General features: G+C 58.3%; 108 protein-coding genes and 1 riboswitch (2 of these 109 only partly in view). Of the genes, 56 read left to right on the plus strand and 52 right to left on the minus strand.

Annotation, left to right across the window (positions count from 1 at the left end; genetic code table 11):
* The 4 genes from ACQ4N7_RS09085 to sppA all read left to right on the plus strand — a co-directional run.
* On the plus strand, positions 1-651 hold the 3' portion of the coding sequence (locus tag ACQ4N7_RS09085; RefSeq protein ID WP_430711287.1) for an iron-containing alcohol dehydrogenase family protein. It extends 537 nt beyond the left edge of the window; only the last 651 of its 1188 coding nucleotides appear in the window; its start codon lies beyond the left edge, outside the window; it ends in the stop codon at positions 649-651.
* Entirely contained in the window at positions 648-1853 is a 1206-nt protein-coding gene (locus tag ACQ4N7_RS09090) for an aspartate aminotransferase (RefSeq protein WP_430711288.1), read from the plus strand. The genes ACQ4N7_RS09085 and ACQ4N7_RS09090 overlap by 4 nt, the downstream gene beginning before the upstream one ends.
* Positions 1854-1947: 94 nt before the next feature.
* On the plus strand, positions 1948-2145 hold the full coding sequence (locus ACQ4N7_RS09095; protein ID WP_430711289.1) for a Sec-independent protein translocase subunit TatA/TatB: 198 nt from the start codon (positions 1948-1950) through the stop codon (positions 2143-2145).
* A 35-nt stretch (positions 2146-2180) separates the two neighbouring features.
* Positions 2181-4031, plus strand: coding sequence for a signal peptide peptidase SppA (sppA, locus tag ACQ4N7_RS09100; protein WP_430711290.1), 1851 nt, complete (start codon positions 2181-2183; stop codon positions 4029-4031).
* A 151-nt stretch (positions 4032-4182) separates the two neighbouring features.
* Here the strand turns inward: sppA and ACQ4N7_RS09105 are convergent, their stop codons facing one another.
* A complete protein-coding gene (locus ACQ4N7_RS09105; protein ID WP_430711291.1) occupies positions 4183-5193 on the minus strand; it encodes an NAD-dependent epimerase/dehydratase family protein in 1011 nt (336 codons plus the stop codon).
* A 336-nt stretch (positions 5194-5529) separates the two neighbouring features.
* On the opposite strand from ACQ4N7_RS09105, the gene ACQ4N7_RS09110 reads away from it, so the two are divergent.
* From ACQ4N7_RS09110 to ACQ4N7_RS09130, 5 genes are all read left to right on the plus strand, one after another.
* Complete coding sequence (locus ACQ4N7_RS09110; RefSeq protein WP_430711292.1) at positions 5530-6102, plus strand: type IV pilin-like G/H family protein; 573 nt, start codon at positions 5530-5532, stop codon at positions 6100-6102.
* A 161-nt stretch (positions 6103-6263) separates the two neighbouring features.
* Positions 6264-6992, plus strand: coding sequence for a bifunctional demethylmenaquinone methyltransferase/2-methoxy-6-polyprenyl-1,4-benzoquinol methylase UbiE (gene ubiE, locus ACQ4N7_RS09115; RefSeq protein ID WP_430711293.1), 729 nt, complete (start codon positions 6264-6266; stop codon positions 6990-6992).
* Positions 6979-8223 carry a DUF445 domain-containing protein gene (locus tag ACQ4N7_RS09120; protein WP_430711294.1) on the plus strand — a complete coding sequence of 415 codons (1245 nt, stop codon included), beginning with the start codon at positions 6979-6981 and terminating at the stop codon, positions 8221-8223. The genes ubiE and ACQ4N7_RS09120 overlap by 14 nt, the downstream gene beginning before the upstream one ends.
* 380 nt (positions 8224-8603) lie before the next feature.
* A complete protein-coding gene (locus tag ACQ4N7_RS09125; protein WP_430711295.1) occupies positions 8604-9044 on the plus strand; it encodes a YybH family protein in 441 nt (146 codons plus the stop codon).
* 102 nt (positions 9045-9146) lie between these two features.
* On the plus strand, positions 9147-9563 hold the full coding sequence (locus ACQ4N7_RS09130; RefSeq protein WP_430711296.1) for a YciI family protein: 417 nt from the start codon (positions 9147-9149) through the stop codon (positions 9561-9563).
* Positions 9564-9633: 70 nt separating this feature from the next.
* On the opposite strand, the gene ACQ4N7_RS09135 is transcribed toward ACQ4N7_RS09130, so the two are convergent.
* The 5 genes from ACQ4N7_RS09135 to ACQ4N7_RS09155 all read right to left on the minus strand — a co-directional run bounded on the left by ACQ4N7_RS09135 (position 9634) and on the right by ACQ4N7_RS09155 (position 13166).
* Entirely contained in the window at positions 9634-10140 is a 507-nt protein-coding gene (locus tag ACQ4N7_RS09135) for a hypothetical protein (RefSeq protein WP_430711297.1), read from the minus strand.
* A gap of 111 nt (positions 10141-10251) precedes the next feature.
* Positions 10252-11538: an amidohydrolase family protein gene (locus ACQ4N7_RS09140; protein WP_430711298.1), complete on the minus strand. Its 1287-nt coding sequence runs from the start codon at positions 11536-11538 to the stop codon at positions 10252-10254.
* 90 nt (positions 11539-11628) lie between these two features.
* Positions 11629-12195 (minus strand): hypothetical protein, encoded by a 567-nt coding sequence (locus tag ACQ4N7_RS09145; protein WP_430711299.1) that lies wholly within the window; start codon positions 12193-12195, stop codon positions 11629-11631.
* Positions 12196-12266: 71 nt separating this feature from the next.
* Positions 12267-12722 (minus strand): DUF6691 family protein, encoded by a 456-nt coding sequence (locus ACQ4N7_RS09150; RefSeq protein ID WP_430711300.1) that lies wholly within the window; start codon positions 12720-12722, stop codon positions 12267-12269.
* A 21-nt stretch (positions 12723-12743) separates the two neighbouring features.
* Entirely contained in the window at positions 12744-13166 is a 423-nt protein-coding gene (locus tag ACQ4N7_RS09155) for a YeeE/YedE family protein (protein WP_430711301.1), read from the minus strand.
* 495 nt (positions 13167-13661) lie between these two features.
* On the opposite strand from ACQ4N7_RS09155, the gene prfC reads away from it, so the two are divergent.
* The gene (prfC, locus tag ACQ4N7_RS09160; protein WP_430711302.1) at positions 13662-15308 is read left to right on the plus strand and encodes a peptide chain release factor 3; all 1647 of its coding nucleotides are present in this window, start codon (positions 13662-13664) and stop codon (positions 15306-15308) included.
* 109 nt (positions 15309-15417) lie between these two features.
* Here prfC and ACQ4N7_RS09165 read toward each other — a convergent pair whose 3' ends face one another.
* Positions 15418-16101, minus strand: coding sequence for a Mo-dependent nitrogenase C-terminal domain-containing protein (locus ACQ4N7_RS09165; RefSeq protein ID WP_430711303.1), 684 nt, complete (start codon positions 16099-16101; stop codon positions 15418-15420).
* Positions 16102-16422: 321 nt separating this feature from the next.
* Here ACQ4N7_RS09165 and ACQ4N7_RS09170 point away from each other — a divergent pair, with 321 nt between their 5' ends.
* The 10 genes from ACQ4N7_RS09170 (at position 16423) to ACQ4N7_RS09215 (ending at position 28863) form a co-directional block, all read left to right on the plus strand.
* On the plus strand, positions 16423-18153 hold the full coding sequence (locus ACQ4N7_RS09170; RefSeq protein ID WP_430711304.1) for a diflavin flavoprotein: 1731 nt from the start codon (positions 16423-16425) through the stop codon (positions 18151-18153).
* Between the two features lie 208 nt (positions 18154-18361).
* Positions 18362-18886, plus strand: coding sequence for a phosphate-starvation-inducible PsiE family protein (locus tag ACQ4N7_RS09175; RefSeq protein WP_430711305.1), 525 nt, complete (start codon positions 18362-18364; stop codon positions 18884-18886).
* 55 nt (positions 18887-18941) lie between these two features.
* Positions 18942-20687 (plus strand): diflavin flavoprotein, encoded by a 1746-nt coding sequence (locus ACQ4N7_RS09180; RefSeq protein WP_430711306.1) that lies wholly within the window; start codon positions 18942-18944, stop codon positions 20685-20687.
* Between the two features lie 44 nt (positions 20688-20731).
* Complete coding sequence (locus ACQ4N7_RS09185) at positions 20732-20962, plus strand: hypothetical protein (RefSeq protein WP_430711307.1); 231 nt, start codon at positions 20732-20734, stop codon at positions 20960-20962.
* Positions 20963-21212: 250 nt separating this feature from the next.
* Positions 21213-21470 carry a CP12 domain-containing protein gene (locus tag ACQ4N7_RS09190; RefSeq protein ID WP_430711308.1) on the plus strand — a complete coding sequence of 86 codons (258 nt, stop codon included), beginning with the start codon at positions 21213-21215 and terminating at the stop codon, positions 21468-21470.
* A 484-nt stretch (positions 21471-21954) separates the two neighbouring features.
* Positions 21955-23319: a CmpA/NrtA family ABC transporter substrate-binding protein gene (locus ACQ4N7_RS09195; protein WP_430711309.1), complete on the plus strand. Its 1365-nt coding sequence runs from the start codon at positions 21955-21957 to the stop codon at positions 23317-23319.
* A gap of 294 nt (positions 23320-23613) precedes the next feature.
* Positions 23614-24465, plus strand: a complete 852-nt coding sequence (gene ntrB / locus ACQ4N7_RS09200) for a nitrate ABC transporter permease (protein ID WP_430711310.1) — start codon at positions 23614-23616, stop codon at positions 24463-24465.
* A gap of 236 nt (positions 24466-24701) precedes the next feature.
* Positions 24702-26732, plus strand: coding sequence for a nitrate ABC transporter ATP-binding protein (locus ACQ4N7_RS09205; protein WP_430711311.1), 2031 nt, complete (start codon positions 24702-24704; stop codon positions 26730-26732).
* A gap of 408 nt (positions 26733-27140) precedes the next feature.
* A complete protein-coding gene (locus ACQ4N7_RS09210) occupies positions 27141-28007 on the plus strand; it encodes a nitrate ABC transporter ATP-binding protein (protein WP_430711312.1) in 867 nt (288 codons plus the stop codon).
* Complete coding sequence (locus ACQ4N7_RS09215; RefSeq protein WP_430711313.1) at positions 28000-28863, plus strand: DUF6671 family protein; 864 nt, start codon at positions 28000-28002, stop codon at positions 28861-28863. Before ACQ4N7_RS09210 ends, ACQ4N7_RS09215 begins: the two co-directional genes overlap by 8 nt.
* 148 nt (positions 28864-29011) lie before the next feature.
* Here ACQ4N7_RS09215 and ACQ4N7_RS09220 read toward each other — a convergent pair whose 3' ends face one another.
* A complete protein-coding gene (locus ACQ4N7_RS09220; RefSeq protein ID WP_430711314.1) occupies positions 29012-29650 on the minus strand; it encodes an HAD hydrolase-like protein in 639 nt (212 codons plus the stop codon).
* Between the two features lie 133 nt (positions 29651-29783).
* Between ACQ4N7_RS09220 and ACQ4N7_RS09225 the strand changes: the two genes are divergently transcribed.
* The 7 genes from ACQ4N7_RS09225 (at position 29784) to ACQ4N7_RS09255 (ending at position 35889) form a co-directional block, all read left to right on the plus strand.
* A complete protein-coding gene (locus ACQ4N7_RS09225; protein ID WP_430711315.1) occupies positions 29784-30971 on the plus strand; it encodes a polysaccharide biosynthesis/export family protein in 1188 nt (395 codons plus the stop codon).
* 11 nt (positions 30972-30982) lie between these two features.
* Positions 30983-33163, plus strand: coding sequence for a GumC family protein (locus ACQ4N7_RS09230; RefSeq protein WP_430711316.1), 2181 nt, complete (start codon positions 30983-30985; stop codon positions 33161-33163).
* Positions 33164-33236: 73 nt separating this feature from the next.
* Positions 33237-33947 (plus strand): pyridoxine 5'-phosphate synthase, encoded by a 711-nt coding sequence (locus tag ACQ4N7_RS09235; protein ID WP_430711317.1) that lies wholly within the window; start codon positions 33237-33239, stop codon positions 33945-33947.
* Positions 33948-34131: 184 nt separating this feature from the next.
* Positions 34132-34464, plus strand: a complete 333-nt coding sequence (locus tag ACQ4N7_RS09240) for an MgPME-cyclase complex family protein (protein ID WP_430711318.1) — start codon at positions 34132-34134, stop codon at positions 34462-34464.
* A 417-nt stretch (positions 34465-34881) separates the two neighbouring features.
* Positions 34882-35166, plus strand: coding sequence for a hypothetical protein (locus ACQ4N7_RS09245; RefSeq protein ID WP_430711319.1), 285 nt, complete (start codon positions 34882-34884; stop codon positions 35164-35166).
* 118 nt (positions 35167-35284) lie between these two features.
* On the plus strand, positions 35285-35506 hold the full coding sequence (locus ACQ4N7_RS09250; protein WP_430711320.1) for a hypothetical protein: 222 nt from the start codon (positions 35285-35287) through the stop codon (positions 35504-35506).
* A complete protein-coding gene (locus ACQ4N7_RS09255; RefSeq protein ID WP_430711321.1) occupies positions 35503-35889 on the plus strand; it encodes a type II toxin-antitoxin system VapC family toxin in 387 nt (128 codons plus the stop codon). The genes ACQ4N7_RS09250 and ACQ4N7_RS09255 overlap by 4 nt, the downstream gene beginning before the upstream one ends.
* Positions 35890-35915: 26 nt before the next feature.
* Here ACQ4N7_RS09255 and ACQ4N7_RS09260 read toward each other — a convergent pair whose 3' ends face one another.
* The gene (locus ACQ4N7_RS09260; RefSeq protein WP_430711322.1) at positions 35916-36215 is read right to left on the minus strand and encodes a hypothetical protein; all 300 of its coding nucleotides are present in this window, start codon (positions 36213-36215) and stop codon (positions 35916-35918) included.
* A 163-nt stretch (positions 36216-36378) separates the two neighbouring features.
* Here ACQ4N7_RS09260 and ACQ4N7_RS09265 point away from each other — a divergent pair, with 163 nt between their 5' ends.
* A complete protein-coding gene (locus tag ACQ4N7_RS09265; protein ID WP_430711323.1) occupies positions 36379-38004 on the plus strand; it encodes a GUN4 domain-containing protein in 1626 nt (541 codons plus the stop codon).
* Between the two features lie 356 nt (positions 38005-38360).
* Here ACQ4N7_RS09265 and ACQ4N7_RS09270 read toward each other — a convergent pair whose 3' ends face one another.
* Entirely contained in the window at positions 38361-39173 is an 813-nt protein-coding gene (locus ACQ4N7_RS09270; RefSeq protein WP_430711324.1) for a hypothetical protein, read from the minus strand.
* Between the two features lie 5 nt (positions 39174-39178).
* Positions 39179-40042, minus strand: coding sequence for a DUF488 family protein (locus ACQ4N7_RS09275; protein WP_430711325.1), 864 nt, complete (start codon positions 40040-40042; stop codon positions 39179-39181).
* 102 nt (positions 40043-40144) lie between these two features.
* Here ACQ4N7_RS09275 and ACQ4N7_RS09280 point away from each other — a divergent pair, with 102 nt between their 5' ends.
* Positions 40145-40414 carry a UPF0175 family protein gene (locus tag ACQ4N7_RS09280; protein WP_430711326.1) on the plus strand — a complete coding sequence of 90 codons (270 nt, stop codon included), beginning with the start codon at positions 40145-40147 and terminating at the stop codon, positions 40412-40414.
* Positions 40415-40604: 190 nt separating this feature from the next.
* Complete coding sequence (locus ACQ4N7_RS09285; RefSeq protein WP_430711327.1) at positions 40605-41408, plus strand: hypothetical protein; 804 nt, start codon at positions 40605-40607, stop codon at positions 41406-41408.
* Positions 41409-41595: 187 nt separating this feature from the next.
* Here ACQ4N7_RS09285 and ACQ4N7_RS09290 read toward each other — a convergent pair whose 3' ends face one another.
* The 3 genes from ACQ4N7_RS09290 to folD all read right to left on the minus strand — a co-directional run bounded on the left by ACQ4N7_RS09290 (position 41596) and on the right by folD (position 44086).
* A complete protein-coding gene (locus ACQ4N7_RS09290) occupies positions 41596-42051 on the minus strand; it encodes a divergent PAP2 family protein (protein ID WP_106868456.1) in 456 nt (151 codons plus the stop codon).
* Positions 42052-42192: 141 nt separating this feature from the next.
* The gene (gene crtE, locus ACQ4N7_RS09295; protein WP_430711328.1) at positions 42193-43122 is read right to left on the minus strand and encodes a geranylgeranyl diphosphate synthase CrtE; all 930 of its coding nucleotides are present in this window, start codon (positions 43120-43122) and stop codon (positions 42193-42195) included.
* A 103-nt stretch (positions 43123-43225) separates the two neighbouring features.
* Positions 43226-44086: a bifunctional methylenetetrahydrofolate dehydrogenase/methenyltetrahydrofolate cyclohydrolase FolD gene (gene folD / locus ACQ4N7_RS09300; RefSeq protein ID WP_430711329.1), complete on the minus strand. Its 861-nt coding sequence runs from the start codon at positions 44084-44086 to the stop codon at positions 43226-43228.
* 222 nt (positions 44087-44308) lie between these two features.
* On the opposite strand from folD, the gene ACQ4N7_RS09305 reads away from it, so the two are divergent.
* The 3 genes from ACQ4N7_RS09305 to nadB all read left to right on the plus strand — a co-directional run bounded on the left by ACQ4N7_RS09305 (position 44309) and on the right by nadB (position 47220).
* Entirely contained in the window at positions 44309-44755 is a 447-nt protein-coding gene (locus ACQ4N7_RS09305) for a hypothetical protein (RefSeq protein ID WP_430711330.1), read from the plus strand.
* 186 nt (positions 44756-44941) lie between these two features.
* On the plus strand, positions 44942-45373 hold the full coding sequence (psbU, locus tag ACQ4N7_RS09310) for a photosystem II complex extrinsic protein PsbU (protein ID WP_430711331.1): 432 nt from the start codon (positions 44942-44944) through the stop codon (positions 45371-45373).
* Between the two features lie 182 nt (positions 45374-45555).
* Entirely contained in the window at positions 45556-47220 is a 1665-nt protein-coding gene (gene nadB, locus ACQ4N7_RS09315; RefSeq protein WP_430711332.1) for an L-aspartate oxidase, read from the plus strand.
* Positions 47221-47464: 244 nt separating this feature from the next.
* On the opposite strand, the gene ACQ4N7_RS09320 is transcribed toward nadB, so the two are convergent.
* Positions 47465-48016, minus strand: coding sequence for a metal-binding protein (locus ACQ4N7_RS09320; protein WP_430711333.1), 552 nt, complete (start codon positions 48014-48016; stop codon positions 47465-47467).
* A 208-nt stretch (positions 48017-48224) separates the two neighbouring features.
* On the opposite strand from ACQ4N7_RS09320, the gene ACQ4N7_RS09325 reads away from it, so the two are divergent.
* Positions 48225-49460: a cysteine desulfurase-like protein gene (locus tag ACQ4N7_RS09325; RefSeq protein WP_430711334.1), complete on the plus strand. Its 1236-nt coding sequence runs from the start codon at positions 48225-48227 to the stop codon at positions 49458-49460.
* Between the two features lie 24 nt (positions 49461-49484).
* On the opposite strand, the gene ACQ4N7_RS09330 is transcribed toward ACQ4N7_RS09325, so the two are convergent.
* Complete coding sequence (locus ACQ4N7_RS09330; RefSeq protein WP_430711335.1) at positions 49485-49688, minus strand: hypothetical protein; 204 nt, start codon at positions 49686-49688, stop codon at positions 49485-49487.
* 160 nt (positions 49689-49848) lie between these two features.
* On the opposite strand from ACQ4N7_RS09330, the gene ACQ4N7_RS09335 reads away from it, so the two are divergent.
* Genes ACQ4N7_RS09335 through ACQ4N7_RS09345 form a run of 3 tightly spaced genes read left to right on the plus strand, consistent with a single transcriptional unit; the run spans position 49849 to position 50553 of the window.
* Positions 49849-50088: a helix-turn-helix domain-containing protein gene (locus ACQ4N7_RS09335; RefSeq protein WP_430711336.1), complete on the plus strand. Its 240-nt coding sequence runs from the start codon at positions 49849-49851 to the stop codon at positions 50086-50088.
* A gap of 21 nt (positions 50089-50109) precedes the next feature.
* The gene (locus tag ACQ4N7_RS09340; RefSeq protein ID WP_430711337.1) at positions 50110-50295 is read left to right on the plus strand and encodes a hypothetical protein; all 186 of its coding nucleotides are present in this window, start codon (positions 50110-50112) and stop codon (positions 50293-50295) included.
* Positions 50296-50298: 3 nt separating this feature from the next.
* The gene (locus tag ACQ4N7_RS09345; protein ID WP_430711338.1) at positions 50299-50553 is read left to right on the plus strand and encodes a hypothetical protein; all 255 of its coding nucleotides are present in this window, start codon (positions 50299-50301) and stop codon (positions 50551-50553) included.
* Positions 50554-50573: 20 nt separating this feature from the next.
* Here the strand turns inward: ACQ4N7_RS09345 and ACQ4N7_RS09350 are convergent, their stop codons facing one another.
* Positions 50574-51479, minus strand: a complete 906-nt coding sequence (locus ACQ4N7_RS09350) for a restriction endonuclease (protein ID WP_430711339.1) — start codon at positions 51477-51479, stop codon at positions 50574-50576.
* Positions 51480-51553: 74 nt separating this feature from the next.
* Complete coding sequence (locus ACQ4N7_RS09355; protein WP_430711340.1) at positions 51554-51775, minus strand: hypothetical protein; 222 nt, start codon at positions 51773-51775, stop codon at positions 51554-51556.
* Positions 51776-51815: 40 nt separating this feature from the next.
* Here ACQ4N7_RS09355 and ACQ4N7_RS09360 point away from each other — a divergent pair, with 40 nt between their 5' ends.
* Entirely contained in the window at positions 51816-52181 is a 366-nt protein-coding gene (locus ACQ4N7_RS09360; protein WP_430711341.1) for a hypothetical protein, read from the plus strand.
* A gap of 64 nt (positions 52182-52245) precedes the next feature.
* Here ACQ4N7_RS09360 and ACQ4N7_RS09365 read toward each other — a convergent pair whose 3' ends face one another.
* On the minus strand, positions 52246-52503 hold the full coding sequence (locus tag ACQ4N7_RS09365) for a chlororespiratory reduction protein 7 (RefSeq protein WP_430711342.1): 258 nt from the start codon (positions 52501-52503) through the stop codon (positions 52246-52248).
* Positions 52504-52813: 310 nt separating this feature from the next.
* Here ACQ4N7_RS09365 and sir point away from each other — a divergent pair, with 310 nt between their 5' ends.
* Positions 52814-54751, plus strand: coding sequence for a sulfite reductase, ferredoxin dependent (gene sir / locus ACQ4N7_RS09370; RefSeq protein ID WP_430711343.1), 1938 nt, complete (start codon positions 52814-52816; stop codon positions 54749-54751).
* A 298-nt stretch (positions 54752-55049) separates the two neighbouring features.
* A riboswitch (Glutamine riboswitch) is annotated at positions 55050-55133 on the minus strand.
* Between the two features lie 330 nt (positions 55134-55463).
* Positions 55464-55643, plus strand: a complete 180-nt coding sequence (locus tag ACQ4N7_RS09375; protein WP_430711344.1) for a hypothetical protein — start codon at positions 55464-55466, stop codon at positions 55641-55643.
* 150 nt (positions 55644-55793) lie between these two features.
* Here the strand turns inward: ACQ4N7_RS09375 and ACQ4N7_RS09380 are convergent, their stop codons facing one another.
* Positions 55794-56711, minus strand: coding sequence for a LysR family transcriptional regulator (locus tag ACQ4N7_RS09380; RefSeq protein WP_430711345.1), 918 nt, complete (start codon positions 56709-56711; stop codon positions 55794-55796).
* Between the two features lie 233 nt (positions 56712-56944).
* Between ACQ4N7_RS09380 and ACQ4N7_RS09385 the strand changes: the two genes are divergently transcribed.
* Positions 56945-57469: an orange carotenoid protein N-terminal domain-containing protein gene (locus ACQ4N7_RS09385; RefSeq protein ID WP_430711346.1), complete on the plus strand. Its 525-nt coding sequence runs from the start codon at positions 56945-56947 to the stop codon at positions 57467-57469.
* A 285-nt stretch (positions 57470-57754) separates the two neighbouring features.
* Here ACQ4N7_RS09385 and ACQ4N7_RS09390 read toward each other — a convergent pair whose 3' ends face one another.
* The 9 genes from ACQ4N7_RS09390 to ACQ4N7_RS09430 all read right to left on the minus strand — a co-directional run bounded on the left by ACQ4N7_RS09390 (position 57755) and on the right by ACQ4N7_RS09430 (position 69981).
* Positions 57755-58474: a lipase family protein gene (locus tag ACQ4N7_RS09390; protein WP_430711347.1), complete on the minus strand. Its 720-nt coding sequence runs from the start codon at positions 58472-58474 to the stop codon at positions 57755-57757.
* 70 nt (positions 58475-58544) lie between these two features.
* On the minus strand, positions 58545-60233 hold the full coding sequence (locus tag ACQ4N7_RS09395; RefSeq protein WP_430711348.1) for a S8 family serine peptidase: 1689 nt from the start codon (positions 60231-60233) through the stop codon (positions 58545-58547).
* Between the two features lie 100 nt (positions 60234-60333).
* Positions 60334-62457 carry a potassium channel family protein gene (locus ACQ4N7_RS09400; protein WP_430711349.1) on the minus strand — a complete coding sequence of 708 codons (2124 nt, stop codon included), beginning with the start codon at positions 62455-62457 and terminating at the stop codon, positions 60334-60336.
* Positions 62458-62583: 126 nt separating this feature from the next.
* Positions 62584-64674: an ABC transporter ATP-binding protein gene (locus ACQ4N7_RS09405; protein WP_430711350.1), complete on the minus strand. Its 2091-nt coding sequence runs from the start codon at positions 64672-64674 to the stop codon at positions 62584-62586.
* Positions 64675-64817: 143 nt separating this feature from the next.
* Positions 64818-65243 (minus strand): hypothetical protein, encoded by a 426-nt coding sequence (locus ACQ4N7_RS09410; protein WP_430711351.1) that lies wholly within the window; start codon positions 65241-65243, stop codon positions 64818-64820.
* A gap of 80 nt (positions 65244-65323) precedes the next feature.
* Complete coding sequence (locus ACQ4N7_RS09415; RefSeq protein WP_430711352.1) at positions 65324-67069, minus strand: VWA domain-containing protein; 1746 nt, start codon at positions 67067-67069, stop codon at positions 65324-65326.
* 57 nt (positions 67070-67126) lie between these two features.
* Complete coding sequence (locus ACQ4N7_RS09420) at positions 67127-67774, minus strand: hypothetical protein (protein ID WP_430711353.1); 648 nt, start codon at positions 67772-67774, stop codon at positions 67127-67129.
* Between the two features lie 74 nt (positions 67775-67848).
* On the minus strand, positions 67849-68460 hold the full coding sequence (locus ACQ4N7_RS09425) for a hypothetical protein (protein ID WP_430711354.1): 612 nt from the start codon (positions 68458-68460) through the stop codon (positions 67849-67851).
* Between the two features lie 309 nt (positions 68461-68769).
* Positions 68770-69981, minus strand: a complete 1212-nt coding sequence (locus ACQ4N7_RS09430) for a M20 metallopeptidase family protein (protein WP_430711355.1) — start codon at positions 69979-69981, stop codon at positions 68770-68772.
* A gap of 224 nt (positions 69982-70205) precedes the next feature.
* Between ACQ4N7_RS09430 and ACQ4N7_RS09435 the strand changes: the two genes are divergently transcribed.
* The 3 genes from ACQ4N7_RS09435 (at position 70206) to ACQ4N7_RS09445 (ending at position 71736) form a co-directional block, all read left to right on the plus strand.
* Positions 70206-70547, plus strand: a complete 342-nt coding sequence (locus tag ACQ4N7_RS09435; protein WP_430711356.1) for a DUF433 domain-containing protein — start codon at positions 70206-70208, stop codon at positions 70545-70547.
* Between the two features lie 81 nt (positions 70548-70628).
* Positions 70629-70901, plus strand: coding sequence for a hypothetical protein (locus ACQ4N7_RS09440; protein WP_430711357.1), 273 nt, complete (start codon positions 70629-70631; stop codon positions 70899-70901).
* Between the two features lie 172 nt (positions 70902-71073).
* On the plus strand, positions 71074-71736 hold the full coding sequence (locus tag ACQ4N7_RS09445) for a methyltransferase family protein (RefSeq protein WP_430711358.1): 663 nt from the start codon (positions 71074-71076) through the stop codon (positions 71734-71736).
* Positions 71737-71742: 6 nt separating this feature from the next.
* Here ACQ4N7_RS09445 and ACQ4N7_RS09450 read toward each other — a convergent pair whose 3' ends face one another.
* Together ACQ4N7_RS09450 and ACQ4N7_RS09455 are read right to left on the minus strand one after the other, a co-directional pair.
* Positions 71743-72060 carry a DUF2283 domain-containing protein gene (locus ACQ4N7_RS09450; protein ID WP_430711359.1) on the minus strand — a complete coding sequence of 106 codons (318 nt, stop codon included), beginning with the start codon at positions 72058-72060 and terminating at the stop codon, positions 71743-71745.
* The gene (locus ACQ4N7_RS09455) at positions 72057-72323 is read right to left on the minus strand and encodes a DUF4258 domain-containing protein (RefSeq protein ID WP_430711360.1); all 267 of its coding nucleotides are present in this window, start codon (positions 72321-72323) and stop codon (positions 72057-72059) included. The genes ACQ4N7_RS09450 and ACQ4N7_RS09455 overlap by 4 nt, the downstream gene beginning before the upstream one ends.
* A gap of 88 nt (positions 72324-72411) precedes the next feature.
* Between ACQ4N7_RS09455 and ACQ4N7_RS09460 the strand changes: the two genes are divergently transcribed.
* Positions 72412-74343 (plus strand): ABC-F family ATP-binding cassette domain-containing protein, encoded by a 1932-nt coding sequence (locus ACQ4N7_RS09460; RefSeq protein ID WP_430711361.1) that lies wholly within the window; start codon positions 72412-72414, stop codon positions 74341-74343.
* 141 nt (positions 74344-74484) lie between these two features.
* Here the strand turns inward: ACQ4N7_RS09460 and ACQ4N7_RS09465 are convergent, their stop codons facing one another.
* The 4 genes from ACQ4N7_RS09465 to ACQ4N7_RS09480 all read right to left on the minus strand — a co-directional run bounded on the left by ACQ4N7_RS09465 (position 74485) and on the right by ACQ4N7_RS09480 (position 77863).
* Positions 74485-75216, minus strand: a complete 732-nt coding sequence (locus ACQ4N7_RS09465) for a hypothetical protein (protein WP_430711362.1) — start codon at positions 75214-75216, stop codon at positions 74485-74487.
* 277 nt (positions 75217-75493) lie between these two features.
* Positions 75494-76189, minus strand: a complete 696-nt coding sequence (locus ACQ4N7_RS09470) for a hypothetical protein (RefSeq protein WP_430711363.1) — start codon at positions 76187-76189, stop codon at positions 75494-75496.
* A gap of 65 nt (positions 76190-76254) precedes the next feature.
* Positions 76255-76935: an actin-binding WH2 domain-containing protein gene (locus ACQ4N7_RS09475; protein ID WP_430711364.1), complete on the minus strand. Its 681-nt coding sequence runs from the start codon at positions 76933-76935 to the stop codon at positions 76255-76257.
* A gap of 142 nt (positions 76936-77077) precedes the next feature.
* A complete protein-coding gene (locus ACQ4N7_RS09480; protein ID WP_430711365.1) occupies positions 77078-77863 on the minus strand; it encodes a dienelactone hydrolase family protein in 786 nt (261 codons plus the stop codon).
* A 258-nt stretch (positions 77864-78121) separates the two neighbouring features.
* Between ACQ4N7_RS09480 and ACQ4N7_RS09485 the strand changes: the two genes are divergently transcribed.
* A complete protein-coding gene (locus tag ACQ4N7_RS09485) occupies positions 78122-78277 on the plus strand; it encodes a PCP reductase family protein (RefSeq protein ID WP_430711366.1) in 156 nt (51 codons plus the stop codon).
* Positions 78278-78634: 357 nt separating this feature from the next.
* On the plus strand, positions 78635-79657 hold the full coding sequence (locus ACQ4N7_RS09490) for a transporter substrate-binding domain-containing protein (RefSeq protein ID WP_430711367.1): 1023 nt from the start codon (positions 78635-78637) through the stop codon (positions 79655-79657).
* A gap of 126 nt (positions 79658-79783) precedes the next feature.
* Here the strand turns inward: ACQ4N7_RS09490 and ACQ4N7_RS09495 are convergent, their stop codons facing one another.
* Positions 79784-81856 carry a hypothetical protein gene (locus ACQ4N7_RS09495; RefSeq protein ID WP_430711368.1) on the minus strand — a complete coding sequence of 691 codons (2073 nt, stop codon included), beginning with the start codon at positions 81854-81856 and terminating at the stop codon, positions 79784-79786.
* Between the two features lie 730 nt (positions 81857-82586).
* On the opposite strand from ACQ4N7_RS09495, the gene ACQ4N7_RS09500 reads away from it, so the two are divergent.
* Positions 82587-82925, plus strand: a complete 339-nt coding sequence (locus tag ACQ4N7_RS09500; RefSeq protein ID WP_430711369.1) for a WGxxGxxG family protein — start codon at positions 82587-82589, stop codon at positions 82923-82925.
* A gap of 94 nt (positions 82926-83019) precedes the next feature.
* Here ACQ4N7_RS09500 and ACQ4N7_RS09505 read toward each other — a convergent pair whose 3' ends face one another.
* From ACQ4N7_RS09505 to ACQ4N7_RS09520, 4 genes are all read right to left on the minus strand, one after another.
* A complete protein-coding gene (locus ACQ4N7_RS09505) occupies positions 83020-83682 on the minus strand; it encodes a response regulator transcription factor (RefSeq protein ID WP_430711370.1) in 663 nt (220 codons plus the stop codon).
* The gene (locus ACQ4N7_RS09510) at positions 83679-84527 is read right to left on the minus strand and encodes a S1C family serine protease (protein WP_430711371.1); all 849 of its coding nucleotides are present in this window, start codon (positions 84525-84527) and stop codon (positions 83679-83681) included. Before ACQ4N7_RS09510 ends, ACQ4N7_RS09505 begins: the two co-directional genes overlap by 4 nt.
* Positions 84524-85438, minus strand: a complete 915-nt coding sequence (locus ACQ4N7_RS09515) for a S1C family serine protease (RefSeq protein WP_430711372.1) — start codon at positions 85436-85438, stop codon at positions 84524-84526. The genes ACQ4N7_RS09510 and ACQ4N7_RS09515 overlap by 4 nt, the downstream gene beginning before the upstream one ends.
* A gap of 83 nt (positions 85439-85521) precedes the next feature.
* Positions 85522-86676 (minus strand): hypothetical protein, encoded by a 1155-nt coding sequence (locus ACQ4N7_RS09520; RefSeq protein ID WP_430711373.1) that lies wholly within the window; start codon positions 86674-86676, stop codon positions 85522-85524.
* A 495-nt stretch (positions 86677-87171) separates the two neighbouring features.
* Between ACQ4N7_RS09520 and ACQ4N7_RS09525 the strand changes: the two genes are divergently transcribed.
* Together ACQ4N7_RS09525 and ACQ4N7_RS09530 are read left to right on the plus strand one after the other, a co-directional pair.
* Positions 87172-87429, plus strand: coding sequence for a hypothetical protein (locus tag ACQ4N7_RS09525; RefSeq protein WP_430711374.1), 258 nt, complete (start codon positions 87172-87174; stop codon positions 87427-87429).
* Positions 87430-87658: 229 nt separating this feature from the next.
* Entirely contained in the window at positions 87659-87943 is a 285-nt protein-coding gene (locus tag ACQ4N7_RS09530) for a hypothetical protein (RefSeq protein WP_430711375.1), read from the plus strand.
* Positions 87944-88057: 114 nt separating this feature from the next.
* Here ACQ4N7_RS09530 and ACQ4N7_RS09535 read toward each other — a convergent pair whose 3' ends face one another.
* The 5 genes from ACQ4N7_RS09535 to ACQ4N7_RS09555 all read right to left on the minus strand — a co-directional run bounded on the left by ACQ4N7_RS09535 (position 88058) and on the right by ACQ4N7_RS09555 (position 94636).
* A complete protein-coding gene (locus ACQ4N7_RS09535) occupies positions 88058-88393 on the minus strand; it encodes a XisI protein (RefSeq protein WP_430711376.1) in 336 nt (111 codons plus the stop codon).
* Positions 88381-88797, minus strand: coding sequence for a XisH family protein (locus ACQ4N7_RS09540; RefSeq protein ID WP_430711377.1), 417 nt, complete (start codon positions 88795-88797; stop codon positions 88381-88383). The genes ACQ4N7_RS09535 and ACQ4N7_RS09540 overlap by 13 nt, the downstream gene beginning before the upstream one ends.
* Before the next feature lie 191 nt (positions 88798-88988).
* Positions 88989-92144, minus strand: a complete 3156-nt coding sequence (locus ACQ4N7_RS09545; RefSeq protein WP_430711378.1) for an NACHT domain-containing protein — start codon at positions 92142-92144, stop codon at positions 88989-88991.
* Positions 92145-92383: 239 nt separating this feature from the next.
* The gene (locus ACQ4N7_RS09550; protein ID WP_430711379.1) at positions 92384-92965 is read right to left on the minus strand and encodes an HdeD family acid-resistance protein; all 582 of its coding nucleotides are present in this window, start codon (positions 92963-92965) and stop codon (positions 92384-92386) included.
* A gap of 330 nt (positions 92966-93295) precedes the next feature.
* A complete protein-coding gene (locus ACQ4N7_RS09555) occupies positions 93296-94636 on the minus strand; it encodes a dihydrolipoyl dehydrogenase family protein (protein ID WP_430711380.1) in 1341 nt (446 codons plus the stop codon).
* Positions 94637-95144: 508 nt separating this feature from the next.
* On the opposite strand from ACQ4N7_RS09555, the gene ACQ4N7_RS09560 reads away from it, so the two are divergent.
* Together ACQ4N7_RS09560 and ACQ4N7_RS09565 are read left to right on the plus strand one after the other, a co-directional pair.
* Complete coding sequence (locus ACQ4N7_RS09560; protein ID WP_430711381.1) at positions 95145-95414, plus strand: GlsB/YeaQ/YmgE family stress response membrane protein; 270 nt, start codon at positions 95145-95147, stop codon at positions 95412-95414.
* Between the two features lie 243 nt (positions 95415-95657).
* The gene (locus ACQ4N7_RS09565; protein ID WP_430711382.1) at positions 95658-97025 is read left to right on the plus strand and encodes a hypothetical protein; all 1368 of its coding nucleotides are present in this window, start codon (positions 95658-95660) and stop codon (positions 97023-97025) included.
* A gap of 145 nt (positions 97026-97170) precedes the next feature.
* Here the strand turns inward: ACQ4N7_RS09565 and ACQ4N7_RS09570 are convergent, their stop codons facing one another.
* Positions 97171-98997, minus strand: a complete 1827-nt coding sequence (locus tag ACQ4N7_RS09570) for a M3 family oligoendopeptidase (protein ID WP_430711383.1) — start codon at positions 98995-98997, stop codon at positions 97171-97173.
* Positions 98998-99159: 162 nt separating this feature from the next.
* Between ACQ4N7_RS09570 and ACQ4N7_RS09575 the strand changes: the two genes are divergently transcribed.
* Positions 99160-99426, plus strand: coding sequence for a hypothetical protein (locus ACQ4N7_RS09575; RefSeq protein WP_430711384.1), 267 nt, complete (start codon positions 99160-99162; stop codon positions 99424-99426).
* A gap of 133 nt (positions 99427-99559) precedes the next feature.
* Here ACQ4N7_RS09575 and yidD read toward each other — a convergent pair whose 3' ends face one another.
* Positions 99560-99850: a membrane protein insertion efficiency factor YidD gene (yidD, locus tag ACQ4N7_RS09580; protein WP_430711385.1), complete on the minus strand. Its 291-nt coding sequence runs from the start codon at positions 99848-99850 to the stop codon at positions 99560-99562.
* A gap of 277 nt (positions 99851-100127) precedes the next feature.
* Positions 100128-101528: an NAD(P)/FAD-dependent oxidoreductase gene (locus ACQ4N7_RS09585; protein WP_430711386.1), complete on the minus strand. Its 1401-nt coding sequence runs from the start codon at positions 101526-101528 to the stop codon at positions 100128-100130.
* Between the two features lie 348 nt (positions 101529-101876).
* On the opposite strand from ACQ4N7_RS09585, the gene ACQ4N7_RS09590 reads away from it, so the two are divergent.
* On the plus strand, positions 101877-103688 hold the full coding sequence (locus ACQ4N7_RS09590) for an aspartate kinase (RefSeq protein ID WP_430711387.1): 1812 nt from the start codon (positions 101877-101879) through the stop codon (positions 103686-103688).
* A 132-nt stretch (positions 103689-103820) separates the two neighbouring features.
* On the opposite strand, the gene ACQ4N7_RS09595 is transcribed toward ACQ4N7_RS09590, so the two are convergent.
* Together ACQ4N7_RS09595 and ACQ4N7_RS09600 are read right to left on the minus strand one after the other, a co-directional pair.
* Positions 103821-104165 (minus strand): DUF1815 family protein, encoded by a 345-nt coding sequence (locus ACQ4N7_RS09595; RefSeq protein ID WP_430711388.1) that lies wholly within the window; start codon positions 104163-104165, stop codon positions 103821-103823.
* A gap of 383 nt (positions 104166-104548) precedes the next feature.
* Positions 104549-106351 carry an ABC transporter ATP-binding protein/permease gene (locus ACQ4N7_RS09600; RefSeq protein WP_430711389.1) on the minus strand — a complete coding sequence of 601 codons (1803 nt, stop codon included), beginning with the start codon at positions 106349-106351 and terminating at the stop codon, positions 104549-104551.
* Positions 106352-106550: 199 nt separating this feature from the next.
* Between ACQ4N7_RS09600 and ACQ4N7_RS09605 the strand changes: the two genes are divergently transcribed.
* Positions 106551-107450 (plus strand): transglutaminase family protein, encoded by a 900-nt coding sequence (locus ACQ4N7_RS09605; RefSeq protein WP_430711390.1) that lies wholly within the window; start codon positions 106551-106553, stop codon positions 107448-107450.
* Between the two features lie 29 nt (positions 107451-107479).
* On the opposite strand, the gene ACQ4N7_RS09610 is transcribed toward ACQ4N7_RS09605, so the two are convergent.
* The gene (locus tag ACQ4N7_RS09610; protein ID WP_430711391.1) at positions 107480-108799 is read right to left on the minus strand and encodes a pentapeptide repeat-containing protein; all 1320 of its coding nucleotides are present in this window, start codon (positions 108797-108799) and stop codon (positions 107480-107482) included.
* Positions 108800-109087: 288 nt separating this feature from the next.
* Between ACQ4N7_RS09610 and ACQ4N7_RS09615 the strand changes: the two genes are divergently transcribed.
* On the plus strand, positions 109088-110569 hold the full coding sequence (locus tag ACQ4N7_RS09615; RefSeq protein WP_430711392.1) for a site-2 protease family protein: 1482 nt from the start codon (positions 109088-109090) through the stop codon (positions 110567-110569).
* 206 nt (positions 110570-110775) lie between these two features.
* Here the strand turns inward: ACQ4N7_RS09615 and ACQ4N7_RS09620 are convergent, their stop codons facing one another.
* A protein-coding gene (locus ACQ4N7_RS09620; RefSeq protein ID WP_430711393.1) for an isopenicillin N synthase family dioxygenase crosses the window boundary here: on the minus strand, positions 110776-111415 show its 3' portion. It continues 308 nt past the right edge of the window; only the last 640 of its 948 coding nucleotides appear in the window; its start codon lies beyond the right edge, outside the window — the gene reads right to left on this strand; its stop codon occupies positions 110776-110778.

The following is a 111415-nucleotide window of genomic DNA, read 5'->3' on the forward strand; positions in this document are numbered from 1 at the left end:
GCCGGCATTGGCGACGGCCTGGCCAAGTGGTACGAGGCGGCGGTCAGCAGCGGGGCCAGCCAGCAGACCCTAATTGTGGCGGCGGTGCAGCAGGCTCGGGTGCTGCGCGACATTCTGCTGCAAAAGACCCCGGCGGCCCTGCGCCAGTGGGGTGGTCCCGAGTGGCAGGAGGTGGTCGATGCCACCGTGCTGCTGGCGGGAGTAGTCGGCGGCGTCGGCGGAGCCCAGTGCCGCACGGTGGCGGCCCACGCGGTACACAACGGCCTTACCCAGCTGCCCGCCAGCCACGGCATTCTCCACGGCGAAAAAGTGGCCTACGGCATTTTGGTGCAGCTACGGCTCGAAGAAATGGGCGGCAACACCACCCTGGCTCGCGCCGCCCGGCAGCAGCTCCTGTCCTTTTACCGGGCCGCCGGGCTGCCCCAAACCCTGAGCGACCTGGGCCTGGGCGACATTACCCTAACCCAGCTGCAGCAGGCGGCGGAGTTTGCCTGCCGGGAAGGATCTGACATTCACCACCTGCCCTTTACCGTGACTCCAGAGGCGGTAATGGCGGCGATGGTGTCGCCTCTGTGCCCCGAACTGCGCGAAAAATCGCGCTCGACGGCCCCCCTTCGTCCTTCTAGCGTTGCCCCGGAGGTGCAGCCATGACCCTCGACTGGATGCCTACGGCCCACCGCCTCAGCGCCCTGCCACCCTACGTTTTTGCCCGCCTCGATGAGCTCAAGGCCCGCGCCCGCGAGCAGGGCCTCGACCTGATCGACCTGGGCATGGGCAACCCCGACGGCCCCACCCCCGCCCCGGTGGTGGAGGCAGCCCGCGCCGCGATCGGTGACGCTGCCACCCACGGCTACCCCCCCTTTGAGGGCACCGCCAGCTTTCGCACCGCCATCACCGACTGGTACGGTCGGCGCTACGGCGTCGCCCTTGACCCCACCGCCGAGGCCCTGCCCCTGCTGGGCAGCAAGGAGGGCATCACCCACCTGGCGATGGCCTTTATCAACCCCGGCGACCTGGTGCTGGTGCCCACCCCGGCCTACCCGGCCCATTTTCGCGGCCCGGCGATCGCCGGAGCCGAGATCTACAACCTGCACCTCAGCGCCGCCAACAACTGGCTGATTGATTTCGACGCCATTCCGACCGAGGTGGCCCAGCGAGCCAAGGCGCTGTTCTTTAACTACCCCAACAACCCCACCGCCGCCACCGCCCCGCGCGAGTTCTTTGAGGCGGCAGTGGCGTTTGCCCACCAGCACCAGATCCTGCTGGTGCACGACCTCTGCTATGCCGAGCTGGCCTTTGACGGCTACCAGCCCACCAGCCTGCTAGAAATTCCCGGCGGTAAGGAGGTCGGGGTGGAGTTTCACACGCTGTCGAAAACCTACAACATGGCGGGCTGGCGCGTGGGCTTTGTGGTGGGCAACTCCCACATCATTCAGGGTCTGCGCACCCTGAAAACCAACCTCGACTACGGCATTTTTGCGGCCCTACAGCGGGCGGCAGAAACGGCCCTGTCGCTGCCCGATCGCTACCTCGAAGAAGTGCAGCAGCGCTACTCCAGCCGCCGCGACTTTTTGATTGACGAGTTTGCCTCCCTGGGCTGGACGGTGGAGAAACCCCAGGCCACCATGTACCTGTGGGTGCCCTGCCCCCCCGATATGACCTCCACCGACTTCGCCCTGACGGTTTTGCAGGAAACGGGCGTGGTTGTCACCCCCGGAAACGCCTTTGGCCCCGGCGGCGAGGGCTACATTCGGGTCAGCCTGATTGCCGATCGCGATCGCCTGGCCGTCGCGATGGATCGCATTCGCCAGGCCGGCTTTCGCTTTGCCCCAGCAGCGGCGGCGGCAATCTAGGGTTAACGCTGGGGCGATCGCCCTAGGGCTGGCCCAGTTTGGATTCTGGCCCCAGGCTGTATAGTGAAACAAACCTCCAATCCCCGCTACCACCATGTTTAACCTCGGCTGGACTGAAGTTGCGCTCGTCATTGGGGTGGCCGTCTTGATCTTCGGCCCCAAAAAAATTCCTGAACTGGGCAGCGCCCTAGGCAAAACCCTGCGCGGATTTAAAGAAGAAATGAGCCAGAATCCTGACGATACGGCCCTCGACACCTATGAGGATGCCGAAGACGCCGACGTATATCGTTAGACTGGCAGTACAATTCTCTAGCGTTAACCACCCCCATGCGGCAATTTCTGAAGTACACCCTGGCTAGTCTGACTGGGTCGGTTTTGTTTTTCTTGCTGCTGGGCTTTTTGCTCGCCCTGGGGGCGGTGGGGCTGGCGGGGGTACTGATGGCGGGGCTCAGCGAAGACAGTGATGCCCCCAGCGTCGAAAAAGATACCGTGCTGGTCTACGATCTCTCGACGGTAATACCCGACTCGCTCGCGGCGGTTGACCCCAGCGCCATCGTGTTCGGTGGGCCAGCACCCGGAGAACTCACCCTGCGCCAGGCGGTGCTGGCCCTGGAGGCTGCTGCCAGCGACGATCGCATTACGGCCCTATACCTGAAGGGCAGCACCAGCATGGGGGCAGGGCTGGCCACTCAGGCCGAGATCTATCCCGTCATTGAGGCCTTTAAGGCGGCGGGCAAACCCATTCTGGCCTACGACATCTCCTGGGATGAGCAGGAGTACGCCCTGGCGGCCCTGGCCGACACGGTGTATCTCAATCCGTTTGGTGACATTGAGATGAACGGCCTCTATGCCGAAACCATGTACCAGGCCGAGGCTCTAGAAAAGCTGGGGGTTGGCGTGCAAGTCACCCGTGTTGGTCGCTACAAATCGGCGGTAGAGCCCCTGATTCGCAACACCATGAGCCCTGAGGAACGGGAGCAAACCCAGCGTCTGCTCTGGGACGTGTGGCAAAACCTGCTGAATACCGCCGCCCCCTCCCGCGAGCTGACGCCCCAGCAGTTTCAGGCTGTGGCCAATCGCCAGGGCTTTTTGTTTGGGGCCGAGGCCGAAACCCAAAACTTTGCCGATGCGATCGCCTACGAAGACGAGGTGATTGTCGCCCTGCGCGAGCTAACCGGCGAAGGTCCCCTGGCTGACTCAGGCGACGACCCGGGCGACGACCTCGATTTTCGTCAGATTGACCTGGCCGACTACGCCAAAACCGTAGACGACCCCCTGACCAGCCGCCGCTCAGACAACCAGGTGGCGCTGGTCTACGCCGAAGGCACCATTGTTGACGGCGGCGATGACGAGGGTTTGAACCAGAGCGGGGTGATTGCGGGCAATGCCCTGGCCCGGCAGCTGCGCCAGCTGCGCCAGGACGATGAGGTTAAAGCCGTCGTGCTGCGGGTCAACAGCCCCGGCGGTAGCGCTACGGCCTCGGAGATCATTTTGCGGGAGGTGCGGCTTTTGCAGGAGGCGGGCAAACCCGTTGTGGTCTCGATGGGCAACGTGGCGGCCTCTGGGGGCTACTGGATTGCCTCCCAGGCCGATGCGATTTTGGCCCAGCCCACTACCGTTACCGGCTCGATTGGGGTATTTGGCATTTTTCTCAACCTCGAAGACCTCGGCACCAAGGTAGGGGTGAACTGGGACGGGGTCAAAACCGCTGAGCTGGCCGATATTTTTACCAGCACGCGACCCAAGACCGAGGCCGAACTGGCCATTTTGCAGCGCACCGTAGATGCCATCTACGACAGCTTTTTAGACCGGGTGGCCGAGGGCCGCGATCTCGAGCGTCCGGTGGTGGCCGAGCTGGCCCAGGGGCGGGTGTGGTCGGGCAAAGCCGCGCTAGATCTGGGCCTGGTGGACGAGCTGGGCGGTGTGAATGACGCGATCGCAACCGCCGCCGAACTCGCCGAACTCGCCGACGACTGGCGTCTGAGAGAATACCCCGAACCCGACGACTGGCAGCAGTTTTTGCGGCTTTTCCTGACTGCTGAAACGGCCCGCACCACCGCCTATGACCCCCTCACTACCCAGGTGCTAGAGTTCGTTGACGAGGCCCAGCTAATCCGCGCCCTCAACGACCCGCGCGGCATCTACTCGATCATGCCCTATCGGCTGGTGGTGAAGTAGTAGGGGATGAGGAGGTGAGGGAATGAGGATGATGGGGGGATGAGGAAGTGAGGGGATGAATTCAAAATTGAGAATTCTCAATTTTGAATTTTGCACTCCGTACTCCCCCTTCCTCACCTCCTCATCTTTCTTATCTTCACCATTTCCCCATCTACCTCACCTTCCTCACCTTCCCCTTTCTCGCCCCCGGAATGCCGTGAACCCGCATGAGGTCGGCCAGGGTCGAGCAGTAGGGCTCCATGCCAAAGCTGGCCGGGCTAACCGCTCCAGCGTAGACAAAGTGACGGTAGTGCAGGCAAAAGTAGTCCCAGGGGGCCATCTGCACCCGAAAGACCTTGATCAGCACGTCGGCCAGCCACATTGACAGGGGAATGCGAAACCAGATGCGCTGGCCGAAGTAGTCGCAAATCTGCTCGACGGCCTGATTGACGCTCAGGGGCGGGTTGCCCAGTACGTACTCTCGGTAGCCCGCCTTGGAGGGGTGTTGAACCAGGTAGTTGACTACCGTGGCAATGTCCTGGGCGTGGGCGAAGTGAAACCCCGCGTCGGCCCGAAAGAAGCGAATCAGCCCCACCCAGCGGGTGACGTCCTTGAGCCCTGCCGAGATAAAGGAGTAGGGCTTTTCTTTGTCGCCGCCAAACACCAGGGTGGGAAACACTGTCGTAATCTTGTCGTATATCGCCAGTTCGGGGAGACGGTGGTGGCACTCGTACTTGCTGCGAATGTATTCGGTACCAATGGCACCCGCCTCCGGCAGCGGAGCGCTCTGCTGATCTAGAATGCTGGCGGTAGAAAAGTAGATCACCTGCTGGCAGCGCTGGGGGTCGAGGTGGGCCATCACCTTCAGGTTGGCATCGACATTGATGGCATCGACGTAGCCGGGGTCGCCGCCCCAGGCCGCCGCCGTTAGAATGGCGATGTCGATGGTGGGCAGCAGGTCAATAAAGGGATCGACGTTTTCGAGCCCGCCGCGCAGAATATGCACTCTGGGGTTGTCTTGTACAGGCAGCCGCAGCTTTTCGGGGGAGCGCAGCAGCAGAAATAGCTCGTAGCGATCGCTCTCCAGCAGCAGCTCCAAAATGTAGTGGCCAATGCAGCCGCTAGCCCCCGTCATAAACACGCGCAGGGTACCGGGGGTGGAGGTGAGGGGCAGGGTGTCCAAATCGCTCAGTTCAATGGGTATAGTCTGACAGTTTAGACCGTTTTGGTGGAGCTAAACGCCTAGCCAGGGTCAGGAGCCCGGTGAGAAAGTATAGCGCTGGCTGGTCTACTGAGGCTAGGCTTGCTCAGCCAGTTGCTCGAACTGGGGCAACTGGCTTGCTCGCAACGCCCAACAATCTTGTCTTCTAACGGTCTAAGCGATTTGGCGGTTGCCTAACTGCGTAGCCTGACAAAAGCGGCTCAAGTATCTTTAAAGCTCAGGTAAAGCTGACAAATTTTGCCCGATCATCTCCGAGAAATTGCGTAGAGGGGTAGGCCACTTCTACGGTTCCTGTCTATGTCTGCCCCTTCCTATCGTCACGTCGTCAAGCCCTACCGAGCCTGTAGCAATTCCCGCCAGCGAGGCTTCACCCTGATCGAAGTGCTGGTCGTGGTGGTGATTTTGGGGGTTTTGGCCAGTATTGCTTTGCCCAGCTTTTTGAGCCAAGCGGCCCGGTCTAAGCAGGCCAGAGCCCTAATGTACATTGGTCTGGTCAACCGTGCTCAGCAGGGTTTCTTTGTTGAAAACAACCGCTTTGCTACCTCTACGGCTGAACTGGGCATTGTTGACAATCACGCTCCCCCTGACTACATGGTCACTGTTACTGCTCAACCAGAGGGCACGGCTCAACCAGAGGGCGCAACAGCAGCAGAGACTGGGGCCGACGGCATAGCGGTGACTGAGACTCGGGCAACGCCGACCAATCCGGCGCTGCGGGGCTATGCCGGCCTGGTGTTTACCACCCTAGACTCAGGTAATGGTGCCCGGTTGGGCACCGTTATCTGTCAGGGCAACCCGGCGACCACCCCAGCGCCAAACCCAGTAGCGGTGGCAGGGCAGGTGCAGATTGCCAACTGCAACACGCTGTAGGCTTTGGGCCGGTTCAGGCGGCCAGGGCAAGAGCGAAAGGCCAGCCCTGAGGCCTGTGGTTGATTAAGCGCGATCGCCTTTGTTACAAACACTACGAAATACCGTAGCTGAGACCCAGGTGCAGCGCTACAGTAAAGATTGGCCTATTTTGCTGTATCGCCGTGGCACCTGCTCAGCCCCTTTCTCCCTCCGCCACCGACATCCAGAGTCTTTTCGATCGCATTGCCCCGGTCTACGACAGCCTCAACGAGCGCCTCAGCTTTGGGCTGCACCGGGTTTGGAAGCGCATGGCCGTGCGCTGGAGCGAGGCCAGCCCTGGCCACACCGGGCTCGATGTTTGCTGCGGCAGCGGCGATCTGGCCCTGATGCTGGCCCAGGCGGTCGGAGCGACGGGCACCGTCTACGGCCTCGATTTTTCGGCAGAGCTGCTGGCGGTGGCGGCGGAGCGCGATCGCCGTGCTCACCTCCCGGCACCGCTGCACTGGGTGCAGGGCGACGCCCTGGCCCTGCCCTTTGAGGCCGACACCTTTGATGCCGCTACAATGGGCTACGGGCTGCGCAACCTGACCGACATTCCCCAGGGGCTAGCCGAGCTGCGGCGGGTGCTCAAGCCCGGAGCCAGGGCCGCCATTCTCGACTTTCATCGGCCCCAGGGCGCGCTGGCCCAGCAGTTTCAGCGCTGGTACCTCGATACCCTGGTGGTGCCCGCCGCCGAGCAGATGGGCCTGACCGAAGAATATGCTTATATTGGCCCCAGCGTCGATCGCTTTCCGACCGGGCCTGAGCAGGTGGTACTGGCCCGCCAGGCCGGGTTTGAGCAGGCCGTTCACTACCCCATTGCTGGGGGGCTGATGGGGGTGCTGGTGGTGGGTCGCCATGGTCGGCTCTGAGCTGTGGCTGCTACTGGCTCCCCCCATTGTGGGTGGTGTGATTGGCTATTTCACCAATGACATCGCCATCAAAATGCTGTTTCGCCCCTACCGCCCCATCTACCTGGGCGGGCGGCGGCTGCCCTTTACCCCAGGGCTCATACCCAGCAACCAGGAGCGGCTGGCCAAGCGCATTTCTGACACGATTATGGGGTCGCTGCTCACCCCCGAAGAGCTGCAAAACCTGGCCCGACGACTGCTGCAGACCGATCGCACCCAGGCGGCGATCAAGTGGCTATTGCAGATGGCCCTCGACCAGGTGCAGAGCCGCGCCCAGGAGCGCACCGCCAAGATTGCCGGGGCCATTCTGCAAGACCTGTTTGGCAAATCGCTGCCCCGCCTGATTCGGGTCTGGGCTCGCCGCGAAGACTTTTTAGAGCCCCAGCTCAACCAGCTTTTTGACCAGGTGCTGATTGACTTTAAGCTCACCGCCGAGCAGGCTGACCAGATTGCCACCTGGCTGCTGACGGGCGTGTTTCCTCCCGACAAGCTGCGCCAGCTGGTGATCGACTTTCTCACCGATCGCAATATTCAGGTCATCGACACCATTTTTCGCGAGCGCACCAGCGGCACCTACTGGGTGGTGGCCAATCTGTTTGGCGTGCGCAATGCCCTGGGCCGTCTGCGAGCCTTTTGCCTCGACGAGCGCGAGGTGAGCAACGCCCGCATTGCCGAGCTGGTGGTGGCCCTACAGGTGAAAAAGCGCATGCAGGAATCGCTGCAGCGGGTGTCACTGCAAAATCTGCCGGTGGCCACGGTGCGCCAGGTGCGCAGCAACCTGCGCGAGTCGCTACAGGGCTATATTCGCACCCTGGGGCCAGAGTTTGTGCGCGGTCTAGGGGCCTCTGTCAACTGGGAAATGCTGGCGACTCAGCTGCTCAACCGCCTGCAAAATTCTGAGGTGATTACCCAGTCGCTCGACCCGGTGAGCGAGGAGTTGGCGCTGATTCTAGAGCGCTACCTGGAGCGCGACCTGGAGTCGCTGGTGGCCCAGATTATCCCGATTCTCAATATTGACCAGGTGATTATTGACCGGGTGCGCGGCACCTCGGCGAAAGAGCTGGAGATGGCGATTCAGGGTATTGTGCGCAACGAATTGCAGGCGATCGTCAACCTGGGCGGCATTTTGGGCTTTGCGATCGGCCTGGTGCAGGCGGGGTTTTTCTACGTGCAGCGATCGGGCGGACTGTAGAAGAATATCGAAATTGCTGCATTGAGGTATGGCTTTGGGTGAGGGCAAATGCCATTTGCCCCTACGTCGAACTTGTCTGACCCAATGGATGCTTGCAATAGAAACTGCTACAAACTGAAAAAATTTGTCAGCCTCCCTAGAACTATGTTGGCTGAGCAAAGTCGTTCATGAAACGTCTCCTGAAGGGAGAAAGCCACAACCCATCCGAGACATCCCCTACCCCCTCTATGGCGGCTTTGCCAACGACTCCGCCCAGGGGTCGGTTACAAAAATTTTGCTGACCTGTCGATCTGCGATCGCTTGGTTCGACTAATTCACACAGAGAGGGTTGAGGGCTGATGCCTGGCCCGCTGACCAGCCATTCATGAGGATTTGTAACCATGACTGTGACCTCGACTCAAACCAGAGCAGAAGCCCAGATTCAGCAGCTAATCGACGACCATACCCGCGCCATCTGCGCCAAAAACCTTGACCAGATCATGGCCCATTATGCTCCTGATGTCGTCGTCTTTGATATGAAGCCACCGCTGGCGCTGCGGGGTGTAGAAGACTGCCGCCGCATGTGGGAAACCAGCCTGCCCCACATGCCGACCATCTCTGGCATGGAACAACAGGCGGTGAATATCACCGTTAGCGGCGATTTGGCCCTGGTTCACTGGGTTTCCCGGTTTGTAGGGCTCGCGCCTGAGCACCCAGCGGCGCAGATGTGGTTGCGCATTACCGCTGGCTGTCAGCGATATGGAGATACGTGGCAGATTGTCCACGAGCATGTTTCAGTGCCCTTTGAGCCGGGCAACGGCGGCGACTGTTCCCATGCCTGAGGTTGGCCCTGCCGAGGCTGGCAATCCTTTGAAGGCTTTGCTGGCCCAATTCACCCGCTCACTCTCATGCAAGAAAACAAGCGCTCAACAGGAGAATTCGCCATGAAAGTTATGGTTTTAATCAAAGCTAACGCCGATTCAGAAGCGGGGGTCATGCCCAGCGAGGCGATGCTGACCGAAATGGGGCAGTTCAACGAAGAGCTGTTTAAGGCTGGTGTGATGGTGGCTGGTGAGGGACTGCACCCCAGCTCAAAGGGGGTGCGGGTCAAGTGTTCTGGCCAAAATCGCACCGTTACCGATGGGCCATTTACAGAGACCAAAGAGCTGATCGCAGGTTTTTGGATCTGGCAGGTGCCGTCGATGGAGGACGCCGTTAACTGGGTGAAGCGCAGCCCCTTTCAGGACGGCGAAATTGAGATTCGACCGATCTTTGAAGCAGATGATTTTGGCGAAGCGCTGACCCCAGAACTGCGGGAACAGGAAGACCGCATGCGGGTTGCCCTAGAGAAGGATCGGTGATGCCAAATCTGGCTCAAGGAGCCCTGGCTTGAGACCGATACCCTGTAGGGAGCATTGCAGTGCAATGCCCCTACTTCGCTGAATAGCCCTGAATGTTTTCTGGGCGAAACTGGCGCAGAATGGGGGTGGCCTGGCGCACCAGGGCTTCGGAACCGCGCACTACAACCAAAAACTTGCCGTCGTTGAGGCGATTGCGGTACGACAGTGCATCGCCGCTGCCGACCGCAATGCCGACCCCGCCGCCAATAAAAAATGCGCCCATGGCCGCCGAGCCCGCCCCCAGCAGCCCGCCGATAATTTGATTGCCGAGTCGTCCGGCAAACTCGAAGGTGTCTAGCCCGGTAATGTTGTTAAACACAAACCCGGCGGCAAAGCCAAAGGGCACCAGCCACAGCAGCATCAGGCGGATTTGCTTCCAGGCCCGGTCGGCGGGGTCGATGAGGCCGTACTCGTCGGCACTTTTGAAGCCTTTGCCCAAAATATCGATATTCTCCTGGGGCAGACTGGCCTGCTCCAGGGCGGTGTAGGCTTCTTCGGCTTTGATGCGATTGTCTAGGACGGCGACCAGGTAATTCATTGCAAATGACGAAGGGGGCAACTGACGATGGGACAGAACAGCGGGTATAGACCCATTTGATATTATGCCTTGCAGGCGATCGCCCCCAGGTCAGGTCTTCTACATCTGCCCCTAAACTCCCCGCACTGGGGCAAACATCTGCTGCTCTAATCGAGTCTGCGCGACGACCTGCCCTGCTTTGATCACGGTACGCTGGGCCGGGGCCGCCCCCACCGCCTCCGAGACCGAGCTAGCCTTGAGCAACACCAGATCGGCCCGATGGCCCACCTCCAGGCCGTGGTCGAAGATACCGATCGCACGGGCCGCCTGGGTAGTCGCCATCGCTAGACAGCGCTGGTGGGCAGCCGCAGTCCCCAACTGCAGCACCTGGGCCAGCAGGGTGCAGATTTTGAGCAGGTCGCCGTCGCCAAAGGGCGTAAACAAATTGAGAATGTTGTTGGTGGCCACGCCCACGTTAACCCCCTGCTCGGCCAGCCGGTGAATGGGGGCCACGCCTCGCCGCTGGTTGTGGGTATCCTGGCGGGCCATCATGTAGAGGTCGGAGGCGGGCAGGGCCAAAATTGAGATTTGGGTGTCGCGCAGGGCGGCGGCCAAGTCTGCCAGCTTCGCTGGGGGCAGCCCGGCCAGCTTGGTCATGTGCCCCAGGCAGACTCGCCCCTGCCAGCCCCGCCGCTGGGTTTCGGCGATCACAAAGGGCAGCAGCAGCGGTTCGTCATCGTCTAAAAAATCGAGGTGAAAGTCGACATCGCAGTCGTACTCCTGGGCGATGTCAAAGATGTGCTGCACGTTGGCTTTGGGGTCGGCATCGACGTAGGGGGCCGAGCCAATCACGTCGCCGCCCAGGGCCATCGCCTGGCGCAGCAGCGGCAGGGTGTCGGGCTGTTGGGTAATGCCCTCCTGGGCAAACACGGCCAGCTGTAGGGTAAGACCCCAGCGGTATTCCTCACGCAGGGGCAGCAGGGCTTCGAGCGATCGCAGCCCCGCAGTGGGGTCAACCTCCACATGGCTGCGCATAGCGGTAATGCCAAAGCCGATCGCGCTCTCCAGCACCTGGCGGGCGCGGGTCTGAATATCCGCCACCGTAAAGCCCTGCTTGAGCCTGAGGGTTTCGGCCATGGCCTCGGCAAAGGTGCCCAACTGGGCCGGGTGGCGATCGAGCAGCAGGGCCTTGTCGAGGTGAATGTGGCCATCCACCAGGCCGGGGATGAGGAGGCAGGCGCTGGCATCCAAAATCTCAGCCGCAGATTCCTGGGGGGCGATCGCTGCCGAATTCGGTAATGGGTTCGCTGACAAATCAGCAGGGGCGATCGCGGCAATTTTTCCCTGGCTCAAAGTCAGGTTCCACAGCCCGTCGCGATCGGGCAGGCGAGCGTTGATAATCTGCAAGTCGGGCGGCATGGGGATAGCAGGGCTGAACGTTTCAGCAGAATAACCCGAGATTGAGGCCGAAACTGCCAAATCCGGCGCTTTTCGCTGGCTAAAGCACCTCTAGGTCTGCCCCCCAGGGCACACCGTAGACCACTGATCTAAATTCGCTCTGGCCTGAATAAAGCCGGTGAGTTCGCCCCGGTAGGCAATCAATCGAGCCCGATCGGGGGACGTGGGCGGAATCAGCACCACCAGGCGATCGACCGAGGCGGCGGCACAGGCCCAGTCGCTGGCCGCCACCGCTTCGGCTAGGGTTTCCTGGCGCTGCTCAATTTCGGCTAGCTTGGCGGCCTCGGCTCGCTCTTGAGCGATGTAGGTCTCCATATTGCGAATGGCGGCGGTGGCGTAGCGATCGCCCGGTCGAAACCCCAGCGCGCGGCGAAAGTTGATCAGCGCGGTGTGGTAATCTTCGCGCTCGGCGGCGGAGTAGCCCGCCAGCATGGCGTAGCGGTAAGACTGCGCCCTAGATTGTTTCAGGCGGCTACTCGAGAAAGCTGTTGCTATGGCAGCCTCTGCTTCAGAAGGCAGCGGGGCTTTGGCCAAAGCCTGGTTCAACCCGCCACCGACCAGGGCTACCCCCAGGGTGACCCCCACCGCAATTCTGCCCACCGTCCCCATTGCTGCCATCCTTTTCGCTGCCTACGCTACACGACTGTTTAGGGTAGCGAATTTTTGGGCAGTCGCAGCACCTATCTGTGTCACCCCTGGGTCGAGCGGTTGAGGAATTTGTAGCCCAGCGATCCGGCTATCATCGCGGCTAGAAACAGCAGTGGATTGGCAGACCCCAGGCCCAAAGCGGCGATCGCAGGCCCAGGGCAGTACCCGCCCAGCCCCCAGCCGATGCCAAACAGCGCTGCACCCAGCACCAGGGGGCGATCGATATCGCTGCGGGTCGGCACGTAAAATTTGGCACCCAGCAGCGGGGCAGGCTGCCGCAAAATAAACCGAAAGCTGATCAGCGTCATCAGCACAGCGCCGCCCATCACAAAAGCCAGGGTGGCATCCCAGTTACCGGCCACATCTAAAAAGCCGATCACCCGCTGGGGGTCGATCATTTGCGAAAAGCCCAGCCCCAGGCCAAACAGCAGCCCGGCAGCCAGGGCAACCAGGTTTTGGGCTAGGGTGTTTGGTTTAGTGACACTCTGCGTCGTCATTTATTGCTCTCCTCAAGTTCTCTAAACCCAGCCCAGCAGGTGCCGGGCGAAAAATACAGTGGCAATGCCGGTGGCCATAAAGGTAATGACCGCAACCAGCGATCGCCCCGACAGCCGCCCCAGCCCGCAGACGCCGTGACCACTGGTGCAGCCATTGCCCATCCGCGTGCCAAAGCCCACCAGCAGCCCCGCGACAATCATGGTGACGGGGGCGAAGGGGTAAGTGGGGGTGGGCTGAGGGGCCAGGGCATATTCGTAAACCAAACCCCCTGCGACTAGCCCCAGCAAAAAAAGCCAGCGCCAGACTTCCGCCGGGTTAAAGGTAATAGCGCCGTTGACCATGCCGCTAATGCCCGCAATCCGCCCGTTCAGCGCCAACAGCAGGGTGGCGCTGAGGCCAATGAGAATGCCGCCAAACAGGCCATAAAGCCACTCCGTAGGCATAGAGAAACCCTTAAATTGTTACTTAACCATATAGTAGTATGGCCTGCTCTAAGTTGGTGGGTGTAGGCGATTGCACCCAACTCGTTGGCCGCTTTAGGTCAATCGTTTGGGCGGCTCTACAATTGAATGCATCTATGTCCAGCACCAGCCTTGTCATGAGCAACTACGTCCTGATGAGAACCGAGGCCTTGCAGCAGGAGTTAGGAACCCTGCGGCAGATTGTTCTCCATGAAACTCAAGGCCCAAGGCGACCGACTCAGCCCAGGGGGGTATGGCAGGGTGTTCAGTTCTCGGAATCTGACTGTGATGCGGCCCGACTGGCTGTCTTCAGGGATGCTTAATGATGAGCTACTCTGACCCATACGTCAGCAATCTCCAAACAGCTTTTCCGATTTAGCCTTCCGCCAGGGACAGCACTCGACAGGCCAGTTTCGCTTCGCCGGAGCCAGCCTCTACAATAGAAAGAAGTGCCAATTTTACGAGTACCTCCGGTTCATGACAGACGCCGCCGTTTCCGCCGCCGCCACTACTGCTTCGATCGCCGAGGCGGTAGAGCAGCGGCGCAATTTTGCCATCATCTCCCACCCCGACGCCGGTAAAACGACGCTGACCGAAAAGCTGCTGCTCTACGGAGGCGCGATTCAGGAGGCCGGGGCGGTAAAGGCCAAGCGGGCGCAGCGCAGCGCTACCTCCGACTGGATGGAGCTGGAGCAGCAGCGGGGGATTTCGATTACTTCCACGGTGCTGCAGTTTGCCTACGGCGGCTACACCATCAACCTGCTCGATACGCCGGGTCACCAAGACTTTAGCGAAGACACCTACCGGACCCTAGCCGCCGCCGACAACGCGGTGATGCTCGAAGACGCGGCCAAGGGTCTGGAGCCGCAAACCCTGAAGCTGTTTGAGGTGTGCAGAATGCGATCGCTGCCCATCTTCACCTTCTTCAATAAGATGGATCGCCCGGCGCGGGAGCCTCTGGAGCTGCTGGATGAGATCGAGCAGCGGCTGGGCCTGCAAACCTACGCGGTGAACTGGCCGATCGGCATGGGCGATCGCTTCAAGGGCGTATACGACCGTCGCCACCAGCAGATTCACCTGTTTGAGCGCAGCATTCACGGTAAAAAAGCGGCCAAGAACACCGTGATCGACATTGGCGACCCCCGCATCGAAGACCTGCTCGACCAAGACCTCTACTACCAGTTTAAAGAAGAGCTGGAGGTGATCGAAGAAGTGGGGCCAGAGCTAGATCTTGACGCGGTCCACGCCGGGCAGCAGACCCCGGTCTTCTTCGGCAGCGCCATGACCAACTTTGGCGTGCAGCTGTTTTTGGATGCGTTTCTCGACTACGCCCTCAAGCCCTCGGCCCACAGCAGCACCCTGGGCGACATTCCGCCCACCCACGAAGACTTTTCGGGGTTTGTATTCAAACTCCAGGCGAATATGGACCCGAAACACCGCGACCGCATCGCCTTTGTGCGGGTGTGCTCGGGCAAGTTTGAGAAGGATATGGTGGTCAGCCACGCGCGATCGGGCAAGTCCGTGCGGCTGTCGCACCCGCAAAAGCTGTTTGGCCAGGGCCGCGAATCGCTGGAGGAAGCCTACCCCGGCGATGTGATTGGCTTGAATAACCCCGGCGTGTTTGCGATCGGCGACACCATTTACCAGGGCAAGCGGCTGGAGTACGACGGCATTCCCTGCTTTTCGCCGGAGATTTTTGCCTACCTGAAGAACCCCAACCCCTCCAAGTACAAGCAGTTCCAGAAGGGTGTCTCTGAGCTGCGTGAGGAAGGGGCGGTGCAGATTATGTTCTCCGCCGACGAGTCGAAGCGCGACCCCATTCTCGCCGCCGTAGGTCAGCTCCAGCTAGAGGTGGTGCAGTACCGGATGCAAAACGAGTACAACGTCGAAACCCGCATTGAGCCATTGCCCTACTCGGTCGCTCGCTGGGTTGAGGGCGGCTGGGAAGCGCTGGAAGCCGCAGGACGGTTGTTTAACACGGTGACGGTCAAAGACAGCTGGGATCGTCCGGTGCTGTTGTTTAAGAACGAGTGGAACTGCCAGCAGGTGATGTCTGACCACCCGAAGCTGAAGCTGAGTGCGATCGCCCCCGTGGTCTCTGGCAAAGAGCCAGAAAGCCTCTAAGTCAAGGAAATGGGCTGGAAGGGGTTTTCTTCCAGCCCATTTCCTTGACTCCGCCCCGTTCCCTTCGACTCCGCTCAGGGAACGGGGCGGAGTCGAAAGAAACGGATTCTTACAGCAGTGCCGTTACATCTTCGCCGCAGTCGTCGGCCAGGTACGACAGAGCGCGAAACCGCAGCCCCACCAGCTGATCGTACAAGGGGTTGATTTTGCACATGGGCGGAATGTGCATCAGCTTTTTCTTAAACAGCACCACGTCGCGCTCAAAGGGGCACTGCGACGGAATCAGCTTGCACACAAAGCGGGCCAGGCGGGGATCGTGCACGTCGAGCTGGTCAAGCCATTCGCGGGCGGGCTTGAGCGGGTCGATTTTGCCGTTGGTCGGGGGACGCAGCCCGGCGGCCACGGCAGCATTCTCGGGCTTGAGGCTGTAGAGGGTCGATCGCACTGAAGTGAGACAGGTATCCTGCAGGTTTAGGGCCTCGCACAGCGCCTGGAGTTGATTGTCTTCTTCCACAGAGTAAACGCCGTCGGCGAGGGCTACCATCACGGCCATGCGCAAAAAGTTTTCGGCTACGTGGGGGTCATCGCCCAGCAGCTGGGCCACTTCGGCAGGGGTGACGGGTTCAAAGTGCTCAAAGTCTAGTTCTGGAGCCAGTTCTTCTTCGGTAATGGCGGCAATTAGCGCCTTTTCGTCGTCGTCAAAATTGCCGTCCGCCCAGGCCAGGGTGAGCAACCCCCGAAGCCAGACCTTGATCTGCTCCTGGGTGTAGGGAGACTCGGTGACTACTGGCATAGATCCTCCTCAGCGGGTATCTCGGTACAGGCATCACAGATGGGGGTAGTTGGCCAAGCGATACCTGATGAAACAGTTTGTAACGCTTTAATTTTAACGCTGTCCTCCATGGACTGCCCCGGCAACACCTGTGTCCTGCTTTACATAAGGAGAATTTAATCCTTGACTCAGCTCAATGTATTTGCAAGACGAATGAAAATGACTGAAAAATATATAAATTTCTAATTAATTGGTTTTGAGATTGACATTTTACAAATCATGCCCTGGGGGTTGATCATTGAGACATGTCAAGCGAAGTCTCGATGAGGATAGATAGACTCCATGGTTTTTCAGATTGACTCCCCTCCAGCGATCGCGCTTGCTAGCCGCTTGACGGTACAAACCGCCGCCATTGCCGCCGATTCCACCGCCATTCGCTGCTTAGACTGGGACCGCGATCGCTTCGACATTGAGTTTGAGCTGCAAAACGGCACCACCTACAATTCGTTTCTCATCGAGGGCGAGAAGACGGCGCTGATCGACACCTCCCACAGCAAGTTTAAGGATTTGTACCTGGATGAGCTGGAGGCGATGGTCGATCTAAAAACCATTGATTATCTGATCGTCAACCACACCGAGCCCGACCACAGCGGGCTAATTGGCGACCTGCTGACCCGCGCTCCTCAGATTACGGTGGTGGCCTCCAAGGTGGCGATGCAGTTTTTGCAGAACCAGATTCACCGCCCGTTTGCCGCTCAGGTGGTCAAAAGCGGCGATCGCCTCGAGCTGGGCCTGGGCCACGAGCTGGCCTTTATCTCGGCCCCCAACCTGCACTGGCCCGACACCATGCTCACCTACGACAGCGGCACCGGGGTGCTCTACACCTGCGATGTGTTTGGCCTGCACTACTGCGATGACACCCTCTACGACGAGATACCGGCGCTGCTGGAGGCCGATTTTCAGCTGTACTACGACTGTCTGATGGGGCCAAACGCCCGCTCGGTACTGGCGGCGCTAAAGCGGATGGAGCCCTTCGCTATCAACCAAATTGCCACTGGCCACGGCCCGCTGCTGCGCCACCATTTGACCGACTGGACCGAGCGCTACCGCAGCTGGAGCGAGACCCAGGCGAAGGCCGAGCCCTTTGTGGCGATTTTTTACGTCGGGGAGTACGGGTTTAGCGATCGCATTGTTCACGCCCTGGGCCAGGGGTTGCTCAAAACTGCCACCGCCGTAGAACTGGTCGATTTGCACGATACCGATATCGCCACCGTGCGAGAGCTGGTGACCACCGCTGCGGGCCTGGTTTTGGGCATGCCGCCCCAGTCAGCTCCTGGTCTGGAGCCGATTCTTAGCACCATTCTCGCTGCGGCTCACCCCAAGCAGGCGATCGGGCTGTTTGAAACCGGCGGCGGGCAGGATGAGCCAATCTTTCCTCTGCGCAACCGCTTTCAGGAGCTGGGCCTGACGCCAGCTTTTGAGCCAATTTTAATCAAAGCCGCCCCCACTGAGGCCACCGACAAACTCTGCGAAGAAGCGGGCACAGACCTGGGCCAGTGGGTCAACCGCGACCGCAGCCAAAAACAAACCCAGTCCCACGATTCGGGGCTCGACCAAGCCCTGGGCCGCCTCAGCACCGGCCTCTATATATTGACTGCCCGCAAGGGCGACGTCAGCAGTGCCATGCTGGCCTCCTGGGTGATTCAGGCCAGCATCGAACCGGCTGGTGTAGCGATCGCCGTCGCCAAAGATCGCGCGATCGAGTCGCTGCTGCACTGGGGCGATACCTTTGTGCTCAACGTGCTGGAAGAGGGCCACTACCAGCGCTTGATGAAGCATTTTCTGAAGCGCTTTCCGCCAGGGGGCGATCGCTTTGAGGGCATTGCTACCTACGCCGCCGCCAACGGTTCCCCCATATTGGCCGAAGCCCTGGCCTACCTGGAATGCACCGTCACCCATCGGCTAGAAGCCGGCGACCACTGGGTGATCTACTGCACCGCCAAGGCTGGGCGGGTGGCGAAACCCGATGGGCTGACGGCGGTGCATCACCGCAAGGCGAGTAACCATTACTGATTTTGGTCTTTAAATTTTGGATTTTGGATTTTGAAATGGCGAAATTCCTAGGCGGTGCATTACGGCCAACGCTCAGGTTAATAGCTCTCCCCAAGGGATTCTGCGGCCTAATGCACCCTACGGCCCACCATTTTGAACTTTGAACTTTGAACTTTGAACCTCCCCACACCTCCTCACCTTTCCCACCTCCCTCACCCCAAATACCACTATGCAAAACCTCCCCTCCTCCTCCCGCTGGGCTACCTGGTTCAACGGCAGCACCGTAGTCCGCCTGCTTGAAACGGTTCAAGACGTGATTGTGATTTCGCTGTGCATTGGGCTGTTCAGCTTTATGGTGATGCAGCTGCGCGAGATGTTTCTTTCCCTGCTGCCGCCGCTCAATTTTCCAGAAGTAACCTCTGACATTTTGTTTCTGCTGATTTTGGTGGAGCTGTTTCGGCTGCTGATTATCTACCTGCAAGAGCATCGAGTATCGATTGGGGTAGCGGTCGAAGTGTCGATTGTGTCGGTGCTGCGCGAAATTATTGTGCGCGGCGTGCTGGAAACGCCCTGGATTCAAGTGCTGGCTAGCTGTCTGTTCTTGGTGGTGCTGGGCGGGTTACTGGTGGTGCGGGCCTGGATTCCACCCACCTTCGATGGCGTTGACCCAGAACAGGAGATTTCGCGTCGCCACCGCATTCGCTTTGCCCAAGACCTGGCCGAACGGACTGCGGTCAAGCCTGCCCTCGATTGACCCTGCCCACCCGCCAGTCCAAAGTCCCCTAATTCACCCTACCCACGATTTTCCCATGACCCTAACTACCCCCTTACCTTCTCGCTCAACTCCGGTACGGCCCCGCGATGTGCAGGTCGCCACCATTAGCCCTCAGACTCAGGTGCTGCGATCGCGCACCTGGGACCGGCTCAAGTTTGAGGTGGAATACAGCCGCCAGCGGGGCACCACCGCCAATGCCTACCTGATTCAGGCCGATAGGACTGTTCTAATCGACCCCCCCGGCGAGTCGTTTACCGACCTCTTTTTGACGGAACTGCGCCACCAGGTTGATTTGGCGCAGATCGACTACATCATCACCAGCCACGTCAACGCCAACCGGCTGGCGACCCTGACTCGACTGCTGACTTTGGCTCCCCAGGCTCAGATTGTGAGTTCGCGGGCGGCGGCGAATACCCTCAAGCTGGCCCTGGGCGATCGCGCCGATCGACTGTGCCCGATGCGCTCTGGAGAAACGCTGGATCTAGGCCAGGGCCATGTTCTGGAGTTTGTGGGTGTGCCCACGCCGCGCTGGCCCGATGGGTTGTGCACCTACGACATGGCCAGCCAGACGCTCTTTAGCGACAAGCTGTTTGGCATGCACCACTGCGACGATGCCCTGTGGGATGAGCAGTGGCGGCAGCTAGAGCGCGATCGCCGCTACTATTTCGACTGCCTGCACAGCCCCCAGGCCAAACAGGTCGAAACGGCCCTGGATCTGATCGATGCGCTACCGCTCAAAACCCTGGCCCCCGGCCACGGCCCCCTGGTGCGCTACAGCCTCAGTCGGCTGCGGCAAGACTACCGCCAGTGGTGCCAGCAGCAGGCCCAGCAGACGCTGCGGGTGGCGCTGCTCTATGCCTCGGCCTATGGCAACACCGCCCGGCTAGCCGATGCGATCGCCCAGTCCCTGACCGCCGCCCAGATCGCCGTAGAGGCGATCAACTGCGAACAGGCCGACCCCAATACTCTGGTGGATAGTCTCAGCCAGTGCGATGGCTTTATCATTGGCTCGCCCACCCTGGGTGGCCACGCCCCGGTGCAAATTCAGACCGCCCTGGGCCTGATTTTGGCCAATGTGCCAAAGACAAAGCTGGTGGGGGTGTTTGGCTCCTACGGCTGGAGCGGCGAAGCCATTGACGAGCTGGAGCGCAAGCTCAAAGATGCCAACTATGCCTTTGGCTTTGAGCCCCTGCGGGTGCGCTTTAGCCCCAATGCGGCGGCCCTTGAGGCCTGTACCGCGGCAGCCACCCAGTTTGCCCAGCGCCTGCGCAAGCGCCAGAAGCAGGGAGCACGACCTGCGATCGCCGAAGCCCACAGCGATCGCACTGCCCAGGCCCTGGGGCGAGTGATCGGCTCCCTCTGCGTGGTCACTACCCAGGTCAATGGCAAGCACACCGGGCTGCTGACCGCCTGGGTGGCCCAGGCCAGCTTTAGCCCCCCCGGCCTGATGCTGGCTCTGCCCAAAGAGGCCGCCGAAGCCAGTCAGCTCCGTCCCGGCGCTGGGTTTGTGCTGAATATCCTCAAGGAAGGGCGGGCCGTGCGGCGGCATTTCTCCGCTCAGCATGGCTCAACCACCGCTTTTGACCATCTGCCTTTTACCTCAGCTGGCAACGGCTGCGCCATTCTCACCGACGGTTTGGCCTACGTCGAATGCACCGTAAAAGAGCAGTCCTCAGCGGGTGACCATCTGCTGATCTACGCCACGGTACACCAGGGTGAACTGCTCGCCCCCGGCGGCATGCCTGCTATCAACCACCGCAAATCGGGGCACCAGTACTAGCTCCAGCGCCAGATTCCCCATCCCTACAGTCACCATCAACCGTTATGCACAAACAACTTCAGCACAGTACCCAGGAAGGCTGGGCAATCCATGTCTACAACTGCGATCGCCGACTGCTCTGCACCCTTGAACCCTCCCACGGGTGGGCCTTTACCGCTGGTCTGGCCCTCGGCCTGATACTGGCTATCCTCGGCTATAACCTGCCCCACGCGCCCGCTGTGGCAACCCCGCAGCCCCCTGACCCAGACATGGTGGCACCGCTGCAAATCGATTAGCGATCCAGGCTCGTACCGGTTCGGGTGGATTCCCCTACTGCGCAGTGACCGTCCTTCCGTGCCACAGTGAAGCCATGGGAAGCCGGTCTTAGCGCTGCACGGGCCGCCTTTACCAACGCATGTTGAAGTGACGACAGGTAAGAAAACCTGATAAATGATAACAAGGGTTTATATGTAAATCCCATAGGCATTTGCTTGAATTATCACTAAGCTGAAGACAGCTCAACCACAGCACAGGAGATCATCCACCATGAGTTTGACCACTACCCTGCCTATCCAAAGCACGGCTGCTCAGCCCACCCTGAAATCTCGGCTGCAAGTTTCCCTTGAGCATGCTCGTCGCCTGACCGCTCTCTACGGCACCGACCACATAGACGTTGCGATCGCCTGGGAAACCGTCGAAGAACTCTCGAACGCCAATGGTTGTCGGCGCGTTCAGCAATCGGCCTTTGCCCGCTACTGCGAGGCCCATCCCGATGCCCTAGAGTGCCGCATTTACGAAGACTAGCAGCGCTCTTTGATTTGTCTGCCTTGCCCCTCACACCGTCTCACACAGCTCAAGCGGGAACTCCGGTTCCCGCTTTTTTTGTGCCCAAATATTGGTCCAAGCTGGGTTGCGGTGGGGCCCTGGTCTGCCCCAGTTAGCTGCGACCTGGAGGCAGCCCTGCACCGGTCACCGCACCGGATTGGCGATCGGGCTCTGATCTATGGAGTGCCGCTGCATCTCTCAACTGAGTTTAATCAAATCTATTGCAAAGACTCTATTAGATAAGCCCAGCTTATTTTTTGCATCGAAAATTGCAGTTGAGTTTTGCTGTTTTCGATGATCTACAGCGCAAAAAAAGAATATAGACTTAATGCCATGAAGAGATGGCGGAGGATTTACAAAACTAAATCCTCCTTGTCCAGCCGGGGCCAACCCCAGATTCTTTCACCATCCACCCATTTTATTTACGGCGCTCTTGAACCCAGGGGCGTTGCAAGGAGGTCTTATGTCAGATTTTTCGAGAGTCACCCGTCGTAAGTTTCTGGCTACTGCTGGGGTATCGGCAGCAGGCGCAGTATTCCTAAAGAGCTGTGCTGGCAACCCCCCTTCAGCCACCGCCCCGACCGCAACAACGGCGGCGGCCACCGCTCCTGGCCCCGTCGCCGAAGGCGACAGCCCCGAGACCCCCAACATCAAGCTGGGCTACATTCCCATCGTTGAATCGGCCGCGATGATCATTGCTCAAGAAAAGGGGTTCTTTGCCAAGTACGGCATGACCGGGGTCGAAGTTTCCAAGCAGGCCAACTGGGCCTCCGCCCGCGACAACGTCACCATCGGCTCGGCGGGCGGCGGCATCGACGGCGGTCAGTGGCAAATGCCCATGCCTCACCTGATTAGCGAGGGCATTATCACTAACGGCCAGAAGGTGCCCATGTACGTGCTGGCCCAGCTCGAAACCCAGGGCAACGGCATTGCCGTCTCCGGCATTCACACCGGCAAAGGACTGGGGCTAGATCTTTCGGGCGCAGCCGACTATATCAAGGGCTTTCAGGCCAACCAGGGCCGCAAGTTCAAGGCGGCCCACACCTTCCCCAACGTCAACCAAGATTTCTGGATTCGCTACTGGTTCGCCGCAGGTGGCATTGACCCTGACAACGACATCGACCTGCTGGCGGTGCCCCCGGCAGAAACGGTGCAGGGTATGCGCAACGGCACCATGGATGCCTTTAGTACTGGCGACCCCTGGCCCTACCGCATCGTTGCTGACGACATCGGCTTTATGTCGGCTTTAACCCATGAGATGTGGGCCTTTCACCCCGAAGAGTACCTGGCCATTCGAGCCGACTGGGTTGACGCCAACCCCAACGCGACCAAGGCCCTGCTGAAAGGGTTGATGGAAGGCCAGCAGTGGCTGGATGACCCGGCCAACCGGCCCGAAGCGGTGAAAATTTTGGCGGGTCGCAACTACTTCAATGTGCCTGAGGAAATTTTGACCCCACCCTACAAGGGCGAATACACGATGGGCGATGGCAAAGCCGACTTTAAGGACATCAACGCCGGCCCCCTCTACTGGAAAGATCCCAAGGGCAGCGTGTCGTACCCCTATAAGAGCCATGACCTGTGGTTCTTGACCGAGAGCATGCGCTGGGGCTTCCACAAAAACCAGCTCACCGACTTCGACACCGCCCAGCGCATTGTCGATGCCGTCAACCGCGAAGACATCTGGCGCGAAGCGGCCACCGAAGCCGGGTTTACCGCCGCCATTCCCGCCGATACGTCGCGCGGCGTCGAAACCTTCTTCGACGGCGTTAAGTTTGACCCCGCCAACCCTGAGGCATACCTCAACAGCCTCAAGATTAAGCGGGTCTAGGAGGAGAGAGGTAGATGGGTAGGCGGGTAGACGGGTAGGTGGGTAATCGTACCCGATGTTTCCTTTCTCCATCCACACAGTCACCCATCCACTCTATTCCTCCCAACAGCACTGGTTCAGAGAGAGATGACAGAGGCGAGAGTATGGGGTCTTCATCGCCAACAGCAGCCCTATTTCCCCTTGCCTCGGTGTCTGAACCAGCCTACCCCGGTCAGTCTCCCCAAAGAAAGGTCGGGGTAGGTTTCCTCCTCAAACGGTCCGTGATCCACTACATCCACAGCAGGTACAGCAACTATGGTTACCCACTCTCCAGTTCGCAGACAGGCGCGTCCTAACCCTTTTCTAGCTTCGGTGCAGCAGTTTTGGCAAAAGCGCGGCCCTGACCTAATTCCCCCCCTGATTGGAATTGCGGTGTTTTTGACAGTGTGGCAGCTAGTGTCGTGGTCGGGGGCTACTCGGCTGCCGGGGCCGCTGAGCTTGTGGACCGATACCCGCACCCGCGAGCTGTTGCTATACCCGTTTTACGACCTGGGCGGTTTGGATAAAGGACTATTTTGGCAGACCTGGGCTAGCCTGGGCCGGGTCGCTCAGGGCTACACCGCTGCCGCTGTCGTTGGTATTGCAGTCGGGGTTTTGGTCGGTACTAGCCCCTGGTTAAACAAAGCCACTTACCCCATTTTTCAGTTTTTGCGGATGGTGGCTCCGCTGGCCTGGGTACCGATCGCCCTGGTGGCCCTGCAGCAAAACCAGCCCGCCGCTATCTTCGTCATTTTTATTACCGCCGTGTGGCCGATTCTAATTAACACCATTGAGGGCGTGCGGCAGATTCCAGAAGACTACGACAACGTAGCTAAGGTGCTGCAACTGTCGCGCAAAGACTACTACTTCAACATTTTGTTTCCCTCGGCGCTGCCCTACATTTTTACCGGACTGCGGATTGCGATCGGTCTGGCCTGGCTGGCGATTATTGCGGCAGAGATTGTGATGTCGGGAATTGTGGGCATTGGCTTTTTTATCTGGGATGCCTACCAGCAAAACTACATCAGCGAGATTATTCTAGCCGTGTTGTATATCGGTTTTGTGGGTCTGCTGCTCGATCGAGTAATCGCCTTTTTGCAGATGAAAATTGCTCCGCTGCGCAAGTAGAAAACCGTAGGGTGCATTCGCGGCTCCCAGATCTCTGCTAAATGACTCAATTTATGGCCGCAATGCACCATTTTTAGACGCATGCGCTGGTGCACTGCTCGCGTAGGCGAAGCCGCGCCCCAGCGCTATGCACCCTACGGGTTAATTGAAAATTTTGCATAGCTGGGTGGTGTGTGGTGCCCACCCTACGTGTTCAATCTCACATCAATCTCATTAAAGATCGCAAGGAGGGAACCATGGGTTTATTGGTGGCAGTTGACCAGGTAGATAAGGTATTTTCCCTGGCCGATGGCGGTGAATATATTGCCCTAAAAGGCATTGACTTAAGCATTAAAAAAGGGGAATTTGTCTCCTTTATTGGCCACTCGGGCTGCGGCAAATCGACCTTATTAAATATGATCGCGGGTCTGTCGCTGCCCAGCTCGGGGGTGCTGACTTTAGAGGGCAAAAAAATTACCCAACCCGGTCCCGATCGCATGGTGGTGTTTCAAAACTATTCGCTGCTGCCCTGGCGCAGCGTGCGTGAAAACATTGCCCTGGCGGTGAACAGCGTTTATAGGGATCTGCCCAAGGGCGATCGCCGCGCCATTGTCGAAGAGCACATCAACCTGGTGGGCTTGCAGGCCGCCGCCGACAAAATGCCCGACCAGCTCTCGGGCGGCATGAAGCAGCGGGTGGCGATCGCCCGCGCCCTGGCCATTCGGCCCAAACTGCTCTTACTGGATGAGCCCTTTGGCGCACTCGATGCCCTGACTCGCGGCAATCTGCAAACCCAGCTGATGCGCATCTGCGACGAAAACAACGTCACCGCCGTGATGGTCACCCACGATGTGGATGAGGCGGTGCTGCTCAGCGATCGCATTGTCATGCTCACCAACGGCCCCGGTGCCGAGATCGGCAATATTCTTGAGGTCGATATTCCCCGCCCGAGAGCGCGTATGGAAGTAGTCGAGCACCCCAGCTACTACAGCCTGCGCAGCGAAATTATCTACTTCCTCAACCAGCAAAAGCGGATCAAAAAGCTGCGGGCCAGAAAAACCACCGCCGTCGCTCGCCACGGCCTAGAGAAAGTCAACCTGGACATTGGCTTTGTGCCCTTGACCGCCTGCGCCCCGGTGGCGATCGCCAAAGAAAAAGGCTTCTTTGCCAAGCACGGTCTAGAGGAAGTCAACCTGGCCCGCGAAACCAGCTGGCGCGGCATTGTCGACGGCATCGCTGGCGGCTACCTCGACGCCGCCCAAATGCCCTCGGGTATGCCCCTGTGGTTTTCGCTGGGAGGCCACAACAACCGGCCCCTGCCCGTGGTCAGTGCCCTGACCATGACCCGCAACGGCAACGCCATTACCCTGTCGCGCCGCTTCTATGAGCAGGGCGTGCACAGCCTGGATGCCTTTCGCGAAATGCTGCGCCGCACCCCCGAAACCCAGCATCGCATGGGTATGGTGCACCCGTCTTCTATGCACAACCTGCTGCTGCGCTACTGGCTGGCGGCTGGCGGCATTGACCCCGACAAAGACCTGGCCCTGCAAACCATCCCCCCCGCCCAGATGGTGGTGGACCTGAAGAACAATGCGATCGACGGCTTCTGCGTGGGCGAACCCTGGAACCTGCGCGCCGCCATGGACGAGGTGGGCTTTACGATCGCTACCGATCGCGAAATCTACGACGGCCACCCCGGCAAAGTGCTGGGCGTGCGCGAAGACTGGGCGATCGCCTACCCCAACACCCACATCGCCCTCACCAAAGCCCTGCTCGATGCCTGCCGCTACTGCGCCGACCCCGAAAACGAGCTAGAGATTCGCCAGATTCTCTCCCAGCGGGCCTACCTGGGCACCCCAATCGAGTACATCCATCTGGGCAACCCCACCACCAAGGTCTGCACCCTCGACAAGCCCATGCGCGAGTACGCCCACCACATGTTCTTCGGCAACGGAGCCAACCGACCCAGCCGCACCGAACACCTGTGGCACATGGCCCAGCTGGCCCGCTGGGGCGACGTGCCCTTCCCCCGCAACTGGCTCGAAATTCTCGAACGCATCGTGCGGGTCGATGTCTACAGCACCGCCGCCCGCGAACTGGGCCTGCTCGATGCCAAATTTACTCGCGGCAGCATTCACCTGTTCGACGGCACCGACTTCGACGCCGAAGACCCGATCGGCTATCTCAATAGCCTTGCGATCAAACGCGACATCACCATCGCTGAGGTGGTGCTGGATGGGCAGAGGACAACGTTTTCCGGATGGATCGATGCGCGAATTGCGGCCTGACCTATTGGTTCATTGCTGCGTGAATAGCCTAGCTATGCCGGAGATCTCTAATGGTGCATTGCTTCGCTAATGCACCCTACGTAGGGAGGCCAGGATTTGGAATCCCAGGGTTTGATTTTTTCAATACCTCCATTGGCATGACAGAGGTTTAAACCGATGATCGATCCCTCCTTTCCGTTGGGTCCAGGGCGGCGGAACGGCCCTGGTCGACGGGGGACCGGGGCCAGCGAAATGGCCCCGGCAGCAACCCTGGCTTCCCACCCACCACCTTCACCAGCCCTCCACCCAGGCCTTGATCCAACCCAGGGCAAACGCCGTTTGCCCCTACAACGTCGCCTGTTTTTGAAACAGGGGTTATTGCCTCCCCGCCCTTAAAACATTCCAATTCAAACTTTTAGGAGTCATCCCATGCAACCCACCCCTCTCAAGCTCAAGTCCCGCCGCCCCGCCCATCCCGAACTGGTGAACTACGCCCAGCCTTCCCCTGACCAGGGCTTTCTAGTCTTTGAGCAAGTCTCCAAAAGCTTCCCCACCGCCAAAGGCCCCTACCCCGTCCTCGAAAACGTCAACCTGACCATTCAGGAAGGCGAATTTGTCTGCTTCATCGGCCATTCCGGCTGCGGCAAATCGACCCTGCTCAGCCTGGTTTCTGGCTTTCAGCAGGCCACAGGCGGCTCCGTCACCCTCAAAGCCCAGCCCATTCTCAAGCCCGGCCCCGATCGCATGGTCGTGTTCCAAAACTACGCCCTGCTGCCCTGGCGCACCGTGTTTGAGAATGTCTACCTGGCGGTAAAATCGGTGTGGCCCAACAAGCCCGAGGCCCAAAAGCGAGCGATCGTGCGCGACCACCTGGCCATGGTGGGGCTGAGCGAGGCCGCCGACAAGCGCCCCGACCAGATCTCGGGCGGCATGCGCCAGCGGGTCTCCATTGCCCGCGCCCTGGCCATTCGCCCCGAGGTGCTGATTCTCGACGAACCCTTTGGCGCACTAGATGCCATTACCAAAGAAGAACTCCAGGAGGAGCTGCTAAAAATCTGGAACGAGCACCGCTGCACCGTCTTGATGATCACCCACGACATCGACGAAGCGCTGTTTCTGGCCGATCGCCTGGTGATGATGACCAACGGTCCCGCCGCCACCATCGGCGAGATCATGGATATCCCCTTTGAGCGGCCCCGCGATCGCGACCAGATTATGGAAGACCCCCAGTACTACCAGCTGCGCAACCACGCCCTCGACTTTCTCTACAACCGCTTTGCCCACGACGATGACTAAACTGAGCGAGACCTACTTTGCCGGACGGGTGGCGGTGCTGGCCACCATGCACCGCAAAGAGCAGGCGATCGCCCCCCTGTTAGAGTCTCGCCTGGGGGTCAGCGTGGCGGTGCCCGCCGATTTTGACACCGACGCCTTTGGCACCTTTACGGGCGACGTTAAACGTCCGTCCGATCAGCTCACCACGGCGCGGCTCAAGGCGGCGGCGGTGCTCCGCCAAACGGGCGAAAGCCTGGCCATTGCCAGCGAGGGCAGCTTTGGGCCGCACCCGCAGATTCCGTTTGTGGCCTGCGATCGCGAGCTGGTGCTGCTGATCGATCGCACCCACCAGCTCGAAATCGTCGGCGAGTGTCTCTCGACCAACACCAACTACCGCAGCCAGGTCATCCACAGCCCCGCCGATGCCCTGGCCTTTGCGGAGTCGGTGGGCTTTCCCCAGCACGGGCTGGTGGTCAAGGGCGGCGAAACCGACGAGCACATTCTGGGCAAGGGTATTACCGACCAAGACCAGCTGGTGGCCCTGGTGGAAGCGGCCCTGAGCCAGTCGCCCCACCGCGCCGCCCGACTGGAAACCGATATGCGAGCGCTTTACAATCCCACTCGAATGGCCGTCATTGCCCAGGCCACCGAGGATTTGGTGCAGGCGATCGCGCGCGCCTGCCCAGCCTGCGCCTGTCCCGGCTTTAGCGCCGTCAAGCAGTTTCCAGGGCTGCCCTGTAGCCTCTGCGGCACCCCCACGCTGCTGACCCTGGCGCAGCTCTACCGCTGTCAGCGCTGCCAGTTTGAGCAGCGTTTGCCCGGCGACCACGGCTTTTTGGCCGCCGACCCCAGCTACTGCCCCTACTGCAATCCTTAAAGCCCAAACACCCACGCTGTTGGTGCGGTACCCCCAACCATGAAACCAGCTACCGCCGTTCCCTGAGCGGAAGTTGCAGCCGTTCCCTGAGCGGAGTCGTTGGTGAATCCGCCCCAAAGGGGCTAGGGACGGCTATTTTTGAAGAAATTTACTGACAGGACAAGGTACGAGCGATCGCAGGCAGGGCATCGGGCTCATCCACCAGCCAGTCGGGCTGGGCGGCCGCCAGCGCCTCCCGACTGTTAAAGCCCCAGGTGACCGAAACGGGTCGAATGCCCGCAAACCGCGCCGCCTGAATATCTCGCACCTCATCGCCCACATAGACCGTTTTGCTCGGGACGAGCCGGTGACGCTCCAGGCATCTGGTAATCAGTCTGCCTTTGCCAAACAGGGTGCCGCCGCCATCGACGCTAAAAAAGTAGCGATCGAGAGCGTGGACCCGCAAAAAGGCGTGCACCACCTCAGGGGCATTTGAGGTGATCACCGCCAGCGCGTGGTTCTGGGTATGCAGCTGCCGAATGACGGCTGGCATACCTGCACAGGGGGCGATCGAGGGATGGTAGGCTTTTAGCTCTACCCGCAGGCGACGCAGCAGGGCCGGAATCTTGAGCAGGGGAATGCCAGAATAGCGAATCAGCTGGCGAGTGCTGTATCCCTTGAGAGCCTCCACCTCCTCCAGCGGGGTGGGGCGATAGCCAAATTCTGGGGCCAGCCGATTGGTAATCTCCACAATGGTCACTAAGCTGTCTGCCAAGGTGCCGTCGAAATCAAACAAAAACGTGATCAAAGTGAACCTGCCCATAACGCCACGCTCAGCCATCTCCATTAAAGACCAAGAATCAACAGCCAGCCCCGACCAGCCCAGGATGTGGGGTTTCTGACTCGGCTTCAGTGTCTCAATGCCAAAAATATGGGGCAATATGGGTGGGTTACCCGTGGCAGGGGGCGCTCCTGCCGTTGAGGCTATGGTTTTAATGGGTTTGACCGATCGCGCGATCGCTGGGTTGGCGGCTCGCCAGCTGAGTGGCTGGGGGCTGGCTCTCTGTGGCGGGGCGCTACTGGCCCTACCTGCCGCCGCCCAGGCCCCAGTGCCCTTAACCTCGCCTGCCAGCCCCCCAAACCTGCCCCTAGAGCCACGGCTGCCCGCCGCCGACTTTGACACCTACCGCCTGGGGCCAGGCGACAGCATTTTTGTCGGAGTGCAGCGGTTTCCAGACCTGAGCTTTCCGGCCACCCTAGATATTCAGGGCAATGTAGTGGTGCCCCTGGCGGGCACCGTCAACCTGGCCGGGCTGACCCTCGACCAGGCCCGCGACGAGCTGTTTAGCCGCTACGACCAGTACGTGGTCAACCCTGATGTCTCGCTGATTCTGACCGCCCAGCGGCCCGTGCAGGTGACGGTCGTGGGCGAGGTGCCGCGTCCGGGGCTGTACCCGCTGCAGGCTCCGCAGCTGGCGGTGGCGCTGCTGACAGCGGGGGGCTCAACCACCCTGGCCGACCTGCGCACCGTTCAGATTGAGCGCACCCTGCGGGACGGCGCGCTGCTGACCCGCACCGTAGACCTGTTTACCCCGCTGGTGCAGGGCGAACCCATTCCCCAGGTGCAGCTCCAGGACGGCGATGTGATTACCATCCCCCGCCTGGCCCCCGAAGACGTGGAGAGCTACGATCGCGATCTGGTCGCCACCTCGACTTTGGCCCGGCCCGAGATCACGGTGCGGGTGCTCAACCGGGCTTCGGGGGCGCGGGGGCTGGAGGCCCGCTTTGGGGCCATCAACCTGCGCAACGGCAGCCGCTTTTTAGACGCCCTGGCGGTGGCGGGGGTAAACCCGGATGTGGCTGCCTACAACCGGATTGCCGTGCTGCGCTTTAACCCCGAGACCGGCACCGCTGACACGATCATGGTGAACGCAACAGCGGCGGTGAATGGCGATTTGAGCCAGAACATTCCGCTGCAGGAAAACGACATTTTGGTGGTCGATCGCAACCTGCTGGCGCGGGTGAGCTACGCCCTGAACACGTTCACGCAGCCCTTCCGCGATGTGCTGGGCTTTTTGCTCTTTTTTGACTCGCTGACCGACTCAGCCGATTCGTTATTTAGGCCCTAGGGAAAACGGCGATGGTTTCTCCTGTTGTTAAGCGCTATCTGCTGGCCCTCGATCGCTACAAGTGGCCCAGCCTGGCCACGCTGCTGGGGGTGCTGGGCATTTCGGCGGTAGTGGCGATGCAGCCGCCGCCGCCGCCCCGGTATCGAGCCGAGGGGGTGCTGGTGCAAAACGCCCCGGTGGTGGCCCTGACGGCGACCGGCACCGAGGTGCAGCAGCGGGGCCAGGGCATTATCTCAGAGCAGTTTTTGCTGGCCGATGTGCTGCTAGAGCAGGTCGCCCAGGAGCTAGAGCGGCGGGGAATGCCGATGGAGCCAGACGCCATTCGCGATCGCACCACGATTGAGCTAGAGGGGATCGAGGGCGAAGAACCCCAGGTGCAGCGGGTGACGGTGGCCTTTCGCGGCCCCAGCGAAGAGCAAACCCAGCTCACCCTCAGCCTGATGTTTGAGGCGATGGTCGAACTCAGCCGGGTGACTAACCGAGCCCGGGTGGGGGCCATCGTCACCGCCCTCGACGAGCGCCTGCCTGCGGTAGAGGCCGACCTGCGGGCCGCCGAGCAGGCCCTAGAGGCCTACGATCGCACCGAAGGCCCCGCCATTCAGGCCGCCCTCGACGGCAGCCTGCTGGGGGCGATTTCCGGCGGGCAGCAGCAGCAGCGCCAGAACCAGATCGCCCTGGCCGGGCTCGATGCCCAAATTCAAAGCTTGCAGCAGCGGCTGGGACTATCGCCGGGGCAGGCCTTTACGGCCTCGGCCCTGAGCGCCGACCCGATTATTGCCCAGCTGCGATCGCAGATTCTCGAAACCGAAACCCAGCTGGAGCTGCTGTCGCCCACCCTGCGCGAGTCGCACCCCACCATGCAGGAGCTGCGCCAAAACCTGGCCGCCTACAACGCCCTGCTGACCGAGCGAGCCCAGGAGGTGGTGGGCGGCCAGGGCCTGGCCGCTCTGCCCAGCGTCAGTGAGGTACGGCAAAGCAGCACCCTCGACCCGGCCCGCGCCGCTCTGGCCAACCAGCTGGTCACCCTCAGCGCCGAGCGCGCCGCCCTGGCCAGCCAGCAGCAGGTGCTGAGGGTGGCCGATGGCCAGCTGCGGCAGCAGTACTCCAGCCTGCCCAACAAGCAGCTGGAGCGCGATCGCCTGGCCCAGCAAGTGGCCCTCAACCAGGCCCTCTACGACCAGATCCAGGCCAAGCGCATCGATGCCCAGGCCGCTGAGGCCGAAACCGTCAGCAGCCTGACCGTGGCGGAGCCGCCCACCGTAGTTGCTCAAGTTGAACCCCCGACCAACCCCGTCGTGGTCTTGGCGGTGGGCGGGCTGCTGGGGGTCGTTGCTGCCGGGGCGGTTGTCTTTTTGCTCGACATGCTCGACAGCACGGCTCGCACCGCCGAAGACATTCAGGGCATTTTGAGCGACCAGGATGTGCCGGTGCTGGGGCTGGTGCCCGGCTTAGAGGCCACCTCGGCCCAGGGCTGGCCGATTCTTTACCAGCCCCACAGCCCCGACCTCGAAGTTTATGAGCGCTTGCGCAGCAGCCTGCGGCGGGCGGGCAGTCTGGCTGAGGCGGGCGCGGCCCCGCGAGTGGTGCTGGTGGTGAGCAGTCGGGCAGGCGAGGGCAAAACCACCAGCGCCTTTAACCTCGGCATTGCCGCCGCTCGCGCCGGTCGCCGCACCCTGGTCATCGAAGCCGACCTGCGCCAGCCCTCCTGCGGGCACCGGCTGGGGGTAACAGCGGGGGCCGAGGCCGTTGCCGAGCCGCTGCACTACTACGGCGGTCGCCAGCAGGAGCCGATTCAGCTGGCCCCCTGGGTCGAAAACCTCTACCTGTCGCCCAGCCCCGGCCCCCAACCCCATCCAGCCGCGATTTTAGAGTCGAGCGAAATGACTCAGTTTTTGGCCGATGCCCGCGCCCGCTTCGACCTGGTGCTCATTGACGCGCCCTCCCTGGGCCGCAGCAACGATGCCCTGCTGCTGGGGGCGGCCAGCGATGGACTGCTGCTGGTCACCCGCCCCGGCCTCACCGACAAAGCCGGGCTGGAGGCCCTGCTAGAACAGCTTTTAGAGAATGAGGATCTGCCGGTGCTGGGGGCGATTGTCAACGCCGCCGATCGCGCTGCGGCCCCTACCCTCACCGCTGCCCCTGCTGCGCCAACGGCGGCCCCGCCTCCGCTGATTCGCTCGGTTGACTTTTAGCCGGACTAGCCTAGGGCAAGCGCTTAGGATAGGATCGTATGCTGTAGATTCTGTCGTTGCTGGGAGCGATCGCTTGCCTACCCTGGGAGTCAACATCGACCACATTGCCACCGTTCGCCAGGCCCGCCGCACGGTAGAGCCTGACCCGGTAGCCGCTGCGGTGCTGGCTGAGCTAGCCGGTGCCGACGGCATTACCGTGCACCTGCGCGAAGACCGCCGCCACATGCAAGACCGCGACGTGCGCCTGCTGCGGCAGACCGTACGCACCCACCTCAACCTGGAGATGGCCGCCACCGACGAAATGGTGGCGATCGCCCTCGATATCAAGCCCGACTACGTCACCCTGGTGCCCGAGCGGCGCGAAGAGGTGACCACCGAGGGCGGGCTAGATGTGGCGGGCCAGGGCGATCGCCTGAAAGCTGTAGTCAGCACCCTGCAGGGGGCCGACATTCCGGTCAGTCTATTCATTGATGCAGCCGCCGATCAAATCGAAGCCTCGGCCCAGGTCGGAGCCCGGTTTATTGAGCTGCACACCGGCCCCTACGCCGAGGCCAAAGGGGAGCGCGATCGCGCCCAGGAACTCAACATTCTCGCCCAGGGCACGGCCCAGGCGATCGCCCTCGGCCTGCGGGTCAACTCCGGTCACGGCCTCACCTACTGGAACACCACCCCCGTTGCCCGCATCCCCGGTATGGAAGAACTCAACATCGGCCACAGCATCATCAGCCGCGCCGTGTTAGTCGGCCTGGAGCGCGCCGTCCGCGAGATGAAAGCGCTGATTTGAGAGATGGGGAGATGAGGGGATGAGGGGATGAGGAGAATATTGCCTGCATTTTCCTCATCATTTCAAACTCGCTAACCTTCCTCACCCACCTCACCTTCCTTACCTTCCTTACCTTCCTCATCTACCTCGCCTTCCTCACCCACCTCACCTTCCTCATCTTTCTACGACAAAGGAGATTCCCCCCATGACCACCTACTACTACGCCGTCGCCAGCCAAAAATTTCTGCTCGAAGAAGAACCCCTCGACGAATGCCTCAAGGAACGCCGCCGCTACTACCAGGAGCAGGAGCAGGAGGTGAATTTTTGGCTGGTCAAGTCTCCCGCTTTTCTGGAAGCGCCCGAGCTGGCCAGCGTCAAAGCAAGCTGCCCGCAGCCCTCGGTGGCTCTGGTTTCGACCAGCAAGCAGTTCATTACCTGGGTGAAGCTGCGGTTTGAGTACGTGGGCACAGGCGAGTTTGAGGCCCCCTCTGAGACGATTCCCGACCCGCTGGCCTCTCTAGATGCGGTCGCATCCTGACCTTGATCAAAGTCCTTAAATGGCCTGCATCGCTTCTGAGAAGCTGATTGACTGACAAAAGTTCAATGTAGGTTGGTGTTGAGCGAAGCGTAACCCAACCTACGGCTGTCTTGGCTGAACTCTCTGCAATGTTAAGGTTCAAGACGGTGATGCACTCTGTAGCAATTTTGACTTGCTTGGGCGATCGCAATGGGCTAAATTTCTGACTTAGAGCTGTCTGCGTGCAGCTCGGTTCCCAAAATTTGGTCGAACGCCACTGGAAGGTGTTGGAGCACCAACCAGTGGCTGACCCCTTCGACAGTACACGGCTGTCTCGGAGGCTGAGTATTATGTTACTCTGGCCGCTCCGATACGCTTATGTCTGGGAGCGGCCAAGTTTTGGGTTTCCTACCCATCCGTTTCTTGGAGGAAACCCCAATGTTGTGTTTGCCATATTTAGTAGCGCTAGCCCGGCGGGGCGAGGCGACGAACCCGCTGCTGCTTGCCAATGCTGAGGCCCAGCCCGGGCGCGAGCGGTTGCGCCATCTGGTGATTGGGTCGCCGGAGGGGGTGCGAGGGGCGATTAACCACCTGCATTTGCTGAGGTATGCGGAGCAGCGGGAGTGGAGCCGCCAGTTCACGATACCGGAGTCGGGGATTTTGATTACCCCGGAGCAGGGGGAGGTGTTTAGCTACCTGCTGCGCTACCGGCAGTTGGGTTGATCTAAGAGGGACCGGGTGCCTTCTAGCGGTAGCCAACAGCTTTCGCTAAAGATACTGGCACCCGGTCCCTAAACGCATCAGATATGCTAAAGATAGGCTTGCTTGGAGACGACAACCTATGACGCTGCAAGAGTTGATACAAGAGGCTCAACGATTGAGTTGGCAGGAGCAGTTTCATTTAGCCACACGTTTGTTGCAGTGGGCTGAGGCTAAGATGCAAGTTCAGACTGAAGAGTCGTCTCAAAAACAACGTCAGCCCGATCTGCATCCGGGGGCATTTGTTGTTGCAGAAGATTTTGATGACCCCTTGCCCGATAGCTTTTGGCTAGGCGAAGGATGAAGCTTTTGCTGGATACCCACACTTTTATTTGGTGGGATAGCCAATCGAGCCAAATTCCTGCGGGCACATTAAATTTACTGAAAAGCCCTGACAATGAGCTTTTACTCAGCCTCGTAAGCGCGTGGGAAATCCAAATCAAGTCGCATTTAGGAAAGCTTGATTTGAGAGAACCGTTACTGGATATCGTGCAACGGCAAGAAAGCCAGAATAGGGTGGTGATTCTCCCGATTACCCTTGGCCATATCATTGAGCTTGACCAGTTGCCCTGGCATCACAAAGACCCGTTTGATCGGCTTTTGATTGCCCAGAGTCGGATTGAATCAGTAATGCTGGTGTCTAAAGATACTAATTTTGATCAGTATGACTGCCAGAGGCTTTGGTAACGGACTGTCGTCGATGATAATGGATTTCAAGGTCTTGAAGCGTAGGCCACGTTTTTGAGCAGGGTGAGATCTTCGGCTAACTGTTGGAATAGGCGGTATTCTCCCATCCACTCGACGTATTCGAGGTCTTTACCCTCCAGGTCTTCAGCAGCAAAGCGCTGTGCAAACTCTGAGGAAGAGACCTGATAGCGATCTTCAAACTGCTTTAGTCGCTCCAGGGAGCGCTCGGTCCCTTTCTCCAGCCGCGAGATTTCCTTATCGATGGCGCTGCGAATGACGGCGACAGCTTTGGGGATATCTGCAGATTTAAGGATAATTTCTGTCATGGGCAGGCTACCTCGTCGCTGTTGGGCTGGTTCTATTATGGCTGGATCCGCCAGGTAGTTCTCCTCTACGCCCTTCCGCGCAACCTCTTTGGTGGTTCCTCCCCGTAAACATCTCTATAATTGGTGGAGAAAGAATCAGGCACTTTAAGCACTGGCGCTGATGATGGGTGAAGCGATTACGGTATTTTTCTCCTATTCCCATAAGGACGAAGCCCTGCGGGACGAGTTAGCCAATCACCTGACCATTCTGCGCCGAACCAACGATATTACTGACTGGTACGATCGCGACATTACGGCTGGGAAAGAATGGAGAAGCGCAATTTTAGGGCAGCTCACCCAGGCAGACATCATTTTGCTACTGATTAGCGCAGATTTTTTGGCTTCAGATTTCTGTTGGAATGTTGAGCTTCAGCAGGCCATTGAGCGCCACCGAAAAGGTGATGCAGTCGTCATTCCGATCATTCTGCGAGACGTAGATTGGAAGGGTGCCCCATTTGGGGAACTCCAGTCACTGCCTAAAAATGCTCAAGCAGTTACCACCTGGCCAACCACCGATGCCGCTTTCAAGGATGTTGCCATCGGCATTCGCAATGCCGTCCAAGAGTTAAAGCAGAAACGGGCGCAGGCAAAACAGAAAAACCTGAGTCAGTATGAAGAGACCTATCGTCAGGCCATTGAGCAATGCTATCCCCTGCCAGAGACTGTTCAATCTCAGCTCGATCGGTTACAGAATGACCTGGCTCTCTCTTCTCAGGATGTTGCTCCGATTAAGGCCAGGCTCAATAGCCAAATTGGTGAAGCTCACCAGCGGTTAGAAAAGTATCGTCAAGAAGTGCGCCATTGTCTGGAAAGTAACGGTGGTAAGATTACCCCCATCAGCCGCACCATTCTTGATGGGTTTAAAGGCAGCTATGGCCTTACTGATAATGAAGCCGCCGTCATTGAGCAAACCGAAATCGCTCCCTATGAGACAAAACGCCAAAACCTGGCCCAGTATGAATCAGTACTGAGGGCAACTCTACAGCAAGAAAACCCTCTTAGTCAGACTGCTAGCGACCAGATGAGTCGACTACAGATAGCCCTGGCTTTGAGTGACAGTGAAGTACAAACCATTGCAGAGGCCTTGGAACAAGAAGCCAAAGCCCAACGGCTAGCGCGAGAAAAAGAAGACCAGCAGCAGCGAGAAGAAGCTGAGCGCAAACGGCAAGCAGAAGCTAAAGCCCAACGCCAGTGGGAAGAGGCTGAACGCCAACGTCAAGAGAAACGTGCACGGCAAAAGCAAGATGACCTTAGCTCAGAAAGGTTTGGTGCTAGCTACTACGCCAAACTGCGCGATCTGCTAGCCGCTCAGAACTGGAAAGCCGCCGATAAGGAAACCGCCGACCGTATGTGCGAAGTGATGGGCCGACAAAAAGAAGGCTACCTACAAGTAAAGGATATCCAAGCGTTTCCCTGCCTTGATTTACTAAATATTGATCGCCTGTGGGTTAAATACAGCCACGGGAAGTTTGGCTTCAGCGTGCAAAAGAAAATTTGGGAAAGCTGTGGCAGCCCAACCAAATACAATCAAAACTGGGAAAAATTTGGAGATACAGTGGGCTGGAAAGATCCAAAGGGGTGGCCTGGTTGGAATGCCTGGTACCTATATAGCAATTACACTTTTGAGTATAAAAATACACAGAACGAGCATCTCCCAAGCCCAATATATTTGTGGAATGTTTGGTATTACGATTACAGATTGTGTGTAGAGTGGGGGTTGTTTTCTCTTCTCTTGCGTCCAGACTTGTAAGAGGATGTCTGAAAAGTCCTACTTCTTGTAGCAAAAGTGGAGATCCCCCTAAATCCCTCTTAAAAAGGGGGGGCAAAGTCCCCTTTTTATAAGGGGCAGGGGGGATCAGCAGGTGTCTAAAGCTACAACAGATCCCTTTTCAAACGCCCTCTAAAGTCTAAGCCATCATAAGCACTACAGCCGTTTCCAAACTTTCATTGCCAGGTTCAAGTCAACGCAAAAACAAGGGTTTCAGCTATTTCTCACCTGGCACCGAGGTTGTTCACAATTTCTACTTACTGTTGTCAAATGGCATACTCGCAATCTCCGGGTTCAGGGCATTAGTCAATATGGACCTTTGCACCTGAAATACATGCCTAAAATAGTGAACCTTGAATAAAATCCGGCTTTAACTGCTTAGGTGGCCAAAAAACACCCAACACGACCCAAGTATTGTAAGGAAACACTGTCCCCATAAAAAACAGCGTGTCTTTCTTATCGCTGCAAATCTCATCAAAAAACTTGCGCTTCACACTCAAAGCCGCCTGTTCTTCATCCCCTAATCGAGCCACTTCATTTAACCAAAGCACACCCAATTCCCAATCTTCAATCATGGCATTGTGCGGTCTGTGGCTGTCTTCGCACTCAAACACATAGCTAAACTTGTACGGTATTTTGCGCAGCGGCTTTTGCACCGGGCCAAATAGCGTCAGTTGGTCAAACAGATTTTGCCACTCCGGTTTCCACTCCGGTTCAGCAGGCTCAATTTTGAGATCCAGCACCCTCGTCGGTCGCACAATCCCCAGAGAAGTGCGTTCAGTTTTATGTAGCTCCCGCAGTTGCTTCACCGTATAAGTCGGCATCCGGTCAATGATTTCCCGCCGTTCCCGCCAACCATTCTTGGTCGGTAAAGGCTCCCCTAATACCTGCAAAGAGTCCAAAATTGGCTTTCTACTCTCTTTGCGGCGATCATTCTTGTCGCCACGCGGTAAAAGGTCAATCTCCACCCACTGATACTTACGAAACTGCTGATTTCTCGGTCGATACCGATAGTCAATGGGATACAGCCTGACCCATTCATCATTTTCAGTAATACCCGCCGTACAAACCAGTTCTTGATATCCTCGCGATGGATGAGGATAGGTCATCACCGTAATCAGAACTTTCGTTTTAATCGGGCGATCGCTCATGCCGCTTATCCGAGATGCTTAATTGGCAACTTCATCATGCCCTTCAAATGCTGAGCTAGCACAGTCCGGTGGCAGCATTCCGGATTTGCCTCCATACACACCAAAACACTTGGTTCAGACTTCAGGAATGATATTGCCTTTTGCAAGTCATCCCAGCGATCCGACAAACCACACCGATATTCCTTAAAAAGGGCAATATAGCTATTCATTGAGGACAAATCTGCTCGCGCTGAACCCGGAATCCCTAACCCAGGTAAATGCTGGTAATCAATATCAAGCGTATTGCATAACCGATTTAAAGTGCTTTTATGAAAACCATAGCGGCGAGAAATCGGGTTGTAGCGAACATCAATTAACCTGCGAATGCCCGATTGCATCAGCAGGTTCAAAAACCCATCAACTGTTTTACCTTCATAACCAGCAGTGTAAATCGCCAGGTCAGCAACGGGACGTTGCTCTCGGCGTTGTCCCGGCAAATCACTGTTAACCGTAAACCAAGGATAGTTGGCATAAACCGTATTGATTAAAGCAGAGCCGGAAAAACTGCCGTACTGCTGAGTGACAGCCGTAATATCTTGAGCGATCGTCTTGGGTAGCTTAACTTCCTGCTCTTTGCCTACAGTCGTCAACTGCCAAACCTTATCAGCTGTCTTTTCCATAAAGCCATTGCGAACCAATGTATCCGTTTCGCGGTTCAGGGTAAACGAGTAAGGGCCATAACGATATGGGATGAACTGGTAGAAAGTCTTACCGCCACGAGACTGCGTTTCCTGTCCCAGTAGAAATGCCCACTTCATTAATTGCAGAGTAGTTGCTTGTCCCCCTACCTGCTGAAGAATTTCAAGTAACGCTTTCTGACGGTGCAGCACCTGTTATCCCTGGCTTAGTTCTTTTGTATTATAGTTGCCGTGTCGCATTAAATTGCTAAGTTTATCTCATTTCTTAGCAGTTAACCTGTTGCTCATCAAGGCATGCAACTCTCTATCCCCGAATCCATCATTCAATCCATTCGCCTGCCCGAGGGCCGCATCGAAGCCGAGCTACTCAAAGGGCTGGCCCTTGCCCTCTATGCTCAAGAACTCCTTCCCTTCGGCAAAGCCCGCGAGCTAGCCAACCTGGACCACTGGCAATTCAGCCAACTTTTAGGCGATGGCCGAAGGCCGGTCTTTGACCATCGCAACATCCCCCGACACTACTCCGAAACCGAACTCGCAGAAGACCTCGACTATGCCCGTCGTTAGTAACACCTCACCCCTGCTCAGCTTTTGCAAGAGAGTGGCGAACTGGATTGACCTTTTTCCGAACCCTACGTTATACGCTGACGCAGCGGGCCAAAATGCGATCAAAACCTAGAATCTCTGCACTGCGATCGCTGCTTTAGGCTAGAATCGCTGGCAGACTTTGGCACTAACGAAAGCAATGGTAAAGGGTTTGACACGGAGCAACGGATCGCGGGTACGGCTTTTGCAGCGGCTGGGTTTCAGGTCGGGGGCCGTGGCCCTGGGTGTGATGCTAGCCCCCGCGCTGGGGTTCTGGAACCCGGTAAAAGCCCAGTTCCCGCCCTGTCCGCCGCCCTCCGCCAACGAGTACCTGCTGCTGGTGCGTAGCAACACCGAGGCCGAGCGCGATCGCGTGCAAGACCTGCTGCCCTCCAACAGCACCGTTCTGGTCTGCGACTACCTCAACGACACGGTCGTGCGGGCAGGCGGCTTCACCAATCTCGAAAACGCCAACGCCTGGGCTCAGTACATGACCGAGGTCGAAGGCTTCCAGGCCTTTGTCGCCCGACCGGCCAGCACCGCCGCTCAGCCTACCCCGCCCGCCAGCGGCACCCCAACCAGCGAAACGCCAGCTAACGAGACCCCGGCCAGCGAGACTGCAGCCAGCGAGACCCCCGCTGCGGGCACCCCCGGCAATAGCAGCCCCGCTAGCGGCACGACCGTTGCCTCAGCACCAACCGCCTACGCGCCTCAGCCCTTGGGCACAGGCTTTGCGGTGCTGGTCGACTATCAGTACCAGCCCGAATCGGCGATCGCCATTCAGCGCAAAGTAGGTCAAGCCGTGGGGCTCGCGGTACACCGCCAGCGCTCCTACCTGCTAATTGCCCACAGCCCCGATGTCGAAGGCGCGGCCTCGACCCTGTCGGTACTCACCAGCCTGAACATTCCCGGCTTCATCGTCGATAGCCAGGACGTGGTGATGCTGACCCCAGCGGTGGCGCTCACGGCTCAGTGAGAGCTACACCAGCTCCGATTGGGTGAACCCCGATTTAAAGCAGAGATCTCGTAGGGGCATTGCAGTGCAATGCCCCTACAAACCGGGGGTATGCAGGCAGGACTTGGTGTCAAACCTTTGGTTTAAACAGATATCCCAAGGGCAAACAACCGTTTGTCCCTACAGGTATGAATTCAATCAGATTGGCTCAATACGCCGGAGCGGCCAGGTAGGAGATCATTACGCCTAAAATCGACCCGGCAATCACCTGAAACGGGGTGTGGCCCAGCAGTTCTTTGAGGCGATCTTCGCGCAGCTCGGGCTTTTCCTGAAACAGCTCGTCGATAATCTGGTTGAGCACCTTGGCCTGCTTGCCCGCCGCCTGGCGCACCCCTGCCGCGTCGTACATGACAATAATTGAAAAGACTGAGGTAGCGGCAAACAGCGGGCTTGACCAGCCCAGGGTTTGACCAATGCCGCAGGCCAGCGCCGTCACCAGAGCGGAGTGGGCGCTGGGCATACCCCCGGTGCCCACCATCACCCGCAGGTTGAGCTTGCGGTGGCGCACCAGCTCAATAAAGGCTTTGAGCACCTGAGCCGTAAAGCAGGCAATCAGCGCCACAATCAGCACGTGGTTGTTGAGAATATCGCTAATACTGTCCATCGGCTCCAACAACCCTAGGGCGTGTCATCATTTTTGGCTACAATCCTTATCCTATCAGCGTTGCCACGTCCGACCTCAAAATTAAACCAGGGGCTGTAACGGCTAATTTTTGGGCCATCAGCCATTTGTTGATGACAGCCCCTAGTAAGTGCGTGCAACAATGTAATCTGCGATCGCCAGCAGGGGCAGGCGCAGGTCGCCAAATCCGGCCAGACTTTCCTTCGCGGCTTCAATCAGCTGATTGGCCTGGCGGCGCGATTCGTCCAGTCCCCAGAGGCTAGGGTAGGTGACCTTCTGGGCGGTAATGTCTTTGCCCGCCGACTTGCCCAGGGTTTCGGAGGTAGCGGTGATGTCGAGAATATCATCGACAATTTGAAAGGCCAGACCAATGCGCTGGGCGTACTGGCGCAGATGCTCGACATCCTCATCGCTGGCCCCGGCCAGCATAGCCCCCGACGTGACCGAGATTTCGAGCAGCGCTGCCGTCTTGTGGTTGTGAATGTAGGTGAGGGTTTCTAAGGAAACATTGGGATTGCCCTCGCTGGCCAGATCGACAATTTGCCCCCCCACCAAGCCTTCGCCGCCCACCGCTTTACCCAGTCCGGCAATCACGCGCAGCATTTGCTCGGGGGCGGCCCCTCGGGTTTGGGTCGCCACGTGCTCGAAAGCGTAGGACAGCAGACCGTCTCCGGCCAAAATGGCCACATCTTCGCCGTAGACCTTGTGGTTGGTGAGGCGGCCCCGGCGGTAGTCATCGTTATCCATGGCGGGTAGATCGTCGTGGATTAGCGACATGGTGTGGATCATCTCCAGGGCGCAGGCGGTAGGCATGGCCATCTCGACGGTGCCGCCAGCCAACTCACAGCTGGCCAAACAGAGAATGGGCCGCAGCCGCTTGCCCCCGGCCAGCAGCGAGTAGCGCATGGCTTCGTAGAGTGTTTCGGGGTAGCGCATGGCCAGGGCCTGGTCAAGGGCGAGTTCTACCCGCTGACGCTGCTCTGCCAGGTAGGCCTCCAGATCAAACTGGCCGGCAGGTGACGGTTTGGAATCGAGGGAGTTGGTTGGCACCATAGCAGCAACAGGCAGGTTGAGAATAGATGAATAAAAAAGTCGAACTGAGATCGGTTTGAGTGAGATTGTCTGCTTGAATGACCTTCTACTTTTAATGGCAGGTCTAGAGGCGGCTGCGGTAGCTGGTGACGGTGTTTTCGAGCAGCATGGCCACGGTCATGGGGCCAACGCCACCGGGCACCGGGGTAATGGCTCCCGCCACCGGCTGCACCGAGGCATAGTCTACGTCACCCACCAGGCGGGCTGTTCCGTCGGGCTGCTCAACCCGATTGATGCCCACATCAATGACCACGCTGTCGGGTTTGACATCGGCAGCCGTAATCATACCGGGGCGGCCCACCGCCGCCACTAGAATATCAGCTTGCCGCATCAGCGCGGGCAAATCGACGGTGTGAGAATGGGCCAGGGTAACGGTGGCGTTGGCCTCGATCAGCATTAGGGCCATCGGCTTGCCCACCAAAATGCTGCGGCCCACGACCAGGGCGTTGGCCCCCACCAGGTTGATATTGGCTGACTCCAGCAGGCGCATGACGCCGTAGGGGGTGCAGCTGCGCAGGCCCGGTTCACCTCGCACCAGCCGCCCCAGGTTAATGGGGTGCAGGCCGTCGGCGTCTTTGTCGGGGTCGATGGTGTTGAGCAGGGCGACGGCATCGAGATGCTCAGGCAGGGGCAGCTGCACCAGAATGCCGTCAACGTTGGGGTCGGCATTGAGCTGCTGCAGCAGGGCGGCTACCTCGGCCTGGGTGGCGGTGGCGGGCAGGTGTTTGCCGTAGGAGGCAATGCCGACCCGGCTGCAGGCCCGCTCTTTGTTGCGCACGTAGGCGGCACTGGCGGGGTTGTCGCCCACCATGACCACGGCCAGCCCCGGGGGACGGTAGCCCTGCTCAGTCAGGGCGTGAATCTCCTGCGCTAGCTGGGTTTGAATTTGATTGGCGAGGGCTTTGCCGTCGAGCAATAGGGTCATGGCCGGGGTGCGCTAACCTGTATCTCGGATATCTCAAACAGAGGGGTATCGGTGCCTCGCAGCCAAATCTGGCAAAGCCGAGGATTCCGACGCTTTCCAGTGTCTCAGATTTTGCTCCTCTGTTGCGCCCTTCTGTTGCGCTTCTTACGGGTGCGCTTTAGGGCTGTTCGAGGCGATCAACGCGCCGCTACGGGCTGCAATCTCACTCCTATGGCAGGTTCAATGACTTACCTAAAGCGCCGTTTTACCCGCTGGGTCACTCGCTACAGCATGGTTGGAGGCGGAGTTAGCCTAGCTCTGGTGGCCATGACTAGCTGCGGGGCCAGCCTCGATGCAGCGGTGGGCTACGGGCTGCGCGATCGCCTCAGCACCTGGCCTGGCCTGGCCTGGCTCGACCCCATTACCCCCATTGCTGAGGTCAGCCAAACCCAGCCGTCTACGGTGTACTTAGCGGGCACGGTAGAGCGGCAGCTGCCCCTGGTGGGCCAGGGACTCTACGAACTGGTGGATGAGACGGGGGCGATTTGGGTGCTGAGCAGCGAGGCCCCGCCCGCGGTCGGTACCGCGATCGCCATTCGGGCCAGCCTTCAGTACGAACAGATTTTGCTGCAGGGCCAGGACATCGGTCAGCACTATGCCGAAGAACTAGAGCGCCTGCCCCAGGAATAGCACTAGGAGTAGCACCTGAAAAGCTTTTTGAAACGGGGGCCTTCTGAAACGGGGGCCCTCTGCAACGGGGAAATTCTGTCGAATCGCCCAATGGCGTTCTTTCCCCGTTGCAGGGGCATGGAAAATGGTAGTCTCTTAGAAATGCTGTGTATAGACATTCACACTGGTAGGAGAGGATTAGGGTAAATGAAACAACTGGTTGGCCTACTCGTTGCGCTGGCAGTGCTGTTGGGTTGGGTAAGTAGCCCGGCTGTGGCGCAGCCTATCTCTGGGGCAGACCTCTTTAGCGCCCCCCTTGAGGCCATGGCCTGGCTGGCAGAAGCCCCACCGCAAAATGCGGTCGATGCCAAATTAAAAACCGAGTACGGCGCTAAGCTCGACCTGAACAACGCCAACGTGCAGGGCTTTAGAAAGTTTCCGGGCCTGTACCCCACTCTGGCACGTAAAATTCTGCTCAATGCGCCCTACGACAGCGTAGACGACGTTCTAGATCTGCCTGGCCTGAGCGAGCAGCAGCTCGACATTCTGAAGGCAAATCTCGACAATTTTACGGTCACTGTGCCTGATTCCGCTTTTGTAGAAGGCGGCGATCGCTTTAACAACGGCGTTTATAAGTAAGCAGCGGGTCATAGGTCTGCTCACGCCCACTGGCCCTGGCTGGTTAAGTTGACCCTGGTGGTCAACGATGACTGGCCGGGGCCTTTAGATATTTACCCGTTATTTACCCGTTAATATTTGCCCGTTTAGTCAAGTCTCTAGATACCCTTCAACGCACCATCAACCCCAGTTGGGAGCCGCCCTTGACCAAGCCTGATTTAGCCTCAGCCCAGAGCAACCGCTTTGACGTATTGGTGATTGGGGGAGGGGCCGCTGGACTGTACGCCGCGCTGTCGATTCCTCCCCAGTGGCGAATTGGGCTGGTGACCAAAGATACCCTGTCCATTTCGGCCAGCGATTGGGCCCAGGGCGGCATTGCCGCCGCGATCGGGGCTGACGATGCGGTGTCGCTGCACGTGGCCGATACCCTGGTGGCCGGAGCCGGGCTGTGCGACCCCAAAGCCGTAGAGCACCTGGCTAGCCATGCCTCTGAATGTATTGAGCGCCTGGTCAATTTAGGCGTGGCCTTCGATCGCAGCGACGGGCAGCTGGCCATGACCCTGGAGGCGGCCCACTCGCGCCGTCGCGTGCTGCACGCTGCCGATACCACTGGCCGAGCGATCGTGTCGATACTGGCGGAGGCGGTGCTGAAGCAGCCCAATATCACCGTCTTTGAGCAGGCCTTTGCCCTCGACCTGTGGCTAGAGGCCGGGCGGTGTCGGGGCGCTTTGGTGGTGCATAACCGGCAGTTGCGCTGGCTGTCGGCCCAGGCCACGGTGCTGGCCACGGGCGGCGGCGGCCAGGTCTACGCCCAAACCACTAACCCCGCCGCCAGCACGGGCGATGGCGTCGCGATGGCCTGGCGGGCGGGGGCGCAGCTGCGCGATTTGGAGTTTGTGCAGTTTCACCCCACATCGCTGGCCCAGCCGGGGGCACCGCCCTTTTTGATCAGCGAGGCGGTGCGCGGCGAGGGAGCCCACCTGGTCGATAACGACGGCTACCGCTTTGCCTTTGACTACCACCCCGACGGCGAACTGGCCCCCCGCGATGTGGTTAGTCGGGCGATTTTTCACCACCTGCAAAAGACAGGCGATCGCCAGGTATGGCTCGATCTGCGCCCGATTCCGCGCGATCGCGTGCAGTATCGCTTTCCCAATATTTTGCAGGTGTGCCGCCACTGGGGCTGCGACCCGCTGAGCGAGCCGGTGCCCGTCGCCCCCGCCGCCCACTACTGGATGGGGGGCATCACCACCGACATCCACAGCCAAACCTCGATTGCGGGCCTCTACGCGGTGGGCGAAAACGCCAGCACGGGAGTACACGGAGCCAACCGCTTGGCCAGCAATTCGCTGCTGGAGTGCCTGGTCTACGGCGCTGAGCTGGCCCACCTGCCGCTGGAGTTAGCCGCCGCCCCAGATTCACCAGAGCCGGCAGCGTTAGACCTGGACTGGTCAGCGCCCCTGGCAGGTGCCTGGGCCAGCGTAGAAAAGCAGCGGCAGCGGCTGACCCAGCTAATGTGGGATGCCGCCGCCATTAGCCGCAGCCAGAGCGGGCTTGAGGATGCGATCGCCACCATCCGCCAGTGGCGCACCGAGTGGCAACAGCACCCATTGCAGGCGCTGCACCATCTGCCCACGGACACCGTCTACGCTCTCCCCGAAGCGCTAGACTGGCCGCTGGTACGGGCCTGGGGCGAGCTGCACAACCTGCACGACATCGCCTGGCTCATTCTCAACAGCGCCGCCTTTCGCACCGAAAGCCGGGGCGGCCACTTTCGCCAAGACTACCCCCACACCAGCGATGACTGGCAGGTGCATACCGTGGTAAAGGGCGATCGCTGGGCCAAATCCCCGGCCATTCAACCCTAGCCGTGCAGCAATTTTGAATTTTGGATTGTGGAAGGGTGAAATCCTTAGACGGTGGATTGCGGCCAGGCCCAGGTTAACGGCTCTCCCCAAGGGATTTTATGGATTGGTGCATTACGGCCCGGCCCAGGTTAACGGCTTTTCCCAAGGGATTTTGCAGCCTAATGCACCCTACGAAACTAATTTTGAACTTTGAACTTTCCCCCTCATCCACCCACTCACCTAACCCACCCACTCACCTACCCACCTACCTCCTCCGCGACGATCGCCGCTTCAACCTGGGCTTGCCCTGCGCTTTACCTCGCTTACGCCTGGTGGCTGACGAGAGCCAATCGGTGACATAGTGACTGAGGGCACCCAGCTCTAACCCAATTACCAGGGCCAGCCACCAGGGCCAGTAGGTCACCAGCGCCCAATTTAGCCCATCTATCAGGTCGCCCCAGCTCAGGGCCGTGCGCTGGGAGCGGTTGAGAAAATCGACCAGAATCAGGCCGCCCAAACTGAGCCAGAGCGACAGGTACAGCACTCGCACCACGGTGCCGATAATTGGCCCGTGCGACCAGTGCGATCGGTGGCGGATTTTGCCCCGGTAGGGCAGCCAGATCCACCGCAGCCAGCCCCAGCGCTTGTACTGCACCGAGTGAATATCGAGGTCGGGGCCGAGCATCCAGCCGCCCAGCATAAACCCCAGGCAGACTGTCGCCGTGAGCCAGCCGCTGAGGGTGACGCGCAGAGCGACCAAGACCACCAGCGGTAAGGCCCAGAGGGTAATGCGATCGTGGGTGCGGCCTGAAGACATGGCACAGATGTACCAGGGTTTGGGCCTGCTGACAAGCGGTGCTGACCCAGGCTGGCGCTTTTTTAACGCGATTTGATGGAGCAAAGCAGGCTGGCACAGCTGACATTCACTACAATCAGCTCTAAGCAGGTGGTTTTGACCAAGCTCCTGATCAAACAACGCATGTCTCTCGCCGTTACGCTGTTCTCCTCAGCCCGCCACTGCCCCTATGCTGACCCAGTCGCCCACCCTGAAGCTCGATTTTGTTCGCCAATACTTTCCGTCGCTAGCGAAGGATTGGGTCTTTTTTGACAACGCGGGCGGCTCGCAGATTCTCAAACCCGTCGTCGATCGCATCACCGAGTTCCTCTACGAATCCAACGTGCAGCTGGGGGCCTCCTACGCGGTGTCGCAGCTGGCCACCGAGCGGGTGGCGGCGGGAGGTAAGGCGATGGCCAGGTTTATCAACGCGGCTGATCCTGCGGAGGTCATTCTTGGCCCCAGCACCTCGGCGCTGCTGCGAATGCTGGCCCAGTGCTTTCGGCCCACGCTGGAGCCGGGTGATGAGATCATTGTCACCAACGCCGACCACGAGGCCAACATTAGCCCCTGGACGGAGCTAGAGCGCGACGGCATTGTGGTCAAAACCTGGCGGGTAAACCCCACCACCTTTGAGCTGGAGCTGGCTGATCTGGAGGCGTTGCTAACGCCGCGCACCCGGCTGGTGGCGGTAACCCACACGTCGAATGTGCTGGGCAGCATTAATCCGGTGCGGGCGATCGCTGACCTGGTCCACGCCCAGGGCGCGCTGCTGTGTGTTGACGGGGTGGCCTTTGCCCCCCACCGCCGCGTCGATGTGCAGGCGCTGGATGTCGATTTCTACACGTTTAGTCTTTACAAGGTCTACGGCCCTCACCAGGCGCTGCTCTACGGCAAAAAAGAGCTGCTGCTGGCGCTGCCGGGCTACAACCACTACTTTATCGACGACACGGCGATTCCCTACAAGTTTCAGCCGGGGGGCAGCAGCTACGAGCTGAGCTACAGCCTGACGGCGATCCCTGAGTATTTTGAGGCGCTGGCTCAGCACCACGGCCTTGCCAGCGGTGAAAACCCGATCGATCGCGCCTTTGACCTGATTCAAGCCCACGAGGGAGACCTGAACCAGCGGCTGCTGTCTTTTCTGCACAGTCGGCCCAAGGTGAAAATTATTGGTCGCGACACGGCTGATCCGACTCAGCGTGTGTCCACCATTTCGTTTGTGGTGGAGGGCCTCAGCAGCGACCAGGTTCCGCCTTATTTAGATGCTCACAAGATTGGCATTCGCTACGGGCATTTCTACGCCCTGCGGCTAATCGAAGATTTGGGGCTGCTGCCCAACCAGGGCGTGGTGCGGGTCAGCATGGTGCACTACAACACGCTGGAGGAATGCGATCGCCTGATCGAGCAGCTACAGAAGGTGCTGTAGTGGCATGGCCGCTAAAACCGGCAGCTAGCGCTCCTGCTGCACCCACCGGGTGAGCACTCGCATGAGCCTGCCTGAGCTGTGGGGCATGGCAATGCTCCACTCGCTGACGTGGGCAAAGCCCCGCAGATGCAGCGTTTGTACAATCGTCTCGATACCCTGAGCGCTGCCGATCACCATCAGCTGCACAGGCTCACGACTTTCGACAGGCGCATCGGTGGATTGTGGCATAGCAGCAAGAAAAGCAGAGTGGCGAAGGTGGGAAGTTGCGTTGGCAAGTGAACGGTTAACGTGTGGCATGGCGAAATAGTGTTGACATATTGGCAGCATAAGCGAATGCTGACGTTTTGGCAACATAGACGCGCCTAGCCCCCTCTGCCAAAATTTGGGCATGGGAAGGGCAGGCAGCGCACTACGGCAGGTTTTGGAGACCTACGGCATTAGCCAAAACAAGCTGGCGGTGACGATGGGCACCGATCGCGCCAACGTGAACCGCTGGGTAAAAGAACTTCGCGACCCAGCCGGTGACGTGATTTTTGAAATCAAGGAAGCTTTGAGGCAACTCAATCCAGAAGCCGCTTATGAGTTTGTGCGGTTGTATTTAGGTGATACCTCAGAGAATTCACTATGATTAAGATGTCTCCGTAGAGCTATGGGAAAAAAGAATCACCGAAAAACGATTAGAAGTTTGCAGAGACGTATTGAAGAGCATTTAGAGAAAATTGAGCTTGAACGTCAAAAAGATTTCCCGGATTTAGGTCTTATACGTCATTGGGAAGTGGAAATCGCAGCCTTTGAGAAGGGAGTTCAGCAAGCCACAAAGCGGTTAAACAGGTGAAACATGCAGCTAGGAACACGCGCTTTAGCAATTCAAGATAAAACTCTCAAAGCCTTGATTCGAGAATTGGGTGATGAATGTGGTCGAGTGTTGGAACTCGTTCACCAGCTTCAACTTCCGGGACTACAGGATAGCCAGAAAGCTGATATTTTAGCTGAGCTAGTTTCTTCAGCCATTCATCTGAGCAGTCATTGTGGTGAAGATTTTCAAAATCTTTTATCAAATGAGCTGGAGCAACTTTCTAGCGATGAGATATAAGAACAAGGTAGGTTTCTTCGTTATTCTGTAAAATAATCAAAGTCTATTTTCTTGAGTTCATAGACTTTTCGGGTGTTCACTCCTACGCCAAACTCAATCATGTACTGAGCCAAAGCCTGCCCATCTACAAGAATGATTTTGCTTTCGATCCGAGAAGCAAAATCCCTGGCTTCGGCAGTAAAAGAAGAGGATGTTATGAAAATTCCTTTTCTAGCTCTAAAACCTTGCAAAGCGCCTGCAAATTTTTGAATCTCAGGTCGACCAACAGGGTTTTCCCATCGCTTAGCCTGAACATAAATAATGTCCAAACCTAAACGATCTTCATTGATAATGCCATCAATTCCACCATCACCACTGCGACCAACGGTTTTGCCAGCATCTTGACGAGTTCCGCCGTAACCCATGCTGACCAGCACATCAACTACAAGTGTCTCAAAAAAACTAGGAGAACAACTCTTGATATTTTCTAAAAGCTCAGTCGCTAGATCTTGAGCTAATCCTTGAATAATAGTCTCTAGGTTTTCTTCTGGAGTTTTTTCTAGAACAGTGCTATCTAAATTTTCTACTTCTGATTTATCTCGTTTGCCTTTCTTAAATTTGATAAAATCAGGAAATTGCTCTAAGAACTGAACATTAATGTTAGACGGTTGCTTTTGAAGAACTGACTTGCCAACAGGAGTAATTTGGAAATATCCTCGGCGAGTTGACTGCAAAAGTCCAGCTTTTTTTAAATAAGTCCTTGCCCATCCAACTCTGTTGTCGAAAGTAGCCTGGCGACCGCTTGGTAACATTTCTTGCCGCTCTTCATCATTAAGTCTGAAGTGCTGAGCAAGTTTCTCAATGGCTTCTCTCAATGAATACTCTTGCCCATCAGCAGCCATCTGTAAAAGCGGAAGCATTATGGATTGATAATCAGGTATAAGCACAGAAAATATTAATGTGGAAAGCTTCTGCCTCTGTTCGTTCTCTATACTACTTGCTTGGCAAGCTTGTATAGCTACTATTTTGTTGGCAAATATCTGGGCTGCCCAGCCGAGAAAACAGCCTCAGCGCTGAGCACCAGTTTTGGAAACAGCGCAGATTTGAGCGTTTCCCCCGCCCTAAACAAGCTCACCTGGTACTCACCCTCGACCAGCGTATAGACCGAAATTGTAGGCTGCTTGGGGCGACCGATGTAGCGGGTGCCGCCTAGCCCTAAAGCCGACGTATCGCGCTCACTCAACTCTTCCTATAATAGTTTTAAGCGCTTATACCGCTTCACTATGACCACCGTAGCCATTCTCTCTAGCCGTGATGAAAGTGGCCATCGCATGTATCGGGCCATCTCTGGCGACAAGCAATCGGTGGGCAAAACCGCTGGCGAAGCCCTCGACGCGCTTACTGCTGAGCTAGCCGAAGATCTTCCGGCGATGCTGCTTATTCAAAGCGTGGGGCCAGATCGCTTTTTTGGTGCCGCTCAACAGCAGCGCTTAGCTGAGCTAATGGAGCTTTGGCACAGTGCTAACGATCAAGGGCTGACTCTAGCCTACGACCTACAAAACGAGCTGGATAGCTTGGTCGCCGCCGAACTTAGAGCGGCCACCGCCCGATCTGCCGAAATGTTGAGTCAGATCAATCGTGAATCCTAACTATGCTTTAGTTGCAGCTAGGGCTGGGCATAGGTGCGAGTACTGCTGTGCTGTGCCCTGTCGGTCACTTTTCCAAGCGCACCACGTACCACTGCATGGCTTCGCCGGGGGATAGATCTAGTTCGCAGGCGGTGTCGCGCAGGTGCTGGGCTTGCTCGGTTACGGTGCCAAAACGCTGGAGATCGCGGGGCAGGTCTTGCTGGCGATCGCGCAGAATCCCCTCTAGCCGCTCTAGCAACTCCTGGGGGGTGAGAAATTCCTCCGCTGCGCCGGGCATTAGCACGACGAACATCTCTTCCTGGTACATCATGGCGTCGGGCATGGGACAAAACCTTTAAAGAAATCTAGTTTGATCGTAAACGCCCTGGCTCCTTTTACAGTCTTTGGGGTACGTTAGGAAGTGCCTTGGCATCCCCCCACATGGCATAGGGGTAATCACTCTTAATACTGTGAATTTCCGTAGGCAGACTAGCCGATCTTTTGGATCCAGTGGTAGGATGAGAGGGGTATTCACCGAAATCCCGACCGACTTACCGGAGAATTGGTGAATTGACCCTGTCCACGCTTTAGGGAACAGCCGCTGAGGCGGTGTCGTTGCCTGAGGTTTTTGTCTACGGTTATTCGCTGCCGCTATGGTTCAGACTCCGATTAAATCTACGCCTGCTTCCTCTGCCCCTGGGCCGACTCCCTCTAAGGTAGAAGTCCTCAAAGAAAACAGCCGCTTTTTGCGCGAGCCCGTGGCCAGCGAGCTGCTGCAAGACACCAATCACTTTTCTGAATCGGCAATTCAAATTCTCAAGTTTCACGGCTCTTACCAGCAAGACAACCGCGACAACCGCGCTAAGGGCCAGGAAAAGGACTATCAAATGATGCTGCGGACCCGCAACCCCGGCGGGTACCTGTCGCCAGAGCTATATCTCACCCTCGATCGCCTGTCAGATGAGTACGGCAACGGCACCCTGAGGGCCACCACGCGCCAGGGCATGCAGCTGCACGGGGTGCTGAAGAAAAATCTGAAGGCCACCATCGGCGCGATCGTGCGCAGCCTGGGGTCTACCCTGGGGGCCTGCGGCGACCTCAACCGCAACGTCATGGCCCCGCCCGCCCCCTACAAAAATCGGCCTGAGTACCAGCTGGCTCAAGAATACGCCAACAATATCGCCGACCTGCTGCGGCCCCAAACCGAGGCCTACTACGAAATCTGGCTGGATGGTGAGAAGTTTCTGTCGGCTGAGGAGCACCCCGACGTGGTGGCCGCCCGCCAGCGCAACGGCAACGGCACCATCGTTCACAACAGCGAAGAGCCGATCTACGGCACCTACTACATGCCGCGCAAGTTTAAGTGCGCGGTGACGGTGCCCGGCGACAACTCTATCGATGCCTACACCCACGATGTCACCCTGGTGGTGATCACCGACAAGGTGGGGCAGCTGAAAGGCTTCAACGTGCTGGCCGGGGGTGGCCTGGGCCGCACCCACAACAAAGAAGAAACCTTTGCCCGCGTCGCCGACGAAATTGGCTATGTGGATAAAGCTGATGTTTACGACCTGATGAAGGCGATCGTGGCCACGCAGCGCGACTACGGCGATCGCCACAACCGCCGCCACGCCCGCATGAAGTATTTGATCAACGACTGGGGCGTAGAGCGCTTTCGCCAGCAGGTGGAGACCTACCTGGGCAAGCCGCTGAAGCCCTTTAAAAAGCTGCCCAAGTGGACCTTCTACGACTACCTGGGCTGGCACGAGCAGGGGGATGGCAACTGGTTTGTGGGCGTACCCGTCGAAAATGGCCGCATTCTCGATCGCCAGGGGCTTCAGCTCAAAACGGCGCTGAGGGAAATTGTGCAGCGCTTTAACCTGCCCATGCTGGTGACCCCCAACCAGAGCGTGCTGTTCTACGACGTCAAGCCCGCCGACAAAGACGAGATTCAGGCCATTCTCACTCGCCACGGCGTGGTCAAAGAAAACGAGCTCGACCCCCTGGTGCGCTACGCGATGGCCTGCCCGGCCCTGCCCCTGTGCGGCCTGGCGGTGACCGAGAGTGAGCGAATTATGCCCACGGTGCTGGGTCGCCTGCGGGGGATACTAACCAAGCTGGGCCTACAGGACGAGCACTTTGTGGTGCGCATGACCGGCTGCCCCAACGGCTGCGCTCGCCCCTACATGGCTGAGCTGGGTTTTGTAGGTAGCGCCCCAGAGTCGTACCAGGTGTGGCTGGGGGGCTCGCCCAACCAGACTCGGCTGGCCCGCCCCTACCTGGAGCGCCTGCACGACAACGACATCGAGACCACGCTGGAGCCGCTGTTTGTGTTCTTCCGCGACGGGCGCAAGAAGGGTGAGAGCTTTGGCGATTTCTGCGATCGCGTTGGCTTTGAGGCCCTGCGCCAGTTTTCGGCCACCTACAACTCCGACCAGTACCAGCCCCGCCACACCAAAGAAGGGCGACACCGGCTGAGCATCTCCCACGACCTGTTTATGACCCTGCAGGCTACCGCTGACAAAGAGGGACGGCCCATGGCCCAGGTGATGGCCGATGCCCTGGCTGTGTACCTGCAACAGCCGGGTCGCTAGACTGTCGCAAAAAAACTGATGCAAAAGGGGGATGGATCAAACGATCCATCCCCCTTTTTTAGGGTTAAACGCAAAAGGGGTCGGGTGCCTGAGGTTGTCAGCCAGTTTTGCTGACACACCCCAACAGGCACCCGACCCCTGAATTCATTAACCTACAGGATTGCTGCGATTGGGCAGTACCCACAGCAGCATGGGGCAAACAACCACCGTCATCACGGTGACAGCGGCAATAATTTCGAGTCCGGCAACAAGAGCAGTATCCATAATCAGGTTCGCCTCCCAGGGCAAAAGTGGTTGAGGCGCGTTCCTTCGAGAGGTATTCTCTACTTCCGTCCTGTTCAGTTTCGGTAGCGTTCTTTAGGGGTCGAACAGGATGAACGACATCTTTTCTGTGTTTACTATTACAGTTTAACGTATTTTTCTGGGGGTAACAACGTTTGTATAATTCTGCAATAGTTGGGGCTAAATTTAAGTGCGATCGCCTCCGTTGCGACAAGACCCTGCCGATTGCAAAACCTATCTATATTGGTGGTTTTGCGTCTCTGCGCTGAGCGCGATCGAAGGCATTTTGGTCAAGTTTCAGCAGCTTCTATTAAAGCTGCTCATGGTGAGATGAAAGCTACTTTTTGTAGTCTATGACGCGCTTTTCTACTATTAAGAAGTGGCAAGTGGCCAACCCCTTCTATCGAGCTTTTGCTCCTGGAGATCTACCATGACCTTGATTAAAGCCTGGACAGCTCAAAAACTAGCTCAGCTGGGTCTTTGGCTGGCGGGTGCTTTTGGTCTTAGCGCTAGTATTCCTCAAACTGCTGCCAGCAGCGACACCTGGACTCCCGATACCCTGACCAATTTTGGCTTAGAAATGAGCAAAGGGTTTGGTAACGGGCTGTAGGTTAGCCACGCTTCAACTCAATCCTTCGACCAGACACGGCCCCTGCTGTTTTAACCAACGGCAGGGCTTTTTTTGCTGTGGGCATCCAGAACCTGCAAGTTCATAACTCTAACGGTTAGCTGTTTCGTCCCTCCTGGGCAGGCGGCAAGCTCAAGCGGGTTTGGCTAAAGGAGCCGTCTGGGTAGCGATGGCCATAGAGCTGCCCAGGGTTTTGAGCACGTCTAGGAAGGCGTAGATGGCCGGGGTATGCAGGCCGTTGCCCAGCACGGCGGCCCCAATGATTCGCACCAGGGGTTCGGGCAGATCAAACACCTGCACCCGCTCTGGAATAGGTTCGGCGGCCAGGCGGGGCAGAATGGTGGCCCCCAGCCCTTGAGCCACCAGGTTGACGATGGTGGTGTCGGTTTCGACCTCTGAGACCACGTTGAGGCTGTAGCCGTGGGCCTGCACATGGTCGTAGACGTCGCGCATCATGATGCGATCGGCGGGGGGCATAATCAGCGGGTGCTGGGCGACCTCGGCCCAGGTGATCTGCGGCCCGGCAGCCTTAAAGGCGGGGGGGAACAGGGCTACGTAGGCGTTTTCGAGCACCTCCCAGGTGTCGAGGTCATCGGCGGCGGGCAGCAGGGTAAAGCCAATGTCGGCCCGGCCCTCACGCAGGGCTTTTTCGACCTGGAGGTAGTTGTCGTGCTCGCTGAGGTTGACGGCAATGTTGGGGTGGTGCTGCTTAAACTGGGCGATCGCAGCGGGCAGCAGGTGAATGGCAATGCTGCGAAAGGAGGCGATCCGCACCTGTCCCCCCTGCAGACCTCGGGCCAGCTCGGCCTCGCGGGCGATCGCCTCGGCCTGCTGCAAAATAGTGCGGGCGTGATTGACAATGCGATCGCCCACCGGAGTCAGCCGCGCCCCGTGCCGCCCCCGCGAAAACAGCACCACCCCCAGGTGATCTTCCAGCGTTGAAATGCTGTGGCTCACCGCCGACTGCGACATGTCGAGGTTAAGGGCGGCCTCGCTAAAGGTTTCCGTCTCAGCTACGGCGACTAAAATTCGCAGCTGAGACAATTTCATCTGATTTTGATGGTTATCTCGCATTCTTGCCCATAGCCTGCGATCGGCACACTGCATACAGCTCCTAAGAGCCTACAGCAGGTGGGCCGCTAAAACCGCTCACAGGCGACATCCGATCGCCACTCGGTTTTGGCCATGCTCTCTACCGACTGACTACCCCCATGTCCCTCGCTGTAAAGATGCCGCCGCCGCGATCAGCGTTTTAGAGTGAAGCGTTGACATTGGATAGCTTTATGGCTTCTGAAACACGCACAACTGAAATTAATCAGAAATCGACCAACGACCTGTTTCAGCGCTACAGTGCGCTGTCCGTAGATGACAAGCTGGCGTTGCTCTACTACATCTACGAGGCAATGGGCGATTCTATCACCCCGGCCGCGCCCGAAGCCGCCGATCCTGAGCTGGCCGAGCCGTTGGTCAAAGGGCTATTCGACCTTTCAGAAGATGAGCAGCTAGAGGCTATGCGCAGCGTGGTGCGCAGAGAGCACAGCGATACGTCGGAGCGCTACGGCGGCCTCAGCGCCAACAACCAGCTGCTAGTGTGGTACGGCTGGGCCCAGGCCATGGGCAAACAAATTGTCGGCATGCCCAGCGACTACCAGGCCGAAGGCCCCGTGAGCGAAATTCTCTCTGCCATCAAGGGCATGGAGTTTCAGTCGCAGATTTCGCTACTGCGCGAAGCCGCCACCGAGATGGGCTTTAGCAACGTCACCGCGCCCCCTCCGCTATCCGAAACGGGCACGACCGACAGCCTCTAGGGCTGCCGCTCTAAAGAATCATCTTTTCAAACCCCGATAGCCCCCAGCATCCTTATCACGGGATGCTGGGGGCTATTAATCTATCTGATTTGCCCTGGCTAACCCCGGCTGGGCTGGGCAAACGCCGTAAAGCCTCTGGCTTGGCTACGCCTATGCCCCTACGCAAACCGCCGGTTTGGAATCGGGGTTTATGCGATTCAGACTGGGTCTGAAGTACCAGAACCACCGCCAGAACTCGGTAAATCACGAACAAGACGCGGCGGCGGTGAAGCGACGTTACCTGGCTCAGTCCTTGGCTTCGGCCTCTAGCCCGGCGATGTAGGCCTCGATGGAGTGGTCGCTAAAGCGCCGGCTCAGCACCTGCCAGGTCCAGCGAGAGCCGAGCTGAATCGCTTTTTCTACATGGTCAAAGCCCTGCCAGGTGCGAGGAATGCGGGTGACAATATCCCAGCCGTAGATGAAGCGATAGCTGTTGGAAATGCGGCCATTGTAGGACTCAACCATGGCTCGGTTGCCCACTCGCGGAGCCCCAAACGTATAGACCGCAAAGCTAAGGTCGCGCTTTTTGCCCAGGTTGTACTGGATATCGAGGGCGGCGATGGTGGCCAGGGCGCCCCCCAAACTATGGCCCGTGACGACGACGTGCTGGCCCTCAAATTTGTCCATCGCCTCCAGCAGCGACTTGCGCACGGCGAAATAGGCCGACATAAACCCCTGGTGAAACTTCACCTCGGTATTGCCGTCGCTATAGGGATAAATCTGCTGGCGAAACTGAAAGTTGTTGATCCAGTCGACGGATTTGTCAGAGCCCCGAAAGACTATAAAGAGGCGATCGCTGTTGAGCTCATTTAAAATCGCCACCTGGGTATCGGTAAACCCGTTGTCCTGACTTTCGACAAACACTGGATCGATGTCGGGATAGGCCGAAAACCGCAGGCCGGAAAAATCGCGGTAGATCTCCTGGCACAGGCGGGCGCATTTGAGGGCAAGGGCATAATCTACCATTGAGCAGTCCTCCAAAATACTACGAGGGTTCCCCTGGGCTGTGGCTAGAGCGGTAGTCCTGGCTGTTGGGCTACTGGGGCGCAGGCACCGACCACCAGGCCAGGGCATAGGGCTGGCTGGGTTCGTCCTGTACGTTCTGCTGATAGATAACTCTCAGCTTGTAGCGTCCAGTGGCCGGAATTTGGTGAAAAATGTGTTCAACGCTATCGACCTCGCTCACCGACGACCACACGCTCTGGGCAATGTCGTCGCTGTCGGCGGGCATGAGGTAGAGGTTGAGGTCGTTAAGCCCCTGATCGGCAAAGCTTTCACCGCGATCGTAAAGACCGTTGTTGTTAGCATCGGCCAGCTCAACCACTCGCTCCCAGGCCAGGGTGGCTGAGACAAAACTGCCCCCCTGCAGAGGCGTTTCAAACTCGTAGTCATGCACAGTGGTCGAGCCAGTCGGGGAAGCCAGCTCGGTGATGTTCCAACCGATTGCCGGTACGGCCTGCTCGGGGCCAAAGGCACCGGGCAAAAGCTGCTGGTAGGCGCGATAGGCGTTGAGGTGGCCGGTGCCCAAATCTTTGTGCAGCGGAATTTTGGGGTCTTGGTAGGCGTCAGACTCCAGCCAAGATTGACCAGCGTTGTCGAGCAGGGTGCGGGTCATGCCCAGGCGCAGGCCGTCGCCACTGTCTTTGATTTTGTCGGCTGAGTTGAGCAGCACCGCCTTCATCACCATGGGGTGGCGACCGGCAAGGGGCCAGTGGGGTGCCCCAGCTCGAAACTGGCGATCGACCAGCTGCTGCATCAGGGCAATGGTACCGGCCACGTGGGGTGAGGCAAAGCTGCTGCCGCTAGAGGTGGTGACCCGCCCGTCGGGGTCAATGAGCTCGATGCCGCTGCCGGGGGCCACAATGCTGATCGATCGCCGGGGGCCAACGTTGGTCTCGGGGGTGCCCCCCTGACGGGCGGCCAAAACGGGCTCGCTGCCCAAGTTTGATGAGTCAATGCGGTTAAACTCGCCGTTGACCTGGCGCGAATAGGCGACGTTAATGCCGTTAAAGTTGTCGGTCGGAATCGGAATGCCGCCGCGCCCCTGGTTACCAGCAATCACGTACAGCGCCTGGTGCACCCGGGCCGACCAGTCAATGCACTGGGTGAGCAGGGCGTTGCCGTCGAGCACCGGGCTGGGGCGGGGGTCGCGGGTGAGGGGTTCGCCAAAGCTAAAGTTGATGGCGCGCACGTCGCCGCCGTTTTCTAGCGCCACCGCCTGGGAGGCCAGACATTCTTCGGGTTGGGCGCTGGTATCGCCCAGAGGCCCCACAGCCCCTGAGTACAGCATGGCCTCAGGGGCTACCCCGGTACGCTGCTTGTCCTGACTGATCATGACGCTGGCGACGTTGGCCGCGTGGCCGTCGACGTATTCGTCAGGGTTGGCGCTCCCGTCGAGCAGCAGCACCCGACGGACATGGACGGGCAGGTTTTCGGTGGCCACTTTATCAATGCCAAACTGGCTGGGGCGACCAATTTCGACCTGGCCAATGGCGATTTTTGCGCCAGTTAGACTGTAGGGTGGAGCGTGCAGACGGCGGGCGTCGATACCCTGGGGGCCAACTGACTCTGTCAGGGCCAGCACCGGCAGGGCCAGGGGCACTAGGCCACCAATTCCGGTGGCCCACAGTATGGCTTTAGCAATGCGCTTTTGTCTGAGGGAAAACGTGAACCACCGACATCTGAAGCTGGGCTTCAGCCCCTGCCCCCCGCGCCGCTTAGCCATAATCGCAATCCTGTGTGAATGAGATATCCCTTGGCAAACTCTATCGCAAAGGCCCCGGCCCCGGCACCAAATTTTTGGATCTCTCAACGTTGCGGTGGGTTTAGCCCAGGGGGGATGACTGGGACTCTGTAGAGTCAGCGATAGGCGGATCCGTGACTGGTGAGCCCGTGACCTGCGGGGCCATTACCTGAGCTTTGACCTGGGCGCGGGTGAGCAGCCGCACCAGTCTGAGCACCTGGTGGCGGTAGAGGGGGACGGGCAGCGTGCCCGGCAGCTGGGCCATAAACTCGCGGGCAGCCCCCAGATGGTAGCCCGCGACGCGGGCAATTTCGGCGGCACCGTCAAACAGGGCGTTGGCGGTAAAGGTTTTTTCGAGGTGAATGTGCCAGTCTTGGGGAGCCAGATGGCCCTGCTCAATGCGGCGCAGGCCGCCGATGGTGGCCAGTACCACCAGGCGATCGCCCGGCTGCAGGCGCGCGTCTTCGGAGGGCATGATCTTACCCGGCTGGTGCTGGTGCTGGTGCCACAGGGGGACGACGCCATAGCCGTAGGCGACCTCCGACAGCAGCCTGCCGGTCAGGGTGTCGCCGGTTTCAAGCTCGTACTGGGTGACCAGCACCGTCTGGTCGTAGAGCCGAAACAGGCCGATGACGTGTTCGCCAAAGGCCGCTCCGGCAAAGGCTTCCGCCGATAGCGCCGAGGAGCAGAGCACCTGGGCAAAGGGAAAGATCTGGGCGACGCGATCGGTAAACTGCTGGTCGTAGGTGCGAATAATGGCGCGGCAGTGGGGGTTGAGCCGGTGGGCCAGCAGCCCCATCTCCAGGTTTTGAATTTCGTCTTCGCTGACGGCGACTACGCTCTTGGCGGTAGCCAGGTTGGCCTTGGCCAGGGCGGCGGTGACATTGCCCGTCAGCAGCGGAATTTTGGGCAGCACGTCGGCATCGGGAGCCTGGGGGGCAATGCCGACCACGGGCTGCTCCAGGTCTTGCAGCATGGCGAGCACCTGGCGACCGATGCGGCCCAGCCAGATCACCACGACGTGGTCTTTTTCGGGGATTGGCGGCCGACGTTCGCGAAACTCAAACCGCAGGGTGAGCAGCTTTTCGGTGAGCAGGGCGTAGAGAACGCCCACGAAGGCGGCCCCAGCCACGGTGAGCAGCACGCCAAACGCCTGCACCAGGCGAGGGTGGTTAAAGTTTTCCAGGGCTTCAAATACATCGCCGTATCCCCCAAACAGGGTGATGAAAGTGTATAAAAACGCCTGAAAGGTAGAGATGTCTTCAGCGGCATTGCTGTCGAGTAGCAGGGTACCGGCCAGACAGAGGGCAATCACCGTCACCCCGCAGATAATCGCTACCCGCCGCAGCTGCTGCTCAGCCCCGGTCTGCCAAAGGCCCAGGAGGGACTGCCTCAGGCTGGGCCAGTTGCGCAGGCGCGCGATCGCCCGACCAGTCCCCTGCCAAAACCCCTGCCGTACGGGTAAATCGCTATAGAGGGCGCGCAGCTCGGCGTTGCAGTCGATCATCACGACCTCGTCACCCGCCCGCAGCAGGGTATCGGGGAGCCAGGTGTAAAACAGCGTCGAGGGGCTCTCGGCCACCGCCGCCGCATCGGGATGGGCAGCGGTGTGGCACAGCACCCGGCGACGGCTGTTGTCGAGTTCGTAAATTTGGCGGCGATCGCACCAGGGCTGCCCCGGCTCCAGCCGCTGCTTCACCACCTGAAAGCGATGGCCATCCAGGCTAAAGTAGCCGATTAATTCTTCACCAAAGGCCCCCAGGGCAAAGGCCGGAGCAGCGAGCTGGGTAGGCTCAAAGGCAACAAAGTTTTGCAGCTGCTGCCCCATCAGCTCATTCAGGTTTTGCTTGTCAGAGCGCATCACCAGCCGCACCCGGGGGTTGAGCACCCGCGCCGTCAGGGCCGCCTCCAGGTTGACCCGCTCGTCTTGGGTGACCAACAGCACCGCCCGACACTGACGAATACCCGCCTGCTCCAGCACCTCTGCCGAGCGACAGTCGCCAATCTCCAGATGGTCGATCAAATCGCGCAGCTCGGGCATCTCCCACTGGTCGGGCGGAGTGTTGTTGATGGCGTGCACCGGCACCCCAAAACTCTTCAGGTTAGCCACGCAGTTTTGGCCCAAGCTGCCCAGCCCACAGACCAAAAAACCGTCGTTCGAGGGTGGAACGGCTCGCTTTTCGGGTTGGGGGGCCGCGGTTGCCATGCCGTTCAACGATGGACAGTGCTTAGCGTGAGGGATCTAGCGATTAAGGTACAAGGTGCAGGGTACAAGACTTTGAGGGAAGCCCTCTGCCCTGAACCGTAAATCCTGAACCTTGCACCCATTCCCCTACACCCCCAGCCGCTGTAGGCGATACAGGCTGGAATACAGCCCCTCTTTGGCCAGCAGCTCGTTGTGGCTGCCCTGCTCGACCAGTTCGCCGTGCTTGAGCACCAAAATGCGATCGACATTGCGAATAGTCGACAGGCGGTGGGCAATAATAATTGCCGTGCGCCCCTCCAGCAGCCGCTCCAGCGCCTCCTGAATCATTGCCTCAGTGCCCACATCGAGGTTGGCGGTGGCTTCATCCAGCACCAAAATGCCCGGATTGCGAATGGCGGCACGGGCAAAGGCCAGCAGCTGCTTTTGGCCGCCCGAGAGGTTGGTGCCCCGCTCGCGCAGCTCGGTGTTGTAGCCCTGGGGCAGCTGCTCGATCAGGGCGTGAATGTTGGTTCTTTGAGCCGCTTCTACCACGGCCTCCAGCGGATAGTCTTCGCCCAGGGTGATGTTGCTCTTGACATCGCCCGCAAACAAAAACCCGTCCTGCAAAACTACCGCCATTCGTCGCCGCAGCTCCGCCTGGGGCAGGTCACGAATGTCTACCCCATCCAGCAAAATCGCGCCCTGGTTGATGTCGTAGAGGCGGCACAGCAGGCGAATAATTGAGCTTTTGCCCGCCCCCGTTGGCCCTACCAGCGCCACCTTCTCTCCAGGGCGAATGGTAAAGGTGAGGTCTTTGAGCACATGCTCATCGGCCTTGTAGCCGAAGGTGACGTGGTCGAAGCGGATCTCAGAGGGGGAGTGGGAGTGGGTAGATGGGTGGATGGGTGATGGTCCCTGAGCGGAGTCGTTTGTCCCATGGACAGGCTTCGCCAACGCGTTCGCGTCTCCCGTAGGGAGAAAGGGGGTGGGCGGGTAGGTGGTGGGGAAGGGGGCTGAGCGACCGTTCGCCTCAGGCTGACTGTCTACCAGCGGTGGCGCAGCCTGGGAAGCTGCTAAAGCCGCTGCGTATGCCCCCCCTGTCATGACGCCGTCGCCGTTGTCTCCCCTACGCCCCATCGCCTCACCTACCTCACCTTCCCCACCTACCTCACCTTCTCCCTGATGCTCCGGGTCGCGAATTTCGACCGGGACATTGAACAGGTCGGTGATGCGCTCGACCGCCGTTAGCCCGGCCTGGATGGCGGTAAATTTGTCGGCAAACTGGCGCAGGGGGTCAAAAAGCCGCTGGGCAAACAGAATGAAGCTCGCCAACACGCCAAAGGTGAGGGCCTCGCGTAGCACCAGCAGGCCGCCGAGCCAGAGCACGCCACCGATCGCCACCAGCGAAATCCACTCCAGCGTGGACGATACGGCGGAATCGTAGAAAATGGTTTTGTCAACGGCGGTGATGTACTTTTTGTTGGTGTGACGAAACCCTTCGGCGTTGTAGCGCTCGCGGCGAAACAGCTGCACCACGTTGATGCCGGCCACGTTTTCTTGCAGAGTGGCATTGAGCTCAGACAGGTGCTCGCGGGCTTTGTAGTTGGCTTTGCGATACTGCTGCTGAAAGTAAATAATCAGCCAGGTGACGGGCAGCAGCAGGGCCAACAGCATGAGCGCTAGCTGCCACTGCATCGTGAACATGACCACCAGCAGCACTAGCATCGAAACCACGTCGGTAATGATGCCCACGGCCCCGGTCGAAAAGACATCGCCCAGGGCATCGACATCGCTGGTAATGCGGGTAATCAGCTTGCCCACCGGGGTGCGGTCAAAGAAGCGCACCGCCAGCGAGGTGACGTGGGTAAACAGGTCGGTGCGAATATCGGCGGTAATGCGCTGCCCCACCGCCTGCACCAGGTAGCTCTGAAAACCATCCAGCAGCAGCCGCACCAAAACGGTGACTACCAGCAGCCCCACCAGCAAATTGAGCCCGCCCTGGAGGGTACGGCCCTCCAAAAACGCCATCACCGGCTCCTGACGAATCAGAGAAATAGCCTGGCCAATCAGCACCGGTTGCAGGGCGTTGGACAGCGACAGGGGCACCAGCAACACCAGCGGCGGCACCAGGGCCGCACGGTGCTTGTAGATGTAGGGCCACATGCGCATAAACAACCGCCAGTCGCTATCGGGGTGGCGGTTGGTGTCGTTGCTGGGCAGGGTGGGGGTAGCGGTCATGGGGGAGCTTGGCCTGAATCGGTCAGTCTTGACGCCATAACTATGGCGGGGCAAATACCGCAGAACTGCGGGGGGCAGTCTTCAGTTTAGGCATGAATTGGCTCAGACGGGTGAGGGGCGTCATTTCCTCTGCTTTTTAGCCTCTATCTGCCGCAGGTTAGCACTGTGGCGGCGGGGTTGGCGGCGGTGGCTTTCTGCATTTCGGCGGCGTTGGGCAGCCCGTTGGGGGTGAGGGCCTGCACCTCGGCGGGGGTTGGCACAGGGGTGGCGACGACCTGGCCAAAGTCGCTGACGTAGATGACCTGGTCGATGGTAATTTCTCGCTGCTCCTGCTGGGCGTAGAGGTCGGCGTACCGGTCGGCGAGCTGCTGCCACTGGGCCGGGTCGCAGTAGCTGCGATCGATGACAACCGTTACTTTGGGGCTGGCAAGCAGCTGGCGCAAGCCCAGACCCAGGGCGACAAAGGCGATCCAGCCCAGGCCAAGAGTGTAGATCAATCGTTGGTTGGGGTGGCGCATGGGGCGGGGAGAGAACTTGTGGGGGAAGGGCGGAGAACGTTCAAAGTTCAAAATGCAAAGTTCAAAATGCAAAGTTCAAAGTTACCTGCTTTGCACTTTGGAATTTTGAATTCTGTTCTGCATTCTGCATTCTAAAGATTCACCTGGAACAAATCCTTAAACAGGGTTTGCACGTTGGCGGGGGTGCCCTGCTGCACGGTGGACTCGCGCAGGGCTGCGATCGCCTGCAATTCTCCTTGATCTACCTCGCCGTAGGCAATGGGGTAAAAGCGCACATCGCTGTAGGCCAGAATGTCTTGAACGGCATCGAAGGTATAGCCCCGGTTGACTTCGCCGTCGCTGAGCAGCAGCAGGTAGTAGCGCCCGGTGGGGTCTTTTTCTTTTTGGGCCAGCAGGTCGGCGAGGCCTATCATGGCCCCGTCGTACATGGCGGTGGCCCCATCGGCCTGCAGGCTGTCCACGGTGGCCAAAAACTTTTGGTGCTGCAGCTCGTCAAAGGGGGCCAGGGGCAGACGGCGGGTGGGGGCATCGGCAAAGGTGACAATGCTGACGTAGTTGCCGGAGTTGATCTGTCCGGCAGCTACCCGCAGGCCGTCTTTGAGCGCCTGCAGGCGCTCCCCTTCCATGGAGCCGCTGGTATCGATCACCAGGGCCATATAGACGGTGCGGCCGCCGTCTTTGCGCAGCTTCCAGTTCGACTGGGCCGCCAGCAGGGTTTCGCCATTGGGAAAGGGGGGAGTCTGGTTAGACTTCAGGTAGTCGGTTTCGACAAAGCCCTGCTGCTGGGCCAGGGCCTGCATTTCGGCGGAGCGGGCAAAGGTGGCGAAGCGCTGCAGCGCCTGCTGCTGCTGAGGGGTATTCCAGCTAAAGCCGACCAGGGGGTTGTTGTGGGGCACGCCAAAGGGCACAAACTCAGTGTCGCTAAAGCCGGGTACCTCGCGCAGGGCCAGGTAGTTTTGGTACTCCAGCGGAAAGGCCTGCAGGTTGCTCTGGTCGCGCAGAAACAGCTCTTGCAGGTCGAGGGTGGTGGGCGTTGTAATCAACACCTGCTGCTGAAACTGGTCGAATACGGAGTTGACCTGGGGGGTTTGTAGCTCGGCTACGGTGAGCTGCCCGCCGTTTTGCTGGTGCCCTGCCGCTCGCCAGTACAGGGTGTAGAGCAGGTTGAGGGCGGTGGAGCTGCTGTAGGGGTTGGGGTAGGCGACGGTGACCTGGCCCGATGCGATCGCATTCAGCAAGCGCTCAAAGCTGACCGTGCCGTTCTCGGCCAGGCTGTCGTAGACGGGCTTGGGCAGCACCCACCCGGCGGTATTGGGCACCAGGCGATCGGCAACGGGCACAGTGGGCACGCCCTGGCTCTGCACCATCGCCACCCACAGATCGTTAGAGGGGCTGTAGCCCTGGGGCTGCACCGCTTTTGCCCCCAGCAGGCGGGCGGCGGTACCCGAGGCCACCTGACGCACTCCCACCTGAATCACTTCCCCAGAGGGCAGTGTTTCCTGGCGCTGGTTAAAGGCTTCGGCCACCTCGACTAGCCAGCGCTCGTTTTGGCGATCGACATTGGCCTTTTCGGAGGAGCTGTAGATTTCGATGTAGGCGGTGTTAGCTCCACCCGGCTGAGCACCGTAGAGCGGAAATGTGCTGACATCGGGCAGCGGGTCTTCGATTTGATCAATGGTGTAGCGGCTGGCCACCGCATCGGCCACAATGTCTTCGCCCACGCTGATGCGGGGCAGCACCGACTGCTCTAGGGCCTGCCGCGCCTCTTCCACTGAGTCGACCTGGGGCACGTTGCCCGTCAGCTGGTCGGGGGTACAGTTCCACAGCAGCACGGCGCAGAGGCCGATGAGGAAGGGGAGGAGGGGGAGGCGGCGCATGGTGTTGTGGGGCGGGTGAGGGAGGTGAGGAGGGTGGGGGAGGTGAGGAGGGTGGGGCTAGGGGGGATCCTGGTTGTTTTGGAGGATGGTTTTGTTAGCCTCAATCAGAGATTGCAGACTGTGGGGCAGAGTGCTGTCGCCAGCGGTGTCGAGGCTGGAGAGGGCCGTTTGGTCCTGGAGCTGCTGGAGCTGGGAGTGGGTAGCGGCCAGGCGATCGCAGCTAACGTCTAGCCTTTGCTGGGCCATTTGTTGGTAGGCCGGGGTTTCGATCTGGTCGAGCACGGCCAGCCCGTCGGCCACCTGACCGGAGAGGTCGAGCACGGTGTGCATGGCTTCGAGTAGCTCGAACTGGAGCAGCGGGTCGCGGCTGTAGATGCGGGCGGCGAACTGCTGCGATTCGGTGGCCCAGGTCTGCACCTGCCGCCAGGTATTTTGCGACTTGGCGGGCACGCGCTGCCCCAGGGTCCTCAGCTGGGCGGCAACGGTCTGGGCATCGAGCAGGTCGCTACTGTTCGCCGCTGTCGGGCTGGGGCGAAACCCGGCTGCCCAGCTGCTCACCATAGCTGCGGCGATGCCAGACCCGGCCAAAACAGCCAGGGGCTTTGGCCCCGCCAGCAGCATTAACAGGGTATAGCCCAGGGCGGTTCCCCCCAGCAGCACGTAGGTTTGGGGCTGGCTCCAGAAGGTCGATCGGCGCGTGGCCATAGCTGGGCAACTATCTCTCTAGCAATTTTTTTGGGGCAATTCGCTTTGGCAATACTGTGTGGCGCTAATCTAGCCTACGGCACGACCAGAGTGCTGCCCAGGGCGTTAATGGCGTCAGCGACCTGCGCTTCGCCTGTGCTGGTGGCAGCCACCATCAGCAAGTACACCTGGGCATCGCGCTGGCGGGCAAAGATTTTGCCAGTAATGGGCTGGGGCGGGGCTGCCCCCTGGCTCAGCCGCCCGGCCCAGTTGATGCGCACGCCGCCCCCGGCAATGGGCTGCACATCGCCTGCCACAAACCCTTCCCCAGCGCCAAAGGTGCTCTCGGCAGCCGCCACCATAGCGGCCTCAGGGGAACTATTTGGCAGCAGGGGGGCGACTGCTACGGTGTAGGCCAAACTGCCGTCAGCGGCCTGAAAAAGGGGGGTAGCCCCCACCGTGCTGACGCTGTAGCCGTCTAAAATGCCAATTTGAAACCGTCCCTGGGGGTCTTCAAAGCTGCCGCTCACCATGGGCAGAGCGGGGGCCAGGGCCGGAGGGGGCGCATTGTCTTGCGCCAGGGCCAGGGGTGAAATGCCGCCGCTGCTGCTCGACGCCCAATCGATACCCTGGGTCAGCAGGATGCTTGCTACTAGGGCGATCGCGCCTATCAGCAGCACCCTCAACCGCCGCGTGACCTGTGCCATGGTGGAATCCTCTCTACCTAACCGCCAAGCATAGCCAACTTTGCGGGCGGCATACCCCTTCGCTCAAAGAAGTTAACCTTGAGGGCTCTCTCCGGTCCCTTCGACTCCGCTCAGGGACCAACTCCTTCGACTCCGTTCAGGGACCGCTCCTTTGACTCCGCTCAGGGACCGCTCCTTTGACTCCGTTCAGGGACCGCTCCTTTGACTCCGCTCAGGGACCGCTCCTTCGACTTCGCTCAGGAACCGTTCCTTCGACTTCGCTCAGGAACCGACTCCTTGGACTGCCTACTCACCTACTCACCTACTCACCTACTCCCCCAAATACGCCTCCACACAGCGCACAAACATCTCCACCCCCAGCCCCAGGGCCGTCTCATCAAAGTCAAAGCGGGGGTGATGATGGGGGTAGGCCAAGGCCTTGTCGGCGTTAGCAGAGCCCAAAAAGAAGTAGCACCCCGGCACTTCCTGCAGGAAAAAGGCCATGTCTTCGCCGCCCATGGTGTGGCAGTCGGGTACCACTCCCGCCGGGGTTTCAACCACGGCCAGCGCCACCGATCGCACCAGATCAGCCATCCCCGCATCGTTAATCACAGGCGGGTACAGCGCCCGGTAGTCGAAGCTGTAGCTGGCTCCGTGGGCCTGGCACACGCCCGCGATCACCTGCTCCATGCGGGGGGCAAAGTAGTCGGCGTAGACGGGGTCGAAGTAGCGCACGGTGCCGCCAAAGGTAGCGGTGTCGGCGATCACGTTCTGGGCCTTGCCCGCGTGAAACTGCCCCACCGTAACCACCGCCGACTTGGTGGGGTCGATGTTGCGGGCCACGATGGTTTGCAGCGCGTTAACAATTTGCGCCCCCACCACGATCGCATCTACGGTCTGGTGGGGCAGCGCCCCGTGGCCCCCTTTGCCCTGCACCGTGCAGGTAAAAAATTCGGATGCCGCCATTAGCGCTCCGGTGCGAACGCCTAGGGTGCCCAGGGGCAGGTTGTTCCACAGGTGCAGGCCAATCATGGCCTCGACATCGGGGTTCTTGAGCACCCCGGCTTCGATCATGGGTTTTGCGCCACCCGGCCCCTCTTCGGCGGGCTGAAAGATGACCTTGACGGTACCCGCAAAGTCGCGGTGGGTAGCCAGGTAGTAGGCGGTGCCCAGGGCGATCGCCACGTGGCCGTCGTGGCCGCAGGCGTGCATCACCCCGTCGTGCTGCGAGCAGTAGGGCACGGTGTTTTCTTCTTGAATCGGCAGGGCGTCCATATCGGCGCGAATGCCCAGCACCGGGCCAGGGCGCGTGCCTTTAATGACTGCTGCTACGCCGGTTTGAGCGATATGGCGCTGGTACTCAATGCCCCACTGGCTGAGCTTTTCGCAGATAAAGTCGGCGGTCAGCCATTCTTTAAACCCCAGCTCGGGCTTTTGGTGCAGGCCGCGCCGCCAGCTCACCAGCTGGTCTTGCAAAGATTGGATATCGGGGCGAATGCGATCGCGGTTGACGGGCAGGGGCGGAGCGGTGGTGGCAAACATAGCGCAATGACTAGAAAAATAGGGCTAAACAAGCCTCTGCCCAAGGCGAGAGGTACCCCTATCAGCATAAACCAGTCGCCCTGGGCACCTGAGCTAAACAAGACCCGGCTCAGCATTTGCAGTTTAATAGAGGTATTGAACCCCACGCATTGCTCAGCTTTATGACGCCTAAGGAACTACAAGATCAGGTTCTGCAACTCTCTATCGAGGACCGTTGGCAGCTCGTGAATGCGGTTTTAGCTTCGCTGCAGAAAGAAACCCACTGCGCCCTGATGGAACCCGACCCCGCCTTTCCAGACATTGCCTTCCGCTCCGATGCCGAGAATAGCTGGGTGCCTGTCGTGCACGGCACCAGCATTCATGTGCGAACCGTGGTGATGGCGGCCACTGAGTGGGACTGGTCTATGGAGCAGATTGCTGAAGAGTACGGCCTGTCTGAAGCGCAGGTGAAGGCGGCCCTGGTGTTTTACGAAGCCCACGGCGATGAGGCCGCTGTCGCCGTTACCGAGCCGATCTCTGTGCCAGAGAAGGTAGCCGAGAAAGCGATCGAAGCGGCCAAGGCCTGACCTCGCCCTATCCCTTTCTACAGACCCCTCAAAATTGAAGCAGCGTTAAACTGTCAATAACACAGTTACAAAAGTTAACCAATGCTTCCCGATTTGATGGGTGCCACCCGAGACTACTGGCGCAAGCTAGACGCGGTCGAAGCCGCCTACCGCCGCAACGAGCTGACCGCTCAAGAAGTTGACGCCAAAGTGAAGGCGCTGATGGTTGAGCTGGGCCAAACCCGGCGGCAGCTGCTGCGGGATAGCTGGGCGATCGCGCAAACCTTTGTCACCCAGCAGAGCGAGGCGCTAGCGGGGGTGGCGGCGCTGGGCGTGCTGGCCTATGTGTGGCTGGTAGCCAACGGGCAGGCTTAAACGTTCCCAGCAGCCAGTACTTGCTCGTTCGACGGCAGCACTGTAGCGATCGCCCCCAAGAACTCGTAGACCAAACGCTGATCGACATGCCGCCCCGGCCTGAATGCACAGGCTAATTGCTAGGTTTTTGGCGCAGGTGCTAGATCAGGTGAAGCCACATAAGGACACGGCGATGAAAATAAAGCACGTTATCAACCTCCACAAAGGCGCAACCGCCTTTTACATTGCGGCTCTGATGGTGGTCTACCAAAACTTCGGCGTGGGGCCGTGGGTTTACCTGGCTCTCCACGGCACCTACGGCATGCTGTGGCTGCTCAAAGATCGCCTGTATCCCGATAAGCAGTGGGAGCAACCGATCTCTTTGGGGGCCGGGGCTGGCACCTTTGGGTTTTTGGGGCTCTACTGGGTAGCGCCCTTTTTGCTGATTAGCCGTGGGGTAGAGCCGCCTTTGCCGCTGGTCGCAGGGGCGATCGCCCTCAACCTTCTCGGCACCTTTTTGCACTACGCCAGCGATGCCCAAAAGTACTTTACCCTCAAGTATCAGCCGGGGCTGATTACCGAGGGCTTGTTTGCTCGCTGCCGCAACACCAACTACCTGGGCGAGATTCTGATCTACTTCTCGTTTGCCCTGCTGGCGATGCACTGGCTACCCTTTGCCATTTTGGGCCTGGTTGCGGCCCTGGTCTTTGTGCCCAACATGCGCAAAAAAGACGAGTCGCTCTCGCGCTATCCAGAATTTGCCGACTATAGGGCGCGATCGGGGCTGCTGCTGCCACAGCTGTTTGGAGGTGCTACTCAAGCATCTTCCTCTGCGCAACCGCAGCTAGAGGATTGACTGACTTCAAGCGCTTTGCAGCAAAGCCTGCTGGTTTTGCAAAATTTGTCTGGCGAAGGCAAGCTTTGCTTGCAGGTCGGCATCAGCGATCGCCTCTAAAAAACGCATAAACTCCACCTGCTGCTCTAGGCTCCGAAACGGGAATGCTCTAACGGCTAACTCTGGCAGGTTAGCGCTTACCCTCAACAGCTCAACTCCAATCACCCGGTCATCGGCATCATAGTCGTATACCACATCGGGTTCTATTGAGTCTGACTCAATAATTTCACCCTCAGCCAAGCGCAGGTAAAGAGCATCGACGTCGGGGTCATAGTCAATATTCATAGCCTGCCACGCATACGCCTGTCGAAGTGGATCGTCACTATATGCCAGGGATTAATAGTTCTATTGTAAACGACCTTCAAGACCCGTCCGCCCGCTTCTGGTATAGCCCGGTAAGCACACTGGCAAGTAGGATCTTCTGGATGAGCCTCAATCAGACTTGGCTCTGCAATCGTAAGGGCAACCCAATCCCACTCGATTTTGCGCTCAGCTAGTCTAAGCTCGGCATGATGGCTCAGGCTGTAGGCGATTTCATCATTAGCCATCGTTACTCAGTAAGGTTGCACAACGGTCAACTTCCCCCGCCAGCATACTCTAGGGACTATGATCTAATGGTTCACGACCCGGCTGCCCATGACTCTGTTTACTTTGCGCTCTGCCACCAAAGACTTTGGCATTAAGGAAATTCTCCGCGATGCCAGTTTTAGCCTGGATGAGGGCGACAAGGTGGGACTGATTGGCACCAACGGCTCGGGCAAATCGACCCTGCTGAAGATGATCGCTGGGCTAGAGCCTTTCGACGGCGGCGACTTTTGGGTCAACCCGGGGGCCAAGATCGTCTATTTGCCCCAGCAGCCCGACTTTGAGGCCGATCGCACCGTTCTAGAGCAGGTCTTTGCCGACGCGGGCGAGCAGATGGCGCTGATTCGCGAGTACGAAGATATCTCCCACCACATGGCCCAGGGCACGGGTGACGCCGACGCACTGATGGCGAAGCTCTCGGCGGTATCGGAAAAAATTGCCGCCGCCGATGCCTGGGATCTAGAGACCAACGCCAAGGCCATTCTCAGTCGTCTGGGCATTGACGACTTTGACGCCAGAGTGGGCGATCTGTCGGGAGGGTATAGAAAGCGGGTGGCGATCGCCGCTGCCCTGCTCTCTGACCCCGACGCCCTGCTAATGGACGAGCCTACCAACCACCTCGACGCCGAATCGGTGGAGTGGCTGCAAAGCTACCTCAGCGGCTTTCGCGGCGCGCTGCTGCTAATCACCCACGATCGCTACTTTCTCGATCAGGTCACCAACCGCATTCTTGAAATTGACCGGGGCGACCTCTACAGCTACTCCGGCAACTACGCCTATTATCTGGAGAAAAAGGCCCTGGCTGAAGCCGCCGACCAGAGCACCCAAAAGAAACACGCTGGAGTTCTCCGCCGCGAACTGGAGTGGCTGAAGCGCGGCCCCAAGGCCCGCAGCACCAAGCAAAAGGCCCGCATCGATCGCATCGGCGACATGCAAAACCGCGAGTTTAAAGAAACCCTCGGCAAGGTAGATATCTCCACCGTCGGTCGCCGCATCGGCAAGAAGGTAATCGAGCTAGAGAATGTCTCTAAACGCTACGAAGATCGGCTTCTATTCAAAGATTTTACCTACGCCTTTGCCCCCGACGATCGCATCGGCATCATCGGCCCCAACGGCGTCGGCAAATCGACGCTGATGAACGTGATCACCGGGCGGCTAGAGCCCGACACCGGCACCGTCGATATTGGCACCACCATCCACGTCGGCTACTTCGACCAGCATTCCGAAGACCTGTTCGCCAACCCCAGCCAGCGGGTGATCGAATACCTGAAAGAAACTGCCGAACTGGTCACCACCAGCGACGGCAGCGTGATCACCGCCTCCCAAATGCTGGAGCGGTTTTTGTTCACCTCTAACCAGCAGTATTCTCCCTTAGAGAAGCTTTCCGGTGGCGAGCGGCGGCGGCTGTTTTTGCTGCGGGTGCTGCTCTCGGCCCCCAACCTGCTAATTCTCGACGAGCCCACCAACGACCTGGATGTGCAAACCCTGGGCGTGCTGGAAGAATACCTGGAGGAGTTCAACGGCTGCGTGATTGTGGTCTCCCACGATCGCTACTTCCTCGATCGCACCGTCAACACCATCTTTGCCTTTGAGGGCAACGGCGTGCTGCGCAATTATCCCGGCAACTACTCGGTCTATTTAGATTACAAAAAAGCGGCCTTCGACACCCAAAAGGAGAACGGAAAGACCGCCGCCAGCAAAGCCCAGGCCGCTGTGTCTGCCCAGCCGGTAGCTAAGGCAGATTCGCCCCCCGATACCAAAGCCAAAAAGCTTTCCTACAAAGAAAAGCGAGAATACGAGCAGCTTGAAGCCCAAATTCCCGCTATGGAAGCTGAAAAAGAAGCGCTAGAGAAACAGCTCTACGGCAACCCGCCCAGCGACTACGCCGAGGTGGCTAAACTCTCCGAGCGCCTGGGCGAGCTCACCACCACCATCGACACCTCTACCGAACGCTGGATGGAGCTAGCGGAGCGGCTGGAGTAGGCCAATGAGGGCTTCCGGTCACTCCGCTAGTTCCGTCTAAGTCAGAACAGGAGTCGCAAAGGGATAGTCTGTTTTGAGCTATCGGCGGGCGATCGCCCCTGAACTGAGGTTTACTTGAAACCTCGGTTCAGGTAAGAGCGATTACTGGCCGGGGGTGGCGCGGTTATTGGGGCTCTGAGAGTTGGGTGCTACCACACCGGGAACGTTGGAATCCTGGTTTTGGGTACCCATATTCATCATGGGCTGGTTAGGGGCATCTTCCGGTCTGACATAACCAGGCCCAGGGACAGCGCGGTTATTGGGGCCTTCGGCATCGGGCGAGAGAATGCCGCCGGTCGGAGGGGCATCGGGAGATTGCATCATGGGCTGCCGCTGGTTGGTGCCCTGGCTAGGGGTGGCGCGGTTGTTGGGGCCTTGGGAGTTGGGTGCTACCACACCGGGAACGTTGGAGTTCCGGTTTTGCATGTTCCGATTAGGGGTAGTTGTCTGTTGCATCGGAGCATCTTCTGGACTGATATAGCCAGGCCCGGGGACAGCACGGTTGTTAGGCCCCTCAGAATCGGGAGAAAGAACGCCGCCGGTCGGGGGGGCATTAAGCGATTCCATCCTGTTAGCTCTGGAACCGTAAATGTTGTTTGCATTGTAGGTATCGAACTCGGGCACACCCGTCATGTTGACAGCGCGGTTGTTAGGCCCCAAATCGTCGGGGGAAAGCACACCCATAGTCAGTCTGTTTTGGCGTAGCTCAAACCGGCTCATTACGCCTTCGTCTGAGTGGGTTGCAGCCGAACTAATGTCGGTCTGGGCTTGAGCCGTTGCTCCTGCGGCCAGGGCCATAGCGGCAGACAAAGAACATAGAATAAAGCGTTTCATTGCGTCTCCTTTCGTGGTCGTCTCACTTAAGTGCTGAGCAGCAAATCTACCATCAGTCTTAGATTCAAACGTGATTCAACATTGAGCAATTTATGCTTGTTGAAATCGACCGCTGAAGGCTGACGGTAGGTTTGCTGCATTTCCTTAACCTAACGACAAACTAGGGATCATCAATCGACTAATAGTTGTAGATTTGCCCTACCAAAGACGCTTCTAGAGAAATAGAGAAAGACCTTACCTATCGCGGGAACATAACCCCAAAAAAGTGCAGAATTAGCTACCCCGATTTGACGTTAGCGCCCATTTCTCGCTGTACAGCTAGACCAATGCTGAGGGCTTCCTGCAAAAATTGTCGATACTCACTGGCCTGATAATTGCTGTGCAGGGTTTGCAACGTGGCCAGGTTGGTTTCAATAGTGGCAAATAGTTCCTGCTGCCGCTGCATAAGCACCCGGTGACGGCGCAGAATGGTTTCGGTTCTGAGAGCAGCAGTTAAACTGTTACGGGTAGCCTGGAGGGCGGCTAGCACCTCTGTGCGATCGCAAAACCCGGAGCCAATCGCCTGCACCGCTTCGAGTTCATCCATTACGTGCAGCGCCTGGATGATGTCGTTGTGGCGATCGCACTCGTCGAGCAGGCGAGCCAGAGTCATGAAGGTCTTGGCCCGCTGCCACTGGTAGAGATGCCAGGCGATCGCCCCCAGCGCGATCGCCCCGGCTACCCCCAGCAGCAGCAGCCCCAGCTGGTCAAAGCCTGCCCGCTGGCGCACCAGCACCAGCCCTAGCCCCAGGCAAACAATAAACACGGCCCCCAGCACCAGGCCTTCTGTAATCAGCAGCGATACAATTCGGCGGCGCGATTTCCAAACCGAGGGGCGAATCATGCCGCCCATAAACACGGCGCTGACATCCAAGCCCGTCAGCTGGTCGAGTTCAGCCTGGGTAATGCGAAGCGCCTGCAAATCGGGTTTCATTGGGTTTGAGTTTGAAGAAGACATTCACAGCCTTGGCCTCAGTATCAGCCAGCCCGATTTCAGGCTCAATTGCCAAATAGCAGCGTCAAAATGCTGCTGATGACCTGGGCGTAAAAATTGCCTTCCACCTCTCGAAATAGCTCAAACGGCTGACCCGGTGAGCCAAAGAATGGCCTCAGGGTCCATCCCAGCTGGCTACCTACTAAACCGTAGAGCACCAGCCAAAACAGCAGCAGTCGATTGCGAATTTTGGGTGTGTCGGCGGTGAAGTCCATGACTGAGCGAATGCCCGAGTAAAATAGCCGCACGCCAATAAAACCGGTCAGGCCAAAAATGGCGACATTGAGCAGCAAAAAGAAGTGGTAGCTGCGAATAGAAACCAAAAAGAATAGCGTGACGGGGGCAAAGCTAAACAGCAAAACGCTAATCACCGCGATGGTGGTGAGGCTTAGCACCGTGTACTGACGAAAGTCGGCTTTAGAGCCAAACAGAATGTCAAAAAAATAGAGCGTTGGCAAACAAATCAGCAGGGTTAGCAGGTAGAGGGCAGGCAGCTTAACCATTGACACCAGCAGCTGTTGCCAACCGCTCGATGAGCCAATAATGGCTCCATAAACCGCGAAAAATAGCGAGCTGACACCCAGCAGCGACAGAATTTTAGACTCAATTCTTTTGCCCTGCCGCACTTCGTCTAAAAATGTGGCGCGATCGCGCAGCAGTAAAATCAGCGTCGAAAAGTGTTCCATAGTCCTACCCGCAGAGATGGCTGTAAAGGCTCACTAGGAGCGTAGCCATCTCTCAGGTTGGAATAGGTCGGATAAAGTCGGTGACTGAATTCGGTGACTGAACGGGGCGATCGCTGGAAGCAGCCTGCCTTAAGCCAAACGCTTAGCTCAAGGTTTCATCTAAAAAGGTCATCAGGGCTCGCCACGAGCGGCGATCGGCCATGGCGTCGTAGCGCTCAGTGTCGCTCCAGATGGTAAAGGCGTGGTCGGCCCCGCCGTAGATTTCCATATCGAAGTCAACCCCGGCGGCGTCTAGCTCGCTGGCCAGCTGAGCGACATCGGCCATAGGGGCAGCGGCATCGTCAGAGCCGTGCAGCACCAGAATGCGGCCCGGTGTCTGGCTGTAGTCTTGGCCCTCGGGGGTATCAAAGCTGCCGTGGAACGACACAAACCCGTCCACATCCATGCCAGCGCGAGCCATTTCGAGCACGGCGGCCCCGCCAAAGCAGTAGCCCATTGCCACCACCCGGCTGCCGTCCACACCGGCCTGAGCCTGGGCCTGGGCCAGACCGGCCATCAGCCGCGATCGCATCGTGTCGCGATCGGCGTAAAGCGCACCGCTCTGGGCGCGCGACTCCTCGGGGCTAGTGGGCCGCACGCCCTGACCGTACAGATCGACGGCAAAGGCCGCATAGCCATGCTCCGCTAGCATCTGAGCGCGGCGCTTTTCGTAGTCGCCCAGGCCGTTCCAGTCGTGCACCAGCAGCACCACCGGCTGGCTGGCACCAAAGCCTTCATTGATGGCAAAGTAGCCCTCAAAGGGCTGCTCGTTAACGGTGTAAACCACCGGCTCAGCCACAATATCGGCCTTCACCGCCGGGGCTAGACCCACCGCAATCAGGGAAGCCACCACGGCGGCCAACACAACCAGTAAGAGTTTCCGTATCACTGCAATCTCCTTAACGTTGATAAAACTAGATACCTAGACGGCCCTGAGCCTCGATTTCTCCTTCTAGAGAGAAAATAACATCTGACGACGACGACTGGGTAAATATGGGTCTTGGGAAAGAAGCCTGCCTTGCGGCCAGCATTTCCCAGCACCCGAGGCCAAACAGGCTAGCGCTGTCTCCAGTCCCTGATATCGTAAAGAAGTTTGAAGCTGAACGTAAAACTACGCCTCTATCTAAGGAGTGGCTGTGGAATGGCTATGGAATGGACTGCTGACGCTGAAGCCCGACTCAAGGAGATTCCTTTTTTCGTGCGCCCCGCCGCCCGCAAGAAGATTGAAAAGTTTGCCCAAGACCAGGGCCTGGGGCAAATTACCGTTGAGGTTTACGAGGCCGCCAAAAAGCAGTTTGGCTGAGGCACCTACTCGCCCTCCTCAATTTACTCAGATTGACGACACGCCCTAGCCATTGCTCATTTTGAACGTTGCATTTTGACTCCCCGCAGCGGTACCAGGCCCGCTAGCATACCGATTTCTCCTTATTAAGGGGTTCTCCCTTTGGCCTCTCTCTTCGGGCGGTGGGAGGCCGGAGTGCGATCGGGCACAGTGAAGCCGTAGCTGCGCATGTTTCAGGTTATGGGATCGCAAAGGCAATGGGCAATTTCTCGCAGAATGGGTCGAGGGCTGTGCCTGTTAGGCAGTTTTTGGGTCTGTATAGCGATTCTCTGCTCTGGGACGCTGGCACGGGCGCAAACTCCCGCACCAGCCACGCCGGTGCCCGCTACTCCAGCGGTGAGCGATCGCCCGCTGATCGTGGGGCTCAGCCCGGTGCCGCCCTTTGTGATCAAATCGAGCAGTGCCCAAAACGGCAGCGACTGGGATGGCATTGGCGTCCATCTCTGGCGCGAGGTGGCCCACGAGCTAAACCTCGACTACCAGTGGCGTGAGGTGCCGCCCAACGACGCGATCGCTCAACTCAATGCTGGCAACCTTGACGTTGCCCTCATAACCGCCACCGCCCCCAGGGCGCAGCAGGTAGACTTTACCCAAAGCTATTTTGCCGCCACCTTAGGCATCGCCACACAGCGGCAGCAGCAGGTCTGGAACGTGATCAAAGCCGTTCTGTCGCCCCGGTTTTTAAGAATTTGCCTGTGGCTATCGCTAGTGCTAATAGTTGTCGGCTTTTTTTGCTGGCTGTTTGAACGCCACGCTAACGAAGACATGTTTAACAAGTCGCCAGGGAAAGGCGTTTGGGATGGTTTTTGGTGGGCGGGCGTCACCATGACCACCATCGGCTACGGCGACAAAGCCCCCAAAACGGTCGGTGGCCGCATTCTAGCGCTGCTGTGGATGCTGGTGGCAATGGGGCTAACCGCTAGCCTCACCGCTTCGATTACGTCTGTTTTGGTACTCGACCAGGGCGTTCAGCCGCTTCGGGTTCAGCAGTTGCAAACTAAGCAGGTGGGCAGCGTAGCCGGTACAACCGCCGCCAACTACCTGCAGCAGGAGCAGATCAAATTTCAGAGCTTTTCCACTCCCGCAGCCGGGCTAAAAGCGGTTGACGAAGGCCAAATCGATGCATTTGTCTACGGCACCGCCTCTCTGCAAACCCTAAATCAGGATGAGTTTCAAACTCGCCTGCAAATTAGCGACACCGGCATTCAGGTTAGCCAATACACCTTTGCGCTGGCACCCAATTCACCGCTGCGAAAGCCTTTAAACCAGCAAATTTTACAGGAGCTTAGCGAGTCCGATTGGCAATCAATGCTGCAGCGCTATCTGCCAGAATCTGGGTAGTGTTCTTGGACGCTAGTTTTGGCAATAGGAATCTAATTAAACGGTACTGTAGGATGCGTCATATAGGCGATGATGCATCCTACAAATAGCTGTAGAAATTACCCTGCAATTTAAGTCAGGGTCAGCTTAGACAAACGTGGCTGGGGTAATGTCTGCCACATTGGTTGACAATAATTGGACCATTACATCAAAGGTGGTATCGTCTAAAACAAACGTAGTATTGCCCGCTTCGCCCGTGCCCTGGGCCAAAATCACATCAAAAAAGGTGGCGTTGGTCAGCTTATCTACGGCGGCATCAAAGTCTACTACGGTAGTAATGCCGGCCCCTTCAACCAGGGCAAAGGTGTCTACACCTTCACCGCCAACCGCGATATTGTTACCAGCGCCAGCGGTAAAAAAGTCGTTGCCGCCAAAGCCAAAAAGGCCATCGTCGCCGCTGCCGCCCAGCAATTCGTCGCTGCCGTTGGAACCTTCAAAGAGGTTGGTACCCGATATTGTGCGCATCTCTGGGCTGATGTGATCGATACCGGCAAATTCGCCCCTAAACGTGTTGTCCTCAACCACAATATCGGCGAAAGCTTCGGCTGGCTCTCGATGATCAAATGCGACGGCAGCGGCTGTAATAGCCTCAAAAATGTTGCTGCTAATCTCAATATCAGACTGAGTGCCCTGGCTTAATTCCCCCGGCCCCGCTGCGAGACGAACGCCATAAAACAGCTCAGAGAATGTGTTGTTGACGATCGCCACCTCAGTCAAGTCGCGATCGTCGAGGGTGACAATGCCGTCGTAGGCACCCGAGAATGTGTTATCTGCAATTAAGACATTCGAAGTAGAGCTAGCCGAGCCGTCGCTATCTAGAGAAAGCTGAAGGTTGTAGAGGGCGGCATTAAATAGGTCGGCTTCGCTAGAAAAGTCGGTTACACCCAGATCAATGGCGTTTCCTAAAATTTCCACATTCTGAGAATTGTCGACCTGAATGCCTCGCCGCCCAAAGGCACTGGCATCGTCATGAAAGCCGACATTGTCTGCGATCAGCAGGCCGTTGACATTGTCGATGCGCATGATTGAGGCATCGTTGCCGCTGATGCCATCAAAGTAATTTTCAGTAATAGACCAGTTAGCCCCTCCCGACGGTGCGCCTCCGGTACCAAATCCATTGGTGATGAAGGTTTGGGTAGAGTTGGTTAACCCCACAAAGTCGTTGAACGCGATCGCAATATTGCTAAAATTATCGCGACTACCGCCGCCTTGAATGGTCGCTGAGTCATTTGTAAACTCAAACCCCAAAATCGAAATATTGTTGTCGCCAAGCGTGAACGACCCTTCCACAATAGATTCGGGGCCACGGGCACTGTCGTTGCCTGCCAGCCCAAAGTTGGCTCCAATTAGGGTTAGCTCTTTGTCAAGAATAACGTCTTCGCTGTAGGTACCAGCGGCGGCCAGCAGAATGTAGCCATCGCTGGCGGCATCTACAGCCGACTGAATGCTGCCAAAACCGCCGACCAAATTATTGCTGGTGTCGAAGAGCTGTAAAGGCTGAGGCGACAGCGTACCGCCATTGAGCCCCGCAACCAGAGTGATATCAGGGTCAAATTTGTCTAGGGTGAGTGGCCTTTGAAAATAGTCAAACAATACGTTGAAACCATTGGTATCGGTCAGGCCAAGTAGTCCCTGGTCAAAGATATCGCTGGCTATATCTGCTGCCGTCAAATTTTTAATGCGAACAGCATCAATGGCTTCTCCCGAGGCTAGACCAAAATCGCTTAAATCGAAGGCTGTGGCAAAGAGCCCCGTACCGTCGTCTGAGCCGCTGATGGCGCTTTCGTCGTAGCTATTAAAGGTTTCGTAACGAAACGGGGTGAAAAGCCCTGTGGTGGCGCTGCGAACGGCGACAGCGTAGTACTCAGGGCCATTGGCGAACCCATTTTCGTAGACAACAAAGTCATCGCCCGCCTGGTTAACGGGTCCAGCGCCAGCCTCCCAGGTTAATTCAAGAGTTGAGCGGTTGAAAAGGTTGCCCAACGCGATCGACTGGCCATCGCTTCCACCCACCAGCGAACCGGCAGTGTTGTCTAACAGTTCGGGAAACTGTAGCCCCGACAAAAAGAGCTGGGTTGCCGATGGGTTTTCTACAATGGAGCCCTCGGTGACTAGATCGTTCTCTTCAAACGTAAAGCCAGCGATTGTAAATGCAGCCATAATTTGCAAGATCCTGTTTGCTTGTAAGGGCAAGGCGATGATTCAGGACATGAATCAATTCAGCAGCGACTCAGGAAGTAGGGGCAGCTTCAGCTAAATCGGCGGAAGTGTCATCTGACTTGAGGATGATTTTTGGAGTTTATAAGCAGATCTGTGGCTTGTTAAATACTCGTATCCTCTCACCGTATTACCTTAATGGTGCGGAATACTGAAGCTTTATGTGTAAAGAGAAATGAAGCCGGTGTTCATTTACAGATATGGCTAAAAGGTGCGGGATTAAAAACCTTCTCGAAGTAATTGTATGGATAGCGTTCTAATAGCAAGTCTCTCGGCTGGTGACACTAATTATCCCCTCCAGCTCTGTATAAGAAACGTTGGCTGAGCGGAGTCGAAGCCAACGTTCCCTGAGTCAAGCCGAAGCCAACGCTGCTAGCTGAGCGGAGTCGAAGCTGGCAATAAATTTTCACAAATTAAATAGGACCGCTACAGGCTAAAGCTCGCTTAACCATTAGCAGTAGATAGACCGATAGAAAGGTCTAACTAACGATGAATCACACTTAAGAAAAAAGACTTTACTGTATATGAATCGAAGGTTTGCTCTGTTGGGCTGAACGTACTGAACCGCAGCCAAATTGTAGTTTGTGGTTGACGGCTTGCAGCTAAGGTTTAGCCACTACAGATAACCAGGCATCCCTTGTTGTTAGAAAACTCGGCTTTAGGAATTCAATGTATGAAAAGCAATTTTGTATCGAAATGGGTTGGCGCTAGTGCACTGGCGCTGAGCTTGGCTGTTTTGCCCTCTGCGCTACCGGCTGCTGCCCAAACCACGCCTGACCCGGTTGATCCAACCCTTTCTGACGACGTTGCGCCTGAGCCGGTCGCGCCTGGCGCAGGCTACTCTGATCCGGGCTATGCTGTCGAAGACGACGGCTTTGACTGGGGCTGGCTGGGCCTCTTGGGCCTGCTTGGCCTGGCTGGCTTGGCGGGACGCAACCGGGACCGCACCACGACGACCTACCGCACGGACGATCGCGTGACTACTCCCACCTCTTCGGATCCTCGCATTTAGAGTAGAAGCTTGAGAGCGAATTGATATAGCCAAACTGCTTGGGGAAGGGGTGCTGTCTAGCACCCTTTTTTATTGATTGCCTCACCGCTGTCATTCACAGCAGAATGAGCCCGGCCCTGGCTCCGGCGATCGCCGCTTCGGTGCGACTCGACACGTTCAGCTTTGCGAAGATAGCGCTGGTGTGATACTTAACCGTGTGCTCTGAGAGGTGCAGGCGGCGGGCGATCGCCTTGTTGCTCAGCCCCTCGGCCAGCATTGTCAACACCTCCACCTCGCGCGGGGTCAGGGCTTCGGGCTGATCCAGCGCATCCCTGCGATCGAGGGCGCTGTTGAGGGTGAGCAGGTGGCCCAACACCCTGGGGTGAATGACGATTAGCCCCGCCGCCGCCGCGTCGAGGGCCGCTACAATTTCGGCACCGCTGGCCTGGTTGGGCAGCAGCCCCACCCGACCCATTTGCAGCAGTTCGGGCAGGGCAACATCGTTCCAGTCATCGAGCAGGGCAACAACGGGTATATCTTCGTTGAGTAAAAGGTCGAGATCGGGCAGCCCGTCTGCGGGCCAGCTAACCAAGGCACAGTCGGCGACTGGGGCCGGATTCCAGCCCAAAGCGGGTCCAGAAGCGGCCCCAGCAAACGACTGCGCCGCCGCAACAACCTGCCACCTGGGCTCAGCCTCGCCCTCGCTCTCCTCAGCGATCAGGTTCGCTAACTCGGCCTGGGTGACCGCCGCTGGGCTGATCACGAGCACCCGCTTCATGCCGCCTGCTCCTGAATGGGAGGCCGGCCCACGGTGAGGGTACAAACGATGGGTTCTCCGCCCTGACTCACGTGGATCACCAGAGTTTGATCGGGTATCAAACAATCTAGCCAATCCATCAGGTCGCCGGGGTGGCGAAATAGCCGCCCATTGATGCCAAGAATGCGATCGCCCGTCACCAGCCCCGCCCTGGCGGCTGGGCTAGCGGGCACCACCTCAGCGACCACCCACTCGGGCCGCCCTTCGGTCGCGATCGCCGCCCTCGGCTGCACCCTAATACCCAGGTAAGGCTGGTCGGGCTGAGCGCCCAAAAACCGCTGCACCAGAGCGGTTGGAATCGCGTGACCCCGACCGGCGGCAATCAATGTGTTGAGGCCGACCACCTCGCCCGCCAGATTGGCCAAAGGCCCGCCTGAGTAGCCCGGTGCCAGGGCAATATCGGCCTGCACCCAGCGGGGAATCACTGGTTTGGCCGCCACCATGCCCAGCGCCGTAGCCCCCACCTCGCCCATCGGGTTACCCACCGCCAGCACCAGCTGCCCCACCCGCAGCGCCCTGGCATCGCCGATAGGAACGGATCGCAACCCCGTTGCCTCAATCTTGAGGGCCGCCAGATCGAGCCGCTGGCTGTAGCCGACCCGGTCAGCCGCGAGTCGCCGTCCATCGCTCAGGCTGACCCAGACCCGGCGCTGGGGCACGACATGGGCATTGGTGACAACCAGGCCCGACGCATCCCAGACTACGCCCGACCCCACCGCGCCAGCGGCACCCTGAACGAGCACGGTGGACTGCTTGAGGAGAGCTGCGATCGCCGCCATATCATCGTTCAAAGCTTGAAGGCTCATCGCGATCCTCCCTGGGGCTGTGCGCCCAGCGTCACCGCCACCTCCAGCGGCTGACCGCCCCGCAGCAGGTGTAGCGACACGGTCTGCCCCACCGGGCTGTCGATCAGATGGCCGTAGACCGACTGCAAATCCTGCACAGTCTGACCATCCACCGCCAGCAGAATATCGCCAATTAGCAAACTGGCCTGCTCCGCTGGCCCTTCGGCATCGAGGCTGACCACCAGTAGCCCAGTTTCGCTCGACTGGGTTTTGGGCAAAGCCACGGGCTGTAACCCCACCCCCAGGTAGCCCCGGCTGAGGCTGCCGCGCTCCAGCAGGGTGGCGACAATGCGGGTCAGCGTCGCGGTAGGGAGCGTCACCACCCGGTTGCGCGGCCCGTTCAGGTTGAGCCCCAGCACCTGCCCGGCAGTATTCACCAGCGGCCCCCCCAGCAGGTTGGGGTAGAGGTTAACATCGGGGCGAATCAGGCGATCGATCGATCGCCCCTGGGAGGTTTGCCACGGCCCGCCCAGGTTGCCCACCAGGCCCAGGCTGGCGCTGACGCCGTACTCCCACGACTGGCCCACCGCCAGCACCAGCTGCCCCACCCGCAGATCGGCACCATCGCTGGTGGCAGGCAGGGGCAAATCGGTGCGATCGAGGCGAATAATGGCCAGGTCAAGGGCGCGATCGCGGCCCGACACCTCCGCCTCCATCACATTGCCGTCGGGCAGGGTGAGGGCAAGCCGGTTCGATCGCCCCAAACCATAGTCGGCGGTGACGACCACCCCCGGCTGCCAGTGCAGGCCGCTGTAGGCCCGCCGTTGCCCTTTGACGGCAACCAGACCAGGGGCAACGGCGGCCACAGCATCGGCCAGCCCGTTCGATAGAGCGCTCAGCGCTTGCGAATGCGAACTCGTTTCGTCGGTCATGCCAGGCTCCTGGAGATAGCTAAATTGCTATCTCCTACAGTGCAGGAGCCCAGGCCAGGTTGACCCCAGACAAATGGGTAGTCTTAGGTCGCCAGAGTGTAGCGGTAGACCGCCGCCACCGGAGTTGACGTTGGCATGGCCTCTTCGTCGAGCACGTAAACCGTGCCCCCCTGCAAAAAGGTCTGCACCGCCGCCAGATCAAGCAGGTCCTGGTCGTGGGGCTGGGGCTGGTCGTGCTGCTGTAGCTGGCCTGAATTGAAATCAAACTGTCCCCAGCAGTGGGCATTGGCTTTGGTAAACAGCACATCCACCTGACCACGGCAGGCGGCGGGCAGCAGGTCGGGTAGGCGATCGGTAGCCTGGTCGGTGCTTTTAAGGTTGTTGTAGTGCACCATGGCCTGCTGGTGAGACTCATCCAGCAGCGCGGCAACTTTCTCCCAGGCGGCCTCGCGCAAATCGTCAGGGTTGGCCACATCCGGGTTGCCCGCAATGCCCTCTGCGAGCAGGTGAGGGTAGGTATTCACCTCGCGGTAGATCGGCTGCAGGTAGTCAACCGAGGCGATTACCAGCGGCGCATTTTCCTGGTTGAGGTAGGGGTGTAGCCCCTCGTTTACGGTGCGCAAGAAGCGCTGAATATTCTCTTTGTTGTCGTCGGTGCCAGCGCCGTGGCCGTGGTAGGTGGGCACGCTGCCCGAACCGCTAACGTTGTGGAATTGCAGCTGGGCCTGGGGGTCGTCATAGCGCAGCGCCTCTGCCAGGCTGGTGGGCACCCGCTCCAGCTCAACTTCGCTAATGTGGTAGCGGGTGGCCTGAAACAGTCGCACCTGGTTTTGGCTGAGCGCCAGCAGGTAAAAGTAGCGATCGCTCGAAAACAGCGGCAGCAAAGGCTTGAGGTGAAAGCGATCGCCCACCACCACCAGCGACTCAAACGCCAGCGGCAGTCGGTACAGCGCCATGCCATCGGCGGTCATAAATAGCGCCAGTCCCTGGCTCTGGTGTCGCCAAAAGGTGTCGTCTTCGAGCAGGTCAAGGCCGGGCTGAAGCAGCTGCTGCACCCCCCGCTTGTTCATACCCGCTTCTAACAGTTTGGTTTCTGCCTCACCAAGCAAATTTTTGAGCCGAATCGGATCTTGCTGAATTTCTGGCCCGGCTGCGTGGGTGGGCAGATAGATAGAAGCGGAGTAGTCGCTCGCAGACTGGCTCAACCGCTTGAATTCTGATTGGGATAGTAACGGCATAATCTCTTTAGCGTTCGTCTTATTGGCACCCTAACAAACAGGCTAAAGATCGCCTTCTATCGATTGGACTGTTATCAATGTGACTTTCAAAACGCTGTCAATTGAGTGGGGATGCCTCTACTTTTGCTGATGTCTTCGTCATTTCTACATCAGTGAGGATCAATTCGAAGCTAACTGTGCCTCAATTAAGAGAATCGCAGCCTCAAACCAATTGATTGAGCGAAACCTGTATGAATGTTGCCCTTGCTGACGCCGATCGCTGGAGCCGCAGGCTTAATGCGAGAGCAGCATAATTGACATGCAGCAATGACAGCGACGTTGTGCATTGAGCATATTAACGTGTGGCGGCTGCAAACTCGAAATCACTCTATGACAGCGAAGGATGCTATAGATGCAGAAAGCAGTTGAGCTATTGCAGCAACGTTGTCAGGGCGCGATCTAAAGGATGCAGCCCTGCATCTAAAGCATGCACGCGTGAATCTAAAGGTTGCAGGCATGAATCTAAAGAATGCAGCCGTGCATCTAAAGCATCGCGCTTCTACAACGACGGATCGCGGCGACACACTAAAGGTGTGGCGGCTGAATGAAACGTTGTGCGGCAATACACCGATGATATTGCGGCTGAATGTAGCCCTTACCACAGCCGCAGCTCAGCAACCAGGGCTGGCACAGCGCCATCGCCCCCGCAATGTAAAGGTTCAAGACGGAGACGCACTCTGTAGCGATTTTGACTTGCCTGGGCGATCGCAATAGGCTAGATTTCTCAGTTAAGAGCTGTAGTGCGAGCAGCTTGATTCCCAAAATTTGGTCGAGCGCCACTGGAAGGAGATTAGGCCCTCCAACCAGCGGCTGACCCCCAAGCTGAGTACAGCAGTCTCGGTGGCTGAGTAGCATTTTACTCTTGGCCGCTCCGAACCGCACGACCTCTGGGAGCGGCCAAATTTTGGTTTCCTACCCATCCCTTCCTTTGGAGGAAACCTTTATGTTGTTTCATATCCCAGGGACCGGGTGCTTTCAAAGCACCCGGTCCCTAGACTCGCCTTTCCTCGAAACACCCAACCCCCAGCCGGGGCGAGAGCGATTGCGCCATCTGGTGATCGGTTCACCCGACGGGGTGCGCGGGGCAATCAACCACCTGCACCTGCTCCGCTACGCCGAACAGCGGGAGTGGAGCCAGTTGGTAACCATCTCAGAGTCGGGGATTTTGATTACCCCAGAGCAGGGCGAGGTGTTTAGCTACCTGCTGCGCTGGCGACAGCTGGATTGATCTAAAAGGGACCGGGTGCCTACTGTGTCGCCAGAGAATGGGTAATGCCTAAATAGGCACCCGGTCCCTGAACGCGTAGCTTGTCGCGCTTTTAGAGTATCCAATAGCGATCGCTCAGCTCACGGCATACTCAGTGAACTGGCGCTTGAAGGGTGAATGAAAGCCCACCACAATATCGGTTTTGGGAACCCCCATCTTCGCCAGTTCAGCGGGAATGTCGTCTTCGGTACCGTTGTGCTGAAGCCAGACTTTGCCGTCTTTGATGTCTAGATGCAAAATGCAGCCGTAAATACGCCAGTCGTTTTGCCAGCCGACCTGCACAAGCTGGTAGTGATCTCTTACGGTATCGGCAATTATCTGAGTCTCAACGGCTGCATCAGCATCGCCAAGCTGGGCGTAGTCATACAGAAGTTTTTGTAGAATCTTCCGGTAGCTTTCTAACTTATCCATTGCGTTATTGCCTCCTGTTGGGGTCGATAGACAATCAGTTTGAGACGGTTTTCTTTGAGGATGGCTTGAACTATTTTTAGCGAAAAAAAGGAACTGTAGGTGTCAAGGGGAACGGCTAGATATAGGATGCGATCGGGTTCTTGCTCGGCCAGAATGGTGCGATAGTTGATGAACTGCCCCAGGGCTGTATGAAATTCTGAAATGGGTGAGTTTTGAATGAAGCTCTTGATTTCAACAGCAATTTTTTGTCCTTCTCGCTCTGCTGCCAACACTTTCTCGGCTCCGAGGTCGATGTACATTTGGCCAAATTCAGCCCGAATGGGCAACGGATCGTGGGTGATTGTCCAGCCATCTTTTTCAAGGGCGTGGCGAACGGCATCGTGAAAAGCATCTCTAGCTGGCATGGCTAAGCCTCACTCTGAAGCTTTGCAAGCTGCTCCGCTGCCCATTCTCTGAGCTGCTCGTCGTTGTCGTTTTGGGCGCGATCGCGCAGCAGTTCAAGGTCTTGGGGTGGTTAGGATATTGCCGAGTCAGCATGCTGAGATTGTTTAAAGGGATTTTTCACTGACAATGCTCTATTTATTTTACTCAGAAGTTATTGATGATTTTTGGCTTCCAGTTCTTGTCTCCTGACTGCAATTCTATTTGATAGCTTTGCTGCCCAATCTCTTAACTGCTTGTCGGGATCCTTAGTGGCAACATCATTCAAGAATTCAAGACTTCTGGAATCAGCACGAGACTGGCGAACGAAGATCTTAAGTAGCTTATGAAGATATAGAAATCTGTTTGGCGAAATGGACAAATTATCGCCTTCTTCAAGGTCAACATCATCATATTTATTGAAAGCAATGTTCATGATTTTAAAGATTGCTTCGATTGCTCCAAAATGGTGAGTTAAAAACTCATCAACGACTTCAGCAAGAGTGGCTTGAACCATCCAATCAGATTCTTTCTCGCATCTATCTTTGATAAAGCTGAAAACTCTCAAATCATCAGAGAAATGTTTTGCAATGGCATATATTGAACTAGATATCACAGAATTCCAGTCATTTGACTCAGCTTGTAACATGAGCCAGTCTAAAACTTCTGGATGCTTGTTTTGGAAACTTGCAATGGCGATATAAGCTACGCTCATTATCTCTTCATCATCTTCAGCGTGCTCTTGTAGCCAACTTAAGGTTGAGGGAAGGTTTGAGTAGTGCTCAGCAATTGCAGAGACGGCAGCTTGAGGAACAAATGGATATCCACTGTAGATCTCCTTCTGTAGCCAAGGAAGAATATCGGGTTGATCGTGAAAATATTTTGCGATCGCTGACACAGCCTCAGCTGGTACATTGTGTTTTTGAAAATCAAAGTAATGCTGGTCAAAATATTCATCATAAACTTCAGGATTTTCAACCATTTGCTTAAGCCAAGGAAGTTCTTCAGGGTAATTAAAAGCGATTCTTTCTAAAAGTGCTTGTGCTGAATTCCAGGCTAAATTAAATTTAGGATATTCAACCTCTCTCTTAAGTTTCCTGAGGAGCTTGTCACGATTAGCCACATCTACTTTTCCTTTGCCAAGCTCTGACACACAATCAGCCGCCAGAAGCAAATTAATTACTCCAGTGGGTTGTAAATAGTTCGTATGATGTCCTGGAGAGCCAAAAGCCTCTAAGTGCCTTTTCTTGTTGATTTCTCGATTAATCAGGAACTCAATTAGTTGATTTGAAAATTTGGCATCAATCATGCCAGTAATCAGCCGCAGTACTTCTTGCCAGCTTTCCTCTTGCCAATGCGCCCCAAAGGTCTGATCGCGTAATTCCTCAAACGTAATTGTCTGCGTTTCCTTGAACTCCCAAACAAACGCCCAGGCCGCAAAGAACTCCAAGAATGTGCGATGCACAAAGGCATAGTTATCTGCGCCTAGTGAGCACAAAATGAAGTTCCGTGTTCGTAACTGTTGAATCATGTGCCGTGCTACGACTCGTGGCTGATCGACATCAATTGATTTCAAATAGTCTGTCAAAATTGCTTCCAGATCTTGGGCGCTAATGATATTCCCGGCCAGCCCCTCTTTGCCCGACTGCATGTGAAAGGCCACCTTGCGCAGCATGGCCTGTTTATCAGTCTCATTTATTTCTATCGGGTCGAGCCGCTGCTCGATCAGGTTGCGCTCCACATCCCACTGGTGCAGCAGCACCTCCGAGGCCTTTTCATACAGCTTCGGTCTATTCCTGGGTAGCTCCTGGTTACGGTTCAAAATTGCCATCATCGTCAGCAGCAGCGGGTTCCCCGCCAGTTCACGAATCGCCTTCGACTCGCGAATGGCCTTGTGCAGCCGCTCCCGCTTGCGCACCTTATCCGCCCCTTCGGGAAACGTCTGGTCGTGCCACCGCGCAATAAACTCAGCAATTTGCGCGTCTGTCAGGTCTTGCAGCATGTAGTGTTGAAACCCCGCATCCCGCAGGGTTTGCGCCTTGTACCCCAGCCACCGCGAGGTCACCACCACCTGCACCTGGGGGTAGTCGTTTGTAAAGCGGTGAATATCCGTCACCACCACATCCCGCAGGTTGGGGTCAAACACCTCATCAATGCCGTCAAACAGGGCAATGGCATCCCCCGCCAGCAGCACCTCATGGAGCCGCTGCTGGTTTAGCCGACAGGCAATATCGCCCTTATCCAGGTATTCCACAATGCTGCTGCATTTTTTGTCGTGCCGGTCTCGCGCATACTTTCGCAACTCAATCAGCAGCGGCAGCGGTCGCTGGGCCAACTCCTTTAAATCGCGAATGGGCTGCTCGGCCCACTGCAGCGCCACATACTGCAACAGCGTCGATTTCCCCGACCCCGGATCGCCCAGCACCACGGCACAGTCTGCCACCGGGCGGTTTCGCTGCCCCACCCCTGCCGTGCGCCCCACCACCTCCAGCACATTCTGAATCGGCTGCTCCACGTAGGTCTGTCGATAGGCCTCAATCTGCGCGGCCTCCAGCGCTTCCGCATCCAGCTCCCCCCGCTGCTGGAGTTCCTTCAACTTCTCCTTCGGAATCTCGTACACCTTGGGGTTAAACTCCTGGCACGTCCGCACATCTTGCGGAATAAACATGCGCCACAGCTTCAGGTCGTTGTAGGCATAGGCCGAAGTATCTAGCGACTCCAGCTTCAGGTTGCCGTACTGCTCCCGCAGGGTCTCCTGATATTTCTGCAAGTCAAAATCGGTGGGAATGCCCACCAGAGTTTCAATGCCCTGGCGCATAGCCTCCTGGTTGTGCAGCTTTAGCAAATCCCGCAGCTCATCGGAACTGCGCAAAATTCCCTTCACCGCTCGCACGTACTGCTTGCCGATTTGCGGCCAGTCAAACTCTTCAGGTAAGGGGCGCAACTCTAGCGCTTGCCACCGCAGCGCCAGCACCTCGGCATCTATACTGCGGCAGTCTGGCTCAAAGGCTCGGCCCAGCGTCGCCTTTACATCCTTATCCCGCATGAACTCTCGCAGCGGAATCTCATAGAAATCGCGAATCTCCGCCCCAGAGCAGCCCTGAAACTCCAGTTCCTCTTCGACCAGTTCCACAAACGCCTTTAGCGCTTCGCCTAGCGCTTTCTGCACAGGCGCTTGACTGGCTAAACCCGCTGCATCGGCAATACAACCCTTAAAGAAATCTTTCGCGTAGTCTTCCAGACTGCCTTGCAGCAGGGGCAGCAACACATCTTTGGCGACGTACTTGCCTGTTTCCTTCAACCCGATCGCAGCAAGAACGTCTAACACCATAGCTTTCAGAACCGTGGGCGCAGTTTCTACAACTATATCGCTGGTAGCAGAAACCGCTGGCGGACCTTAAACCTAAAACTGCCCGGATGCTCCACAGAGGAAGCATCCGGGCAGGATGGCTATCATTAAACTTGTAGGTTGGGTGGCGCGCTAGCAAAACCCAACAAGGCTCACTGCTGTTGGGTTACGCTCCGCTTCACCCAACCTACAGGAACCTTAATCTTTAGCTTTGACCTGCATTAGGCAGAGGCCGCTGACTCAGACTCATGCTTGAGCACTTCGCGGGCCTTGAACGACAGCCCAATCCGAGAAATGCCGGTAAACAAAATGCTGGCCCCCACCAGCGTACCCAGCAGCCAGGGCGCATCGAAGGGAAACTGAAACCAGATCATCGCCCCCAGCAGCAGTGTGATAATGCCGTTGGCCAACGCCCAAGTCCAGTTTTGCTGAGGCCGCAGTTTAAAGGCCAAAATCAGCTCAAACACGCCCTCGGTGAGCAAAAAGCTGCCCAGCAAAAGCGTCAGCGTCAAAATGCCGGTGCGGGGGTTGATAAACAGCATGATGCCCGTGGCAATGTAGAGAATGCCGAGCAGCACCTTCCACAACGTGCCGCCCTGGGCGCGAGTTTGATAGGCATAAAATAGCTTGGTCGCCCCGGCAGAGGCCAAAATGAGAGCAACCCAGGTTTCCACAAAAACGGTGGAAACAATCGGTAGCGTAATCGCAACCACACCAAAAATAGCGAGTACAACGCCAGTCCACAGCGAGCGATCGCGCACCTGCTTGACCTCATTCCTATCCAGTGAAACATCGCTAGTCATAACCACTTTTCTCCTAATTTCGATAACTAAATGCTGTTCTCAAACGTAAGCGTTCCTGAGCTATGCTGGCTGAGCGGAGTCGTTCGTGAAACGTCTCCCAAAGGGAGAGCCAAAACCCACCCGAAATATCTCCTAGAACTACGCTGGCTGAGCGGAGTCGAAGCCAAAACCCATTCGAGATGTCCCCTAGCCCCTCTGGGGCGGCAAAGCCTACGACTCCGCTCAGGGGACGGTTACGTCTCAACCTAAAGAAAAAATCGAAGACTGAGTAGCGTCAAAGGGTAGAACGTGTACCTCACCAGCTTCAGAAATGCTGTGGAGCAGGCTGGGCTAATCCAGGGCAAAAATTTCTTCGCCAGAGGTGGGGTGAAGGCCAATGGTTTCGGTCAGCTCGGCCACCGTTAGCCCCCGCCGCAGCGCCGGAATAAACCCCTGAATCATCTCTGCGGCTTCGTCGCCCACCAGATGCAGGCCCAGTATTTCTTGAGATTTGGCGTTGACCACCAGCTTGATCAGCGCCTCTCGCGTCTGGGACGACGGCAGGTAGCGCAGCGGCGTGAACCGCGAGCAGCACACCTCAATGTCCAGGTCGTCGTGCGATCTGGCCTCGGCCTCGCTCCAGCCTACGGTGGCGGCTTCCGGGGAGCAAAACACCGCCGAGGGCACCCAGCGATAGGAGACGGCCTGGGGGCGATCGCTAAAGAGGGTTTTGGCGGCGGCGGCACCCTCGGCCTTGGCCACGGGGGTCAGCGGCAGGCGATCGGTGCAGTCGCCAATCGCAAAGATCGACGGCTGCGAGGTGCGGCTGTAGTCATCGACGGCGATCGCCCCCTCCTCAACCTCGACCCCCGCTGCCTCCAGGTTGAGGCCCTCCAGGTTGGGCTTGCGCCCCAGGGCCAGCAGCAGCGTATCAGCCAGCAGCGTGTCGTCGTGCTTGCCCGACAGAGAAACGTGGATGCCGCTCTCATCGGTGCGCAACGCTTTGAGCGAGGTTTCTGGACAGATCCGAATGCCTTGATCCATCAGGCTGTGGTGCAGGGCTTTGCGAATGTCTTCGTCGAAGCCGGGCAAAATCCAGTCGTTTTTGTCAATTAGAGTGACGTTGCAGCCCAGGGTGGCAAAAATATTGCTGAACTCGGCCCCAATGTAGCCGCCGCCCACGATGGTGAGTTGGCTGGGCAGCGCCTCTAGCTGAAACATGTCGCGCGAGGTGAGGCCACAGTCGATGCCGGGCAGGTCGGGCTTTACGGGCTTAGCACCCGTGGCGATGATGACTTTATCGACGGTAACGGTGCGATCGCCCAGCTCGATCTTGTGGGGGTCAACAAACCGGGCCGCGTCGCTCAGCACGGTAACGCCCAGTTTAGTGAGCTTCGACTGGTACGACTGCCGCAGCTTGGCCAGCTCTTGATCGATCGCGGTGCGCAGCATCAGCCAGTCGAACTGGCCGCTGGGGTTGACCCAGCCGTAGCTTTTGGCCAGGCACTGCTGACGGGCAAAATCGGCGGCAAATACCAGAAATTTTTTGGGCACGCAGCCGCGATTGATGCAGGTACCCCCGATAAAGTCGGGGTCGGCGATCGCCACCTGAGCGCCGTGCTGGGCAGCGGTCGTCGCCGCCGACAAACCAGCCGATCCGGCACCAATTACCAGGAGGTCGTAATCAAACATAGCGTTGGTCATGGCGTACGCCAGCGTCCGCGATCGCCATGCTTAAAGCTGTTTTGAGCCATGAAGAATTATTCGCTCTACAACGGGAAAGTAAACTCTTTCAGCTTAAAGAGAAATCTCGGCTCCGCCGCTCTGTCTTTTGGTAGAACCCAGCTATTAGGAAGAATTTGTTGAGCCCTCACGCTTCCTTGCCGTCAGAACCGTCCTACCAGCACCACCCTATATAAACCTGCAAACAAAGACAAATAGAGCGTTCTGCTTAGCAATTCGAGCCCATTTGGTTATAGGTAGCCGGGCAGCTGCTGCATAGGCAAGACGCCTGCTCGGGCGCATTCACAGCCTGCGCAGGATGGCTATCTACCTTTAGATGAAACGAACTGTGTCCTTAGAGAGTATCGCCAGCCAATTCGGCTTGCTAAATTAATGTTGAAAAGAAAAAAAGCAAATTGGTTGCGGAAGTTTTCAACCACTTCTTAACTGCTTTTTTCAATACTCTGGAGACAGTCGTATGAATATTCTAGCTTGGCTTATTTTGGGTTTGATTGCCGGTGCAATTGCTAAGGCTATCTATCCCGGTCATCAGAGCGGTGGCATCCTAGGCACCCTCATCTTAGGTGTTATCGGTGCATTTGTGGGAGGCAGCATTTACACCCTGCTCACCACAGGATCATTAGCCCTCACGGCAACTGGACTTAGTATTGGTGGCGTTATCATCGCTGTTTTGGGTGCCATTGTTGCCCTATTCATCTACTACGCAGCAACCAAGCGGACTGTTTAATCAGTAGCACTACGGCTAACTGCAATAGATGGGCACCAGTGGCCCTACCCCCAAAGTGTGTAGTGGCTGTGACCTGACACACGGTAAGATAAAGGCTCTGGTGGCTGTATCGGGTAGTAAACTGCCCTGGAATAGTTAGGCTCACCTGCTTATAATGTTTTAGGACAACTCGATGACAGTTGTCCTAAACCCTTTTTAAAAGGCAGGCTGCCAAGGGTTTTGTTGTGTTAAATGGGCCTCTCTGTGAACGATCAGTTAAAGCGATCTGAAGAGTTAAAGCAAGAACTATATAACTTTGTGCTAGATGCCGATGGCGCTTTAGCAACGGCCTTAGAAAGCTACAGCGCCGATCGCTTAAAACGCTGGTCAGAGACCAACCTGCAGGGAATTAGTCGCTCTGAACTCGCTATCGATATGTTTTTGACCGAGGGTCAGGTCGCTGACCAACTGGTGCTGGATGCTTTTACACAAAGTCAATCTCAGCTATCTGAGGCCGACCAGGCCCTGGTCAAAAGCTGGCGGAATACCTTTAACGGCCTGTTCAAAGTCCTTCAGGTGCCAGGTGGTGACTCAGCGGCAGGCTCGGGCGATCGCTACCAATTGATGAACTGGCTGACCGAGAAGCAGTACTGGGTTGAGCCGAACCAAGCCCAGTCAGCCGAAGAACTGGCTCGGCTTAGCCCAGGCGAAATTGTCGTCACTCGCCTGCTGCCCATCGCCGCAGACGAGTGGACCTTTTCTGGCCCTCTCATGCTGCTGGGCAAGCTGGGCAAGCCCAAACTAGCGGTGGCCATCGGCAATTTCAAAAACTGGTTCCCTGGCTACCTCTACGGCGATGCCCCAGACCTGCTAGAAGAAGCCTGGGAGTCTGTAGAGCGCTTCCACCAAGACTTTGTGGAGTTCTTTGGCGGCGATCGCGTTACGCTCTCGGGCCACGAACTCAACAAAAAGCTGAACGAGTACCAGGATGTCATCACCCAGCGCCGCTTAGAAGAGGCGGGGATTGATGGCTCTAAGTCACTGCAGGAGCTAGCCGCAGAGGCCGGTGTTTCTGAAGAAGAGATTGCTGAATCAGTGGAGTCGTTTGGCGAAGACGGCAGCCAGGTGGGCCGCCTGTTACAGAACAAGAAGGCAGTCAAGATGGTTATGCCGTCGATTAACCTTCCCGATGACCTGCGCCGGGCGGAGGCTGTCACCGTGTTTGTTCACCCTCGCTGGGGTCAGACATTCTTAAAAGACTACAATCGCCTCACCGAACTGGCCGCAGCAACCGATGAAGCCTCGACGGCCAAGCTCGATCGTCTGGTTCAAAAGTATCTCAAGGATGACGCCGTCAATGCCTACATCTGGCGCTGCCTGGTCGACGAAAACCCGGAGCCGCTGACGGCCTCTCTAGGCCGCGTTTTAGAGCGCCCCGAGCTGACCGCAGCCGACCTGGATGAGGTTTTGGTTCAGGCCGACAAGCCGCTAGAACCCACGCTGCCAGAGATCGCAAACGTGCCCATCCACCTGCACAACCTGTTTCAGGAGGCGCTGCAAGAAGTCGGTCAAAGCTCGTCAAAGAAAAAGTCGAAAGGCAAACCCAAGCGGAAGACGGGATTCGCCGTTTAGTTTCCCCATAGGGCTTCTGATGGGTGAGGTAGATATTGGCTGATACCGATCGTCTGTGCCGCTAGTGCAGCACCCACAACAATAGAAACAGTCAGAGCATTGAGCGGAGTCGAAATGCGGCTCATAGATAATCCGACCCACTTATTTAGATAGCCAGGCTCTCTAACCGGCTGACGGCGCGATCGACAATATCCAGGCTGGCCTGCCAAAACTCGGGCTGGCGAATGTCCTGCTGCAGGTGGCGCTGCACCACCTCTTCTGCGGTCATGCTGCCGGTGTCGCGCAGCAGGTTGGTGTACAGGTCGTTAAAGGCGCTGCCGTAGCGGTCTTTTTGGGCGTAGATACCGAGGCTAAATAAATAGCCAAACAGGTACGGGTAGTTGTAGAAGCCCAGTTCTGCGATCGAGAAGTGCAGCTTGCTGGCCCAAAACATCTCGTCGTAGTGGGTCAGGCTGTCTTCGTACCAGTGCTGCCAGCTGTCGCGCATCATGGTTTTGAGGCTGTCTGCAATTACAAAGCCGCGCTGGCGAGCCTCGACCAGCTTTTGCTCAAAGGTAAAGCGCGACGGAATGTTGAGCAAAAATGTGGCGGCGGCGGATCCTTCTTCCCAGGCAATCTTGAGCTTTTGCCGAGGCGTGCTGGCCTGCTCAAACAGGGCGTCGCGCACCAACGTTTCGCCAAAAATGCTGGCCGTTTCGGCCAGGGTCATGGGGTAAAAGGTTTTGTAGCGGGGCAGGTCTTGCATGACCCAGTTGTGCCAGGCGTGGCCCAGCTCGTGGGCCAGGGTCAGCACGTTGTTCATGCTGCCCTCAAAGGTCATAAAAATGCGCGGCTCTTTCGGTTCAGCAAAGCTGGTGCAGTAGGCCCCGGTAGCTCGGTTGGGGGTGGGCTGGGCGTCAATCCAGCCTTTTTCGGCCATCATCACCGCAAAGTCGCCCATGGCCGGGGTGAACTGGCTAAAGGCGCTGGCGATCAGGTCAATGGCCTCGGCAAAGGTAATGCTTTCGCTCTGGCCCACGCTTGGGCTAGCAGCGGGGGGCGGCGCAAACAGATCCCAGGGGGCGGGCTGCAGGTCGAGCACCTTGCCCATCGCCTTTAAAGCTCGCTGGCCGATCGCCCGTCGCTGATAGGTCGCCTCCATCATGGCGTCGAGGGTGGCGCGATCGATGCGGCTCTGGTGGCAGCTTTTGTCGAGGTAGTGCAGGGTGCGGTGGTGCGATCGCCGCTTAGTTTCTTCTAGCCGCCAGCCGTTGATGGCGTTGAGAATGGCCGCCACCGTTTCGGCCCGACTCTCCCAGGCGGCATTGACGCCGTGCCAGGCCTCAGAGCGAACGGTGCGATCGGGGGAACTGAGCAGGTTAAAGGCTTTGGCTAAGCCCACGCTCTCGCCCCCGACAGTGCACTGCAGGGTGCCCGAAAGCTCGGTGTAGAGGTTGCCCCAGCCCTGCAGCCCATTCACGGCCAGGCCGGTGATCAGCTTTTCTTCGGCCAGGCTGAGCAGCTGATCGTTGAGCTGGCGCTGGTGCCGCAGCGAAAAACTCAGCTCTTCAAGCACCGGATCGGCCACCAGGGCCTCAAAAAAGTCGTCGCTGGCCCGCAGCAAAAAAATATCCAGTGCTTTAGTAACCTGGCTCAGTTCAGCGCCGAGCTGCTGCAGGGTGGGTTTCCACTCGCTAGCCTTAGCATCGCGCGAGTCAACGCTGAGAATAGACGAAATAAAGGTGCGCAGGTTGCCCAGCTGTTTGGCAATGGCGGTGCGCTGCTGGTGAGCGGCTCTAACCTGGGCCAGGCAGACCTCAAACTGGTCTGGGGCGAGCGGTGCTGCGGCCTCAATGGGCTCGACAAAGGGCGCGCAGAGGATGGCCAAAGTATCCATTTCGGCCTTGAGGCGGCGGGCGGTGGCCTCAATTTGGGGATCGTCACTGCCTGAAAAAAAGCGGCTATTGTCCCAGGTTTGCTGCAGGCTAGGCATGGGGGCGCAGAGCTAGAGGAGTGACTTTAGCTTAGCCAATGTTCGAGAGCTTGACCCTGGTTTTAACAAACAGGACTACAGCCCTTTAGCCACCTTGGATAGGGCTGACGGTGACGCCTGCTCCGGGTTGGGTTGGCCTGTTTCCTCAGCCTGACCAGTTTTTTGACCGTTGCCGTACAGCCGAGCCTGGCCCAAATTCCCCTCGATTCAAAAGAGGCCCACGGCCAAACCAAGGACGAGCTAACGGGGCGTATTCAGGGCAAACCCCTGAGTGCCGAAGAATGGCTAAATCGGGCCTACGATATGAGCGAAGCGACAGGCATACGGGAAGAGATGCGCCAGGCCGAAGGCAAGGTTGACCCCGAAGAGGACAACGAAAGCCTGGTTGAAAAGGCCACCGATGCCGTCAAGCGCGTCACGGGCAAGTGAGATAAAGCGAACTAAAGCTGGCAGCTAGTAAAACTGAAACTCCTCTACTGAATTGTTTCGTCGAGTGGGGACGGCAAGGCCTGAACGAGACACAGGCCTTGCCGTTTCGGGGTTGGGAGTGCGAGACCGACCACTAGATAGGGATGCAGCAGGGGATAATCAAGCATCCACCCTGGGCTCTTTGAGCACTTAGGGTTTGTGCCGCTGCTTTACAGTCTCTAAATCGCTGAGGCGCTAGTCGAATGGCGGTGCTCAGGTTTTGGTCAGTCAGCACCTGTTTAACATAGTCAGAGCACGACTCGCCGCCGTGCAAAAGACCGTGGGGGCAGGAGAAACCTTTGCGAGGCGAAATATGGGTACGGTAAACGTTAAGCGATGCGATCGCAGCCTGGGTGGCAAACGACTCAAAGGTGCTGCTAGTCATAGGGCGATGGGGCAAAAACATTAGCCTCAACTGTCCTCCAAAACCAAACTCAAAGGGCTCTATCGAGAGGTTAGTTTGCTGGACAGTGCTTTAAAGAGGGTTGAAATTGCCTGTACGGACTAGAGTCGCCCCCTCTGGGAGTTAACCAGGCCTTGCTGGGGTGAAAGAACTTTTTACGCGATCCTTCAGAATTGAGCCAGCCAGCGCGATCGGGCGCTAGGTCTATGCCTAGCGCCCGATCGCAGTGCGTCTGCTCGTTTGAACTAACTGGAGGTCGCTAGCGATCGCCCGCCGCCGTCACCTCGACTTTCTCCACCACTTTCTCGGTGATCAATCGTGACCCCTGCTTGCGGGTCAGATAGTTGGCTCCCCACTGGGTCATCACCATCAGCTTGTTGTCAAACTCAATCAGGTAAAAAATGTGCACAAACAGCCACACAAACCAGGCCGGGAAGCCGGTGAGCTTGGCCCAGGGCAGGTTGACCACGGCGGCGTGGCGACCGATCACCGCCAGGCTGCCGCTGTCTTTGTACTCAAAGGCAGGCAGAGTTTCGTTCTGAAGCCGCTTTTGAATCAGTCGGGCCACGTACTTGCCCTCCTGCATCGCCACCGGAGCCACGCCGGGCAGGGGGCGATCCCCCTGGTGGGCAAAGTGGGCCAGGTCACCCACCACAAAAATGTTGGGATGGGTCGGCAGGCTGAGGTCGTGGCTGACAATTACGCGGCCCGAGCGATCGCGCTCTGCCCCGGTGCGATCGGCCAGCAGCCCACCCATGCCGGGGTCGCGCACCCCCGCCGCCCACAGCACCGTACCCGCCTGCAGCGTGCTCACCTCGTCGCCTTGCTTGAGGGTAATCTGGTGACCCGCAATATCAGTGACCAGCGACTTGGTCAGCACCTCAACCCCGAGCTTTTCCAGGTCGGCGTGGGCGCGGGCCGACAGCTCCGGCGGAAAGGGCGGCAGCACCCGATCCATGCCCTCGATCAGCAGAATGCGGCTGGCGGTGGTGTCAATATGGCGAAAGTCGTTGCGCAGGGTGTGGTGGGCTAGCTCAGCCAGCGACCCGGCCAGCTCAACCCCGGTGGGGCCGCCACCCACGATCACAAAGGTGAGCAGGCTTTGCTTCAGCTCGGGGTCGGTGGTGTTTTCTGCTTTCTCAAAGGCCGCAAAGATGCGCCGCCGCATTTCTAGAGCGTCTTCTACGGTCTTGAGGCCGGGGGCGACATCGGCCCAGTCGTCACGGCCAAAGTAGAAGTGGCTCATGCCCGTGGCCACAATCAGGCTGTCGTAGGGAATGGTGCGGCCATCTTTGAGGCTGACCCGCTGCTGCTCGGGGTCAACATCGGTGACTTCGCCCATCAGCACGCGGGTATTCTTTTGGGCGCTCAGCACGCCGCGCAGGGGGGAGGCAATGTCGCCCGGCGACAGCCCGCCCATGGCCACCTGATACAGCAGCGGCTGAAACAGGTGAAAGTTGCGCTTGTCAATTAGCGTCACCTCGACATCGGCTCGACCCAGATGCTGGGCCGCATAGAGGCCGCCAAAGCCGCCCCCGATAATTACCACCTGGGGTTTGCCAGGGGTAACCGGCGGCACATCAGTGGTGGGAGATGGGCTTTTAAGGACCGTATCTGGAACCATGGCGCTGGAGTCGAGAGGACGGGGGACGGTCTGCATGACAATACGGGGAAGCGGGTTGTTACTTTTCGTTATAAAACACAATACCGCTAAATACTGTGCCCTGTGCTATATCCCTTTAACCTGGCCAGGCCCGATCAAGATTGAGCCAAGATAGCCCTGGGGGGTGTAATGGGTAGGGGCTGGGCTGATAGAGTAGAAGATCGGGTTTTGGTCTTCGCCCCAGACCTCTTTGCGATCAAATCGCCTGGGGCGGCGTTCTGGAGTGATGGTATAAGACTAAAATTTGAAGGGCTTTAGCCCCAGTCTGTCCCAACCCCGAAAATAAGACCAGGCCGCATTGGTAGGGAAGGGCTCAACCCTCGCAGGGAGGCGAACGACAACACTATGGCGCTGATCGTACAGAAATATGGGGGCACCTCCGTAGGCACCGTGGAGCGCATTCAGGCGGTGGCCCAGCGGGTGAAGGCGACGGTAGAGGCGGGCAACTCGGTGGTGGTGGTGGTGTCGGCCATGGGCAAGACCACCGACGGCTTGGTCAAGCTGGCCGCCGACATTACCAACCAGCCCAGCCGCCGCGAGATGGACATGCTGCTGTCGACCGGCGAACAGGTCTCCATTGCGCTGCTGACTATGGCCCTGCACGCCCAGGGGCAGGAGGCGATCTCGCTGACCGGGGCGCAGGTGGGCATTGTCACCGAGGCCGAGCACACCCGCGCCCGGATTCTGAAAATTAAGACCGATCGCCTGCAGCGCCACCTCAGCGAGGGCAAGGTGATTGTGGTGGCCGGGTTTCAGGGCATTAGCCAGACCTCTGATCTCGAAATTACTACCCTGGGCCGGGGCGGCTCCGACACGTCGGCGGTGGCCCTGGCGGCGGCACTAGGAGCCGAAAAGTGCGAAATCTACACCGATGTGCCCGGCATTTTGACCACCGACCCGCGCCTGGTGCCCGAGGCCCAGCTGATGGAGGAAATTACCAGCGACGAAATGCTGGAGCTGGCCAGTCTGGGAGCTAAGGTGCTGCACCCCCGGGCCGTAGAAATTGCCCGCAACTACGGCGTTACCCTGGTCGTGCGATCGAGCTGGACCGATGAGCCCGGCACTCGCGTGATTTCTCCCCGGCCCCAGCCGCGCCCGCTGGAGGGGCTGGAGCTGGCCCACCCGGTGGATGCCGTCGAGTTTGACACCGACCAGGCCAAGGTGGCGCTGCTGCGCATTCCCGATCGCCCCGGCATTGCCGCCCGACTATTTGGCGAACTGGCTACCCAGGCGCTGAACGTCGATTTAATTATTCAGTCGATCCACGAGGGCAACACCAACGACATCGCCTTCACTATGGTGAAAGCTAATTTAGCGAAGGCCGAAGCGGTGGCCGAGGCAATTGGCCCGGCCCTGCGCAGCGACCCTACCGACACCACCCAGGCCGAGGTGATGGTCGACCAGCGGATGGCGAAAATCAGCATTGCCGGGGCGGGCATGATTGGCCGTCCGGGGGTGGCCGCCAAGATGTTCTCGTCGCTGGCGGCGGCGGGGATCAACATTCAGCTAATCTCCACTTCAGAGGTGAAGGTGAGCTGCACGATCGACGTGGCCGACTGCGATCGCGCCATTGCCGTCCTTTGCGAGGCCTTTGAGGTCACCTCGTCGCCCGTGCCCCAGGGCGATTTGCCCCAGGCGACGACTCCAGCCCCAGAGGTGCGCGGGGCCGCTCTCGATATCAAGCAGGCCCGCGTCGCCATTCGCCACGTGCCCGATCGCCCCGGCATGGCCGCGAAAATCTTTCAGCTGCTGGCCACCCACGGCGTTAGCGTTGACATGATCATTCAGTCGCAGCGCTGTCGTCTGGTCAACGGGCAGGCCACCCGCGACATTGCCTTTACCGTGGCCCAGGCCGACGCTCAAACCGCCAAGGCCGTCGTTGAGTCTGCCGCCGCCGAGCTGGGCTTGGGGGATGTGGCGGTGGATGAAGCGATCGCCAAGGTCAGCGTGGTGGGCACGGGCATGATCTACGCCCCCGGCGTGGCCGCCCGCATGTTTAAAGCTCTCTCGGAGCAGGGGATCAATCTGCAAATGATTGCCACCTCAGAGATCAAAATCAGCTGCGTGGTGGCCGAGGCCGAGGGCGTGACGGCCCTGCGAGCGGTGCACAATGCCTTTGGGCTGGCCGGGCTGAAGCGTACGGTGGTGCCCGCTTAGACCAACCAAACGCAAAAAACACCGCTGGCAGCCATCGGTGTCCGACTTCCCCATGAGGGGAAGGGTTTCTAATGTGCAGTTGCGATCGCTAAACCAGAGAAGACCAGGCAGCGGCCCGAGCCCTATCTACCCTTAGACTTTGGCAGATACGGCTTCCTGAGAGCCCACCGGCTTGATGCGGAACTTGACTAGGTTGGCCAGTTCCTGCAGCTGGTGAATGGCCTCGGCCCCTTCCAGCTTCATCAGCTCGCGATCGTCGCGCATCTCGGTCCAGGTGATGCCGTAGTCGGACACCAGAAAGCGAATCAGGTGGTCATCGCCCAGGCTCACCATAAAGGATGCGCTGTTGAGCTGGCCACCGCAGGTGTAGCAGGATGCGAGATAGCCCATATCCTCAAGCACTGTGGCCAGCGCTTGCAGGTTCATGACCAGATCCCTAACAAATTGACGGTGCTGCTCGGCTAATCGGACAAACATAACGACACTCCTCGTTACCCATAGAAATTGTAGCCTAAAAATTAATTAATTCTTAAGATGTCGACTAGGGTGCTTATTTTCTGCTTTCTTAATTCGTCCATCTTAACTATCTCCGTCGCGAATAGGCCTCTTCTCAACGATAATCAGACGTCTACCGGTTGCTCTACAGCCAAGAAAGCAGGCTGGGAAAGCATTCTGTAGATTGTGAAAACTTGAAAACTTGTGCGTTCTAACATGAAGGTTGCCCATGGAGCCCTCCTTTGGCGCACCCACAGGTCAATGCACATCGACTTAGGGTAAGCACTAACCCCAGGTCAATCGGTAGCTGTCACCACTAAATGAGCGTTCTGGGCCGTAATGTCATCCAATCTTGAGGAATCGAGCTAGGAATCTACTGGGGCTAGCTCGGTAGACTTGAGCGTCCAGGTGTGGTCTTCGCTCAGTTCGAGGGTGATTTGGTGGTAGTCGTGAAGCGACTCGCGGTGGCCGACGCTGACAAAAGTGGTGCCGGTGTGGCGCAGGTGGTGGTAGAGTTTGGCTTCGTTGGCCAGGTCGAGGGCGCTGGTGGCCTCATCCAGAATAGCAAACTTGGGCTGGTTGAGCAGAATGCGGGCAAAGGTAAGGCGCTGCTGCTCGCCCAAAGACAGCACATCACCCCATTCTTCCACGGCGTCAAAGCCGCCAAAGCGATTGGCTAAATTGGCTAAATTCACCTTTTCCAGGGCAGCTTGCAGGGCGGCATCGTCAATATCCTGGCGGGTGTGGGGGTAGAGCAGCTGATCCCGCAGGGAGCCGAGAATCATGTAGGGCTTTTGGGGCAAAAACAAAATATTGTCGAGATCGGGGCGGTGGATGGTGCCGCTGCCGGATTGCCACAGGCCCGCGATCGCCCGCAGCAGCGAGCTTTTACCGCAGCCGCTGGGCCCCACGATCAGCAGTCCGCTCTGGTCGGGCACCGCTATAGATAGATCTTCGACCAGGGTGCGCTGGTAGTTGGGGGTTTGCAGGGTAAAGTCTTGCAGGGCAAGGGAATCGGCGGTGGCGATCGCGATTTTAGGCTGGTCGGTCGTCTTGGGCTCAGTATCTTCGAGCGTGGTGCGTTCGGGCTCGGACTCCGGTTTGGTAGTCTCTGTCTCTGTGGAGTCCTTAGCAACGACTGGTTTGGCAGACTCGATCTCACCGTGGTTGAGTGCTTCGGCAAAGCCGTAGAGGCGATCGATCCCGGCCCCGAAGGAGGTCAGTTCTGAAAACCGGGCCACCACCACGTTGAGCGAAAAGAATACCCGCACAAACGCCCCCTGGGCCTCGGAGACTTTGCCCACTTCGAGATCGCCTGCAAACACAGCGGGGGCCACCACGATCGCGGGCAGCACAAAGGGAATGAACTCGTAGGCGTTGGTCAGAACGTTGAGGTTGAGTTCCCAAATGATCAGCCGCTTGAAGTTTTCGAAGGCGGCCATAAAGCGATTGTTGACCTGGCTGGCCTCCTGGGCTTCGCCCCGGTAGAAGGCGATCGCCTCGGCGTTTTCGCGAATGCGCACCAGGCTGAAGCGAAAGTTGGCCTCCCGCTTGAGCTGCTCAAAGTTGAGCCGCACCAGGGGCTGGCCAAACACCAGCACCGTGACCAGAGTGCCCACCACGGCGTAGAGCACCAGAAAGCCCACCAGCGACGTTGAAATGCCCCACAGCACGCTGCTAAAGGCCACCACCTGGAGCACCGAGCTGACCACCACCAGCAGCAGCGCCAGCGACTGCTGGGTAAAGTTCTTGACGTCTTCGGCGATCCGCTGGTCGGGGTTGTCGATGTCGGGCTGAAACTGCTGAATGTCGTAGAAGGCGCGATCGCGGAAGTAATCGCCCACAAACCGCCCGGTCAGCCAGCGCCGCCACTCCAGGCCCAGGCGCTTTTGCAGATAGTCGTAGCCCGCCAGCAGCGGCGCGTAGGCCACCAGCACGCCAATAAACACCAGCACCGTTTCCCAAAAGCGGGCCTCATCTTTGGCCGACAGGGCCGAGATCAGCACGCCGCGCTTGTTGTTGAGCACCACGCTGAGGCCGGTATAGCCCAGCAAAAATACCGCAATCAGCAGCAGCAGGCCTCCGGCTTTCCACTTTTCGTCGCCAAACCAGTACGATTTTGCGATCGCCCAAAACCGTCTGAACCCCGTCAGGTTAAATCGTTCCATGCCGTCGCTGCGTCTCCCGCTGTGCAAAGGGTGCTGGGGAGATCTTACAAAAGTTAATCCTTTTGTGCTGGAGTGAGGCTGAGCGGCAAATCTGCGTCCTGACCGTTCCTGAACAGGTAGCCCACATTGCCAGACCGATTACACCATCAGACAGCCGCCCGTAGTACAAAGAATGCAGCCTGATTCTAGGACTGCCCCTATGTCCGTTATTTACGAAGTCGAGCATGTCACCCGCTATCGCTACGCCAAGCCGGTTACCTTTGGCCCCCATCGGGCCGTGTTTTTGCCCCGAGGCAGCTACAGCGGTCGGCTGCTGAGCTATTCGCTCGACATCAATGTGCCGGCCAGAGTGCACTGGGTCAGCGATACGCTCTCAAACAACGTGGCGGTGATTGAGGTAACGGAACCCGCCGCAGAACTCACGGTGACCTGCCGGTTTCAGGGCGAACATTTTGGCACCCGCAGCATCGAAGACTTTCCCCTCGACCCCAGGGCCGACGAGGTGCCGGTGCAGTACACCCCCGACGAATGGACCGATTTGGCGGTCTACCTCAGGCCCCACGCCGAAGACCCAGACGGCTCGGTAGCGGCCTGGGCGAAGCGCTTTGTGGGGGGCGATCGCGATGCCACCAGCGACGTGCTGAACCGAATTATGAACACCATTCGCGACACCTTTACCTATCGGGCGCGGGAAGAAGAAGGCACCCAGCCCCCTGGCGAAACCCTGCGGCTAAAATCGGGCACCTGCCGCGACTACGCCTGGCTCATGATCGAAACCCTGCGGCGGCTGGGATTTGCCTGTCGGTTTGTGTCGGGCTATCTCTACGACTCGGCCCTCGACGGCGGCGACGTGGGCATGACCGGGTCGGGGGCCACCCACGCCTGGCTACAAGTGTATCTGCCGGGGGCTGGCTGGCTGGTGTACGACCCCACCAACCGCATTACCGAAGGGTTTGATTTAATTGCGGTGGCGATCGCGCGGCACCCCGGTCAGGCCATTCCATTGGCCGGGTCGTGGTTTGGCCATGCCGACGACTACCTGGGCATGGAGGTGTCAGTAGCCGTCCGCAAGCTGGGCAGCATCCCAGAGTTCACCTAGTCACCCAAATCGCCAGTTCAAAATCAACATCAGCGCCCCAGCCGATTGGGCACATCGGCACAGCCACCGGGAACCGTAGCGCGAGTGCCCTCGCCGCCCCAGGCGCAGACGTAGCGGCGCTGTTCCTCAGAGAGGCGATAGACGTTGCTCAGGTTGGCCCCCTCGACCACGGCCCCCGTATTCACCCCAGTTACATAGTCGGGAGCCCCCGTGCGGGTGCGGGGGGTGGCGGTGTCTGCACTGCCGTAAAACAGTCGCGCCTCCATCAGGTCGGCCCCAGACAAGTTGGCCTGGTACAAAATTGACCGGGCAAAGTTGGTGCGCACCAGGTCAGCGCGGCGCAGATCGGCGCGAATCAGGTTGGTTTCGCTGAGGTCGGCCCAGCGCAGGTCGGTGCCCGACAGGTCGGCAGCGGCCAGCATCGCCCCCAGGTCAATCACGCGGGTGCCGCTGAGCCGGTCTTCTTCGTAACCGCCGCGCCCGTCTAGAATGGCTCGGCCCAGGCGATTGTCGCGGCGCAGGGGGGTGAGCAGCTTAGAGCGCGACAAAAAGCGAATTACCTTGGCCTTGCCGCCCGCGTCAACGCTGCCCAAAATAGCGGCGGTGCGAGCCTCGGCAATAATGCGCTCCTGGGGCCAGTCTTCGAGCAGCCCTTCCTCGTCGAGCACCAGCTCTGAGATGCCCTGAAAGAAAGAATCGATGGTCTGCTGCTGGGTGATCAAGTTTTGCTGGCGGGTTAGATCGCGGGAAATCACGTACTGCCGCCAGGCCACAAATAGGGCTAAAAAGGCAATAAAAATCTGCCCGATCGCCCCCAAAAAGTCGCCTAGGGAGCCGAGAATATCCCACCGCAGGGTCAGGCCCCAGGTCAGAATGGCGCGGTTGATGCCGGTGATGTTCATCAGCCCCACAAGGCCGATAATCACGCCCGGAATGGCGATTAGCAGCGACTGCTGCCGGGCCGACAGTTCCCCCAGCACTTCTTGAAAAAAGGGCCACATCAGCCGCAGGGAGACCAGCGTGGCCACCAGCGACCCGGCCAGAGTGAGCCAGAAACTGCTGGTGATCAGCCCCAGCCCAATGACGGCCACCGACACGACCGTAATCGCGCTGGCCGAAGTTAACGCCGGGTCAACCAGAATGGGGCCAGCAGTCGTGGGGTCGGAAGGGTCGAGATCGAGGCGCTGAGCCAGCGGTGGCGGCGGGCTACTGGACAAACTGTCGCTGGTAGCCGGGGCTGGGTAAAGCTGAGCGATCGCAGCATCAGCACCATTGCCGGGGTCATGGGTAGAATCTGCGGTTGGGCTGGCTGGCTGGGGCTGAGCCGGATCGGGGGGCGGTGAAGTCATAGCGGGCGGCAGCGGGCAAGAACGAGCTGACAAAACTAGGCGGATAAAACTAGATCAGGCCCCTGACAGCACAGGGCGAGGGATCTGGCTTTATTTAAGCACCTTAACCCTGGAATGGCCCTAGGGCCTGTTGGCCACAGTCAGCATCCCAGGATGCGGTTTCACCCAAGGCCCAGGCTCAAACAATGGCTAGCGCCGCCCCTCCTAGTCGCCCTAGCCTATCAACGGTAGACTAATGGGGGTTTTGTGCGCCTTTTGAGGCGGGTAGAGGAGGTTAAAAACGGCAGCATGGCGATTACTGGATTAATTTTGCTGGCCGCGATCGCTATTCTCGTCTGGGGCTATCGCCGCGCTCAGCCCTACGGCAGCGTGGGCATTTTGGCCTGGCTCCAGTCGGTGGTGCTGATGGGGCCGTGGCTGTTGTTCTTTGGGCTGTTTGCCCTGGGTATTTACATCAACCTGGCTGGTGTGCTGGTGCTGGTGCTGGGGTCGACGGGCCTCTATATCTACCTGGGGCGTCGACTGCGCGACCTGGGTCAGGACATGCTCTCGACCCAGCGCCCGGTTTCAGCCATGGCAGAGGTCAATCAGGCCAACAGTGAAAGCCCTGAGCAAACAGACCAGCCCACCCCCGCCCCGAGTAAATCTGCCGTAGAACTCTCTATCCCTGCCGACGATCTGGCCCAAATTGAGGGCATTTTTGGCCTCGATACCTACTTTCGCACCGAGACTATCCCCTACGACCAGGGGGCCATTTTTCGCGGCAACCTGCGGGGCGAACCGGCGGCCACCCAGGCCCAGCTAGCCGCATCGCTGCAGGAACGGCTGGGCGATCGCTACCGCCTGTTCTTAGTCGAAAACCTGGAGCAAAAGCCCACCGTCGTCGTGCTGCCCGCCAGCGCCGACCCGGTCAAAACCACCCCGGCCCAGTGGGCGCTGGCCGGGGTACTGGCGATCGCCACCACCTTCACCGGGCTAGAGGCCGGGGCCATTTTGCAGGGCTTTGACCTGCTGCAAGACGGTTCTCGCTGGCGAGCCGCCCTGCCCTTTTTAGTCGCCCTGCTGGTCATCCTCGTCGCCCACGAGGCGGGGCACTGGGTCACCGCCCGTCGCTACAAAATTCGCCTCAGCCCGCCCTTTCTAATTCCGGCCTGGCAAATTGGGGCCTTTGGCAGCCTCACCCGGTTCGAGTCGCTCTTGCCCAACCGCAGCGTGCTGTTTGACATTGCTCTGGCTGGCCCCGCCGCAGGCGGACTGGTTTCCCTGGCCATGCTGATTGGCGGGCTGCTGCTGTCACACCCCGGCAGTGCCTTTCAAATTCCCTCCGGCTTTTTTCAGGGATCAATACTAATTGGGGCTCTGGCTCGCGTCGTGCTCGGCTCGGCCCTGCAAGAGCCGCTGGTCGATATTCACCCGCTCACTATTATGGGCTGGCTGGGTTTGGTCATCACCGCCCTCAACCTGATGCCCGCCGGGCAACTCGACGGTGGCCGCCTGGTGCAGGGCATCTACGGGCGCAAAACCCTGAGCCGCACGACCCTGTTCACCCTGGTAGTGCTGGCCCTGGTAGCGCTGGCCAACCCTCTGGCCCTCTACTGGGCAGCCGTCATTGTGCTTTTGCAGCGCACCCCCGAGCGCCCCTGCCTTAACGATATTTCTGAACCCAACGACGCCCGTGCCGCCCTGGGGCTGCTGGCCCTGTTTTTAGCGCTGACCGTGCTACTGCCGCTGACCCCCAGTCTGGCTGGTCGGCTGGGTATTGGGGCTTGAGGGGATGGGTAGATGAGTACTGGTCCCTGAGCGGAGTCGAAGGGAGGGGATGGGTACTGGTCCCTGAGCGGAGTCGTTCGCGCTAGCGTCTCCTGTAAGGAGAAAGGAGGGCAGTGGGTGATTAGCTAGGTAAGCTGGGCTTGCTTAGTAGGAGAATGGGGGATGGGGAAGACGTTGTGGCGACTCTCCCTCACCTGTCCTTCGCTTTACCTGAATGCGCCTTCGCCTACTGGCTCCACCCGAATCTCCTCCAGCCGCTGGGCCAGATAGGCCGCTGCCGTAATCGGTGGAAACTGGGCAGTGCCCCCCGTGCGATCGATCAGGCTGTCAATCGGAGTTAAATCAACCTCAGGCCGAGGATGCACAAAGAACGGCATAGACAGACGGGCCTGGTTGCTCGACTGGGGGTTGACGACCCGGTGGGTGGTGCTTTTAAACAGGCCGTTAGTCAGGTTTTGCAGCATGTCGCCCGTATCAACCACAATCTGACCGGGGGTGGTCTGAACGGGTAGCCACTTGCCCTGCTGGGTCAAAATTTCTAGCCCTGGGGCGGTGGCCTCGCAGAGTAGGGTTATCAGGTTGATATCTTCGTGGGGGGCGGCCCTGAGACTGCCGGGAGGGGCTACCCCCACCGCCGGGTAGTGGGCCAGCCGCAGCACGGTATTGCCTCCGGTCGCCATCGCCACCAGCCAGTCCTGGGGCTGGCCCAGATATTCGGCACAGGCGGTTAGCAGCACCTCAGCACAGGCCATCAGCTGCTGGTAGAGGCGCATCATTACCGGGCGAAAGGAGGGCACTTCTTGAGGCCAGGGCGCATCGGGCGCGCTCAGGCTGTGGCGGTTGACG

The organism is Nodosilinea sp. AN01ver1, from assembly GCF_050565655.1.
Taxonomy (GTDB): domain Bacteria; phylum Cyanobacteriota; class Cyanobacteriia; order Phormidesmidales; family Phormidesmidaceae; genus Nodosilinea.

Excerpts from the sequence above, each read along its gene's own strand:
- ACQ4N7_RS09540 (WP_430711377.1), bottom strand. The coding sequence starts at position 88,797 with ATGCCAGCTAGAGATGCTTTTCACGATGCCGTTCGCCACGCCCTTGAA.
- ACQ4N7_RS09595 (WP_430711388.1), bottom strand. The coding sequence starts at position 104,165 with ATGTTTGTCCGATTAGCCGAGCAGCACCGTCAATTTGTTAGGGATCTG.
- ACQ4N7_RS09225 (WP_430711315.1), top strand. The coding sequence starts at position 29,784 with ATGGGTGGGTTACCCGTGGCAGGGGGCGCTCCTGCCGTTGAGGCTATG.
- ACQ4N7_RS09330 (WP_430711335.1), bottom strand. The coding sequence starts at position 49,688 with ATGCCACAATCCACCGATGCGCCTGTCGAAAGTCGTGAGCCTGTGCAG.
- ACQ4N7_RS09610 (WP_430711391.1), bottom strand. The coding sequence starts at position 108,799 with ATGACTTCACCGCCCCCCGATCCGGCTCAGCCCCAGCCAGCCAGCCCA.
- ACQ4N7_RS09265 (WP_430711323.1), top strand. The coding sequence starts at position 36,379 with ATGGGTGAAGCGATTACGGTATTTTTCTCCTATTCCCATAAGGACGAA.
- ACQ4N7_RS09550 (WP_430711379.1), bottom strand. The coding sequence starts at position 92,965 with ATGACTAGCGATGTTTCACTGGATAGGAATGAGGTCAAGCAGGTGCGC.
- ACQ4N7_RS09365 (WP_430711342.1), bottom strand. The coding sequence starts at position 52,503 with ATGCCCGACGCCATGATGTACCAGGAAGAGATGTTCGTCGTGCTAATG.
- ACQ4N7_RS09185 (WP_430711307.1), top strand. The coding sequence starts at position 20,732 with ATGCACAAACAACTTCAGCACAGTACCCAGGAAGGCTGGGCAATCCAT.
- ACQ4N7_RS09205 (WP_430711311.1), top strand. The coding sequence starts at position 24,702 with ATGGGTTTATTGGTGGCAGTTGACCAGGTAGATAAGGTATTTTCCCTG.
- ACQ4N7_RS09195 (WP_430711309.1), top strand. The coding sequence starts at position 21,955 with ATGTCAGATTTTTCGAGAGTCACCCGTCGTAAGTTTCTGGCTACTGCT.
- ACQ4N7_RS09280 (WP_430711326.1), top strand. The coding sequence starts at position 40,145 with ATGCAACTCTCTATCCCCGAATCCATCATTCAATCCATTCGCCTGCCC.
- yidD (WP_430711385.1), bottom strand. The coding sequence starts at position 99,850 with ATGACTAGCAGCACCTTTGAGTCGTTTGCCACCCAGGCTGCGATCGCA.
- ACQ4N7_RS09515 (WP_430711372.1), bottom strand. The coding sequence starts at position 85,438 with ATGACCGACGAAACGAGTTCGCATTCGCAAGCGCTGAGCGCTCTATCG.
- ACQ4N7_RS09380 (WP_430711345.1), bottom strand. The coding sequence starts at position 56,711 with ATGAAATTGTCTCAGCTGCGAATTTTAGTCGCCGTAGCTGAGACGGAA.
- ACQ4N7_RS09270 (WP_430711324.1), bottom strand. The coding sequence starts at position 39,173 with ATGAGCGATCGCCCGATTAAAACGAAAGTTCTGATTACGGTGATGACC.
- ACQ4N7_RS09340 (WP_430711337.1), top strand. The coding sequence starts at position 50,110 with ATGGGAAAAAAGAATCACCGAAAAACGATTAGAAGTTTGCAGAGACGT.
- ACQ4N7_RS09605 (WP_430711390.1), top strand. The coding sequence starts at position 106,551 with ATGTCCGTTATTTACGAAGTCGAGCATGTCACCCGCTATCGCTACGCC.
- ACQ4N7_RS09360 (WP_430711341.1), top strand. The coding sequence starts at position 51,816 with ATGACCACCGTAGCCATTCTCTCTAGCCGTGATGAAAGTGGCCATCGC.
- ACQ4N7_RS09465 (WP_430711362.1), bottom strand. The coding sequence starts at position 75,216 with ATGAAACGCTTTATTCTATGTTCTTTGTCTGCCGCTATGGCCCTGGCC.
- ACQ4N7_RS09585 (WP_430711386.1), bottom strand. The coding sequence starts at position 101,528 with ATGCAGACCGTCCCCCGTCCTCTCGACTCCAGCGCCATGGTTCCAGAT.
- ACQ4N7_RS09425 (WP_430711354.1), bottom strand. The coding sequence starts at position 68,460 with ATGGCACAGGTCACGCGGCGGTTGAGGGTGCTGCTGATAGGCGCGATC.
- ACQ4N7_RS09180 (WP_430711306.1), top strand. The coding sequence starts at position 18,942 with ATGACCCTAACTACCCCCTTACCTTCTCGCTCAACTCCGGTACGGCCC.
- ACQ4N7_RS09545 (WP_430711378.1), bottom strand. The coding sequence starts at position 92,144 with ATGGTGTTAGACGTTCTTGCTGCGATCGGGTTGAAGGAAACAGGCAAG.
- ACQ4N7_RS09500 (WP_430711369.1), top strand. The coding sequence starts at position 82,587 with ATGAAAAGCAATTTTGTATCGAAATGGGTTGGCGCTAGTGCACTGGCG.
- ACQ4N7_RS09255 (WP_430711321.1), top strand. The coding sequence starts at position 35,503 with ATGAAGCTTTTGCTGGATACCCACACTTTTATTTGGTGGGATAGCCAA.
- ACQ4N7_RS09450 (WP_430711359.1), bottom strand. The coding sequence starts at position 72,060 with ATGAATATTGACTATGACCCCGACGTCGATGCTCTTTACCTGCGCTTG.
- folD (WP_430711329.1), bottom strand. The coding sequence starts at position 44,086 with ATGACCCTATTGCTCGACGGCAAAGCCCTCGCCAATCAAATTCAAACC.
- ACQ4N7_RS09400 (WP_430711349.1), bottom strand. The coding sequence starts at position 62,457 with ATGGCAACCGCGGCCCCCCAACCCGAAAAGCGAGCCGTTCCACCCTCG.
- ACQ4N7_RS09555 (WP_430711380.1), bottom strand. The coding sequence starts at position 94,636 with ATGTTTGATTACGACCTCCTGGTAATTGGTGCCGGATCGGCTGGTTTG.
- ACQ4N7_RS09570 (WP_430711383.1), bottom strand. The coding sequence starts at position 98,997 with ATGCCTAGCCTGCAGCAAACCTGGGACAATAGCCGCTTTTTTTCAGGC.
- ACQ4N7_RS09135 (WP_430711297.1), bottom strand. The coding sequence starts at position 10,140 with ATGAATTACCTGGTCGCCGTCCTAGACAATCGCATCAAAGCCGAAGAA.
- ACQ4N7_RS09170 (WP_430711304.1), top strand. The coding sequence starts at position 16,423 with ATGGTTTTTCAGATTGACTCCCCTCCAGCGATCGCGCTTGCTAGCCGC.
- ACQ4N7_RS09125 (WP_430711295.1), top strand. The coding sequence starts at position 8,604 with ATGACTGTGACCTCGACTCAAACCAGAGCAGAAGCCCAGATTCAGCAG.
- ACQ4N7_RS09440 (WP_430711357.1), top strand. The coding sequence starts at position 70,629 with ATGCTTCCCGATTTGATGGGTGCCACCCGAGACTACTGGCGCAAGCTA.
- ACQ4N7_RS09390 (WP_430711347.1), bottom strand. The coding sequence starts at position 58,474 with ATGGTAGATTATGCCCTTGCCCTCAAATGCGCCCGCCTGTGCCAGGAG.
- ACQ4N7_RS09385 (WP_430711346.1), top strand. The coding sequence starts at position 56,945 with ATGGCTTCTGAAACACGCACAACTGAAATTAATCAGAAATCGACCAAC.
- ACQ4N7_RS09345 (WP_430711338.1), top strand. The coding sequence starts at position 50,299 with ATGCAGCTAGGAACACGCGCTTTAGCAATTCAAGATAAAACTCTCAAA.
- ACQ4N7_RS09110 (WP_430711292.1), top strand. The coding sequence starts at position 5,530 with ATGTCTGCCCCTTCCTATCGTCACGTCGTCAAGCCCTACCGAGCCTGT.
- psbU (WP_430711331.1), top strand. The coding sequence starts at position 44,942 with ATGAAACAACTGGTTGGCCTACTCGTTGCGCTGGCAGTGCTGTTGGGT.
- ACQ4N7_RS09590 (WP_430711387.1), top strand. The coding sequence starts at position 101,877 with ATGGCGCTGATCGTACAGAAATATGGGGGCACCTCCGTAGGCACCGTG.
- sir (WP_430711343.1), top strand. The coding sequence starts at position 52,814 with ATGGTTCAGACTCCGATTAAATCTACGCCTGCTTCCTCTGCCCCTGGG.
- ACQ4N7_RS09145 (WP_430711299.1), bottom strand. The coding sequence starts at position 12,195 with ATGGCAGCAATGGGGACGGTGGGCAGAATTGCGGTGGGGGTCACCCTG.
- ACQ4N7_RS09245 (WP_430711319.1), top strand. The coding sequence starts at position 34,882 with ATGTTGTGTTTGCCATATTTAGTAGCGCTAGCCCGGCGGGGCGAGGCG.
- ACQ4N7_RS09260 (WP_430711322.1), bottom strand. The coding sequence starts at position 36,215 with ATGACAGAAATTATCCTTAAATCTGCAGATATCCCCAAAGCTGTCGCC.
- ACQ4N7_RS09525 (WP_430711374.1), top strand. The coding sequence starts at position 87,172 with ATGAATCTAAAGAATGCAGCCGTGCATCTAAAGCATCGCGCTTCTACA.
- ntrB (WP_430711310.1), top strand. The coding sequence starts at position 23,614 with ATGGTTACCCACTCTCCAGTTCGCAGACAGGCGCGTCCTAACCCTTTT.
- ACQ4N7_RS09155 (WP_430711301.1), bottom strand. The coding sequence starts at position 13,166 with ATGCCTACGGAGTGGCTTTATGGCCTGTTTGGCGGCATTCTCATTGGC.
- ACQ4N7_RS09510 (WP_430711371.1), bottom strand. The coding sequence starts at position 84,527 with ATGAGCCTTCAAGCTTTGAACGATGATATGGCGGCGATCGCAGCTCTC.
- ACQ4N7_RS09455 (WP_430711360.1), bottom strand. The coding sequence starts at position 72,323 with ATGGCTAATGATGAAATCGCCTACAGCCTGAGCCATCATGCCGAGCTT.
- ACQ4N7_RS09375 (WP_430711344.1), top strand. The coding sequence starts at position 55,464 with ATGACCTTGATTAAAGCCTGGACAGCTCAAAAACTAGCTCAGCTGGGT.
- ACQ4N7_RS09615 (WP_430711392.1), top strand. The coding sequence starts at position 109,088 with ATGGCGATTACTGGATTAATTTTGCTGGCCGCGATCGCTATTCTCGTC.
- ACQ4N7_RS09475 (WP_430711364.1), bottom strand. The coding sequence starts at position 76,935 with ATGGAACACTTTTCGACGCTGATTTTACTGCTGCGCGATCGCGCCACA.
- ACQ4N7_RS09600 (WP_430711389.1), bottom strand. The coding sequence starts at position 106,351 with ATGGAACGATTTAACCTGACGGGGTTCAGACGGTTTTGGGCGATCGCA.
- ACQ4N7_RS09090 (WP_430711288.1), top strand. The coding sequence starts at position 648 with ATGACCCTCGACTGGATGCCTACGGCCCACCGCCTCAGCGCCCTGCCA.
- ACQ4N7_RS09530 (WP_430711375.1), top strand. The coding sequence starts at position 87,659 with ATGTTGTTTCATATCCCAGGGACCGGGTGCTTTCAAAGCACCCGGTCC.
- ACQ4N7_RS09095 (WP_430711289.1), top strand. The coding sequence starts at position 1,948 with ATGTTTAACCTCGGCTGGACTGAAGTTGCGCTCGTCATTGGGGTGGCC.
- ACQ4N7_RS09520 (WP_430711373.1), bottom strand. The coding sequence starts at position 86,676 with ATGCCGTTACTATCCCAATCAGAATTCAAGCGGTTGAGCCAGTCTGCG.
- ACQ4N7_RS09190 (WP_430711308.1), top strand. The coding sequence starts at position 21,213 with ATGAGTTTGACCACTACCCTGCCTATCCAAAGCACGGCTGCTCAGCCC.
- ACQ4N7_RS09445 (WP_430711358.1), top strand. The coding sequence starts at position 71,074 with ATGAAAATAAAGCACGTTATCAACCTCCACAAAGGCGCAACCGCCTTT.
- ACQ4N7_RS09405 (WP_430711350.1), bottom strand. The coding sequence starts at position 64,674 with ATGACCGCTACCCCCACCCTGCCCAGCAACGACACCAACCGCCACCCC.
- ACQ4N7_RS09165 (WP_430711303.1), bottom strand. The coding sequence starts at position 16,101 with ATGCCAGTAGTCACCGAGTCTCCCTACACCCAGGAGCAGATCAAGGTC.
- ACQ4N7_RS09460 (WP_430711361.1), top strand. The coding sequence starts at position 72,412 with ATGACTCTGTTTACTTTGCGCTCTGCCACCAAAGACTTTGGCATTAAG.
- ACQ4N7_RS09240 (WP_430711318.1), top strand. The coding sequence starts at position 34,132 with ATGACCACCTACTACTACGCCGTCGCCAGCCAAAAATTTCTGCTCGAA.
- ACQ4N7_RS09210 (WP_430711312.1), top strand. The coding sequence starts at position 27,141 with ATGCAACCCACCCCTCTCAAGCTCAAGTCCCGCCGCCCCGCCCATCCC.
- ACQ4N7_RS09420 (WP_430711353.1), bottom strand. The coding sequence starts at position 67,774 with ATGGCCACGCGCCGATCGACCTTCTGGAGCCAGCCCCAAACCTACGTG.
- ACQ4N7_RS09505 (WP_430711370.1), bottom strand. The coding sequence starts at position 83,682 with ATGAAGCGGGTGCTCGTGATCAGCCCAGCGGCGGTCACCCAGGCCGAG.
- prfC (WP_430711302.1), top strand. The coding sequence starts at position 13,662 with ATGACAGACGCCGCCGTTTCCGCCGCCGCCACTACTGCTTCGATCGCC.
- ACQ4N7_RS09120 (WP_430711294.1), top strand. The coding sequence starts at position 6,979 with ATGGTCGGCTCTGAGCTGTGGCTGCTACTGGCTCCCCCCATTGTGGGT.
- ACQ4N7_RS09395 (WP_430711348.1), bottom strand. The coding sequence starts at position 60,233 with ATGGCTAAGCGGCGCGGGGGGCAGGGGCTGAAGCCCAGCTTCAGATGT.
- ACQ4N7_RS09415 (WP_430711352.1), bottom strand. The coding sequence starts at position 67,069 with ATGCGCCGCCTCCCCCTCCTCCCCTTCCTCATCGGCCTCTGCGCCGTG.
- ACQ4N7_RS09140 (WP_430711298.1), bottom strand. The coding sequence starts at position 11,538 with ATGCCGCCCGACTTGCAGATTATCAACGCTCGCCTGCCCGATCGCGAC.
- ACQ4N7_RS09215 (WP_430711313.1), top strand. The coding sequence starts at position 28,000 with ATGACTAAACTGAGCGAGACCTACTTTGCCGGACGGGTGGCGGTGCTG.
- ACQ4N7_RS09320 (WP_430711333.1), bottom strand. The coding sequence starts at position 48,016 with ATGTCTTCAGGCCGCACCCACGATCGCATTACCCTCTGGGCCTTACCG.
- ACQ4N7_RS09305 (WP_430711330.1), top strand. The coding sequence starts at position 44,309 with ATGACTTACCTAAAGCGCCGTTTTACCCGCTGGGTCACTCGCTACAGC.
- ACQ4N7_RS09470 (WP_430711363.1), bottom strand. The coding sequence starts at position 76,189 with ATGAAACCCGATTTGCAGGCGCTTCGCATTACCCAGGCTGAACTCGAC.
- ACQ4N7_RS09230 (WP_430711316.1), top strand. The coding sequence starts at position 30,983 with ATGGTTTCTCCTGTTGTTAAGCGCTATCTGCTGGCCCTCGATCGCTAC.
- ACQ4N7_RS09495 (WP_430711368.1), bottom strand. The coding sequence starts at position 81,856 with ATGGCTGCATTTACAATCGCTGGCTTTACGTTTGAAGAGAACGATCTA.
- ACQ4N7_RS09175 (WP_430711305.1), top strand. The coding sequence starts at position 18,362 with ATGCAAAACCTCCCCTCCTCCTCCCGCTGGGCTACCTGGTTCAACGGC.
- ACQ4N7_RS09485 (WP_430711366.1), top strand. The coding sequence starts at position 78,122 with ATGGAATGGACTGCTGACGCTGAAGCCCGACTCAAGGAGATTCCTTTT.
- ACQ4N7_RS09290 (WP_106868456.1), bottom strand. The coding sequence starts at position 42,051 with ATGGACAGTATTAGCGATATTCTCAACAACCACGTGCTGATTGTGGCG.
- crtE (WP_430711328.1), bottom strand. The coding sequence starts at position 43,122 with ATGGTGCCAACCAACTCCCTCGATTCCAAACCGTCACCTGCCGGCCAG.
- ACQ4N7_RS09535 (WP_430711376.1), bottom strand. The coding sequence starts at position 88,393 with ATGGATAAGTTAGAAAGCTACCGGAAGATTCTACAAAAACTTCTGTAT.
- ACQ4N7_RS09335 (WP_430711336.1), top strand. The coding sequence starts at position 49,849 with ATGGGAAGGGCAGGCAGCGCACTACGGCAGGTTTTGGAGACCTACGGC.
- ACQ4N7_RS09130 (WP_430711296.1), top strand. The coding sequence starts at position 9,147 with ATGAAAGTTATGGTTTTAATCAAAGCTAACGCCGATTCAGAAGCGGGG.
- ACQ4N7_RS09150 (WP_430711300.1), bottom strand. The coding sequence starts at position 12,722 with ATGACGACGCAGAGTGTCACTAAACCAAACACCCTAGCCCAAAACCTG.
- ACQ4N7_RS09250 (WP_430711320.1), top strand. The coding sequence starts at position 35,285 with ATGACGCTGCAAGAGTTGATACAAGAGGCTCAACGATTGAGTTGGCAG.
- ACQ4N7_RS09560 (WP_430711381.1), top strand. The coding sequence starts at position 95,145 with ATGAATATTCTAGCTTGGCTTATTTTGGGTTTGATTGCCGGTGCAATT.
- ACQ4N7_RS09430 (WP_430711355.1), bottom strand. The coding sequence starts at position 69,981 with ATGTTTGCCACCACCGCTCCGCCCCTGCCCGTCAACCGCGATCGCATT.
- ACQ4N7_RS09325 (WP_430711334.1), top strand. The coding sequence starts at position 48,225 with ATGCTGACCCAGTCGCCCACCCTGAAGCTCGATTTTGTTCGCCAATAC.
- sppA (WP_430711290.1), top strand. The coding sequence starts at position 2,181 with ATGCGGCAATTTCTGAAGTACACCCTGGCTAGTCTGACTGGGTCGGTT.